At 71.4% G+C, this 115,343-nt stretch carries 103 protein-coding genes and 1 pseudogene (2 of these 104 only partly in view); 30 read left to right on the top strand and 74 right to left on the bottom strand.

All coding sequences use genetic code 11. The features are described from left to right. The 8 genes from OG490_RS27090 to rimP all read right to left on the bottom strand — a co-directional run. A protein-coding gene (locus OG490_RS27090) for a serine protease (protein WP_330298871.1) crosses the window boundary here: on the bottom strand, positions 1-1,858 show its 5' portion. It extends 1,661 nt beyond the left edge of the window; 1,858 of the gene's 3,519 nt are visible here — the first part of the coding sequence; the start codon lies at positions 1,856-1,858; its stop codon lies beyond the left edge, outside the window. 248 nt (positions 1,859-2,106) lie between these two features. Beyond that, positions 2,107-3,015: a tRNA pseudouridine(55) synthase TruB gene (truB, locus tag OG490_RS27085; protein ID WP_330298870.1), complete on the bottom strand. Its 909-nt coding sequence runs from the start codon at positions 3,013-3,015 to the stop codon at positions 2,107-2,109. Further along, positions 3,012-3,467 carry a 30S ribosome-binding factor RbfA gene (gene rbfA, locus OG490_RS27080; protein ID WP_330298869.1) on the bottom strand — a complete coding sequence of 152 codons (456 nt, stop codon included), beginning with the start codon at positions 3,465-3,467 and terminating at the stop codon, positions 3,012-3,014. Before rbfA ends, truB begins: the two co-directional genes overlap by 4 nt. A 28-nt stretch (positions 3,468-3,495) precedes the next feature. Next, complete coding sequence (locus OG490_RS27075; RefSeq protein WP_330298868.1) at positions 3,496-3,789, bottom strand: DUF503 domain-containing protein; 294 nt, start codon at positions 3,787-3,789, stop codon at positions 3,496-3,498. 163 nt (positions 3,790-3,952) lie between these two features. After that, positions 3,953-7,117, bottom strand: a complete 3,165-nt coding sequence (gene infB, locus OG490_RS27070; RefSeq protein ID WP_330298867.1) for a translation initiation factor IF-2 — start codon at positions 7,115-7,117, stop codon at positions 3,953-3,955. Positions 7,118-7,271: 154 nt separating this feature from the next. After that, positions 7,272-7,559 (bottom strand): YlxR family protein, encoded by a 288-nt coding sequence (locus OG490_RS27065; RefSeq protein ID WP_330298866.1) that lies wholly within the window; start codon positions 7,557-7,559, stop codon positions 7,272-7,274. A 102-nt stretch (positions 7,560-7,661) separates the two neighbouring features. Continuing rightward, complete coding sequence (gene nusA / locus OG490_RS27060) at positions 7,662-8,741, bottom strand: transcription termination factor NusA (RefSeq protein WP_330298865.1); 1,080 nt, start codon at positions 8,739-8,741, stop codon at positions 7,662-7,664. Between the two features lie 2 nt (positions 8,742-8,743). Then, positions 8,744-9,241, bottom strand: coding sequence for a ribosome maturation factor RimP (rimP, locus tag OG490_RS27055; RefSeq protein ID WP_330298864.1), 498 nt, complete (start codon positions 9,239-9,241; stop codon positions 8,744-8,746). Between the two features lie 114 nt (positions 9,242-9,355). Here rimP and OG490_RS27050 point away from each other — a divergent pair, with 114 nt between their 5' ends. From OG490_RS27050 to OG490_RS27035, 4 genes are read left to right on the top strand one after another with little or no spacing between them, the layout of a single operon-like run. Further along, complete coding sequence (locus OG490_RS27050; RefSeq protein WP_330298863.1) at positions 9,356-9,961, top strand: hypothetical protein; 606 nt, start codon at positions 9,356-9,358, stop codon at positions 9,959-9,961. Beyond that, positions 9,958-10,413 (top strand): ferritin-like domain-containing protein, encoded by a 456-nt coding sequence (locus OG490_RS27045; RefSeq protein ID WP_330298862.1) that lies wholly within the window; start codon positions 9,958-9,960, stop codon positions 10,411-10,413. The genes OG490_RS27050 and OG490_RS27045 overlap by 4 nt, the downstream gene beginning before the upstream one ends. A gap of 52 nt (positions 10,414-10,465) precedes the next feature. Further along, the gene (locus tag OG490_RS27040) at positions 10,466-11,368 is read left to right on the top strand and encodes an aminoglycoside phosphotransferase family protein (protein ID WP_330298861.1); all 903 of its coding nucleotides are present in this window, start codon (positions 10,466-10,468) and stop codon (positions 11,366-11,368) included. A 43-nt stretch (positions 11,369-11,411) separates the two neighbouring features. Further along, a complete protein-coding gene (locus OG490_RS27035; protein ID WP_330298860.1) occupies positions 11,412-12,236 on the top strand; it encodes a slipin family protein in 825 nt (274 codons plus the stop codon). 136 nt (positions 12,237-12,372) lie between these two features. Here OG490_RS27035 and OG490_RS27030 read toward each other — a convergent pair whose 3' ends face one another. The 11 genes from OG490_RS27030 to OG490_RS26980 all read right to left on the bottom strand — a co-directional run bounded on the left by OG490_RS27030 (position 12,373) and on the right by OG490_RS26980 (position 29,025). After that, positions 12,373-14,067 carry a proline--tRNA ligase gene (locus OG490_RS27030; RefSeq protein WP_330298859.1) on the bottom strand — a complete coding sequence of 565 codons (1,695 nt, stop codon included), beginning with the start codon at positions 14,065-14,067 and terminating at the stop codon, positions 12,373-12,375. 42 nt (positions 14,068-14,109) lie between these two features. After that, entirely contained in the window at positions 14,110-14,682 is a 573-nt protein-coding gene (locus OG490_RS27025; RefSeq protein ID WP_330298858.1) for a GNAT family N-acetyltransferase, read from the bottom strand. 111 nt (positions 14,683-14,793) lie between these two features. After that, positions 14,794-15,639, bottom strand: coding sequence for a GNAT family N-acetyltransferase (locus OG490_RS27020; protein WP_330298857.1), 846 nt, complete (start codon positions 15,637-15,639; stop codon positions 14,794-14,796). A gap of 122 nt (positions 15,640-15,761) precedes the next feature. Then, a complete protein-coding gene (gene ispG / locus OG490_RS27015; RefSeq protein WP_330298856.1) occupies positions 15,762-16,919 on the bottom strand; it encodes a flavodoxin-dependent (E)-4-hydroxy-3-methylbut-2-enyl-diphosphate synthase in 1,158 nt (385 codons plus the stop codon). A gap of 198 nt (positions 16,920-17,117) precedes the next feature. Then, the gene (locus tag OG490_RS27010) at positions 17,118-18,419 is read right to left on the bottom strand and encodes a M50 family metallopeptidase (protein ID WP_330298855.1); all 1,302 of its coding nucleotides are present in this window, start codon (positions 18,417-18,419) and stop codon (positions 17,118-17,120) included. Beyond that, complete coding sequence (gene dxr, locus OG490_RS27005; protein ID WP_330298854.1) at positions 18,416-19,669, bottom strand: 1-deoxy-D-xylulose-5-phosphate reductoisomerase; 1,254 nt, start codon at positions 19,667-19,669, stop codon at positions 18,416-18,418. The genes OG490_RS27010 and dxr overlap by 4 nt, the downstream gene beginning before the upstream one ends. A 20-nt stretch (positions 19,670-19,689) precedes the next feature. Further along, positions 19,690-21,003, bottom strand: coding sequence for a hypothetical protein (locus tag OG490_RS27000; RefSeq protein WP_330298853.1), 1,314 nt, complete (start codon positions 21,001-21,003; stop codon positions 19,690-19,692). A gap of 106 nt (positions 21,004-21,109) precedes the next feature. Further along, a complete protein-coding gene (locus OG490_RS26995; protein WP_330298852.1) occupies positions 21,110-23,086 on the bottom strand; it encodes an acyl-CoA dehydrogenase family protein in 1,977 nt (658 codons plus the stop codon). A 208-nt stretch (positions 23,087-23,294) separates the two neighbouring features. Continuing rightward, positions 23,295-24,740, bottom strand: a complete 1,446-nt coding sequence (locus OG490_RS26990) for an aldehyde dehydrogenase family protein (RefSeq protein ID WP_330298851.1) — start codon at positions 24,738-24,740, stop codon at positions 23,295-23,297. A 174-nt stretch (positions 24,741-24,914) separates the two neighbouring features. Then, positions 24,915-26,495, bottom strand: coding sequence for a PucR family transcriptional regulator (locus tag OG490_RS26985; protein WP_330298850.1), 1,581 nt, complete (start codon positions 26,493-26,495; stop codon positions 24,915-24,917). A gap of 193 nt (positions 26,496-26,688) precedes the next feature. Beyond that, positions 26,689-29,025 carry an ATP/GTP-binding protein gene (locus OG490_RS26980; protein WP_330298849.1) on the bottom strand — a complete coding sequence of 779 codons (2,337 nt, stop codon included), beginning with the start codon at positions 29,023-29,025 and terminating at the stop codon, positions 26,689-26,691. Between the two features lie 240 nt (positions 29,026-29,265). On the opposite strand from OG490_RS26980, the gene gabT reads away from it, so the two are divergent. From gabT to OG490_RS26965, 3 genes are all read left to right on the top strand, one after another. Further along, positions 29,266-30,600 carry a 4-aminobutyrate--2-oxoglutarate transaminase gene (gene gabT, locus OG490_RS26975; protein WP_330298848.1) on the top strand — a complete coding sequence of 445 codons (1,335 nt, stop codon included), beginning with the start codon at positions 29,266-29,268 and terminating at the stop codon, positions 30,598-30,600. 165 nt (positions 30,601-30,765) lie between these two features. After that, the gene (locus OG490_RS26970) at positions 30,766-31,590 is read left to right on the top strand and encodes a phosphatase PAP2 family protein (protein WP_330298847.1); all 825 of its coding nucleotides are present in this window, start codon (positions 30,766-30,768) and stop codon (positions 31,588-31,590) included. 47 nt (positions 31,591-31,637) lie between these two features. Then, the gene (locus OG490_RS26965) at positions 31,638-32,108 is read left to right on the top strand and encodes a hypothetical protein (protein WP_330298846.1); all 471 of its coding nucleotides are present in this window, start codon (positions 31,638-31,640) and stop codon (positions 32,106-32,108) included. Between the two features lie 63 nt (positions 32,109-32,171). Here OG490_RS26965 and OG490_RS26960 read toward each other — a convergent pair whose 3' ends face one another. The 8 genes from OG490_RS26960 to OG490_RS26925 all read right to left on the bottom strand — a co-directional run bounded on the left by OG490_RS26960 (position 32,172) and on the right by OG490_RS26925 (position 42,050). Then, entirely contained in the window at positions 32,172-34,013 is a 1,842-nt protein-coding gene (locus OG490_RS26960) for a chitinase (protein ID WP_330298845.1), read from the bottom strand. A gap of 85 nt (positions 34,014-34,098) precedes the next feature. Continuing rightward, entirely contained in the window at positions 34,099-34,593 is a 495-nt protein-coding gene (locus OG490_RS26955; protein ID WP_330298844.1) for a hypothetical protein, read from the bottom strand. 200 nt (positions 34,594-34,793) lie between these two features. Beyond that, positions 34,794-36,212 carry an NAD(P)/FAD-dependent oxidoreductase gene (locus tag OG490_RS26950; protein WP_330298843.1) on the bottom strand — a complete coding sequence of 473 codons (1,419 nt, stop codon included), beginning with the start codon at positions 36,210-36,212 and terminating at the stop codon, positions 34,794-34,796. A 42-nt stretch (positions 36,213-36,254) separates the two neighbouring features. Further along, the gene (locus OG490_RS26945) at positions 36,255-37,061 is read right to left on the bottom strand and encodes an ABC transporter permease (protein ID WP_330298842.1); all 807 of its coding nucleotides are present in this window, start codon (positions 37,059-37,061) and stop codon (positions 36,255-36,257) included. Then, complete coding sequence (locus OG490_RS26940; RefSeq protein WP_330298841.1) at positions 37,061-37,990, bottom strand: ABC transporter permease; 930 nt, start codon at positions 37,988-37,990, stop codon at positions 37,061-37,063. The genes OG490_RS26945 and OG490_RS26940 overlap by 1 nt, the downstream gene beginning before the upstream one ends. After that, positions 37,987-39,138 carry an ABC transporter ATP-binding protein gene (locus OG490_RS26935; RefSeq protein ID WP_330298840.1) on the bottom strand — a complete coding sequence of 384 codons (1,152 nt, stop codon included), beginning with the start codon at positions 39,136-39,138 and terminating at the stop codon, positions 37,987-37,989. The genes OG490_RS26940 and OG490_RS26935 overlap by 4 nt, the downstream gene beginning before the upstream one ends. An 82-nt stretch (positions 39,139-39,220) precedes the next feature. Further along, entirely contained in the window at positions 39,221-40,471 is a 1,251-nt protein-coding gene (locus OG490_RS26930) for a polyamine ABC transporter substrate-binding protein (protein ID WP_330298839.1), read from the bottom strand. A 52-nt stretch (positions 40,472-40,523) separates the two neighbouring features. Continuing rightward, complete coding sequence (locus tag OG490_RS26925) at positions 40,524-42,050, bottom strand: gamma-aminobutyraldehyde dehydrogenase (RefSeq protein ID WP_330301084.1); 1,527 nt, start codon at positions 42,048-42,050, stop codon at positions 40,524-40,526. A 194-nt stretch (positions 42,051-42,244) separates the two neighbouring features. On the opposite strand from OG490_RS26925, the gene OG490_RS26920 reads away from it, so the two are divergent. Then, entirely contained in the window at positions 42,245-42,835 is a 591-nt protein-coding gene (locus OG490_RS26920) for an NADAR family protein (protein ID WP_330298838.1), read from the top strand. Next, positions 42,832-43,284 carry an NUDIX domain-containing protein gene (locus OG490_RS26915; protein ID WP_330298837.1) on the top strand — a complete coding sequence of 151 codons (453 nt, stop codon included), beginning with the start codon at positions 42,832-42,834 and terminating at the stop codon, positions 43,282-43,284. Before OG490_RS26920 ends, OG490_RS26915 begins: the two co-directional genes overlap by 4 nt. 15 nt (positions 43,285-43,299) lie before the next feature. On the opposite strand, the gene OG490_RS26910 is transcribed toward OG490_RS26915, so the two are convergent. After that, positions 43,300-44,154 carry a helix-turn-helix transcriptional regulator gene (locus OG490_RS26910; RefSeq protein WP_330298836.1) on the bottom strand — a complete coding sequence of 285 codons (855 nt, stop codon included), beginning with the start codon at positions 44,152-44,154 and terminating at the stop codon, positions 43,300-43,302. Positions 44,155-44,370: 216 nt separating this feature from the next. On the opposite strand from OG490_RS26910, the gene OG490_RS26905 reads away from it, so the two are divergent. Beyond that, entirely contained in the window at positions 44,371-45,132 is a 762-nt protein-coding gene (locus OG490_RS26905; RefSeq protein ID WP_330298835.1) for an SDR family oxidoreductase, read from the top strand. A 250-nt stretch (positions 45,133-45,382) separates the two neighbouring features. Here the strand turns inward: OG490_RS26905 and OG490_RS26900 are convergent, their stop codons facing one another. Beyond that, complete coding sequence (locus tag OG490_RS26900) at positions 45,383-45,553, bottom strand: hypothetical protein (protein WP_330298834.1); 171 nt, start codon at positions 45,551-45,553, stop codon at positions 45,383-45,385. A 50-nt stretch (positions 45,554-45,603) separates the two neighbouring features. On the opposite strand from OG490_RS26900, the gene OG490_RS26895 reads away from it, so the two are divergent. Continuing rightward, positions 45,604-47,202: a TROVE domain-containing protein gene (locus OG490_RS26895; protein ID WP_330298833.1), complete on the top strand. Its 1,599-nt coding sequence runs from the start codon at positions 45,604-45,606 to the stop codon at positions 47,200-47,202. A gap of 121 nt (positions 47,203-47,323) precedes the next feature. On the opposite strand, the gene OG490_RS26890 is transcribed toward OG490_RS26895, so the two are convergent. Beyond that, complete coding sequence (locus tag OG490_RS26890) at positions 47,324-48,052, bottom strand: DUF4190 domain-containing protein (protein WP_330298832.1); 729 nt, start codon at positions 48,050-48,052, stop codon at positions 47,324-47,326. A 108-nt stretch (positions 48,053-48,160) separates the two neighbouring features. On the opposite strand from OG490_RS26890, the gene OG490_RS26885 reads away from it, so the two are divergent. From OG490_RS26885 to OG490_RS26865, 5 genes are all read left to right on the top strand, one after another. Then, a complete protein-coding gene (locus tag OG490_RS26885; RefSeq protein ID WP_330298831.1) occupies positions 48,161-49,186 on the top strand; it encodes an adenosine deaminase in 1,026 nt (341 codons plus the stop codon). Between the two features lie 21 nt (positions 49,187-49,207). Beyond that, the gene (locus tag OG490_RS26880) at positions 49,208-49,897 is read left to right on the top strand and encodes a glycerophosphodiester phosphodiesterase (RefSeq protein WP_330298830.1); all 690 of its coding nucleotides are present in this window, start codon (positions 49,208-49,210) and stop codon (positions 49,895-49,897) included. Continuing rightward, positions 49,894-51,150: a sensor histidine kinase gene (locus OG490_RS26875; RefSeq protein ID WP_443065882.1), complete on the top strand. Its 1,257-nt coding sequence runs from the start codon at positions 49,894-49,896 to the stop codon at positions 51,148-51,150. The genes OG490_RS26880 and OG490_RS26875 overlap by 4 nt, the downstream gene beginning before the upstream one ends. Further along, positions 51,147-51,848, top strand: coding sequence for a response regulator transcription factor (locus tag OG490_RS26870; protein WP_330298829.1), 702 nt, complete (start codon positions 51,147-51,149; stop codon positions 51,846-51,848). The genes OG490_RS26875 and OG490_RS26870 overlap by 4 nt, the downstream gene beginning before the upstream one ends. A gap of 147 nt (positions 51,849-51,995) precedes the next feature. Beyond that, a complete protein-coding gene (locus OG490_RS26865) occupies positions 51,996-53,219 on the top strand; it encodes a serine hydrolase domain-containing protein (RefSeq protein WP_330298828.1) in 1,224 nt (407 codons plus the stop codon). Positions 53,220-53,222: 3 nt separating this feature from the next. On the opposite strand, the gene OG490_RS26860 is transcribed toward OG490_RS26865, so the two are convergent. From OG490_RS26860 to OG490_RS26850, 3 genes are all read right to left on the bottom strand, one after another. Then, complete coding sequence (locus OG490_RS26860) at positions 53,223-53,711, bottom strand: hypothetical protein (protein WP_330298827.1); 489 nt, start codon at positions 53,709-53,711, stop codon at positions 53,223-53,225. An 87-nt stretch (positions 53,712-53,798) separates the two neighbouring features. Beyond that, complete coding sequence (locus OG490_RS26855) at positions 53,799-54,977, bottom strand: polyamine ABC transporter substrate-binding protein (protein WP_330301082.1); 1,179 nt, start codon at positions 54,975-54,977, stop codon at positions 53,799-53,801. Positions 54,978-55,118: 141 nt separating this feature from the next. Beyond that, a complete protein-coding gene (locus tag OG490_RS26850) occupies positions 55,119-56,558 on the bottom strand; it encodes a gamma-aminobutyraldehyde dehydrogenase (protein ID WP_330298826.1) in 1,440 nt (479 codons plus the stop codon). Positions 56,559-56,729: 171 nt separating this feature from the next. Between OG490_RS26850 and OG490_RS26845 the strand changes: the two genes are divergently transcribed. The 6 genes from OG490_RS26845 (at position 56,730) to OG490_RS26820 (ending at position 62,763) form a co-directional block, all read left to right on the top strand. Further along, on the top strand, positions 56,730-57,233 hold the full coding sequence (locus OG490_RS26845; RefSeq protein WP_214937061.1) for an Lrp/AsnC family transcriptional regulator: 504 nt from the start codon (positions 56,730-56,732) through the stop codon (positions 57,231-57,233). Positions 57,234-57,236: 3 nt separating this feature from the next. Continuing rightward, positions 57,237-58,598 (top strand): aspartate aminotransferase family protein, encoded by a 1,362-nt coding sequence (locus OG490_RS26840; RefSeq protein WP_330298825.1) that lies wholly within the window; start codon positions 57,237-57,239, stop codon positions 58,596-58,598. A gap of 207 nt (positions 58,599-58,805) precedes the next feature. Continuing rightward, on the top strand, positions 58,806-59,585 hold the full coding sequence (locus OG490_RS26835) for an ABC transporter ATP-binding protein (RefSeq protein ID WP_330298824.1): 780 nt from the start codon (positions 58,806-58,808) through the stop codon (positions 59,583-59,585). Beyond that, the gene (locus OG490_RS26830; protein WP_330298823.1) at positions 59,567-60,640 is read left to right on the top strand and encodes a hypothetical protein; all 1,074 of its coding nucleotides are present in this window, start codon (positions 59,567-59,569) and stop codon (positions 60,638-60,640) included. The genes OG490_RS26835 and OG490_RS26830 overlap by 19 nt, the downstream gene beginning before the upstream one ends. Before the next feature lie 23 nt (positions 60,641-60,663). Continuing rightward, positions 60,664-61,767, top strand: coding sequence for an LOG family protein (locus OG490_RS26825; protein WP_330298822.1), 1,104 nt, complete (start codon positions 60,664-60,666; stop codon positions 61,765-61,767). A gap of 87 nt (positions 61,768-61,854) precedes the next feature. Next, on the top strand, positions 61,855-62,763 hold the full coding sequence (locus tag OG490_RS26820) for a hypothetical protein (protein ID WP_330298821.1): 909 nt from the start codon (positions 61,855-61,857) through the stop codon (positions 62,761-62,763). Between the two features lie 81 nt (positions 62,764-62,844). On the opposite strand, the gene OG490_RS26815 is transcribed toward OG490_RS26820, so the two are convergent. The 9 genes from OG490_RS26815 to rpsB all read right to left on the bottom strand — a co-directional run bounded on the left by OG490_RS26815 (position 62,845) and on the right by rpsB (position 72,780). Further along, on the bottom strand, positions 62,845-63,867 hold the full coding sequence (locus tag OG490_RS26815) for an ABC transporter ATP-binding protein (RefSeq protein ID WP_330298820.1): 1,023 nt from the start codon (positions 63,865-63,867) through the stop codon (positions 62,845-62,847). Beyond that, positions 63,867-65,483: an ABC transporter permease gene (locus OG490_RS26810; RefSeq protein ID WP_330301081.1), complete on the bottom strand. Its 1,617-nt coding sequence runs from the start codon at positions 65,481-65,483 to the stop codon at positions 63,867-63,869. The genes OG490_RS26815 and OG490_RS26810 overlap by 1 nt, the downstream gene beginning before the upstream one ends. 83 nt (positions 65,484-65,566) lie before the next feature. Further along, a complete protein-coding gene (locus OG490_RS26805) occupies positions 65,567-66,667 on the bottom strand; it encodes a thiamine ABC transporter substrate-binding protein (protein ID WP_330298819.1) in 1,101 nt (366 codons plus the stop codon). A gap of 251 nt (positions 66,668-66,918) precedes the next feature. Further along, on the bottom strand, positions 66,919-68,031 hold the full coding sequence (gene rlmN / locus OG490_RS26800; RefSeq protein WP_330298818.1) for a 23S rRNA (adenine(2503)-C(2))-methyltransferase RlmN: 1,113 nt from the start codon (positions 68,029-68,031) through the stop codon (positions 66,919-66,921). A gap of 160 nt (positions 68,032-68,191) precedes the next feature. Further along, positions 68,192-69,271, bottom strand: coding sequence for a phosphatidate cytidylyltransferase (locus OG490_RS26795; RefSeq protein ID WP_330298817.1), 1,080 nt, complete (start codon positions 69,269-69,271; stop codon positions 68,192-68,194). Next, positions 69,271-69,828 (bottom strand): ribosome recycling factor, encoded by a 558-nt coding sequence (gene frr / locus OG490_RS26790; protein WP_330298816.1) that lies wholly within the window; start codon positions 69,826-69,828, stop codon positions 69,271-69,273. The genes OG490_RS26795 and frr overlap by 1 nt, the downstream gene beginning before the upstream one ends. A gap of 100 nt (positions 69,829-69,928) precedes the next feature. Next, a complete protein-coding gene (gene pyrH / locus OG490_RS26785; protein ID WP_330298815.1) occupies positions 69,929-70,708 on the bottom strand; it encodes a UMP kinase in 780 nt (259 codons plus the stop codon). Between the two features lie 162 nt (positions 70,709-70,870). Further along, positions 70,871-71,707: a translation elongation factor Ts gene (gene tsf / locus OG490_RS26780; RefSeq protein WP_330298814.1), complete on the bottom strand. Its 837-nt coding sequence runs from the start codon at positions 71,705-71,707 to the stop codon at positions 70,871-70,873. Between the two features lie 137 nt (positions 71,708-71,844). Next, complete coding sequence (gene rpsB, locus OG490_RS26775; RefSeq protein ID WP_330298813.1) at positions 71,845-72,780, bottom strand: 30S ribosomal protein S2; 936 nt, start codon at positions 72,778-72,780, stop codon at positions 71,845-71,847. Between the two features lie 170 nt (positions 72,781-72,950). Between rpsB and OG490_RS26770 the strand changes: the two are divergent. Further along, a pseudogene (locus OG490_RS26770) lies at positions 72,951-73,394 on the top strand (peptidoglycan DD-metalloendopeptidase family protein); the annotation flags it as partial. Between the two features lie 99 nt (positions 73,395-73,493). On the opposite strand, the gene OG490_RS26765 reads toward OG490_RS26770, so the two are convergent. The 18 genes from OG490_RS26765 to proS all read right to left on the bottom strand — a co-directional run bounded on the left by OG490_RS26765 (position 73,494) and on the right by proS (position 88,177). Continuing rightward, positions 73,494-74,051 (bottom strand): TetR/AcrR family transcriptional regulator, encoded by a 558-nt coding sequence (locus OG490_RS26765; protein WP_330301080.1) that lies wholly within the window; start codon positions 74,049-74,051, stop codon positions 73,494-73,496. A 69-nt stretch (positions 74,052-74,120) separates the two neighbouring features. Then, entirely contained in the window at positions 74,121-74,957 is an 837-nt protein-coding gene (whiG, locus tag OG490_RS26760; RefSeq protein ID WP_330298812.1) for an RNA polymerase sigma factor WhiG, read from the bottom strand. A 209-nt stretch (positions 74,958-75,166) separates the two neighbouring features. Beyond that, on the bottom strand, positions 75,167-76,315 hold the full coding sequence (gene dprA / locus OG490_RS26755) for a DNA-processing protein DprA (RefSeq protein ID WP_443065982.1): 1,149 nt from the start codon (positions 76,313-76,315) through the stop codon (positions 75,167-75,169). A 164-nt stretch (positions 76,316-76,479) separates the two neighbouring features. After that, positions 76,480-78,105: a YifB family Mg chelatase-like AAA ATPase gene (locus OG490_RS26750; protein WP_330298810.1), complete on the bottom strand. Its 1,626-nt coding sequence runs from the start codon at positions 78,103-78,105 to the stop codon at positions 76,480-76,482. Next, a complete protein-coding gene (locus OG490_RS26745; protein WP_330298809.1) occupies positions 78,105-78,476 on the bottom strand; it encodes a YraN family protein in 372 nt (123 codons plus the stop codon). Before OG490_RS26745 ends, OG490_RS26750 begins: the two co-directional genes overlap by 1 nt. A gap of 153 nt (positions 78,477-78,629) precedes the next feature. Continuing rightward, positions 78,630-78,938 (bottom strand): DUF2469 domain-containing protein, encoded by a 309-nt coding sequence (locus OG490_RS26740; RefSeq protein WP_005311352.1) that lies wholly within the window; start codon positions 78,936-78,938, stop codon positions 78,630-78,632. Between the two features lie 54 nt (positions 78,939-78,992). Continuing rightward, positions 78,993-79,523 carry an NUDIX hydrolase gene (locus OG490_RS26735; protein WP_330298808.1) on the bottom strand — a complete coding sequence of 177 codons (531 nt, stop codon included), beginning with the start codon at positions 79,521-79,523 and terminating at the stop codon, positions 78,993-78,995. After that, positions 79,513-80,289, bottom strand: coding sequence for a signal peptidase I (lepB, locus tag OG490_RS26730; RefSeq protein WP_330298807.1), 777 nt, complete (start codon positions 80,287-80,289; stop codon positions 79,513-79,515). Before lepB (OG490_RS26730) ends, OG490_RS26735 begins: the two co-directional genes overlap by 11 nt. A gap of 43 nt (positions 80,290-80,332) precedes the next feature. After that, positions 80,333-81,256 carry a signal peptidase I gene (gene lepB / locus OG490_RS26725; protein WP_330298806.1) on the bottom strand — a complete coding sequence of 308 codons (924 nt, stop codon included), beginning with the start codon at positions 81,254-81,256 and terminating at the stop codon, positions 80,333-80,335. Between the two features lie 104 nt (positions 81,257-81,360). Next, complete coding sequence (lepB, locus tag OG490_RS26720; protein WP_443065881.1) at positions 81,361-82,209, bottom strand: signal peptidase I; 849 nt, start codon at positions 82,207-82,209, stop codon at positions 81,361-81,363. Positions 82,210-82,249: 40 nt separating this feature from the next. Next, positions 82,250-83,065 carry a signal peptidase I gene (lepB, locus tag OG490_RS26715; RefSeq protein ID WP_330298805.1) on the bottom strand — a complete coding sequence of 272 codons (816 nt, stop codon included), beginning with the start codon at positions 83,063-83,065 and terminating at the stop codon, positions 82,250-82,252. A 44-nt stretch (positions 83,066-83,109) separates the two neighbouring features. Beyond that, complete coding sequence (gene rplS / locus OG490_RS26710) at positions 83,110-83,460, bottom strand: 50S ribosomal protein L19 (RefSeq protein ID WP_330298804.1); 351 nt, start codon at positions 83,458-83,460, stop codon at positions 83,110-83,112. Positions 83,461-83,594: 134 nt separating this feature from the next. Further along, positions 83,595-84,416, bottom strand: a complete 822-nt coding sequence (gene trmD, locus OG490_RS26705) for a tRNA (guanosine(37)-N1)-methyltransferase TrmD (RefSeq protein WP_330298803.1) — start codon at positions 84,414-84,416, stop codon at positions 83,595-83,597. Continuing rightward, positions 84,416-85,012: a ribosome maturation factor RimM gene (gene rimM, locus OG490_RS26700; protein ID WP_330298802.1), complete on the bottom strand. Its 597-nt coding sequence runs from the start codon at positions 85,010-85,012 to the stop codon at positions 84,416-84,418. The genes trmD and rimM overlap by 1 nt, the downstream gene beginning before the upstream one ends. 96 nt (positions 85,013-85,108) lie before the next feature. Further along, positions 85,109-85,348: an RNA-binding protein gene (locus tag OG490_RS26695; RefSeq protein WP_030011889.1), complete on the bottom strand. Its 240-nt coding sequence runs from the start codon at positions 85,346-85,348 to the stop codon at positions 85,109-85,111. 2 nt (positions 85,349-85,350) lie between these two features. Beyond that, positions 85,351-85,794 (bottom strand): 30S ribosomal protein S16, encoded by a 444-nt coding sequence (gene rpsP / locus OG490_RS26690; RefSeq protein ID WP_330298801.1) that lies wholly within the window; start codon positions 85,792-85,794, stop codon positions 85,351-85,353. Positions 85,795-85,963: 169 nt separating this feature from the next. Continuing rightward, positions 85,964-86,563 (bottom strand): hypothetical protein, encoded by a 600-nt coding sequence (locus tag OG490_RS26685; RefSeq protein ID WP_330298800.1) that lies wholly within the window; start codon positions 86,561-86,563, stop codon positions 85,964-85,966. A gap of 201 nt (positions 86,564-86,764) precedes the next feature. Beyond that, positions 86,765-88,177: a proline--tRNA ligase gene (gene proS, locus OG490_RS26680; RefSeq protein WP_330298799.1), complete on the bottom strand. Its 1,413-nt coding sequence runs from the start codon at positions 88,175-88,177 to the stop codon at positions 86,765-86,767. A 142-nt stretch (positions 88,178-88,319) separates the two neighbouring features. Here proS and OG490_RS26675 point away from each other — a divergent pair, with 142 nt between their 5' ends. Continuing rightward, the gene (locus OG490_RS26675) at positions 88,320-89,003 is read left to right on the top strand and encodes a class I SAM-dependent methyltransferase (RefSeq protein WP_330298798.1); all 684 of its coding nucleotides are present in this window, start codon (positions 88,320-88,322) and stop codon (positions 89,001-89,003) included. 39 nt (positions 89,004-89,042) lie between these two features. On the opposite strand, the gene ftsH is transcribed toward OG490_RS26675, so the two are convergent. The 6 genes from ftsH to nsdA all read right to left on the bottom strand — a co-directional run bounded on the left by ftsH (position 89,043) and on the right by nsdA (position 98,809). After that, positions 89,043-90,968, bottom strand: coding sequence for an ATP-dependent zinc metalloprotease FtsH (gene ftsH, locus OG490_RS26670; RefSeq protein ID WP_330298797.1), 1,926 nt, complete (start codon positions 90,966-90,968; stop codon positions 89,043-89,045). Between the two features lie 138 nt (positions 90,969-91,106). Continuing rightward, positions 91,107-92,681: a signal recognition particle protein gene (ffh, locus tag OG490_RS26665; RefSeq protein ID WP_330298796.1), complete on the bottom strand. Its 1,575-nt coding sequence runs from the start codon at positions 92,679-92,681 to the stop codon at positions 91,107-91,109. An 88-nt stretch (positions 92,682-92,769) separates the two neighbouring features. Then, entirely contained in the window at positions 92,770-95,196 is a 2,427-nt protein-coding gene (locus OG490_RS26660; protein ID WP_330298795.1) for a [protein-PII] uridylyltransferase, read from the bottom strand. Positions 95,197-95,213: 17 nt separating this feature from the next. Then, positions 95,214-95,552, bottom strand: coding sequence for a P-II family nitrogen regulator (locus tag OG490_RS26655; protein ID WP_330298794.1), 339 nt, complete (start codon positions 95,550-95,552; stop codon positions 95,214-95,216). Continuing rightward, on the bottom strand, positions 95,549-96,892 hold the full coding sequence (locus tag OG490_RS26650) for an ammonium transporter (RefSeq protein ID WP_330298793.1): 1,344 nt from the start codon (positions 96,890-96,892) through the stop codon (positions 95,549-95,551). The genes OG490_RS26655 and OG490_RS26650 overlap by 4 nt, the downstream gene beginning before the upstream one ends. Positions 96,893-97,279: 387 nt before the next feature. Next, on the bottom strand, positions 97,280-98,809 hold the full coding sequence (nsdA, locus tag OG490_RS26645) for a transcriptional repressor NsdA (protein ID WP_443065981.1): 1,530 nt from the start codon (positions 98,807-98,809) through the stop codon (positions 97,280-97,282). Positions 98,810-99,231: 422 nt separating this feature from the next. On the opposite strand from nsdA, the gene OG490_RS26640 reads away from it, so the two are divergent. Further along, positions 99,232-99,903, top strand: coding sequence for a bifunctional DNA primase/polymerase (locus tag OG490_RS26640; RefSeq protein ID WP_330298791.1), 672 nt, complete (start codon positions 99,232-99,234; stop codon positions 99,901-99,903). A gap of 104 nt (positions 99,904-100,007) precedes the next feature. Here OG490_RS26640 and ftsY read toward each other — a convergent pair whose 3' ends face one another. Further along, a complete protein-coding gene (ftsY, locus tag OG490_RS26635; RefSeq protein ID WP_330298790.1) occupies positions 100,008-101,225 on the bottom strand; it encodes a signal recognition particle-docking protein FtsY in 1,218 nt (405 codons plus the stop codon). 326 nt (positions 101,226-101,551) lie between these two features. Here ftsY and OG490_RS26630 point away from each other — a divergent pair, with 326 nt between their 5' ends. Beyond that, the gene (locus OG490_RS26630) at positions 101,552-103,033 is read left to right on the top strand and encodes a cytosine permease (protein ID WP_330298789.1); all 1,482 of its coding nucleotides are present in this window, start codon (positions 101,552-101,554) and stop codon (positions 103,031-103,033) included. A gap of 63 nt (positions 103,034-103,096) precedes the next feature. Beyond that, on the top strand, positions 103,097-104,083 hold the full coding sequence (locus OG490_RS26625) for an LLM class flavin-dependent oxidoreductase (RefSeq protein ID WP_330298788.1): 987 nt from the start codon (positions 103,097-103,099) through the stop codon (positions 104,081-104,083). A 24-nt stretch (positions 104,084-104,107) separates the two neighbouring features. On the opposite strand, the gene OG490_RS26620 is transcribed toward OG490_RS26625, so the two are convergent. From OG490_RS26620 to OG490_RS26605, 4 genes are all read right to left on the bottom strand, one after another. After that, positions 104,108-105,544 carry a sugar porter family MFS transporter gene (locus tag OG490_RS26620; protein WP_330298787.1) on the bottom strand — a complete coding sequence of 479 codons (1,437 nt, stop codon included), beginning with the start codon at positions 105,542-105,544 and terminating at the stop codon, positions 104,108-104,110. Positions 105,545-105,662: 118 nt separating this feature from the next. Beyond that, on the bottom strand, positions 105,663-109,481 hold the full coding sequence (locus tag OG490_RS26615; RefSeq protein WP_330298786.1) for an AAA family ATPase: 3,819 nt from the start codon (positions 109,479-109,481) through the stop codon (positions 105,663-105,665). A 205-nt stretch (positions 109,482-109,686) separates the two neighbouring features. Then, positions 109,687-109,902, bottom strand: coding sequence for a hypothetical protein (locus OG490_RS26610; RefSeq protein WP_030227372.1), 216 nt, complete (start codon positions 109,900-109,902; stop codon positions 109,687-109,689). Between the two features lie 359 nt (positions 109,903-110,261). Beyond that, the gene (locus tag OG490_RS26605; RefSeq protein ID WP_330298785.1) at positions 110,262-110,543 is read right to left on the bottom strand and encodes an acylphosphatase; all 282 of its coding nucleotides are present in this window, start codon (positions 110,541-110,543) and stop codon (positions 110,262-110,264) included. 134 nt (positions 110,544-110,677) lie between these two features. Here OG490_RS26605 and OG490_RS26600 point away from each other — a divergent pair, with 134 nt between their 5' ends. Beyond that, the gene (locus OG490_RS26600; RefSeq protein ID WP_330298784.1) at positions 110,678-111,529 is read left to right on the top strand and encodes a CAP domain-containing protein; all 852 of its coding nucleotides are present in this window, start codon (positions 110,678-110,680) and stop codon (positions 111,527-111,529) included. Positions 111,530-111,552: 23 nt separating this feature from the next. Continuing rightward, on the top strand, positions 111,553-112,494 hold the full coding sequence (locus OG490_RS26595; protein WP_330298783.1) for an aldo/keto reductase: 942 nt from the start codon (positions 111,553-111,555) through the stop codon (positions 112,492-112,494). A 57-nt stretch (positions 112,495-112,551) separates the two neighbouring features. Here the strand turns inward: OG490_RS26595 and OG490_RS26590 are convergent, their stop codons facing one another. After that, positions 112,552-113,163, bottom strand: a complete 612-nt coding sequence (locus tag OG490_RS26590; protein ID WP_330298782.1) for a flavodoxin family protein — start codon at positions 113,161-113,163, stop codon at positions 112,552-112,554. A 131-nt stretch (positions 113,164-113,294) separates the two neighbouring features. Here OG490_RS26590 and OG490_RS26585 point away from each other — a divergent pair, with 131 nt between their 5' ends. Continuing rightward, positions 113,295-113,708, top strand: a complete 414-nt coding sequence (locus OG490_RS26585) for a winged helix-turn-helix transcriptional regulator (RefSeq protein WP_330298781.1) — start codon at positions 113,295-113,297, stop codon at positions 113,706-113,708. On the opposite strand, the gene mutM is transcribed toward OG490_RS26585, so the two are convergent. Together mutM and rnc are read right to left on the bottom strand one after the other, a co-directional pair. Then, positions 113,681-114,562, bottom strand: coding sequence for a bifunctional DNA-formamidopyrimidine glycosylase/DNA-(apurinic or apyrimidinic site) lyase (gene mutM, locus OG490_RS26580; protein ID WP_330298780.1), 882 nt, complete (start codon positions 114,560-114,562; stop codon positions 113,681-113,683). The genes OG490_RS26585 and mutM overlap by 28 nt on opposite strands. Positions 114,563-114,690: 128 nt before the next feature. Continuing rightward, positions 114,691-115,343, bottom strand: partial view of a ribonuclease III gene (gene rnc, locus OG490_RS26575; protein WP_330298779.1) — the 3' portion only. It continues 190 nt past the right edge of the window; the window shows 653 of its 843 coding nt (coding positions 191-843); its start codon lies off the right edge, out of view; the stop codon is at positions 114,691-114,693.

Genomic DNA, 115,343 nt, shown 5'->3' with positions numbered 1-115,343 from the left:
ATTGCAGCCAGTCGGAGAGTTCCTCGTGCGCGAAGCGGTAGCCCTCGCCGGCGGGCACCAGCAGCCCCTCGGTGAGCACGGCGGAGGCCCAGCCGGTGCGCCACGGGAACAGTTCTTCGAAGCCGGCCCGGTCGAGCTGCCCCTGTCCCGGGCCCAGGCACCGCCGCGCGGCCTCGTGCACCCGCCCTGCTACGCGCGCGGCCAGCCTCCCCACCCCGGGCCCGTACACCCCGGTGTCCTCCCCCGCCGCGGGGAGGGCGGCGCAGACGCGGACGGCGATCCGCAGGCACAGCAGGTCCAGGTGGGCCGCGAAGACCTCCTGGCGGGCCGGGCGTCCGGTGGTGACCCCGGCGGCGCGGACGTCCGCGAGCAGGCGCAGCGTGAGCGGGTGGCGGGCGTCGGCTCCGTCGACCGCGTCGGCCGGGATGCCCAGGCGGGTCCGGGCCAGTGCGGCCTCGTCGGGGGTGAGATCGCCGATCGGGAGCGCGGGCGGCAGCCGCCGGGCCGGCCGGGCCGGGAGGTGCAGCATCTGCGGCGGGTACAGCGCCCCGGCCGACTCCCAGTGCTCGGGCCGCGCGGCGAGGACCAGCCGGACCCCGGCCGCCCGGAGCCAGCCGGCGGTGGCCCCGGTCCAGGGCCCGAGGCCGTGCGCGAGCCGGGGCGGCATCTCCTCGGGCGAATCCAGCACGACGAGCAGCTCCCGCCCGGCGAGGGCCGCCACCGCGGCGACGGCGGAAGCCTCCGCCGCACCTGCCGAAGCCGCCGGAGCAGCCGACTCCGCGGTGGCCGTGGCCGCCTCCGCCCCTTCCCCCGGCGAAGCGGCCGAAGCGGTCGAAGCCGGCGCAGCCGGAGCCGCCGGAGCCGCCGCCCCGGAGGGGCTCGGTACCGACAGGATGCGGCCCGCCTCCGCCAGTGCCCGGGCCACCGCGTCGGCCAGTGAGGTGTCCCCGGTGCGCAGGTCGGCGCCGCGGAGCCAGAGGGTGGGGGCCGGGTGGGGGCCGCGGGTGCGGCGCAGGGCCAGGTCGGACAGGGCCGTGGTGCGGCCGGTGCCGGGGCGGCCGACCAGGGCCAGCACCGGGCGGTCCCCGGTGGCGAAGGCGTCCAGTTCGGCGGCGGTGTCCGGGCGGTCCACCAGCTCCGGGCCGCGCGCCGCGAAGGCCGCGCCGAGGGTGGTTCCGGTGAGCTGGAGGACTCCGGCGAGGTTGAGGTCGGCGCCGTGGCCCGGCACGGTGGCGGCGTTGCGCCGCAGCAGGGCGGCGAGCGGCCCGCCGGGATCCGCGGCCGCGGCCGCCGCGAGCGGCACCGCGAATCCGCCGGAGCGGTGCTCCGTTCGCAGAGCGGTGGCCAGGACCGCGAGCACCGCTCCGGTTCCGGCATCGAGCACGGGGCCGCCGCAGGCCTCCCCGCCGGGCCTCAGCGCGTCCTGGCCGTCGGTCCCGATGGCCAGCTCCAGGGCCGCCGGCAGCGCGTGGCAGCCGGTCGCCGTCGCATACCTGGCCTCGGCGCCGCCCAGCACCCGCGCCTGCCGCCATCCCCGCGCGCGGAGGCGTACGTAGGTTCCGGGAGCGATCGCGGCGCGCAGCGCCATCGGCAGGGGCCGTACCCCGAGCCCGTCACTGCGTACGAGCGCCAGCCCGAGCTCCGGCAGGAGCGTGACGTCCGAAGCTCCCGCCAGCCAGGTCCGCTCCTCCGCGCCGGGACCCGTACCCGTACTCGTACCGGTTCCGCTGAGGAGCAGCCGGGAGAGGCCGTCCACGGCCGCGTGGCTGGTCACCACCGTCCCGCAGTCGTCGGCGACGAAGCCGGTGCCCCGTGGCCGACCGGCGAGATCGCAGATCCTGATCAGCTCCGCCGTCACCGCACCACTCCCCGTCGCGCGCGCCCCGTAGGGACGACGGTATGCAGGTGAAGATCAGCGGGAAAAGCACGTGAGGCGAAAGCGCCCCCTTACGCTCCCTCCATTCACTCCGAGCGCCTGCTCGGACGGGTGAATAAAAGGGTCCGGGTGGATAGAGACCTACCCGAGGGGGGTCGTGGAGCGGTGAGCAGCAGTCCATGTGCGCTCACCGCTCCACGTCAACATCGGCAACGGATGCGACTACGGCCTCAGACGAAGACCGCCAGCGACTTCGCCTTGCCGCCCTTGCTCTCCACGAGTCCGAGCAGCTCGCCGCCCGGCCCGTAGACCGCGATCGCCTTGCCGGACTCGTACTCCTCCGGCATGTCCAGGCGCACGCCGTTGGCGAGCAGCGACGCCCGTCGGGCGTCCAGGTCCCAGCGCGGGAACGCCGCGGCGGCCGCGTCGCCGATCGGCATGACGGTCAGCTCCTCCTGGAGCTGGTCCAGCGTGCGCGCCCGGTCGATCTTGTACGGGCCCACCCGCGTGCGCCGCAGCGCCGTGAGGTGCCCGCCGACGCCGAGGTCGGCGCCGAGGTCACGGGCGAGCGCGCGGATGTACGTACCGCTGGAGCAGACGACGGAGACGATCAGGTCGACGACCTTGGTGCCGTCCTCGGCCTCGGCCTCGCGCATGTCGTACACCTGGAACGAGGAGACGGTCACCGGACGGGCCGGGATCTCGAAGTCCTCTCCGTCGCGTGCGCGCTTGTAGGAGCGCACGCCCTTGATCTTGATGGCGCTGACCTTGGACGGGACCTGCATGATCTCGCCGGACAGCTTGGCGATGCCCGCGTCCACGGCCTCCCGGGTGACCCCGGTGGCGTCGGCCGAGGAGAGGATCTCGCCTTCGGCGTCGTCCGTCAGGGTGTTCTGGCCCAGCCGGATGGTGCCGAGGTACTCCTTCTCCGTGAGCGCGAGGTGGCCCAGGAGCTTGGTGGCCTTCTCGACGCCCAGGACGAGCACGCCCGTGGCCATCGGATCCAGCGTGCCGGCGTGGCCCACGCGGCGGGTCTTGGCGATCCCGCGCATCTTGGCGACCACGTCGTGCGAAGTGAAGCCGGACGGCTTGTCGACGATGACCAAGCCGTCCGGAGTCTTCCCTGCGTTGGTGCTCATTCGGCGACTGCGTCCCCGTCTTCTTCGTCCTCTTCGGGCTTCTTGTACGGGTCGGCGTCGCCGGCGTACTTCGCTCCGGAGGACACCTCGCGCACCTGGGCGTCGGAGGTACGCGCCTTCTCGAGGAGTTCCTCGATGCTCTTGGCGGTCTCCGGGAGTGCGTCCGCCACGAAGGTCAGGGTCGGCGTGAACTTGGTCTGTGCCGCCCGGCCGACCGCGGAGCGCAGAACGCCCTTGGCGCTCTCCAGGCCCGCTGCCGCACTGATCCGCGCCTCGTCGTCCCCGTAGACCGTGTAGAAGACCGTGGCCTCCCGCAGATCGCCGGTGACCCGGGTGTCCGTGATGGTCACGTGCGTACCGAGGCGGGGGTCCTTGACACCGCGCTGCAGCTTCTCGGCCACCACCTCCCGGATGAGGTCCGCCAGCTTCTTCGCCCGCGCATTGTCGGCCACTGGTCCGTCTCCTTCTTATGTCTTGCAGTCAGTCTTCATCACCGTGCAGCCGCCGTCGTACCGACAGCAGCTCCACTTCCGGACGTGCCGCGACCAGCCGCTCGCAGCGGTCCAGTACATCCGAGAGGAACCCCGTGTCCCCACTCACCAGAGCGACCCCTATGAGGGCCCTGCGGTGCAGGTCCTGGTCGCCCACTTCGGCCGCGCTCACAGAGAACTTGCGCTGGAGCTCGGCCACGATGGGCCGGACGACGGAGCGTTTCTCCTTCAGCGAGTGAACGTCGCCGAGGAGCAGATCGAAGGACAGAGTCCCCACGTACATGCAGTTCCGGATATCCCGCCGGTGCGGGTTCGGTGGCCTGCCGGCCGTCGCGCGGCAGGGTCACCAGAACCGTACACGCAACGGCCGGGGCCGATCGACGGATATTCCGCCGACCGGCCCCGGTGTTACAGCTACCTACGACACGGTGCGAACCGCCTCGCGCTTACGCGCGGGGCTTCTCGCGCATCTCGTACGTCGCGATGACGTCGTCGATCTTGATGTCGTTGAAGTTACCGAGGTTGATACCACCCTCGAAGCCTTCGCGGATCTCGGTGACGTCGTCCTTGAAGCGGCGCAGACCGGAGATGTTGAGGCTCTCGGCGATGACCTTGCCATCGCGCAGGAGCCGCGCCTTGGTGTTGCGCTTGACCTCGCCGGACCGGATGAGGACACCGGCGATGTTGCCCAGCTTGGACGAGCGGAAGACCTCGCGGACCTCCGCCGTACCGAGCTCGACCTCTTCGTACTCCGGCTTGAGGAGACCCTTCAGGGCCGCCTCGATCTCCTCGATGGCCTGGTAGATCACCGAGTAGTAACGGACGTCGACACCCTCGCGCTCCGCCATCTGCGCGGCACGGCCGGCCGCACGGACGTTGTAGCCGATGACGATGGCGTCGGAGCCCATCGCCAGGTTGATGTCGGACTCGGTGACCGCACCCACACCGCGGTGCAGGACGCGGATGTCGACCTCTTCGCCGACGTCGAGCTGGAGCAGCGAGGACTCGAGGGCCTCCACCGCACCGGACGCGTCGCCCTTGATGATGAGGTTGAGTTCCTGGACCAGACCGGCCTTGAGGACCGAGTCGAGGTCTTCCAGGGACACCCGGCGGACGCGCTTGGCGAAGTTGGCGTTGCGCTCACGCGCAGCACGCTTCTCGGCGATCTGACGGGCCGTACGGTCCTCGTCGACGACGAGGAAGTTGTCGCCGGCGCCGGGGACGTTGGTGAGACCCAGGACCAGGACGGGGGTCGCGGGACCCGCTTCCTCGACGTTGTTGCCCTTGTCGTCGAGCATGGCGCGCACTCGGCCGTAGGCATCGCCCACGACCATCGTGTCGCCGACGCGGAGGGTACCGCGCTGGACGAGGACGGTGGCAACGGCACCGCGGCCGCGGTCGAGGTGGGACTCGATCGCAATACCCTGAGCGTCCTGCTCCGGGTTGGCGCGCAGGTCGAGCGAGGCGTCGGCGGTGAGGACGACGGCCTCGAGCAGGGAGTCGATGTGCAGACCCTGCTTGGCGGAGATGTCGACGAACATCGTGTCGCCGCCGTACTCCTCGGCGACCAGACCGAACTCGGTGAGCTGACCGCGCACCTTGACCGGGTCGGCACCCTCGACGTCGATCTTGTTGACCGCGACGACGATCGGAACGCCGGCGGCCTGGGCGTGGTTGAGCGCCTCGATCGTCTGCGGCATCACGCCGTCGTTGGCCGCGACCACGAGGATCGCGATGTCGGTCGACTTGGCACCACGGGCACGCATGGCGGTGAACGCCTCGTGACCCGGGGTGTCGATGAAGGTGATCTTGCGCTCTTCACCGTTGACCTCGGTACCGACCTGGTACGCACCGATGTGCTGCGTGATGCCACCGGCCTCGCCCGCAACGACGTTCGTCTTGCGGATGGCGTCGAGCAGTCGGGTCTTACCGTGGTCGACGTGACCCATGACGGTCACGACCGGCGGACGCGGCATGAGGAATTCCTCGCCGCCCTCGTCCTCGCCGAACTCGATGTCGAAGCCCTCGAGGAGCTCGCGGTCCTCTTCCTCCGGGCTGACGATCTGAACGACGTAGTTCATCTCGCCGGCCAGCATTTCGAGGGTCTCGTCGGAGACGGACTGCGTGGCAGTGACCATCTCGCCGAGGTTCATCATCACGGCGACGAGCGACGCCGGGTTGGCGTTGATCTTCTCCGCGAAGTCGGTGAGGGACGCACCGCGCGACAGGCGAACGGTCTCGCCGTGACCACGCGGCAGCATGATGCCGCCGACCGACGGGGCCTGCATGGCCTCGTACTCCTGGCGACGCTGGCGCTTGGACTTGCGTCCACGACGCGCGGGACCACCGGGACGACCGAAGGCACCCTGCGTGCCACCACGGGCATTGGGACCACCGGGACGCCCGCCGAAGCCGGGACGACCGCCGCCACCGGCACCAGCCGGACCGCCGCCGAAGCCGCCACCACCGGGACGGGGACCGCCGAAGCCGCCACCGCCGCCGGGACGCGAGCCCGGACCGGCCGGACGACCGGCGAAGCCGCCGCCCGCGGGACGACCCGCGCCACCGGCACCGCCGGGACGGGGACCACCGGCACCGGGACCACGGCCACCGGGGCCGCCACCGGGACGGGGACCGGGACCACCGGCAGCGGGACGCTGCGGCATCATGCCCGGGTTGGGACGGTTACCACCGGGGGCACCACCGGGACGCGGGGCGCCGCCCTGCGGACGGGGCATGCCGCCCGGGGTCGGACGACCAGCGCCCTGGCCCTGCGGACGCGGGGCGCCACCGGGGCCGCCCTGCGGACGGGGAGCGCCACCCTGGCGGTCACCGGCGCCGGGGGCACCGGGACGGGGAGCGCCGGCCGGACGGGGCGCCTGCGGGCGCGCCATGCCGGTGGAGCCACCAGAGGTGAACGGGTTGTTGCCCGGACGGGGACCGGCCGGACGGGCACCCTGCGGACGCGGGGCCTGAGCGCCACCGGTACCACCGGCGGGACGCTCGGTGCGCGCCGGAGCGGCACCGGCCGGACGCGGGGCGCCGGGACGGGCGCCGGCCTGGCCGCCCTGACCCTGCGCCGGACGCTGCTGCGCCGGACGCGGACCGGGGGTGGCGCCGGGACCGGCGGGACGGTCGGTGCGCGCCGGGGCAGCGGCGGCCGGAGCCGCCGGAGGCGCGGAGAACTCGGTCGCCACGGGAGCCGCCGGAGCGGGCTTCGGGGCGGCCGGAGCCTTGGGACCGGGACGCGGGCCGCCTGCGGCGGGGGCCGGGGTCACCGGGGCGGGCGCTGCGGCGGCCGGGGCCTCCGCGACGACCGGCTTGGGGGCCGGGGCGCCGGGCTTCGGCGCCGCGGGACGTGCAACGGCACCCGGAGTGGGAACTCCGGGCTTCGCGGGGGCGGCCTTGCGGGGCTCGCCCGGCTTCGCAGCGGGCTTGCCGGCGTTGCCGCCGGGCCCCTGCAATGCATCGGTCAACTTGCGTACAACCGGCGCCTCGATCGTCGAGGACGCCGAACGGACGAACTCACCGAGTTCCTGGAGCTTGGCCATGACGACCTTGCTCTCAACTCCGAACTCCTTGGCGAGTTCGTATACCCGGACCTTAGCCACTTCGCTCCTTTTAGGTCCGGGTTACGCCGGACCGTGTCTACTTCATGCTCGTACTCATCGCGTACTCATCGAGGGGTGCTCATCGCAATCTCGACCTACTTCCAACTCGCGAGGTACCTGACCGCACGGTGATCCGTGCCGTACTACGTTCTTCTTACGGTGTCGCCTCGGCCTGGGCAGCCATGGCATTGCGCAGCCCTGCCGTGTCGAGCGCTCCCGTGGACCGAAAGGCCCGGGGGAATGCTCTGCGGCGGACCGCCTGGTCGAGGCAGACCAGGGCGGGGTGCACGTAGGCACCCCGGCCGGGCAGCGTACCGCGTGGATCGGAGACGCATTCGTCACCGATCGCCACGATGCGCAGCAGATCGCTCTTGGCCGCTCGCTCCCGGCACCCGACACAGGTACGTTCGGGGCATGCGCGGGCTTGCGTCCGGCCAGACACGATTAAGTCTACCTCCCCGTACCGACCTCACCCCTTCGGGCGAAAAATCGAACGGACGTTGTGTTTCTGTCTACCGCCCGGACAGCTCCGTGCGGTACCGGTTTATTCCCCGCGGCGGTCGTCGCGACGGTCGTCCCGGCGGTCTTCCCGCCGGTCACGGTCGCCACCGCGGTCGCCGCCGCGGTCACGGTCGCCCTCGGCCGAGGGCTGCTCCGTGTCCGGACGGATGTCGATCCGCCAGCCGGTGAGGCGCGCGGCGAGGCGGGCGTTCTGGCCCTCCTTGCCGATGGCCAGCGACAGCTGGTAGTCGGGCACGGTCACCCGCGCGGAGCGGGTGTCCCAGTCCACGACCTCGACCTCGCTCACCCGGGCGGGTGACAGGGCGTTGGCGACCATCTCCGCCGGGTCGTCCGACCAGTCGACGATGTCGATCTTCTCGCCGTGCAGCTCGGCCATCACGTTGCGCACGCGGCTGCCCATCGGGCCGATGCAGGCGCCCTTCGGGTTGAGGCCGGAGCGGTTGGCACGGACGGCGATCTTGGTGCGGTGACCGGCCTCACGGGCGATCGCGCAGATCTCGACGCTGCCGTCGGCGATCTCCGGGACCTCCAGGGCGAACAGCTTCTTCACCAGGTTCGGGTGGGTGCGCGACAGGGTCACGGACGGACCGCGGACACCCTTCGCCACCCGCACGACGTACGCCTTGATGCGCAGGCCGTGCGTGTACTCCTCGCCGGGCACCTGCTCCTGCACCGGCAGGATGGCTTCCAGCTTGCCGATGTCGATCAGGACGTTCTTGGGGTCCTTGCCCTGCTGGACCACGCCGGTGATGACGTCGCCCTCGCGGCCCAGGAACTCGCCGAAGGTCAGGTCGTCCTCGGCGTCGCGCAGACGCTGGAGGATCACCTGCTTGGCGGTCGTCGCGGCGATGCGGCCGAAGTCCGACGGGGTGTCGTCGAACTCCTTGGCCTCCTGGCCCTCTTCCAGGTCCCTCGGGTCCTCGGTCGCCCACACGATCACGTGACCGTTGGTGCGGTCGAGCACGACGCGTGCGCGCCGGAAGCTTCCCTCGGTGCGGTGGTACGCGATGAGGAGGGCCGACTCGATAGCCTCGACGAGCAGGTCGAAGGAGATCTCCTTCTCCCGGACCAGACCCCGCAGGGCACTCATGTCGATGTCCACGGCTACGCCTCCTCTTCCTTCTTGTCCTTGCGGTTGAACTCGATCTCGACACGCGCCTTGGCGATGTCGGTGAATGCGATGCGCCGGGCGGTCGCCTTGCGGCCCTTCACGCCCGGGACTTCGAGGTCCATGCCCTCGTCGTCCACGTCGAGAATGCGGGCGATCAGTTCCCCGCCGTCCGACGTCTGGAACTTCACGAGACGGCCGGTCGCCCGGAGGTAGTGACGGTGCTCGGTCAGCGGGCGGTCAGCGCCCGGAGAGCTCACTTCGAGGACGTACTCGTCCTCACCCATCGCGTCGGTCTCGTCCAGCAGGTCCGAGACCTCGCGGCTCAGCTCGGCACACGCGTCCAGCTCCACGCCTTCGTCGGAATCCACGATGATGCGCAGCATCCGACGCTTGCCCGCCTTGGACGTCTCGATCTCCTCGAGGTCCAGGCCCTTGGCAGCGACCAGCGGCTCCAGCAATCCGCGCAGCCTGTCGCTCTGGGTGGTGCTCATCCGGGTGACTCCTCGGCCGCGTGTGCTGTTGTGGTTTCCGTCGTGTGTCAGGTCAAAGGGTATCCGGTCGCGGAGGGTGTTGCCGTCCGCCCTGTGGACGGGGCCCCGGGTACCGTGATCACACCCTGCCCCGCCCTCACCCCCAAGGACGTCCCCGTGCCCTCGATCATGCCGTCGCGAAGAAGCCTGCTCGCCGGTGCCGCGGGCATCACCGGCGCCGCGCTGCTCAGCGGTTGCTCCGGCGGGGGGCCACCCGAGTCGGAGCCCGAGATTCCACTCGAACGGCGGATGCGTGAGACGGCCGTACGTGACAGCACGCGGCTGCTGGAACGTTACGACGCCACGAGCGCGGCCCATCCGGCCCTGGCCGAGCGCCTCGCCCCGCTGCGGGCCTCGGTCGCCGCGCACACCGCGGCCCTCGCCGCCGATCCGGCGGCGTCCCCCTCGCCGAACCGCTCCCGGAGCTCCTCCCCCTCGCCCTCCGCGTCCGCCGGCGTCTCCGCCCCCGTCTCCCCCGCCCCGGGCGCCGAGCCGGTACCGGTGAAGCCCGCCGAGGCGCTGACCGAGCTCGCGGACGCCGAGCGGAGCCTGGCCGAGGCCCGGACGATCTCGCTGACCGGGGCGCCCGGGGAGCTGGCCCGGCTGCTGGCCTCGGTGGCCGCCTGCGGCCGCGTACACGCGTACCTGCTGACCTCGACCCCTCCGGGAGCCGCATCGTGACCTCCGAACCCACCCCCGCCGGTCAGGTCCTGGAAGCCGCGCAGGCCGCGCTCGCCGCCGAGCACGCGGCGGCGTACGGCTACGGGGTCATCGGCGCCCGGGCCGCGGCGGCCCGCGCCGCCGAGGCCCGCGAGGCGTACGGGGGCCACCTCGCGCGCCGCGACGCGCTCACCCGCACCGTGCGCGAGCTGGGCGGTTCCCCCCGGCCCGCCGAGGCGGCGTACACCCTGCCGTTCGCCGTGCGCACGCCCGACGACGCCGAACGGCTGGCCGCCGGGATAGAGGACCGGGTGGCCGGCGCGTACTCCGATCTGGTGCGGGCCGCGGAGGGCCCGTTGCGCCGCGAGGCGGCCGACGCGCTGAGCGCCGCGGCCGTGCGCGCGGCCCGCTGGCGCGGCGGCGGCGTAGCCTTCCCTGGGCTCACGGAACGCGCTGACGCAGCGCAGAGGTAGCGCGGAGACCCCCGCGACGAGCCCGAGCACAGCTGAAAGGGACCACGCACGCATGGCTTTCGAACCGCCGCAGCGGCTTGTACGGGCGCTCGGCGAGCTGCCGGAATCGGCGCAGACCGCGGACTGGCTGGGGCACTTGCCCCAACTGGCGCAGACCGCTCTGACCCGGCGGGGGGTGGAGGCGCAGCGGGTGCAGGCCCCCGGCGGCCGCGGCAGCCTGGTCCTCCTCGTCCGGTACGCCGACGGGACCCCGGCCGCGCTGAAGCTGGCGCCGCCCGCCCTGCGGCCCGACCGGGAACTGGCGGCGCTGGCGCACTGGGGCGGATTCGGGGCCGTACGGGTCCTCGACTCCCGCCACCACGAGGAGGACGGGGCGCTGCTCCTGGAGCGGCTGCACCCCGAGGTGTCCCTGCGCTCGCTCCCGGAGGCCAAGGCGCTGCTGGAGGCCTGCGGCACGCTGCGCAGGCTGTGGGTGGCCCCGACGGCCGGGCACGGCTGGGAGACGGTGGCCCAGCGCACGGCCGCGCAGGCCGAGGTGTTGCGCAAGGCTCCCCCGGAGGCGGCAGAGCTGGCCTCGGCGGCGCTGGCGGCCCGCGAGGAGCTGACGGCCGCGCCGGCCGAGGAACTGCTGCTGCACGGGAACTTCCGGCAGGGCAAGGTGCTGGCGGGCGAGCGGGCTCCGTGGCTGGCGGTGGGCCCGGACCCGATGGTCGGCGAGCGCGCGTACGACCTGGCCCGGCTGGTACGGGACCGGCTGGAGGACCAGGTGGCCTCCTCGGCGGGGGCCGCGGGCGCCCGGCGCCGGGTGAACAAGCTGGCCGACGCGCTGGAGGTGGACCGGGACCGGCTGCGCGGCTGGACGCTCTTCCGGGCGGTCGAGTCGGGCAACCGGGCGCTGGCCGCCGGACGCCGTCAGGACGCGGAGCTGCTGCTGGAGTTCGCGGGCTGGTTGTAGGGGCATACCGTAAGTAGGTAGGTGTGCCCTGCGGGAGGCCGTCATGGTCCAGGAACTGCTGATAGCGGGAGTCGCCGCGGGCGCGGGTATCGCCGCATGGATGGGCGCCGCTTCCCGGGTGGTCAAACAGTACGAGCGGGGCCTGGTCTTCCGCTTCGGCCGGCTGCGCGAGGGCATCCGCGGCCCCGGCTTCACGATGATCGTCCCGGGCGTCGACCGGCTCCGCAAAGTGAACATGCAGATCGTGACGATGCCGGTGCCGGCCCAGGACGGCATCACCCGGGACAACGTCACGGTGCGGGTGGACGCGGTCGTGTACTTCAAGGTGGTCGATCCCGGCAACGCGATCGTGGCGGTGGAGGACTACCGCTTCGCCGTCTCGCAGATGGCTCAGACCTCACTGCGTTCGATCATCGGCAAGTCGGCCCTGGACGATCTGCTGTCCAACCGGGAGCAGCTCAACCAGGGCCTGGAGCTGATGATCGACAGCCCTGCGGTGGGCTGGGGCGTCCAGATCGACCGGGTCGAGATCAAGGACGTGTCCCTGCCCGAGACGATGAAGCGGTCGATGGCCCGGCAGGCGGAGGCCGACCGCGAGCGTCGGGCGCGGGTCATCAACGCGGACGCGGAGCTCCAGGCCTCGCACAAGCTGGCCGAGGCGGCGGCGGTCATGTCGGACCAGCCGGCCGCGCTTCAGCTGCGCCTGCTCCAGACGGTCGTCGCCGTCGCCGCCGAGAAGAACTCCACCCTGGTCCTCCCCTTCCCGGTGGAACTGCTCCGCTTCCTGGAACGCGCGGCCCCGGCCCCGGGCTCCGCCCCGCCGTCCGCCCCCGCGATGCCGGAGGCCGACGGCCCGCCTGCGGACTGACCGCCGGGCTGGATGATGCCGCGCAGCGGCATTTCCAGCCCGTCCGGCGTTTGAGGACCGGGTCCGGGCAGAGCCCGGGGAACGGTGGAAGGGCGGGTAGGGGACCAGCCCCGCAGGGCACCCCCGCAGCCACCGGCTAGGTCAGGCGGGCCAGGGCCTCCTCGAGCGGCAGCTCCTCACGGGTGCCGGCGGCACGGTTCTGGAGCTCGACCACGGACTCCGCGGACCGCCGCCCCGCGACCAGGATCCACGGGACACCGATCAGTTCCGCGTCCGTGAGCTTGACCCCGGGCGACAGCCCGGCCCGGTCGTCCAGCAGGACCCGCAGCCCCGCCCCGGCCAGGGCCTCGGCCGCCGACTCCGCGAGGGCGAGCGGTACCGCCTTGCCCGCGGCCACGACGTGCACGTCCGCCGGGGCCACCGCCGCGGGCCAGCACAGGCCCCGATCGTCGGCCGTCTGTTCGGCCAGCGCGGCCACCGCCCGCGAGACGCCGATCCCGTACGAGCCCATCGTGACCCGGACCGGCTTGCCCTCGCGGCCCAGCACGTCCAGGCCGAAGGCGTCCGCGTACTTGCGGCCCAGCTGGAAGATGTGCCCGATCTCGATCGCCCGGTCCAGGCGCAGCCCGGCCCCGCAGGAGGGGCAGGGGTCGCCGGGTTCGACGACCACCACGTCCAGGTACTGGTCCACCTCGAAGTCCCGGCCGCAGACCACGTTGCGGGCGTGCGTGTCGGGCTTGTTGGCCCCCGTCACCCAGGAGGTGCCCGGCGCCACGCGGGGGTCGGCCAGGTAGCGGACCTTGCCCAGGCCCTGCGGGCCCACGTAGCCCCGTACCAGATCGGGCCGGCCGGCGAAGTCCTCCGCCGTCACCAGCTCCACGACGGCCGGGGCCAGGTGCTCGCCGAGCTTGCCGAGGTCGACCTCCCGGTCTCCGGGCACGCCGACGGCGGTGATCTCGCCGTCCACCTTCACGAGGAGGTTCTTGAGCGTGGCCGAGGCGGGGACGCCGAGCAGCGCCGCCAGGGACTCGATCGTCGGGGTATCGGGGGTGTCGAGCTCCTCGACCGGCCCGTGCTCCCCGTTGGCCGGTGCGAGCGCGAAGGTCACCGCCTCCGTGTTCGCCGCGTACGCGCACTGCGGGCAGTCCGCGAAGGTGTCCTCGCCGGCCTGCGCGGGGGCCAGGAACTCCTCCGAGGCCGAGCCGCCCATGGCGCCGGACACCGCCGAGACGATCCGGTGGTCGAGGCCGAGCCGCTCGAAGATCCGCTGGTAGGCCGCGCGGTGGAGGGCGTAGGACTCCGCCAGGCCCTCGTCGGACACGTCGAAGGAGTACGAGTCCTTCATCTGGAACTCGCGGCCGCGCAGGACGCCCGACCGGGGCCGCGCCTCGTCCCGGTACTTGGTCTGGATCTGGTAGAGCATGACCGGCAGGTCCTTGTAGGACGTGCACTGGTCCTTCACCAGCAGGGTGAAGATCTCCTCGTGGGTGGGGCCGAGCAGGTAGTCCGCGCCCTTGCGGTCCTTGAGCCGGAAGAGCAGGTCCCCGTACTCCGACCAGCGGCCGCTGACCTCGTACGGCTCCTTGGGCAGCAGCGCCGGGAGCAGCACCTCCTGGGCGCCGATCGCGTCCATCTCCTCGCGGACGATCCGCGAGACGTTGTCCAGGACCCGCTTGCCGAGCGGCAGCCAGGTCCACACCCCGGCGGAGCTGCGCCGGACGTATCCGGCCCGGACGAGGAGGCGGTGGCTGAGGGTCTCGGCGTCGGCCGGGTCCTCACGGAGGGTCTTGGCCATGAGGCGGGACATGCGCTGCACGTGTTGCGTTGACATGACGGGAGGCTATCGGCCCGTCCGCCGGGCCCGGAAACGGTTTCAGCGCCTGCGCAGGGGCAGCGGGGCGCCCATCACGGCGTACGGGAGGCTCGCGCTCGGGAACCGGACGGGGCGGGCGAGGTCCGTGTAGCCGAGTGCCCGGTAGAGCCCCCGGGCGGGGCTTTCGGTGTCGATCGCGGAGAGGATCGAGCGGGGCTCGGCGGCGGTGTCGGTGATCCCGGTGATGAGGGCGCGCCCGACGCCGTGGCCCTGGAAGCCGGGGTGGACGTGCAGCTCGGTGATCACGAAGGATTCGTCGAGCCAGCCTTCGAGGCCGTCGGCCCGCAGGTAGGGCTCGACGACCCCGGACCACCAGTGCGAGCGGTCGTTGGGCATGCCGTAGACGAATCCGGCGAGCGCCCCGTCCTCGGCGAACGCGCCGAGCGCGCGGGCCCCGCGGCAGGTCATGTGGCGCTGGACGATGTAGCGCCGGATGCCGACCTCCTCCTCGCTCAGCCCGAAGGCCACGGCCTGCACGCGCAAGGCCTCGTCCACGCGGGCGACGAGGTCGAGGTGCCCGATCCGTAGTCCGGCGGGCCGGTCGGGGGCTTCTCCCCCGGGGGTTGACAGCATGCGGCGACCTTACTGGGCCGCCCCGGCCTGCGGGTATGCCTTCCGCACGCCCGGCCGGGACCGGCCGGGAACGATCCGGCCCGCGACGGTCGGAAGACGGTCGGAACAGGGTCAGAACAGGACGCTCATGAACGCGCCGACCTCGCGGAAGCCGACGCGGCGGTAGGAGGCGCGGGCGGCGGTGTTGAAGTCGTTGACGTACAGGCTGACCACGGGGGCCACGTCCCGGAGCGCGTAGGCGACCACGGCGGCCATCCCGGTCTCGGAGTGCCCGCGGCCCCGGAACTCCGGGGCCACCCACACGCCCTGGATCTGGCAGGCGCGGGCGGTCGCCGCGCCGATCTCGGCCTTGAAGACGACCTTGCCGTCCTCGACGCGGGCGAAGGAACGGCCGGTGGCCACCAGCTCGGCAACCCTGGCCTGGTAGAGCAGGCCGCCGTCCCCGGCCATCGGGGAGATGCCGACCTCCTCGGTGAACATGGCCACGCAGGCGGGCATGATCAGGTCCATCTCGTCCCGGCGGATCCGGCGGACCAGCGGATCGGCCGCGACCTCGGTGGACCGCTGCTCGGTGACCATGAGGGGCTGGTGGGAGCGGACGTCGCGGGCCGGGCCCCAGCTGGGCTCGAGCAGCTGCCACAGCAGCCGGGTGGCCTCGGCGGGACCCACGATGGAGGAGCAGCGGCGGCCGGTGCGCCGCGCCCGGTCGGCGAAGGCCCGTACGGCTTCTGGTCCGGCGCAGACGGGGACGAGGTTGGCTCCGGCGTAGCAGAGGGAGCGGAGCTCGCCGTCGGCGTACCAGCCCCACATCTCGCCGCCCAGGCGCCACGGATCCAGCCCCGCCACCTGGACCCGGGAGGTGACGAAGGCGTTCTCGACCGGGTCGCGTCCCAGGATTTCGAGCGCGGCGTCAAGATCACTGGGCTCTAGGACCCGGGTGGTGGTCTGCGTCAACACTGGGGCCTCACCATGCAAGTCTGCTGATCTCCGCACTGTACCCGGCACAGCTGCGCGATGCCGCGCGGCCCCTGCGGAGCCCCGGGCCCGTCACCGTTCAACGCGCGGAGCGATCCGCGGGACTACACGCCGATCGCGACCGTCGGCTCGCCCGACATCACGCCGTCCTTCTCCATCTGCTCGGCGATCTTCATCGCCTCTTCGATCAGCGTCTCCACGATCTTCGACTCCGGCACGGTCTTGATGACCTCGCCCTTCACGAAGATCTGGCCCTTGCCGTTGCCGGAGGCGACGCCCAGGTCGGCCTCACGGGCCTCGCCCGGACCGTTCACGACGCAGCCCATGACCGCGACGCGCAGCGGGACCTCCATGCCCTCCAGGCCCGCCGTGACCTCCTCGGCCAGCTTGTACACGTCCACCTGCGCGCGCCCGCAGGACGGGCAGGAGACGATCTCCAGACGGCGCGGCTTGAGGTTCAGCGACTCCAGGATCTGGATGCCGACCTTGATCTCCTCGACCGGCGGGGCCGACAGCGAGACGCGGATGGTGTCGCCGATGCCCTCGGAGAGCAGCGCGCCGAAGGCGACGGCGGACTTGATGGTGCCCTGGAACGCCGGACCGGCCTCGGTGACGCCGAGGTGCAGCGGGTACTCGCACTGGGCGGCCAGCTGGCGGTAGGCGTTGACCATGACGACCGGGTCGTTGTGCTTGACCGAGATCTTGATGTCGCTGAAGCCGTGCTCCTCGAAGAGGGAGGCCTCCCACAGCGCGGATTCGACCAGCGCCTCGGGGGTGGCCTTGCCGTACTTCTTCAGCAGTCGCGCATCGAGCGAGCCCGCGTTGACACCGATCCGGATCGGGGTGCCCGCGTCCTTGGCGGCCCGCGCGATCTCCTTGACCTTGTCGTCGAACTGCTTGATGTTGCCGGGGTTCACGCGGACGGCGGCGCAGCCGGCGTCGATCGCGGCGAACACGTACTTCGGCTGGAAGTGGATGTCGGCGATGACCGGGATGTTCGACTTCTTCGCGATCACGGCGAGGGCGTCGGCGTCGTCCTGCGTCGGGCAGGCGACGCGGACGATGTCGCAGCCGGAGGCGGTCAGCTCGGCGATCTGCTGGAGCGTCGCGCCGATGTCGGAGGTCCTGGTCGTCGTCATCGACTGCACGGAGATCTGTGCGTCTCCGCCGACGGCCACCGAGCCGACCTGGATCTTGCGGCTGACCCTGCGGTCGGCAAGCTTCGTCGGCACGGCCGGCATTCCGAGAGAGATGGCAGTCATCTGCTGTGCAACCCCAAGGTGTGGATCAAGGTCCCGAGATCGGCGGGCTCCAGCTTCCGAGATTACGCCAATCAGCGCGCGCCCCGCGCATCGGCAGGGGGTGTGCCACCCGAACGTAGGGAGCCGGGCACGATGCGTGCCCGGCTCCCGGTCCGATGTTGTAGAGGACCCGAGGGGCCCCGGCCCAGCAGGCTCCGATCAGGTGATCTTGATCGGGTTCACCACGTCGGCGACGAGCACCAGCAGGGTGAAGCAGACGAAGACGGCCGCCACCACGTACGCGGCGGGCATCAGCTTCGCCACGTCGAAGGGGCCCGGGTCCGCGCGCCGGAAGACCCGCGCCACACCGCGCCGCACCGACTCCCACAGGGCTCCCGCGATGTGCCCGCCGTCGAGCGGCAGCAGGGGCAGCATGTTGAAGAGGAAGAGGGAGAGGTTGAACATGCCCAGGACGCTCAACCAGCCGGCCATCTTCTCGCCGGCCGGGATGTCCATGGTCGCGATCTCGCCGTTGATCCGGGCCGCGCCGACGATGCCCATCGGGGAGTCGGGCGCGCGCTCTGCGCCGTTGAAGGCGGAGTTCCACAGTGCCGGGATCTTGCCGGGGAGCTTGGCCAGGGCCTGGACGCTGCCCTGGACGACCTCTCCGACCCGGTCCACGGACTGGCCGAAGGTGAGCGGGATGATCTCCTTCTTGGCGCTGAAGCCGAGCCAGCCGGCCGGCACGTACTCGCCCGCGACGTAGCCGCCGTGGCCGTCCGTCTTGGGGACGATGTTCTGCACGAGCTTCGTGTCGAGCTTCAGCTGCTTGCCGTCGCGCTGGACGGTGATGACGGCGGGGCCGATGGTGTCGCGGATCTTGCCCGAGAGGGCGTCCCAGTCCTTGACCGGCTTTCCGTCGAAGGCCACGATCTTGTCGCCCGCCTGGAGCCCGGCGGCCTTGGCGGGGGCGACCTGGTCGCCGTCCTTGCAGGTCTTGCGGTTCTCCTTCTGGCTGAGGACGCAGTCGGAGACGCTGTCGACCGTGGTGGTCGTCTGGTTCACCCCGTAGGTCATCCACAGGCCGAAGAAGATCGCCATCGCCAGGACCAGGTTCATGAACGGTCCGGCGAACATCACGATCACGCGCTTCCACGGCTTGCGCGTGTAGAAGAGCCGCGTCTCGTCTCCGGGCTGCAGCTCCTCGTACGCCGCCGAGCGCGCGTCCTCGATCATCGAGCGGAACGGCGACGTGGAGCGGGCGCTGACCTTGCCGTCGGCGCCGGGCGGGAACATCCCGATCATGCGGATGTAGCCGCCCATCGGGATGGCCTTGATCCCGTACTCGGTGTCGCCCTTCTTGCGCGACCAGATGGTCTTGCCGAAGCCGACCATGTACTGGGGCACGCGGATGCCGAAGAGCTTCGCCGTCGAAAGGTGGCCGAGCTCGTGCCAGGCGATGGAGATGAGCAACCCGATCACGAAGACGAGTGCACCACCCAACATCAGCAACAGGTTCATGCGCGCGCCTCCACTGCGGCCCGTGCCGCCGTCTCCCGTGCCCGGGCCCGGGCCCAGGTCTCCGCTTCAAGGACGTCCGCGACCGTGAGGGAAGTTCCCGCGGCGGGGGTCCCGTGCTCATCGACCACGGCAGAGACGGTATCCATGATTGCTGTGAACGGCAGCCGGCCGGCGAGAAACGCCTCCACGCACTCCTCGTTCGCCGCATTGAACACGGCGGGCGCGGTACCGCCCAGGGTGCCCACGCGGCGGGCCAGGTCGACCGCGGGGAAGGCCTCGGTGTCCAGCGGGAAGAACTCCCAGGTGGAGGCCTTGGTCCAGTCGAAGGCGGGGGCCGCGCCGGGGATCCGCTCGGGCCATCCGAGGCCGATGGCGATCGGGCCGCGCATATCGGGCGGGGTGGCCTGGGCGAGCGTGGAGCCGTCCGTGAATTCCACCATCGAGTGGACGTAGGACTGCGGATGGACCACGACCTCGATGCGCTCGAACGGGATGTCGTAGAGCAGGTGTGCCTCGATGACTTCCAGGCCCTTGTTGACCAGCGTCGCCGAGTTGATGGTGATCACCGGGCCCATGGCCCAGGTGGGGTGCGCGAGGGCGTCCTCGACGGTGACCCCGGCGAGCTCGGCGCGGGTGCGGCCGCGGAAGGGCCCGCCGGAGGCGGTGACCACGAGCTTGCTCACGTCGGCGCGGGTGCCTGCGGCGAGCGCCTGGAACAGCGCCGCGTGCTCGGAGTCGACCGGGATGATCTGGCCGGGCTTCGCGAGGGCCTTGACCAGCGGGCCGCCGACGATCAGCGACTCCTTGTTGGCGAGGGCCAGGGTCCGGCCGGCCCGCAGCGCGGCGAGGGTGGGCGCGAGACCGATGGAGCCGGTGATGCCGTTGAGCACGGTGTGGCACGGCGAGGCGGCGAGCTCGGTGGCGGCGTCCGGCCCGGCGAGGATCTCGGGCATCGGCTCGCCGGGGGCGTACTGCGCGTTCAGCGCTTCCTTCAGGGCCGGTACGACGTCTTCGCGCGCGACGGCCACGGTGTTCACGCGGAGCAGCCGGGCCTGCTCGGCCAGCAGCGCGACCTTCCCGCCCGCGGCGGACAGCGCGGTGACGCGGAACCGGTCCGGGTGGCGCAGGGCGAGGTCGATGGCCTGGGTCCCGATGGAACCGGTGGAGCCGAGGATGACGATGTCCCGCCGGCCGGCCGCGGGGTCGAAGAGGAGGTGCGGATCGGCGAGGGGGGCTGGGCGGTCGCTCATGCTCCCATTGTTGCCGCAACTCAGGGGCGGCCGGACACGGAGCCCCCTTCTGTGACCCGCAGGAGAAGGTGCGGGAGCGTTCCGGCGAAGTCCGGGAGCGTGCTCGCGACCCGCCACCAGGCGTCCGGATCGGAGCCGATGGCCAGGGCGAAGAGCCGGTCGGCCTCGGCGCGGGCGGCGAGCACGGCCCCGGGCCGGTCGTACCGGTCGGGATGGTCGATGTCGCCCAGCCAGTGGCCCTCGTCCAGCGCCCAGCAGGCGGGCGCCTTGTGCCGGATCACGTCCTCGCCGGTGAGCAGCCCGCGGGCGAGGCAGTCCCGCACCCAGCGGATGTCCTCCTCGACGGACTCCATGGGCACCGCGAGGCTCGCCAGTGCCAGTTCCCGGTCGACCCCGCCGGCGGGCGCCACGGGCTCGACGGGCTTCGGGGCCAGGGAGCGCACCGTCTCCGCGAGCGCGGGGACGGGCGGTCCGTCGGCGGGTTCGCCCAGGGTGCCGCGCACGATCCGGGCCACGAGGACCGGCAGGGTCCCGCGGAAGCCCGGGGCGTGGCGCAGCAGCTCCGCCCAGAACCGGGGGTCGTCGCGCAGGGGGCGCAGCGCCCGGGCGACGGCCGTGCGCATCCCCGTCCGCTCGGGCAGGGACCAGTGCAGGCCCCTGGCCCCGGACAGGTCCGTGAGCAGCAGGGTGCGGTGGGCGGGGGCGACGTGGGCGACGAGCTCGTCGCAGGTGAGCAGTCCCATCCGGACGGCCCTGACGGCGGGCCGGTACCACAGGGGCGCGGCCGTGTCCTGGGTGCCCGCGTCGAGGAGCGCCCGGCAGACCTCCCGGGGCAGTTCGCCGACCAGCAGCAGGGCTTCGACCGCGCCGGACGGCAGCGGGTCCCGGGCCTGCTCCCGCAGCAGCGTGCCGGGGTCGAGGGGGGCGTGCTCCATCCGCAGCAGGGTGATCGGTATCCGGGGCCGGCGGCCGTGCCTGCGCAGCAGTGCGATCAGCTCGTCGGGGGTGAACGGCCCGGGGCCCACCTCGCGCAGCAGTTCGGGCGAGGGCCCGGGGCGGGCCGCGTACCGGGCCCGGCCGGGCAGTCCGGGCAGGGGCCGTCCGACGACGTGGGGGTTGCGGGCGACGTACCCCCGGTCCTCCTCGCTGCCGTGGCGCAGCAGCAGGGTCACGGTGGAGGCCGACAGCCACTCGTCACGGCACAGGTATTTGCGGGCCGGTGCGTCGAGCCGTCCGATCAGGTCGGTGACGACATGGTCCGGTGCGTGGCGCAGCACGTGCGCCACGCACCAGGCCAGCCGCCGGCTGGCCCGGTCTTCCTCAGCCGTCGGCATCGTTCTCTCCGTCATGCTTGCCGTGCTCGTACGAGCCCGCGTACCCCCGCGCGCGGGCCCGTACTCATCCTCGTACATCCGTCCGATGTCCGGCGATGATCGCAGGTCAGCGCAGGGGGCGGTGCACGTTTTTCCGGGTCGACGGCCCCGGCGCCGCGTCGGCGATCCACGGGCCGTCGCCGGAGGGGTCGAGGATCCCCTCTTCGAGCCAGGTGTAGGTCCCGGCCAGGACCCCGTCCACGACCCTGCGGTCCAGGTCGTCGGTGTTGTCCCAGAGCCTTCCGAAGAGCTCCTCGACGCGCAGCCGGGACTGCCGGCAGAAGGCGTCGGCCAGCTGGTAGGCCTCGCGGCCGTGGTCTCCGGTGGCCCGCATGTGCTCGGCGCGCACGCAGGCCGCGCTCATCGCGAAGAGCTCGGCCCCGATGTCGACGATGCGGCCGAGGAAGCCCTGTTTGGTCTCCATGCGGCCCTGCCAGCGGGACATGGCGTAGAAGGTGGACCGGGCGAGTTTGCGGGAGCCGCGCTCGACATACCGCAGGTGGGTGGCGAGGTCGGTGTGTCCGGCCGGGTGGAAGGCGCGGTAGGCCCCGGGGACCTGGCCGGCTCCGGTGGCGAGCTGGGGCAGCCAGCGGGCGTAGAACCCGGCGGCGCGGGCTCCCGCCTTGGCCTTGTCGCCCAGCGCCTTCTCGGGGTCGATGAGGTCGCCCGCGACCGACAGGTGGGCGTCCACGGCTTCGCGGGCGATGAGCAGGTGCATGATCTCGGTGGATCCCTCGAAGATCCGGTTGATGCGCAGGTCGCGGAGCATCTGCTCGGCGGGGACGGCCCGCTCGCCGCGCGCGGCCAGCGATTCGGCGGTCTCGAAACCGCGGCCGCCGCGGATCTGGACCAGTTCGTCGGCCATCAGGCAGGCCATCTCGGAGCCGTAGAGCTTGGCGAGGGCGGCCTCGATGCGGATGTCGTTGCGGTCCTCGTCGGCCATCTGGGAGGCCAGGTCGACCACGGCTTCCAGGGCGAAGGTGGTGGCCGCGATGAAGGAGATCTTCGCGCCGACCGCCTCGTGCTTGGCGACGGGCCTCCCCCACTGTTCGCGGACGCCGGACCATTCCCGGGCGATCTTCAGGCACCACTTCCCGGCACCCACGCACATGGCGGGCAGCGACAGCCGTCCGGTGTTCAGCGTGGTCAGCGCGATCTTCAGGCCGGCTCCCTCGGCGCCGATGCGCTGGGCCGCCGGGACGCGCACCTGGTGGAAGCGGGTGACGCCGTTCTCCAGGCCGCGCAGGCCCATGAAGGCGTTGCGGTGCTCCACGGTGATGCCCGGCGAATCGGCCTCGACGACGAAGGCGGTGATCCCGCCCCGGTGGTTCTCGCTCTTCGGCACCCGCGCCATGACGACGAGCAGGTCGGCGACCACCCCGTTGGTGGTCCAGAGCTTCACGCCGTCCAGGACGTACGCGTCCTCGCCGTCCGGGACCGCCGTGGTGGCCAGGCGCGCCGGGTCGGATCCGACGTCCGGCTCGGTGAGGAGGAAGGCGCTGATGGCGGTGGTCGCGCAGCGCGGCAGGTAGGCGTCCTTCTGCTCCTGCGTGCCGAACATCTTCAGCGGCTGGGGCACGCCGATCGACTGGTGGGCGGAGAGCAGTGCCCCGATGGCCGGGCTGACGGAGCCGACGAGGGCGAGCGCCTTGTTGTAGTAGACCTGGGTGAGGCCCAGGCCCCCGTACTTCGGGTCGATCTTCATGCCGAGCGCGCCGAGCTCCTTGAGCCCGCGCACGGTCTCGTCGGGGATCTTCGCCTCGCGCTCGATGCGGGCCCCGTCGATGGAGGTCTCGCAGAACGCCCGCAGCCGCTCCAGGAAGGCCTCCCCGCGCCGGACGTCCTCGTCGGCGGGGAGCGGGTGGGGGTGGATCAGGTCGAGCCGGAACCGTCCGAGGAACAGTTCCTTGGCGAAGCTGGGGCGCTGCCAGTTCTGTTCCCGGGCCGCTTCCGCGACCTGCCGTGCCTCGCGCTCGGTCACCTTGGGCCGGGTGGACGGTGTGGGCTGGGTGGGCTGGGTGTCGCCGGGCTGTGTTGCGGACATGGAGGAGACTCACCTCGCCGCCGAGAGGGGTGCTTACCGGTGGGTGCTACCAGTGAGTCGTACCCGTTTCGGACGGCGGGGAAGCGGCCGGGCCCCCGGGTGGACGGCGACGGGACCCGGAGCGAGCGGGCCGGAGGGAACAGAAAGACGGCCGGAGCCTCCGCACAGTAGGCTCCGGCCGTCGGCTCTGTGGCCGTACGAGTTCGGGTCAGATGTCCAGGCTGGTGAGGACCAGGACCCGCTCGTAGGTGTAGTCGTCCATCGCGTAGCGCACGCCCTCGCGGCCCACACCGGACTGCTTGACACCGCCGTACGGCATCTGGTCCGCGCGGTAGGACGGGACGTCGCCGACGATCACGCCGCCGACCTCCAGCTCGCGGTGGGCGCGGAACGCGGTCTGGATGTTCCGCGTGAAGACGCCCGCCTGCAGACCGAACTTCGAGTCGTTGACGGCGGCGAAGGCCTCGTCGGTGTTCTCGACCCGGCGCAGCGTGAGGACCGGCCCGAAGACCTCCTCGACGGCGAGCGTGACGCCCGCGGGAACCTCGGCGACCACGGTGGGCTCGTACGAGGCACCCTCGCGCTTGCCGCCCGTGAGCAGCTTGGCTCCGGCGGCCACGGCCTCGTCGACCCAGGCCTCGACGCGCTTGGCGGCGTCCTCGGAGACGAGCGGGCCCACGTCGGTGGCGGAGTCGTTCGGGTCGCCGGTGACCTGCTCGCGGACCTTGGCGACGACCTTCTCGACGAGGCGGTCGTAGACCGTCGCGTCGGCGATCACGCGCTGTACGCCGATGCAGGACTGGCCGCCCTGGTAGTTCGAGAAGGTCGCGATACGGGTCGCGGCCCAGTCGAGGTCGGCCTCGGAGGACCAGTCGTCCAGGACGACGGCCGCGGCGTTGCCGCCGAGCTCCAGGGTGCAGTGCTTGTGGGGCACGGCCTGCTGGATGGCGTAGCCGACCTTGTCGGAACCGGTGAAGGAGATGACGGGCAGGCGCTCGTCCTTGACCAGCTCGGGCATCTTGTCGTTGGCGACGGTCAGCACGGACCAGGAACCGGCCGGCAGGTCGGTCTCGGCGAGCAGCTCACCGATGATCAGACCGGAGAGCGGGGTGGCCGGGGCCGGCTTCAGGATGATCGGCGCGCCGACGGCGATGGCGGGGGCCACCTTGTGGGCGCACAGGTTCAGCGGGAAGTTGAACGGCGCGATGCCGAGGACCGGGCCCTTGACGAAGCGGCGGGTCAGGGCCAGACGGCCGACGCCACCGGCGTCGGTGTCCAGGCGCTGGGCCTCTCCGCCGTTGAAGCGGCGGGCCTCTTCGGCGGCGAAGCGGAACACGGACACCGCGCGGCCGACCTCACCGCGGGCCCACTTGATGGGCTTGCCGTTCTCGGCGGAGATCAGCTGGGCGATCTCCTCGGTGCGCTCGACGAGCCGCTTGGACACGTGGTCCAGGGCGGCCGCACGCACGTGGGCCGGGGTCGCGGAGAACTCCGCCGCCACCGCGTAGGCGGCGGCCACGGCCTCTTCGACCTGGGCGTCGGTGGGGACGCTGACGGTGCCTACGAGGCGGCCGTCCCACGGGGAGTGGACGTCGAAGCTGTCGTCGCCAGTGGCCTGGCGGCCGGCGAGCCAGAAGGCGTGGGTGGAAGTCATGCGAATCCCGGCCCTTCGGAGTTGTGCGGTGTCCTTGTCCCCTCCACGGTAGGACTCCGTCGCGGTTTCGGCGTTTGTCCGGCGTGGAGTACGTGGCGGGCGCGGCGCGCCGGTTTGTCAGTGTCGGCGGACGCGCGGGCCGTGCGGGCCGTGCGCGGCTGGGCCGCCCAGGCCCTACGAGGGAGCCGAGGTGGCCTTGAGGGCCAGCCACAGCTCCATGCGGACGTCCGGGTCGTCCAGGGAGCGGCCCAGGATCTCCTCGACCCGCCGCATCCGATAGCGCAGCGTGTGCCGGTGGACTCCCAGGTCGACCGCCGCCGCGTCCCACTGGCCGTGGCGGGAGAGCCACGCCTGGAGCGAGGCCACCAGGTCGCCCCGGCCCTTCTCGTCGTGTTCGCGCAGCGCGCGCAGCGTGCCGTCCGCGAAGGCCCGTACCGCTTCGTCGGCGAGCAGCGGGAGGACCGAGCCCGCCGCCAGCTCCTCGTGTTCGACCATCGGGCGGCCGCGCCGCCGGGCCACCGCAAGGGCCTGGTCGGCCTGCTTGAAGGCCGCCGCCACGCCCGAGGCCACCGCTGGCGCCGACAGGCCGAGCACCAGTTCGTCCGGCTCCGGCTCGCCCGAATCCCGGCCGCGGCGCGATTCCAGCGCCTCCGCGTACTCGGTGCACGCCTGTACCGCCGAGCCCCCGTCCGCCACCAGCACCACCAGCCGTCCCGGCTCCGGGACCACCAGCAGGGTCTCCCCGGTGCGCGCGGCCGCCGACTCCACCGCGTCGGCCAGCAGGGCCAGGCCCTCGGGCTGCGCGGTGCCGGTCAGGGCCGGTTCCGCCACCAGGATCCGGAACGGCGCGTCCAGCAGCGGCCCGTACAGGTCCCCGGCCACGGCCTGCGCGTGCTCCGCCTGCCCGGCGAGCAGCATGCGCAGCACGGCCGCGCCGAGGCGGGACTCCGCGTCGTGCAGGGACCGGGAGCGTTCGGTGGTGAGGGTGAGCAGGGCCACGGCCGAGTGCACGGCATAGCGCTCGGCGGTGCCCAGCGGAGCCCCGGTCCCGACGGCCAGGGCGCCGCGCGCCCGCCGCCCCGTACCCAGCGACTGCAGTTCGACCCGGTCGTCGGAGCCGCCGACCACGGCGCTGGCCGGCGCCGGCCGCTCCCGCAGCCGCTCCACGTCGGGGGTGAGCCGGGCCGCCCGGCGCGCGGCCCAGTCGGGCGCGGCCGCGACGACGGCTCCGGAGGTGTCGTAGAGCGCGGCCCAGCCGTGCACGTGCGCCGCCAGCTTCGTCAGCAGCTCGGCGGGCCCGTCGGCGGACAGCGCGGCCCGCGTCAGCTCCCGCTGCGCCTCGAAGCCCGCGGTCACGGCCCGGTACTGATCGGCGGCGAGGGCGGCGGAGACGGCCTTGCTGATGGCGAGGAACGGAGTCCGCCGCGGCACCTCCAGCAACGGCAGGTCCTCCGCCCGCGCGGCCTCGACCAGCGCCTCGGGCACGGCGTCGTAGTTGACCCCGATGGCGAAGCCGATCCCGACGACTCCGGCCGCCGCGAGCCTGCGTACGTAGCGGCGCATCTCCTCGGGGTCCTCCGCGTCCAGCTTCATCGCGGTGATGAGGAGCAGCTCCCCGCCCTCCATGTACGGAACGGGATCGGCGAGCTCGCTGACGTGGGCCCAGCGCACAGGGGTGTCGAGGCGGCCCTCCCCGGCCCGGACGCTCAGTTTGAGCGCCGAGTGCTGGACGAGTGAGGCGAGGGTGAGCGGCATGGGTACCGGGGCGCCTTAGGGGGAGGTGTGGGTTCGGCGGCGAGATGCCGACGCAGGATTCTCGCCGTGGAACGCCACTGCGGATTTCGCCGTGCCGTATGAAGGGCTCACATAGATTCTGCCATCTCGTACGGGTCGGCTCAGCGGATCGCCCCGCCGGCCCTGCCCGCCGTCGGCCGTTCTCCGCTGTCGCTCAGCTCGTCCCGGCGAGCCGGACCAGCAGCGGAGCCGCCCGCTCCCCCCGGACCGAGGTCAGCGACAGCACCGCGCACCCGGGCGGCACGGCGTGCGCCAGTTCGGAGGCGGACCACCGCTCCCGCTCCACCTGCCGCACGGTCACCGCGTCCGTGGTCACGGCCTTGCCGGTGACGAGTTTGCGGAAGGCGTGGATGGCGCGGGTCAGGGGCTGGTCGGCGAACACCGTCCGGTGGGTGACGTCGCGGGTCTCCACCCATTCGGTGCCCCAGGTCTCGGCGAACCGCTTGCCGTCCCAGGTGGTGATCCCGGAGAAGGCCATCCGGCAGCCGACGGCGCCGAGCAGCGGGGTGCGCAGGGCCTCCGGTACGTCGTCCAGGGTGCGCAGGGTCAACAGGACCCCCGCGTTCGCCGAACGGAGCCGCTGGACCCCGCGCACGGTCTCCGCGGTCAGCGTGTGGGAGGCGTCGTCGAAGGCGAGGAAGGCGAAGAGCGAGCGGTCCACGCGGGCCGCGGCGGCGGCGTTGAACTGGGCCAGGAGCAGACGGGCCAGCATGCGTGAGGCATCGGCGTGCCCGCGCTCGGGAAGGTCCACCCGGACCCGGAGCGGATGTTCCAGCGCGCGAAGCGAGAACGGGCGTCCGGCGCCGGTGGTGTCGAAGAAGCCGGCGAAGGCAGGCCGGTCCAGCAGCGCGACCCTGTCGGCGAGGGCCGGTCCCGGGTCGGCGGGGGCGCCGTGCTGGCGCGTGCGGGCGTCGAGTTCGCGGAGCATCGGCTCCTGCCCGGCGGCCTCCAGCGCACCGCGCAGGTCCGCGACCGCTCGGGGCATGTGGTCGAGGAGTTCCCGCAGCTCGGGCACGGACGGGAAGCGGCCGTACGCCGCCCGGAACGGTCCGAGGAGCTGGGCGAGCGCGGTCGCGGCACGGCGTACGTCGACCCCCGGCACGTCCCCCACGAAGCCCTCCGCGAGGAGCATGGCGGCCTCATCCGGGTCGCTGGCCCCGCCGTAGAGGTCCAGGTCGTAGACGGAGTCGGGGACGCCGATCCTGACGACCACGTCATAGGCCTCGTCGGGCCCGAGCTGGGCTCCGGCGGATCCGACCGCCACGACGGCGGCCTGCCCGGCCAACGCCTGCAGGGCCAGCGACTCGACGACCGGACGGACCAGGCGGCTGGTCTTGCCCGCACCGGAGGGGCCGATGGCGAGCAGCGAGGTGCCGAGCACCGAGGGGTCGAGGGCGAGGCCACTGCCGCGGCGGGCGTACGGGTTACGCTCGCTGTCCTCGACCGTGCCGAGGAGCAGCTGCCGGGCCAGCAGGTCGTGCCGGGCGGCCCGTACGGGCAGGTCGCGCGCCCCCGACGGGTGGACGCACGCCCCGGCGCCCTGGTCGCGCACGGCGTCGGCGAAGGCGCGCGTGCGCGAGGGGTCGGCCCGCACGGTCTCCCAGGCGCGCCGGATCCGCGTGTAGTCGACGTCACTCATCCGCCCGGCCCCGACCTCGCCCCCGAGCCGATCGGCGACCTCCACCAATCCGGCGCGCCGGATTTCGGCCCACTGGACGAGGTCTTCGGCCTCGCCCGCCACGGGCTGAGAGGGAACCTCGGGCCGTGGAGCAGGTGTGCGGGTGGTGCCGAGCTGCCCTGGACGGCGTACCCCGAGCCAGAGGAAGGCCACGATGACACCGACGGCGAGGAGCGTGTCCGTCCTGTTCATGAGTGTCGCCGCGTGATCCGCGCCCGCGTCCTTGAGGGGCAGCAAGGCGTACACGAACTGCTTCAGAGGCACCGCTTGCTGCGATACGAAGAGGAGGGCGAACAAGCCGCCGACGGCTGCCAGTGCCGCTTGGAGCAGCCGGCTGCGTGCGGCGGCCAGCCGCCAGGCGGCCCGCCAACTGCCGAGTCGGCCGAATCCGTAGACGAGGCCGGCGACGACGAGCAGCCGGTACAGCTGGAGGGCAATGTCACCGGCCGTGCCCGGCGCCGGGTCCCGGCCCAGGGACGGCCACCAGTCGCTCGGGGTGAACAGGCGGGGCGGGACCTGCCAGTACGGGATCACGTTGACGCGCAGCAGCGACCAGACGACCACGCAGGAGATCAGCGAAATGGCGGCACCGCTGAACAAGGCCCGCTCGGGCGCCGCCGGCTCCTGCGCGGCGCGGGGAACGTGGCCGTACGACCAGACGCCCGGACCGGCGGCCACGCGCGGGATGCGGAGCCAGTCCGTCAGGGTGGGGCCCGCCGTCGGAGCGTGGGCAGGCTTGGGCGGCGGGCCGGCCGGCCGGGGGACGTGCCCGGCGGGCTTCGTCCGCGTCTCGTGCGTGCCGTCGGTGTCCATGAACCCCTGCCCCCTGCCCGGTGCCGCACTGTGCTGCGCGCTCAATCTAGTGGTCGGTGCCGCCCTACGGCCCGTACCCCGTCATGATCCACAAGACACGCGCAGTGTCCTTCCTATGGCCGTCACGGACAAGGACACGCGGGCACCACTCCCGAACGGAGCATGCAGGACCTGGCCCCCCGGGCCTAGCCTGCGGACAAAGACACAAGTGCGTCCGAAAACACCCCCCAGGAGCCCCCTATGACCGCTGTTCCGCAGGAGCGCCGCATCGTCACCGCGATCCCCGGCCCCAAGTCGCAGGAGCTGCAGGCCCGCCGCCTTTCGACGGTGGCCGGCGGCGTGGGCTCCGTGCTCCCCGTCTTCACGGCCCGTGCGGGCGGCGGCATCATCGAGGACGTCGACGGCAACCGCCTGATCGACTTCGGCTCCGGCATCGCCGTGACCTCGGTCGGCGCGTCCGCCGAGGCCGTCGTGCGCCGCGCCTCCGCGCAGCTCGCCGACTTCACCCACACCTGTTTCATGGTGACCCCCTACGAGGGCTACGTGGAGGTCTGCGAGGCCCTCGCCGAGCTCACCCCGGGTGACCACGCGAAGAAGTCGGCGCTGTTCAACTCCGGCGCCGAGGCCGTCGAGAACGCCGTCAAGATCGCCCGTTCGTACACCAAGCGCCAGGCCGTCGTCGTCTTCGACCACGGCTACCACGGCCGTACGAACCTCACGATGGCGCTGACCTCGAAGAACATGCCGTACAAGCAGGGCTTCGGTCCGTTCGCCCCCGAGGTCTACCGCGTCCCGGTCGCCTACGGCTACCGCTGGCCGACCGGTGCCGAGAACTGCGGCCCCGAGGCCGCCGCCCAGGCGATCGACCAGATCAGCAAGCAGATCGGCGCCGACAACGTCGCCGCGATCATCATCGAGCCGGTCCTCGGCGAGGGCGGCTTCATCGAGCCGGCCAAGGGCTTCCTCCCGGCGATCGTGAAGTTCGCCAACGACAACGGCATCGTCTTCGTCGCCGACGAGATCCAGTCCGGCTTCTGCCGCACCGGCCAGTGGTTCGCGTGCGAGGACGAGGGCATCGTCCCGGACCTCATCACGACCGCCAAGGGCATCGCGGGCGGTCTGCCGCTCGCCGCCGTCACCGGCCGCGCCGAGATGATGGACTCCGTGCACGGCGGCGGTCTGGGCGGCACCTACGGCGGCAACCCGGTGGCGTGCGCCGGTGCGCTCGGTTCCATCGAGACCATGAAGGAGCTCGACCTCAACGCCGCGGCGAAGAAGATCGAGTCGGTCATGAAGGCCCGCCTCGTGGCCATGCAGGAGAAGTACGACATCATCGGCGACATCCGCGGCCGCGGCGCCATGATCGCGATCGAGCTCGTCAAGGACCCGGTCTCCAAGACCCCGTTCCCGGAGGCGGCCGGCGCGCTGGCCAAGGCCTGCCACGCGGAGGGCGTGCTCGTCCTCACCTGTGGCACCTACGGCAACGTGCTCCGCTTCCTCCCGCCGATCGTCATCGGCGAGGACCTGCTGAACGAGGGCCTGGACGTCATCGAGGCCGCGTTCGCGGCCCTCTGATCGAACGTCTGACGGGCGCGGTAGAACGCGCGGGCACAATGCTCGATCACTTCTCGATCACTACCGCGGGTAACGGTCGGGCGCTGTGAAGAAGGTGTGGGGGGCCGATGGCGGGAGCGTTTTCCGGCTGTCGGTCCCCCTTCCGCTGCCGTACGGTTTCTGCAGATGAGTGAGACACCCCGCTCGCGGGAAACCGAGGGCGACACCAGTACCGGGCTTCCCCAGCGCCGCACTGGGCATGCGTTCGCGCACACTCCTCACCGATCGGACAGCCGTACGCCCCAAACCCCCCGGGGCGCACGGCAACCCGGTCCGGGCGGCCGTCCCGGAACCACCCCCCCTGTTCCGGGACGGCCGGCCACTCTCCCGCGCCGGGCCTCCACGGCCCCGGCCCCCCGCGCGATCGCCCCGCTCGCCGCTCTCTGCGCGCTCTGCTTCGCGCTGTTCGCCCTGATCACCTGGCAGGTCCTCGTGTCGGGCCCCCTGTCGGCCCTGGACGCGAGCCTCAGCCGCGCACTCGTGCGCACCGTCCCCGACCAGGTCACCCAACGCCTCTCGGACCTCGGCAACGTGCCCGTGGCGGTGCCCGTCCTGGTCTTCGCGGTCGTCTACGCCGCCCGGCGCGGCAACCGCCTCGGCGCCGCGGCCGCCGCCCTGGCCATGGCCCTGGTGCCGGCCCTGGTCGTCCCGCTGAAGGACTGGACCGGCCGTCCGGGCCCCCTGGAGCCCTGGGCCGCCGGCTACTACCCCTCGGGCCACACCGCGACCGCCTTCGTGGCGTACACGGCCGCGGCCCTCCTCGTGGCCCCGTACCTGCGCGTGCGCTGGCCGCTCCCGCTGGCCGGCGCCCTCACCGCGCTGACGGCCACGGGCCTGATCCTGCGCGGCTACCACTGGCCCCTGGACGTCCTGGCCAGCCTGCTGATGTGCACCCCGCTCCTGCTGGTCGTCCACAGGTGCGCCGCACGGCCTGTCGGACCCCCCGCCTAGGATCCTCCCGATCTTGGATTCTTCTCCACGAAGGGCGGGGGCGCGCCATGGGTGCCAGCAGCTGGGGCTACGTGACGTCGTACGAGGGAGGTGTGCAGGCGTCGCTGGACGCCCTGCACGCGCGGGTGTTCGTCGAGGAGTTCGGCGAGACCGGCGACTACGCGGACCTGGCCGAGCTCTGGGCCGACGGCGAGTTCATGGGGACGGGTGGCACGCACACGATCCTCGACGTCCCGAAGGCCGCGGCCGATTCCGGGGCCGCGGAGGAGGGCGCGCTGCGACCGCTGTCCTGCGATCGACTGCTGCACCACTTCGGCACGGGGCGGCCGACGGTCGCCCGGTACGAGGCTGCGCTGGCCGCCGCGGACCGGTCGATGAGCCACCAGGAGTACGAGCAGAGCCTCCTGGGCGAGGAGTTCCCGCGCTGGAGCGGTCTGTACGTCCTCCTGTACGGCGAAGCCGCGGCCGAGGGCGCGGAGCCGACCCACGTCGGGTTCTTCGGCTGCTCGGGGGACTAGCAGCGCGACAGCCCGGGCCGGAGCCCCGTGGGGACTCCGGCCCGGGTCAAGCGGACGGGCCGCTCAGCCGCCGAAGTAGGCGTCGAAGTTCTTCGAGAACTCCCAGCTGCCGAAGCGGTCCCAGTTGACCGACCAGGTCATCAGGCCGCGCAGCGCGGGCCAGGTGCCGTGGGTCTGGTAGGTCCCGCAGTTCGTCTTCTTCGTCAGGCAGTCCAGGGCCTTGTCGACCTCCGCCGGGGAGGTGTAGCCGTTGCCTGCGTTGGTCGTGGCCGGGAGGCCGATGGCGATCTGGTCCGGGCGCAGCGGCGGGAAGACGCGGGCCGTGTTGCCCGCCACCGGGAAGCCGGTGAGCAGCATGTCGGTCATGGCGATGTGGAAGTCGGCGCCGCCCATGGAGTGGTACTGGTTGTCGAGGCCCATGATCGAGCCCGAGTTGTAGTCCTGGACGTGCAGCAGCGTGAGGTCGTCGCGCAGGGCGTGGATGACCGGGAGGTACGCGCCCGCGCGCGGGTCCTGGCCGCCCCAGGGGCCGGAGCCGTAGTACTGGTAGCCGAGCTGGACGAAGAAGGTCTCGGGGGCCATGGTCAGGACGAAGTCCGGGCCGTACTTGGCCTTGAGGGTCTTCACCGCGGAGATCAGGTTGACGATCACCGGGGTGGTGGGGGCGCGGAAGTCGGTGTCTGCGGTGGCCAGGGAGAGGGAGTGGCCCTCGAAGTCGATGTCGAGGCCGTTGAGCCCGTACTCGTCGATGATCTTGCTGACGGAGGAGACGAAGGTGTCGCGGGCCGCCGTGGTGGCCAGCTGGACCTGGCCGTTCTGGCCGCCGATCGAGATCAGCACCTTCTTGCCCGCGGCCTGCTTGGCCTTGATGGCCGCCTTGAACTCGGCCGCCGATTCCACGGTCGGGCATTCGCTGACCGGGCAGAGCTGGAAGCGGATGTCGCCCGATGTGACCGAAGTCGGCTCGCCGAAGGCCAGGTTGATGACGTCCCACGAGGCGGGCACGTCGGCCATCCGGACGTAGCCGGAGCCGTTGGCGAAGCTGGCGTGCAGGTAGCCGACGAGGGCGTGCGCGGGCAGGCCCGGGTTTCCGGGGTTGCCGCCGCCGTCGCCCGGGGTGGTCACCGCCGCGGCGGCGCTCTTGGGGGATTCCCCGGCCGCGTTGACCGCGCTGACCTGGAAGGAGTACGTCGTGGCGGCGGTGAGGCCGGTGACCGTCGCCGAAGTGCCGGTGACGGTGGTCGGGTTGGCGCCGTCCCGGTAGACCTTGTACGAGGTGGCGCCGGTCGCGGCGGCCCAGGAGAGGCCGACCGCCGTCGGGGAGGAGGCGGACACCGTCAGGCCGGTGGGGGCGGCCGGGGGCTGGGGCTGGCCGGGGCCGGAGCCGCCGGGGTCGGGGCCGACGAGGGTGACGTCGTCCGTGAACTGCGGCGGCTGGCCGTACCAGCCCTGCGTGTACACAGTCACGGAGGTGGTGGCCGCGCCGGTACGGAAGCTCGTGCTCAGCTGCTTCCAGGCACCCGGGGTCTGGGTCCAGGTCTGCACGTCCGTGGTCCCGGTGCCGGTGGCGCCGAGGTAGACGTACGCGCCCTGCACCCAGGCGCTGAGGGTGTAGGCGGAGTCGGGCTTGACGGTGACGGTCTGGGAGCAGCGGGCGTTGTCCTGCCCGGCCGGGGTGCCCTTGAGGGCGGAACTCCCGCCGTGGACCGGGGTGCTGACGAGGGCTCCGCTGCCGGCGGAGCAGGTCCAGCCGTCGAGTCCGGCTTCGAAGCCGCCGTTGCGGACGAGGTCGGCGTCCGCGGCGGCGGCCGACGGGCCGATGGCGAGGAGTCCGGCCGCCGCGAGGGCGGCGGCCGTGAGGAGGGACAGGGCCGTTCTTCCGACGGCGCCTCTTGCTGCGCGCACAACTGCCTCCGGTGCATGGGGGGATGGAGCCAGGCCACAGGTGATGGAGCAGGCGCGCCCAAGATGGTCCAGACCAATGTTCTTGTCAAGACTTCCGGTCCCCCTGCCCCGCACTCCCCTGCCCGACACGCCCCTGCGCCACGACGTGCGCCGCCGCCTCGTGCATCGCGAGCTCCAGCACCACCGGATCGGTGAGCGTGCCCCGCCCGTCCGGAACCACCAGCCAGCGGACCCCGCCGGTGGCCCGGCCGGGGTACGGGACCACGATCCAGCTCCCGCGCCCGGCTCCCCGTACGCCCGTCCCGATCCAGCGGGACGCCGTGCCCGGGGGCACGAAAAAGCCCAGCCGGGTGTCGCCGAAGTCGGCGAGCACCGGGCCGGGCCGCTCCAGCAGGAGCTCCAGCACGTCGAGGGTGGCGCGTCCCAGCTCCCCCGGCAGGATCAGCACGTCCCAGCGCCGGCCGGCGGGCAGCAGGGTCACCCCGAGGGGGTTGCGCTCCCACTCCCAGCGGCAGGCGTCCGGATCGGGCGCCACCGAGACCAGCCATTCCACTGCCGTCTTGTCCCCCGGGATCGTCATCGCCCGGCCTCCGCTCTCTCTTGGTTGCGGTGAAGGGTTCTCCACCGGAAGAGAGCGGGGCCGGGCGGGACTATGACGCGGGTTTCACCACTCCGTGGTGGTGAAGCGGGTCACAGGGCGAACGGAGGTGCGCGCCCGGGGCGCGCACCCGTCTCTTACCCGATCAGCACACCACCGGGCGGCCCGTACGGCCGGCCGGCTCAGCTGTCGAAGCCGAGCCCGAAACGGTCCAGGGTCTTCAGCCACAGGTTCCGGTGGCCGCCCATGCGGTCCGCCCGCGCCAGCGACCACTTGGTCAGCGTGATCCCGGTCCACGCGAAGGGCTCGGGCGGGAACGGCATCGGCTTGGAGCGGACCATCTCCAGCTCCGTGCGCTCGGTGCGCTCCCCCGCCAGGAGGTCCAGCATCACGTCGGCGCCGAAGCGGGTGGCGCCGACGCCGAGCCCGGTGAAGCCGGCCGCGTAGGCCACCTTGCCCGCGTGCGCGGTGCCGAAGAAGGCCGAGAAGCGGGAGCAGGTGTCGATGGCCCCGCCCCAGGCGTGGCTGAATTTCACCCCTTCCAGCTGCGGGAAGCAGGTGAAGAAGTGCTCGGCGAGCTTGAGATAGGTCTCGGGGCGGTGGTCGTACTCCGCGTCGAGCTTGCCGCCGTACGGGTAGATCGCGTCGTAGCCGCCCCACAGGATCCGCCGGTCGGGGGTGATCCGGAAGTAGTGGAACTGGTTGGCGCTGTCGCCGAGCCCCTGCCGGTTCTTCCAGCCGATCGAGGCCAGCTGCTCCTCGGTGAGCTGCTCGGTCATCAGGGCGTAGTCGTAGACCGGGACCGTCAGCGGGCGCACCCGCTTGACCAGCGAGGGGAAGATGTTGGTGCCCAGCGCCACCCGGCGGGCGAAGATCCGCCCGTACGGGGTGCGCACGGCCATCCCGGCCCCCGAGCCGGTCAGGTCCAGGCCGCGCGTGTTCTCGTAGATCCGCACGCCCAGGCCCAGGCAGGCCTCCTTGAGGCCCCAGGCGAGCTTCGCCGGGTTGAGCATGGCGACGCCGTCGCGGTCCCAGATCCCGCCGAGGAAGGTCGGGGAGTCGACCTCGGCCCGCAGGGCGTCCTGATCCAGCCACTGCGAGTTGCCCGCGAGGCCCAGCTTCTCGGCCTCCTCGTGGAACTCGCGCAGTTCCTCGACCTGGTGCGGCTCGGTGGCCACGTCGATCTCGCCGCTGCGCTCGAAGTCGCAGTCGATGCCGTAGCGGGCGACGGCCTCCTCGATGGCGTCGAGGTTGCGGGCGCCGAGCTCCTCCAGCTTGGCCAGCTCGTCCGGCCAGCGGGCCATCCCGTTGGCGAGGCCGTGGGTGAGGGAAGCGGCGCAGAAGCCGCCGTTGCGGCCCGAGGCGGCCCAGCCCGCCTCGTGGCCCTCGATCAGTACGACGTCCCGCGCGGGGTCGCGCTCCTTGGCGAGCAGCGCGGTCCACAGGCCGCTGTATCCACCGCCGATGACGAGCAGGTCGCAGTGCTCGTCCCCGGTGAGGGCGGGCTGTGCGGCGGGCTTGCCGGGATCGTCCAGCCAGTACGAGACCGGCTTCGCTTCGGAAAGTGATCGTGCAGCGGTGCGCATGGCGTCTGGGGCCATGTCTTCCAACTCCCTACAGGTGTTGCTCGTGCTGAACAGGTGCTACTTGGGCTGTGCCTTCTTGCGGCGGTTGCCGATCATCTGACCGGCGAGGACCACCAGCACCGCGATGACGAACATCGCCGTGCCGATGACGTTGATCTGTACAGGCGTACCGCGCTGGGCCGATCCCCACACGAACATGGGGAAGGTGACGGTGTTGCCCGAGTTGAAGTTGGTAATGATGAAGTCGTCGAACGAGAGCGCGAACGAGAGCAGTGCGCCCGCCGCGATGCCCGGCGCCGCGATCGGCAGGGTGACCCGTACGAAGGTCTGCACGGGGCCGGCGTAGAGGTCGCGGGCGGCCTCTTCCAGGCGGGGGTCCATGGACAGGACACGGGCCTTGACCGCGGCGACGACGAAGCTGAGGCAGAACATGACGTGGGCGATCAGGATCGTCCAGAAGCCCAGCTGGATGCCCATGTTGAGGAAGAGGGCGAGCAGCGAGGCCGCCATCACGATCTCGGGCATGGCCATCGGCAGGAAGATCAGCGAGTTGACCGTACCGCGCCCCCGGAAGCGGTAGCGGACCATCGCGAAGGCGATCGCGGTGCCCAGCACGGTCGCGCCGATGGTGGCCCACAGGGCGATCTGGAGGGACAGGGACAGGGAGGCGCACATGTCGGCGACTCCGCAGGGGTCCTTCCAGGCGTCGAGCGAGAACTCCTGCCAGGCGTAGTTGAACCGCCCGGTGGGGTTGTTGAAGGAGAAGACCGTGACGACGACGTTCGGCAGGATCAGGTACGCGAGCGTGCCGAGTCCCGCGATCACGACGAGATTGCGGCGGAGCCAGGTGGTGGCGCTCTTCATCAGACCAGGTCCTCCGTTCCCGCTCGGCGGATGTAGATGGTGACCATGATCAGCACGATGGCCATGAGGATGAAGGACAGCGCGGCCGCCGTCGGATAGTCCAGGATGCGCAGGTACTGCGACTGGATGACGTTGCCGATCATCCGGGTGTCCGTGGAGCCGAGCAGCTCTGCGTTGACGTAGTCGCCGCTCGCCGGGATGAAGGTGAGCAGGGTTCCGGAGACCACGCCCGGCATGGAGAGCGGGAAGGTCACCTTGCGGAAGACCGTGGCGGGGCGGGCGTACAGGTCCCCGGCCGCCTCGTGGAGGCGGGTGTCGATGCGCTCCAGCGAGGTGTAGAGCGGCAGGATCATGAAGGGGAGGAAGTTGTACGTCAGACCGCAGACGACCGCGAGGGGCGTGGCCAGGACCCGGTCGCCCTCGGTCATGCCGAGCCAGCTGGTGACGTCCAGGAAGCCGATCTTGTTCAGGACGCCGACCACCGGGCCGCCGTCGGCCAGGATCGTCTTCCAGGCCAGGGTGCGGATCAGGAAGCTGGTGAAGAACGGGGCGATGACCAGCACCAGGAGGAGGTTGCGCCAGCGGCCCGCCTTGAAGGCGATCAGGTAGGCCAGCGGGTACCCGAGCAGCAGGCACAGGACGGTCGCGGTGCCCGCGTAGAGCAGCGAACGCAGGAACTGCGGGTAGTACTCGGTGAAGGCGTCCCAGTAGGTCTGGAAGTGCCAGGTGACCTTGAACCCCTCTTCGAGGGAGCCGGTCTGCACCGAGGTGGAGGCCTGGTAGACCATCGGCAGCACGAAGAAGACGACCAGCCACAGGATGCCCGGCAGCAGCAGCCAGTACGGGATCAGGCGCTTCTTCAGGGACGGCTTGTGGACCGGGGGTTCGGCCGCGGCGGGCGCCTGGGGCGGCGCGGCAGTGGTGGTCACGCGGACTCCTCGACCGTCTCGATGCCCGCGTCGATGTCCTGGGCGGCGTCGAGGCCGAAGGTGTGGTCCGGGTTCCAGTGCAGGATCACGTCGGCGCCGGGGACCAGGCGTGCGTCGCGCTCGATGTTCTGGACGTACACCTCCAGCTCCGGGCAGACCTGGCTGTCGATGACGTACTGGGTGGAGACGCCGATGAAGGAGGAGTCGGCGATCTTGCCCGCGACCTTGTTGCGGCCGGCGGCGATGGTGTTCTCCTCGTCCGCGTGGACCAGCGAGATCTTCTCCGGGCGCACCCCGACCAGCAGCTTGCCGCCGGCGCGGGGCGTGGTCGAACAGCGCGCCGCCGGGACGCGCAGCTTCGTACCCGCCGAGCTCACCATGACGTCGGAGCCGCCGGCTTCCAGGACCTCGGCCTCGATGAGGTTGGAGGTGCCGAGGAAGTTCGCGACGAAGGTCGTCTTCGGGTTCTCGTACAGCTCGGCGGGGGCGCCCAGCTGCTCGACGCGGCCGCCGTTCATCACGGCCACGGTGTCGGCCATGGTCATGGCCTCCTCCTGGTCGTGCGTGACGTGCACGAAGGTGATGCCGACCTCGGTCTGGATCCTTTTCAGCTCCAGCTGCATCTGGCGGCGCAGCTTGAGGTCGAGGGCGCCCAGCGGCTCGTCGAGGAGGAGGACCTGCGGGTGGTTGATGAGCGCGCGGGCGACCGCGACGCGCTGCTGCTGGCCGCCGGAGAGCTGGTGCGGCTTGCGCTGGGCGAACTGGCCGAGCTGGACCAGCTCCAGCATGTCGTCGACTTGCTTCTTGACGGACTTGATGCCGCGGCGGCGCAGCCCGAAGGCGATGTTCTCGGAGACGTCCAGGTGCGGGAAGAGCGCGTAGCTCTGGAAGACCGTGTTGACCGGGCGCTTGTACGGCGGCAGGTTCGTGACCTCGCGCTCGCCGAGGCTGACGGTGCCGGTGGAGGGCTCCTCCAGGCCGGCGATCATGCGCAGGGTGGTGGTCTTCCCGCAGCCGGAGGCGCCGAGCAGGGCGAAGAAGGAGCCCTGGGGAATGGTGAGATCGAGCGGATGCACGGCGGTGAAGGATCCGTAGTGCTTGCTGATCCCGGCGAGGCGGACGTCGCCGCCCGCGGTCTTGTCAGTCATGGGCCTGGGCCTTCGGTGGTGTGTCGTGGAAGGGGCAGGTGCCGGTACGGGGCCGGTTGCCGGTGGGGGGCGGCAGGACCCGTCAGGCTCCGATGAGCTTGGCGAACTTCTCCTCGTACGCCGTCTCTTCCTCGCTGGTGAGCGAGCGGAAGGCGTGCGACTTGGCGGACATCGCCTTGTCGGGGACGATCAGGACGTTGTCCGCGAGCGCCGGATCGATCTTGGCCAGCTCGTCCTTGACGCCCTCGACGGGGCAGACGTAGCTGATGAACGCGGCCAGCTGGGCGGCCACCGCGGGCTCGTAGTAGTAGTCGATGAGCTTCTCCGCGTTGGCCTTGTGCCGGGCCTTGACGGGGACCAGCAGGTTGTCGCTGGAAGTGAGGTAGCCGGGCGCCGGGATCGCGTACTGGATGTCCGGGTTGCCGGCCTGGAGCTGGATGACGTCGCCGGCCCAGGCCAGGCAGGCTGCGAGGTCGCCCTTGTCGAGGTCCGCGGTGTAGTCGTTGCCGGTGAAGCGGCGGATCTGCTTCTTGTCCACGCCCTTCTGGAGCCGGCCGATCGCCTCGTCGAAGTCGGCGCCGGTGAAGGTCGCCGGGTCCTTGCCCTGGTCGATCAGGGTCATGCCCACGGTGTCGCGCATCTCGGTGAGGAAGCCGACGCGGCCCTTGAGGGAGGGGTCGTCGAGCATCTGGGTGACCGAGTCGACCTTCTTCCCGCCGGTGGCCTTGGTGTTGTAGGCGATGACGGTGTCGATGCCGGTCCAGGGATAGCTGTGCGCGCGGCCCGGGTCCCAGTCGGGGTTGCGGAACTGCGGGATCAGGTTGGCGTAGGCGTGCGGCAGGTTCGAGGGGTCCAGCTTCTGCGCCCAGCCCAGGCGGATGATGCGCGAGGCCAGCCAGTCGGTGACGACGATCAGGTCGCGGCCGGTGTCCTGGCCGGCCGCGAGCTGCGGCTTGATCTTGCCGAAGAACTCGACGTTGTCGTTGATGTCCTCGGTGTACTTGACCGTGATCCCGGTCCGCTTGGTGAACTCCTCCAGCGTGGGACGCGACTTCTCGTCCTCGCTGGTGTCCATGTACTCGGTCCAGTTGGAGAAGTTGATCTCCTTCTCCTGGGCCGAGTGGTCGTCGGAGGCCGCCGCGGCCCCGCCCTCGCGTTTGGCGGGCGGGATGCCGCACCCGGCGAGGGTGGACAGGCCGCCGAGGGTGAGCGCTCCGACTCCGGAGACGCGCAGCAGCGAACGGCGGGTGAGGGCGCCGCGCCCGCTGGTGAGGCTGCGTCGCATCGCGGCGAGTTGCGCCGCCGAGAGACGGTCGGGCTCGAACTGCTCCATGGGAGGTGCCCTTTCGGGAGGGGTGCGGGCCGCTGGTCAGGCGGCTACGTGGTTATCGGTCCCCGAAGATCGTGCGGTGCCAGTCCTTCGCCGCCACCGCGGTGTTGTCAAACATCACGTGCTTGACCTGCGTGTACTCCTCGAAGGAGTACGTGCTCATGTCCTTTCCGAAGCCGCTGGCCTTGTAGCCCCCGTGCGGCATCTCGCTGATGATCGGAATGTGGTCGTTGACCCAGACGCAGCCCGCCTTGAGCTCGCGGGTGGCGCGGTTGGCGCGGTACAGGTCTCGGCTCCAGGCGGAGGCGGCGAGGCCGTAGGGGGTGTCGTTGGCCAGCGCGATGCCCTCGTCGTCGGTGTCGAAGGGCAGCACGACCAGGACCGGCCCGAAGATCTCGGACTGGACCACCTCGCTGTCCTGCGCGGCGCCGGAGATCAGGGTGGGCCGGTAGTACGCGCCGTCGGCCAACTCCCCGCCCGGGATCTCGCCGCCGGTGACGACCGTGGCGTAGCCGCGGGCCCGCTCGACGAAACCGGCGACCCGGTCGCGCTGGGCGTGCGAGACCAGCGGGCCGAGGTCGGTGGCCGGGTCGAAGGGGTCGCCGACCCGAACGGTGTCCATCAGCTCGGCGACCCGGGCGACGAAGGCGTCGTGGAGCGTGCGCTGCACGTAGGCGCGGGTGGCGGCGGTGCAGTCCTGGCCGGTGTTGATGAGGGAGGCGGCCACCGCGCCGTTCGCGGCGGCCTCCAGGTCGGCGTCGTCGAAGACGAGGAAGGGCGCCTTGCCGCCGAGCTCCAGGTGGAGCCGCTTGACGGTGGCGGTGGCGATCTCGGCGACCCGCTTGCCGATGGCGGTGGAGCCGGTGAAGGAGGTCATGACCACGTCCGGGTGGCCGACCAGGTGCTCACCGGCGTCCCGGCCCGCGCCGGTGACGATGTTGACCACGCCGTCGGGCAGCCCCGCCTCCTTGGCCGCCTGGGCGAACATCAGGGAGGTCAGCGGGGTGAGCTCGGCGGGCTTCAGGACGATCGTGTTGCCCGCGGCGATCGCCGGGAGGATCTTCCAGGCGGCCATCTGGAGCGGATAGTTCCAGGGTGCGATGGAGCCCACGACCCCGATCGCCTCGCGGCGCACGTACGAGGTGTGGTCCCCGGAGTACTCCCCGGCGGCCTGCCCCTGGAGGTGGCGCGCGGCGCCCGCGAAGAACGCCGTGTTGTCGATGGTCCCCGGTACGTCGAACTCGGTCGACAGCTTGACCGGCTTGCCGCACTGCAGGGACTCCGCGTACGCGAACTCCTCGGCCCGCTCCGACAGCACGGCGGCCAGCCGGTGCAGCGCGTCGGAGCGCTCGCCGGGGGTGGCGCCGGACCAGCCGGGGAAGGCCCGCTTGGCGGCGGCGACGGCCGCGTCCACGTCCGCCGTGGAGGCCAGCTCGTAGGTGAGCACCTCCTCGCCCGTCGCCGGGTCCACCACCGTGTGTGACCGTCCTGAGGTGCCGGGTCGCAGTTGCCCGTCGATGTACTGCGCGCCTTCTGCGAAGCGGTCCTTGACCTGGACCTTGACCTGGAAGCGGTTGCCCATCACGCTCTCACGCTCTCCGTAGCTACAGTTCGAGCTACAGCTCGAATTGAGTGCCGATCCTGGCAGAGGTGTACCCCTCGGCCAAGTGATTCCGTTGTTGCCTTTTGATTACGCGACGGAATCGGTCGACCATGTGTCGAGGCGCGCCCGAAATCCGGTACGAAGTGTCAGTGGCGGGTGCCAGACTCGCGTGCATGGAGATGATCGACACACTGATCGGGCAGGTCAACCGGGGTGAGCGGGTGAAGTTCCTGCCGTTCTGGGGACACCGTCCGCGGCCCGACGGAACACTCGGCCAGAGCTGTCTCAGCCAGTGGTGGCCGTCCGAGTTCACCGTGGGTGACGTCAGGTACGCCACTGCCGAGCACTGGATGATGGCCGGAAAAGCGCGGCTGTTCGGCGACGCCGAGGCCGAGCGGGCGGCGCTGGAGGCGAAGAGTCCGGCGGCCGCGAAGAAGGCCGGAAGGCTCGTGCGCGGCTTCGACGACGCGATATGGGAGCGGGAGCGGTTCGCCCTGGTGGTGGAGGGCAGCGTGCACAAGTTCGGCTCCGACCCGGCGCTGAAGGCGTACCTGCTGGGCACCGGGAAGCGGGTCCTGGTCGAGGCCAGCCCGCTGGACCGGATCTGGGGCATCGGACTGGCCGCCGACGACGACCGCGCGCTGGACCCGGCCCGCTGGCGGGGGCTGAACCTGCTGGGCTTCGCGCTGATGAAGGCCCGCGAACGGCTCCGGGTACCTGACGAGGAAGGGGCGGGGCCCAGGGCCGGGGCGGACCAGCCGTGACGGACACGGCCCGGGTGCCGGCCGAGGACCGGCGCCGGGTGGCCGCGGTGATCATCCGGGACGGCTGCGTGCTGATGGTCCGGGAGCGCGGCAGGGGGAGCACGGGGCGACACGACGGGCCGGAGTACTGGACCCTGCCCGGCGGCGGCCTGGAGGACGGGGAACACCCCGAGGACGCCGTCCGGCGCGAGGTCGCGGAGGAGACGGGGCTGCGCGCGCTGGACGTGCGCTTCTCCCACGAAGCCCCGTACCCGTCGGGCTGGACCTCCTGCTACCGCGTGGAGGTCGCGGACGGGGAGCCGGTGCTGGGCATGGACCCCGGCACGGCCTGTGACTGCCCGCGGATGGTGGGGCTGATCTGGGTACCGCTCTCCCGCGGCACCGGCAGCGGCACCGGCGAGGGCGAGGTCGTCATGGTGCCGACGCTGCTGATGCCCACGACGGTCTGAAGCGGGCTGCGCGAGCTAGACATTGAGGACCGAGGCGGGGGCGAGGGGTACGTTTTCGGCCAGACGGGCGAGGCGGCGCGCTGTCTCGGAGCCGGGGCGGGGGCTGTAGACGACCAGCAGCTGGTCGGGTTCTCCCGGCAGCGCGAGGGTTTCGTAGGGGAGCTCCAGGAAGCCCACCACCGGATGGTCGATGATCTTGACCCCGTGCGACTTCTGCTTGACCGGGTGGCCCGCCCACAGCTGACGGAACTTCTCGCTGCGCGCCGACAGTTCCTCCGTGAGCTCCTCCAGCACCGGGTCGCCCGGATGCCGCCCCGCGTCCAGCCGCAGATGACCGACCGTCTCCTCGGCGATCTGCGCCCACTGCGGGTACAGCGCGCGCACGGCCGGGTCGAGGAAGACCTGGCGGGCGATGTTGCGGAAGCCTTCGGGCATCGCGGAGTAGCCGGTGACCGCGTCCGCGAGGGCGTTCCAGGCCAGGACGTCCATCCGGCGGCCCAGGACGAAGGCCGGAGCCGACCCGCCGACCGCCTCCAGCAGCAGCCGCACCCCGGCCCGTACCTCCTGGACCGCGCCCGGCACCGCCCCGGGGGCCGGGGCCGCGGGGCGGGCCAAGGCACGCAGGTGCGCCTGCTCCGTGGAGTTCAGCCGGAGCACGCGGGCGATCGCGTCGAGCACGGCGTCCGAGACGCTGGGGCCGCGGCCCTGCTCCAGGCGGATGTAGTAGTCGACGCTGACCCCCGCGAGCTGCGCGACCTCCTCGCGCCGCAGGCCGGGCACGCGGCGGCGGCCGTGATCGGGCAGGCCCACCTCGTGGGGCTGGATGCGGGCGCGGCGCGAGCGCAGGAAGTCTCCGATGTCCCCGGTCATGGATTTCATCTTATCGGCGGGCCGTTCCCGTGCCCGGCGGGCCGTTCCCGTGCCCGGTGCCCTCGCCGCCCGTGCGCGGTGCCGCCGCTCCCCAGCCTGGTACTGGCAGTCCCAGGAAGAGCGGAGCCCTGGGCAGGCACGGGCCGCGCGCGCAGGCTGGTTCCCACCACCGGACGCCGCCGGGAAGCCCGCGGCAGATGTGAAGGAGCCACAGCCGTGCCGTACGAATCCCTCCAGGGCCGCACCGCCGTCATCACCGGAGCCGCCGGCGGCATGGGCGCCGCTACCGCGCTGCTGCTCGCCCGGCACGGCGTCCGGGTGGCCCTCCTCGCCCGCCGCAGGGAGCGGCTGGAGGAGCTGGCCGGCAAGATCCGGGCCGACGGCGGTCAGGCCCTCGTCGCCGGGGCCGATGTCACCTCTCAGGACTCGGTGGACTCGGCGGTCCGGCTCGTCCACGCCGAGTACGGCGCGGTGGACCTCGTGGTCAACGCGGCCGGTGTCATGCTCCCCAACCCCGTCGAGGACGGCCGCGCCGACGAGTGGCAGCGGATGCTGGACACCAACGTGACCGGGGCGCTGCGCGTCATCCGTGCCTTCACCCCGGACCTGCTGGCCCGCGCGGCCGAGGGCGCCACCGCCGACCTGGTGAACGTCTCCTCCATCGGCGCGCACGTCACCTTCCCCAACTACGCCGTCTACGGCGCCACGAAGGCCGCACTGACCCACCTCTCCCATTCGCTGCGCACCGAACTCGGCCCGCGCCGGGTGCGGGTGACGAACATCGAACCGGGCCTGACCGACACCGAGCTGGGCCAGCACATCGACAACCCGGAACTGTCGCGGCAGCTGTCCGGCATGTTCGAGGCGATCGGCCCGCTCGCGGCCCAGGACGTGGCGGACCTGATCGCGTACACCACGAGCCGCCCCCGGCACGTCAATCTGAGCCAACTGGTCATCCTGCCCACCGCCCAGGCGTAGCCCGCGGGAAAGGGCCGCTAAATGCGTGGCGGGCCTCGAACACCGCCTCATAGGATCAGAAGTGTCCAGGTGCGAAGGCGAGACCTACTTCCACTGTTAATGGGGCGGCCGCGGGTTCGAGTCCCGCCATCGGCTTCGGGCCGGTGTAGCTCAGTTGGTAGAGCACCTACGTGGTTTCGCCGAACTCGATCTCTGGACATCTGCGTCACGCACCTCCCGGTGCGCGGGCAGCGGCTACTTCTTGCAGAAATCACGCCGCCGCCACTTCTTTCTCGGGAGGCACGCGTGTGGAATGCCCGGTGCGCAGGCAGCGGATACTTCGGATCAGGAGGCGGCGGGTTCGAATCCCGCCCGGCCACGGCCGGTAGCTCAGCGGATTGAGCACCTGACTTCTTCCGTCGCCGACCTCGATCTCGGGCATTCCACACGCCACGCCTTCCCCCAATGTCCAATGAATTCGGGGGAATTCTCATGTCTCGTTTCAACCTGCGCAGGTCCGGGCCCGCGGCGCCCACCGCGCCCGTCTCGCCCGTGCGCTCCACCGGAGCGCGGGCCGCCAACCACCACGGCAGCCGCGGCTTCGTCCGCGACCCCCGCTCCGAGCTCTTCCTGCTGGCCGTATCCAACTTCGTGACGCAGCAGACCTCTTACGAGTCCGGTGAGGCCCGCGACGACCGGTTCGCCGTGCTCGTGCGCACCCTCGCCGTCGAGGATCCCGAGTGGACGGCGGGTCTGCTCGGCTGGCTCCGCGGCGACGGCAACATGCGCACGGCCTCCCTCGTCGGCGCCGCCGAGTACGTCAAGGCGCGGCTCGACGCCGGAGCCACCGGCGGACCGTCGAACCGGCAGGTCGTGGACTCCGTACTGCGGCGCCCCGACGAGCCCGGTGAACTGCTCGCCTACTGGACGGCCACCTACGGACGCAACGTGCCCAAGCCCGTCAAGCGCGGGATCGCCGACGCCGTGCGCCGCCTCTACTCGGCCGCAGCGCTGCTGAAGTACGACACCGCGTCCAAGGACTACCGCTTCGGCGACGTCCTGAACCTGGTGCACGCCTCCCCCGACCCGGACAAGCCCTGGCAGGGCGAGCTGTTCCGCCACGCCCTCGACCGCCGGCACAGCCCGGAGACCGCCGAGGTCCCTGCGGACAACCGCACGCTCGTCGCGCACCGGACCCTGATGGAGCTGCCGGTGGCGGAGCGCCGGGGTGTGGTCACCGCCCCGGACGGCCCCGAGCGGCTCGCCGCGGCGGGCATGACCTGGGAGGCGCTGGCCGGATGGCTGCAGGGGCCGATGGACGCGGCCGCCTGGGAGGCGGTCATCCCGTCGATGGGTGCAATGGCGCTGCTGCGGAACCTGCGCAACTTCGACCAGGCCGGTGTTTCGGACGCGGTCGCCGAGCAGGTCGCGGCGAAGATCTCCGACCCGCAGACCGTCTCCCGCTCGCGGCAGTTCCCCTTCCGGTACCTGGCCGCCTACCAGCACGCGCCCTCGCTGCGCTGGGCGTACCCGCTGGAGCGGGCGTTGGGGCACTCGCTGGCCAACGTACCGGCGCTGCCCGGGCGGACGCTGATCCTGGTGGACCGGTCCGGGTCGATGTGGTCGCCGCTGTCGGACCGCTCGGAGCTGAACCGAGCCGACGCGGCAGCCGTCTTCGGCACGGCGCTCGCGCTGCGCGCCGAGGAGGCGAGCCTCGTGCAGTTCGGCACCGGCAGCAAGGAAGTCGCCTACAGCCGGGGCGAGTCGGTGCTGAAGGTGCTGAAGCGGTACCAGGATCTCGGCGGCACGAACACGGCCGAGGCCGTGCGCACGCACTACGCGGGGCACGACCGGGTGCTGATCATCACCGACGAGCAGGCCACCTACGCCCACGGCGGGGACCCGACCTCCCTGGTCCCGGACACCGTCCCGGTCTACACGTGGAACCTCGCCGGATACCGGGTGGGCCACGCCCCCTCCGGGTCGGCGCACCGGCACACCTTCGGCGGGCTCACCGACGCGGCCTTCCGCATGGTGTCCCTGATCGAGGACGGCCGGGACGCCGCGTGGCCGTGGGAGAGGACCGCCTGACGGGGCGGTGACGGTGGACGGGTACGGCGACGGGGCCGGACCGGGGCGTGATGCTCCTGGTCCGGCCCCGTCGCCGTACCCGTGTACTCGTGTGCTCGTGTACCCGTAGGCCTGCGGAGGCTCAGCCCCGGTAGACGACCTTGGTGTTCGAGTAGTTCGTCGAGTAGTCCGAGTCGCTGTCGTACCCCGAGTCGCCGAACATGATGCCGATGACGGCGATCGCGATGAACAGGCAGCTGATCACGATGCCGACGATGCCCGTGATGATGCCGGCCAGCGCCATGCCGTCGTTGTCGGCCTCACCGCGCCTGGCCTTGCCGCGGCCCAGCACGCCGAAGATGACGGCCGGGATCCCGAAGAGGATTCCGCCGTAGCAGCTGATCACGGCGATGATCCCGAGCACGAGCGCGGTGACTCCGAAGCCGTTGCTCTTGTGCGCGTAGGGCGGATATCCGGGGTAGCCCTGGTATCCGGGGTAGCCCGGCTGGCCCGGGTACGCCCCCTGCGGTGCGACCGGCGGGGCGGGATAGCCGTAGCCCCCGGAATCCGGCTGGGCCGGGTATCCGTAGCCGCCGGAGGCGGGTTGGGCCGGGTAGCCGTAGGCGGGCGGCGGACCGGGTGCGGGATCCGGCGTCTGAGCGGGCCCGAAGGCGGGCGCGGCCGCCGGCGGCTGTCCGGCCCTCGGCGCGTCCTGCGGTATGTCGGCGCCCGGCATCCCCGCGATGGTCTGCTGGTCGTGGACACCCGACGCGCCTGGCGTACCCGGCGCACCCTGCTGTTTGCCCAGCTCGACCGCGGGCCGCTCCGGCGGCGCCCACGGGTCTCGCGACTCGGGGCTCTGATCGGTCATACGGCACCCCCCTCTCGTACAGCCATGCTAAGCGCTGCCTACGACACCCCTGCCCTTCCCTACGATGAAGCCAGTCCGTCCGCACCACTCCCTCCCGGAGGCACCCTCATGCCCGACCTGCACCCCTTCATCGCGGGGCTGCCCAAGGCCGAACTGCACGTCCACCACGTCGGCTCCGCCTCACCCCGCATCGTGGCCGAACTCGCCTCCCGGCACCCCGACTCGAAGGTCCCCACGGACCCCGAGGCCCTCGCCGACTACTTCACCTTCACCGACTTCGCGCACTTCATCGAGGTCTACCTCTCGGTCGTCGACCTCGTCCGCACCCCCGACGACGTACGCACCCTCACCTTCGAGGTTGCCCGCGACATGGCCCGGCAGAACATCCGGTACGCCGAACTCACCGTCACCCCGTACTCCTCCACCCGCCGCGGCATCGACGAGAAGGCCTTCATGGCGGCCATCGAGGACGCCCGCAAGGCCGCGGAGAGCGAGCTCGGCGTCATCCTGCGCTGGTGCTTCGACATCCCCGGTGAGGCCGGGCTGGAGGCCGCCGCCGAGACCGCGCGCCTCGCGGTCGACCTGCGCCCCGAGGGGCTGGTCTCCTTCGGGCTCGGCGGCCCGGAGGTCGGCGTACCGCGCCCGCAGTTCAAGCCGTACTTCGACGCCGCCCGCGCCGCCGGCCTGCACAGCGTGCCGCACGCCGGCGAGACCACCGGCCCCGGGACCATCTGGGACGCGATCCGCGAGCTGGGCGCCGAGCGCATCGGCCACGGCACCAGCGCCACCCAGGACCCCGAACTGCTCGCCTACCTCGCCGAGCACCGCATCGCGCTGGAGGTCTGCCCGACCTCCAACATCGCCACCCGCGCCGTGACCGACCTGGACCGGCACCCGGTCAAGGAGATGGTGGCGGCCGGTGTGCTCGTCACCATCAACAGCGACGACCCGCCGATGTTCGGCTCCGACCTCAACAACGAGTACGCGGTGGCCGCCCGGCTGCTGGACCTCGACGAACTCGGCCTCGCGCAGCTCGCGAAGAACGCCGTGGAGGCCTCGTTCCTGGACCCGGCGGGGAAGGCGCGGCTCACCGCCGAGATCGACACGTACACCTCCGCCTGGCTGGCTCCCTGACGGCTGCGCAGAATGGGGTGCATGCGCACCCTGACTGCCGTAGGCCACCGCGGGGATCCCTACCGTGTCCGCGAGAACACCCTCGACTCGATCCGCTCCGCCTTCACCCGCGGGGCGGACGCGGTGGAGATCGACGTCCGGACGACCCGTGACGGGGTCCCCGTACTGCTCCACGACGAGAGCCTCCACCGGCTGTGGGGCCATGACGTGCGCCTGGACGCCGTCACGGCCCCACAGCTCAAGGAGCTGACGCAGGGCGGGATTCCGACCCTGCGCGACGCCCTGATGGCCGCCGGCGCGGGCCGGGTCATGATCGACCTGCCGGGCGCGAGCGCCGAGACCGTACGGACCGTCGTGGGCCAGGTCCGCGAATGCGGGGCGCGCGACCGTACGTACTACTGCGCGGGCCCGGCCACCATGCTGGCGGTCCGCGCCGCCGATCCGGGCGCCGAGATCGCACTGACCTGGACCACGCTCGCGCCGCCGCGCCGGGTGCTGATCGACGCGGTGGCCCCGAGCTGGCTCAACTACCGTTTCGGGCTGGTCGGACGGGAACTGGTGGACGCCCTGCACCGCGACGGCCTGCTGGTGTCGGCCTGGACCCCGGACACCAAGCGGTCGATGCGCGCGCTGATCGCGGCGGGGGCCGACTCGATCACCACGAACCGGGTGGACGTGCTGGGAGCCGTACGGGCCGAGCTCGGCCGGTGAGCCGAGCTCGACTGGAGAGACGTACCTGGGGGGAGATCGGAGCGCGGGTCCGGGGGGCCGATCCACGTCTGCAGGACCTGGGGCTGACGCTGCTGGTGCTGCTGGCCGTCACCATGCCGTTCGTGGTGCCCCGTTCGGCCGACCTGCCGCCCGCGGACTGGGCCTCGTACGCGATGACCGTGCTCGCCGTGGTTCCGCTGGTCTGGCGGCGGCGGGCTCCGGTGGCGGTGCTCGTCGCGGTCCTGACCCTTGGTGGCGTCTACAAACTGGCCGTGGACGGGCCCGGGCAGCCGATCCCGTACGCCGGCCTCATCGCCTTCTACACCGTCGCCCTGCTGAGCACCGCCCGGGTGCGGCTGGCCGTGGCGGGGCTCACCGTCGTGGCGGTCGCCCTGTCGGTGGGCTGGAACACCGGGACCGCGCGCGAGCTGCTGTTCACCCTCTTCGTCACCGCCGCGGCCTACGCCCTGGGCCGGCTCCAGTACACGCGCCAGGCGTACACCTCGGCCGTGGAGGACCGGGCGGCGCAGCTGGAGCGGGCCAACCGGATCGAGGCGGAACAGGCGGCCGCCCGCGAACGGGCCCGGATCGCGCGGGAGATGCACGACATCCTCTCGCACGCGGTCAGCATCATGATCGTGCAGGCCGAGGCCGGTCCCGTGGCGGTGCGCAGGGCCCCCGAGCGGGCCGAGGCCGCCTTCGAGGCGATCGCCGAGACGGGCCGGGACGCCATGGCACAGCTGCGCACGATGCTGGGGGTGCTGCGGACCGACGGCGGCGCCGCTGCGGCCCCGCGCCGGCCCCAGCCCGGCATCGAGGAGCTGGCGGGGCTGCTGGAGCGGGTCCGGGGCAGCGGGCTGGAGGTCGGCTACGAGCGCACGGGCGCGGTGCGCCCCCTGCCCGCGGCGCTGGAGGCGACGGTGCACCGGGTGGTGCAGGAGTCGCTGACGAACGTGGTGAAACACGCCGGGGCGTCGCGGGTGGCCGTCCGGTTGGAGTACGGCCCGCGGGACCTCGCGGTGACGGTCACGGACGACGGGCGGGGGCCGGGCGGGGGCGGCGGCGGGCCTGGCACCGACAGGGCGGGCGGCGGCGGGCGCGGCGCCGCGGCCTCGGGCGGGCACGGCCTGATCGGGATCCGCGAGCGGGCGGCGGCCCACGGTGGAACGGCGCAGTCCGGTCCGGGGCCGGACGGCCGCGGGTTCCGGGTGCGGGTCACCCTTGTAACGTCGGGTCAGGAGGTGGGGATGTGACGATCCGTGTGGTGGTGGCCGACGACCAGGAGCTGGTGCGCAGCGGCTTCGCGATGATCCTGGACGTCCAGGAGGACATCGAGGTCGTGGCGGAGGTCGGGGACGGCGCGGCGGCGGTGGCCGCGGTACGGGACCTCGCGCCGGACGTGGCGCTGCTGGACATCCGGATGCCGGTGCTGGACGGCATCGAGGCGTGCCGGACGATCTCGGCGAGCAGTTCCTGCCGGACGGTGATGCTGACGACCTTCGACTCGGACGAGTACGTGTACGAGGCCCTGCACGCGGGGGCCAGCGGGTTCCTGCTCAAGGACGTGCGGCGGGACGATCTGGTGCACGCGGTACGGGTGGTGGCCGCCGGCGATTCCCTGCTGGCGCCTTCGGTGGCCCGGCGCCTGATCGAGGAGTACACGGCGGCGACCGCCCGGCCGGCCGCCGGGGAGGCCCTGTCGGCCGAGCGCCTGGAGGCGCTGACGGCCCGGGAGCGGGAGACGCTGCTGCACCTGGGGCGGGGGCTGTCGAACGCGGAGATCGCGGGGGCGCTGACGGTGAGCGAGCACACGGTCAAATCGCATGTGGGCAACGTGTTGTCGAAGCTGGGGCTGCGGGACCGGATCCAGGCGGTGATCTGCGCGTACGAGACGGGTCTGATCGCGGCAGGCGGGCCGACTGGCTCTTGGGTATCTCCCTCTGGGGAGTGAGACGGCGAGGGCCTCCTCCCCCGACACGGTGAGTTGTCGGACCGGTGAAGACCACTCTCGGTGGTGATCCGCAACTGCCCTGCTGACCTGCAGCATTGAGGTCATCGGGGCGGAAGTCGCTCCGAGAGCCGACAGGGGGATCCCACCATGAACGCAACGACCCGCACACTGATCGCCACCGCCCTGGTCCTGGGCGTGGCGGCCGGACCGGCCGTCGCCCACGCCGCCCCGGCGCCGGGCGCGGTGTCCGGCACGGTCTCCGCCGCGATCGCCTCGCCCGCCGGACCCGCCGCACCCACCGTCTCCACGCCGCCGAACGCCGCGGCACTGGAGAAGGCGATCGCCGGCCTCGGTCCGCAGAACAAGGACGCGACGGCCGCCCTGGTCAGGGTGGGCGGTACGAGCGGCTCCTGGCAGGGGAGTTCGGGAGTCGCGGACATCCGCACCGGGCGGGAGGCCGTCGAGCAGGGCCGCTTCCGGGCCGGGTCGGTGACCAAGACCTTCACCTCGTCGGTGGTGCTGCAGCTCGCGGCCGAGGGCCGGGTGGACCTGAACAAGCCGGTCCGCCAGTACCTGCCGGACACCGTCCCCGACGCCTACGCCGCCGTCACCGTCCGGCAACTGCTCAACCACACCAGCGGGATACCGTGGGCCGACGGGCCGGGCGACTCCTTCGAGGCGCAGTGGGAGCACCGCTTCGACGTGACCGACCCGCACGATCAGCTCGCCAACGCCCTCGCGAAGAAGCCGGAGTTCACGCCGGGCGCGGCCCAGCACTACCTGAACATCAACTACACGCTGCTGGGTGTACTGATCGAGAAGGTGACGGGCACGACGTACGAGGAGGCGGTGGGCCGGCGGATCCTGAAGCCGCTGGGGCTGCACGGAACCTCGTTCCCGGGCCGGCCCCAGACGAAGATCCACGGGCCGCACAACCAGGGCTACCAGGCGGTGGAGAAGGCGGACGGTTCGAGGGAGCTGCGCGATGTGACGGAGTGGAACTCCTCGGACCGCTGGGCCGCCGGGGACATCATCTCGACGACGGCCGATCTGGAGCGGTTCACGATTGCGCTGTTCAGCGGGAGGGTCGTGCCGAAGGCGCAGTTGGAGGAGATGTTCACGGTGCCCGGGGTGAAGGACTTCGACAGCGGGGAGGACGCGACCCTGACGGCGGGGATGTCCCGGATCGCCCTGCCCGACGGCACGGTCGCCTGGGGCAAGACGGGCAGCCGGTACGGCTACAACACGGCGATGGGCGCGACCCGCGACCTCTCCCGCACCCTGGTCTACTCGGTGAACTCCACGGACGCCAAGGGCGAGGGCATGAACGCGGTGGCCTTCGGCATCGTGAAGGCGGCCTTCAGGAAGTAGCCGTCAGGCCGCCTTCACCAAGCAGCCGTCAGGCGACATCGATTCCAGCCGCTTGATCATGCGCCGCAGGAGCAGCAGCGGGATCACTCCGAAGACGCCGAACGACATGTCGATGACGCTCCACCAGAAGGGGATGCCGCGGATCGGGCCGCAGATCAGGGCCAGCGGTATCACTCCGAGGCAGGCGATCATGCCGGCCTCGACGATCCAGATGTTGCGGACGGGGTCGCGGTGGACTCCGTAGAAGAAGACCGCGATCACCAGGTGGGCGAAGGCGAGCCAGTCGGTGCCGTAGAGGAGGAAGGGGTAGTCGCGGTCGGCCCGGTCCAGCCCGTCGCCCACGCGGCGCAGCCAGTCGTGGGAGATCAGGGAGTTGGTCCAGTGGAGCTCGTTCACCAGGGGGAAGGCGGTGAGTCCGCTGAGGACGAGGCAGACGACGAACAGGACCAGCCAGCCACGGATACGCCGCTCAAGGGCGCTTCTCTCGCTCATGGGTGTCAGCGTACGCAGGTTTCTGAACACGTTCAGTCGAATTGCTGAACGCGTTCAGTTCCGTGGCCGGACCGTGATCAACTCCCCTCAGAGGCCGACGATGGCGTTCCACCGCTTGGCGAGGGGTGCACGCTCGGCCGAGGAGATGTCCCGGGCCAGGACGAGGCGCTTGCGCATGTCGTCGTCGGGGAAGATCAGCGGGTTCTCGGCGAGCTCGGCGGTCTCCTTGTCCTCGGAGGCGGCCAGAACCTCGCGGGCGGCCGGGACCGGGCAGACGTAGTTGACGGCGGCGGCGAGCTTCGCGGCCACCTCGGGGGCGTAGTAGAAGTCGATCAGTGCTTCGGCATTGGCCTTGTGGCGGGCGAGGTTGGGGACGAGCATGCTCTCCGCCCAGAGCTCGGCGCCCTCCTCCGGAACCACGAACTCGATGTCGGGGTTGTCGGCCTGGAGCTGGATCGCGTCGCCGGAGTAGGCCTGACAGGCCAGGACGTCGCCCTTGCTGAGGTCCGAGGTGTAGTCGTTGCCGGTGAAGCGGCGGATGTGCTTCTTCTTCACCATGCTCTCCACGTGGTCGCACATCCGGTGGAAGTCGGACTCGGTCCACCGGGTGACGTCGACGCCGTTGCCCTGCATCAGCAGGGAGAAGGACTCGTCGAGGCCGGAGAAGAGCGTCACCTTGCCCGCCAGGTCCGGCTGCCAGAGGTCCTTGACGGACTTGATCTCCCGGCCGAGCGCCTTGCGGTTGTAGGCGATGCCGGTGATCCCCGACTGCCAGGGGACGGTGTGCAGCCGGCCCTCGTCGAAGGCCGGGGAGCGCAGCTGCGGGTCGAGGTGCTTGGCCACGTTGGGCTGCGCCGAGCGGTCCATCGCCTGGGCCCAGCCCAGGTGGACGAAGCGGGCGGCCATCCAGTCGCTGACCACGACCAGGTCGTGGCCGGTCTCCTGGTGGTTCATCAGGGACGGGCTGACCTTGCCGAAGAACTCGTCGTTGTCGTTGATCTCCTCGGTGTACCGGACGTCGATGCCGGTCTTCTCCGAGAAGGCGTCCAGCGTCGGCCTCCGGTTCTCGTCCTCGTCGTCCGTGTCGATGTAGAGCGGCCAGTTCGAGAAGGAGACGCTGCGGTCCCGTTCGGAACGGTCCCGGCCCTCCCGCTGGTACTCGGGGACGAAGGCGGCGGGGACGCCACAGCCGGTGAGAGCGGCCAGCAGGCCCGCGGCACCGAGGCCGCGCATCGCCGCGCGGCGGGAGAAGGCGAGTTCAGGCATGGCCAAAGCCTCGGCGAACGCGAAGAGGCGGGCAATAGACATGTTGTCTACTACCCGCCCCTTCAAGGCTGTGGCTTGATCAATGCAGCGGCCGTCCGGCCGTCGCGCCAGACCTCGCGCCAGACCTCAGTGAGCCTCGGATCAGCCGTCGAGCGAGGTCATCACGTGCTTGATGCGGGTGTAGTCCTCGAAGCCGTAGGCGGAGAGGTCCTTGCCGTAGCCGGACTTCTTGTAGCCGCCGTGGGGCATCTCGGCGACGAGCGGGATGTGGGTGTTGATCCACACGCAGCCGAAGTCGAGGTTCTTGGACATCCGCATCGCGCGGCCGTGGTCCTTGGTCCACACCGAGGAGGCGAGCGCGAACTCGACGTCGTTCGCGTACTCCAGGGCCTGGGCCTCGTCCGTGAAGGACTGGACGGTGATGACGGGGCCGAAGACCTCGTTCTGGATGATCTCGTCGTCCTGCTTGAGGCCGGAGACCACGGTGGGGGCGTAGAAGTAGCCCTTCTCGCCGACCTGGTGGCCGCCCGCCTCGACCTTGGCGTGGGCGGGGAGTCGCTCGATGAAGCCCGCGACCTGCTTGAGCTGGTTCGGGTTGTTCAGCGGGCCGTAGAGCACGTCCTCGTCGTCCGGCTGACCGGTCTTGGTGTCGGCCGCGTTCTTGGCCAGCGCCGCGACGAACTCGTCGTGGATCGACTCGTGGACCAGTACGCGACAGGCCGCCGTACAGTCCTGGCCGGCGTTGAAGAAGCCCGCGACCGCGATGTCCTCGGCGGCCTTGGCGATGTCGGCGTCCTCGAAGACCACGACCGGGGCCTTGCCGCCGAGCTCCAGGTGGACGCGCTTGACGTCCTTGGAGGCGCTCTCGGCGACCTGCATGCCCGCGCGCACCGAGCCGGTGATGGAGGCCATCGCCGGGGTGGAGTGCTCGACCATGGCCTTGCCGGTCTCGCGGTCGCCGCAGACGACGTTGAAGACGCCCTTGGGGAGGATCGAGCCGATGATCTCGGCCATCAGGACGGTCGAGGCCGGGGTGGTGTCCGAGGGCTTGAGGACCACGGTGTTGCCCGCGGCGATGGCCGGGGCGAACTTCCAGACGGCCATCATCATCGGGTAGTTCCACGGCGCCACCTGGGCGCAGACGCCGACCGGCTCGCGGCGGACGATGGAGGTCATGCCCTCCATGTACTCGCCGGCCGAACGGCCCTCGAGCAGGCGGGCCGCGCCCGCGAAGAAGCGGATCTGGTCCACCATCGGCGGCAGCTCCTCGCTGGCCGTGAGGCCCAGCGGCTTGCCGGTGTTCTCCGATTCGGTGGCGACGAGCTCGTCCGCGCGCGCCTCGAAGGCGTCCGCGATCTTGAGCAGCGCCTTCTGGCGCTCGGAGGGGGTCGTGTCGCGCCAGGCCGGGAAGGCCGCCGCGGCGGCGGCCATGGCGGCGTCCACGTCCGCCTGGCCGGAGAGGGGAGCGGTCGCGTACGCCTCGCCCGTGGCGGGGTTGACCACCTCGGTGGTCCGCCCGTCGGCGGCGTCCTTGAACTCCCCGCCGATGTAGTTGCGCAGACGACGCAGTTCGGTGGTCACTACAGCCACACTCCTGTGATCACATGTCCAATGGTTGAGACAGCTACTCAGCCTAGCCCCTCGGACGCCGTTTTCGACAGGCCCGCACACCACGAACTACGGAATCAGTGAGATTCGAGTCCTCAAACAACGAATTACATCGTTCTCGCCTTGCGGAACAGACGACTCCTCGTGCACAGTGAGGGCGTGGTCAGTCGAAGCGCAGATTCCAGGAACAGACAACCGTCCCCTTCGGTCGATGCTGTGTCCCTGGCGATCATCGAGCAACTGCAGGAGGACGGCCGGCGCCCCTACGCGGCGATCGGCAAGGCCGTGGGCCTGTCCGAAGCAGCGGTGCGCCAGCGGGTTCAGAAGCTGCTCGACCAGGGCGTCATGCAGATCGTCGCCGTCACCGACCCGCTCACCGTGGGGCTGCGGCGCCAGGCGATGGTCGGCATCAACGTCGAGGGAGACCTCGACCCCGTGGCAGACGCGCTGACCGCGATGGCCGAATGCGAGTACGTGGTGATGACCGCGGGCTCGTTCGACCTGATGGTGGAGATCGTCTGCGAGGACGACGACCACCTGCTGGAGACGATCAACAAGAAGATCCGTGCGCTCCCCGGCGTGCGATCAACCGAAAGCTTCGTTTACCTGAAGCTGAAGAAGCAGACCTACATGTGGGGAACGAGATAGCCCGTGAGCCAGGACCTCTCCAAGACCGCGTACGACCACCTGTGGATGCACTTCACCCGCATGTCGTCGTACGAGAACGCGCCCGTACCCACCATCGTGCGGGGTGAAGGCACCTACATCTTCGACGACAAGGGCAAGCGCTACCTGGACGGTCTCGCCGGACTGTTCGTGGTCAACGCCGGTCACGGCCGCAAGGAACTGGCCGAGGTCGCCTACAAGCAGGCCCAGGAACTCGCGTTCTTCCCCATCTGGTCGTACGCGCACCCCAAGGCCGTCGAGCTCGCCGAGCGCCTCGCGAACTACGCCCCGGGCGACCTGAACAAGGTCTTCTTCACCACCGGTGGCGGCGAGGCCGTCGAGACCGCCTGGAAGCTTGCCAAGCAGTACTTCAAGCTCAAGGGCAAGCACACCAAGTACAAGGTCATCTCCCGCGCGGTCGCCTACCACGGCACCCCGCAGGGCGCCCTGTCCATCACCGGTCTGCCGGCCCTCAAGGCCCCCTTCGAGCCGCTGGTTCCCGGCGCGCACAAGGTGCCCAACACCAACATCTACCGCGCCCCGATCTACGGCGACGACCCCGAGGCCTTCGGCCGCTGGTGCGCCGACCAGATCGAGCAGGAGATCCTGTTCGAGGGCGAGGACACCGTCGCCGCGGTGTTCCTGGAGCCGGTGCAGAACGCCGGTGGCTGCTTCCCGCCGCCGCCCGGGTACTTCCAGCGCGTCCGCGAGATCTGCGACCAGTACGACGTGCTGCTCGTCTCCGACGAGACGATCTGCGCGTTCGGCCGCCTCGGCACGATGTTCGCCTGCGACAAGTTCGGCTACGTCCCGGACATGATCACCTGCGCGAAGGGCATGACCTCGGGCTACTCCCCGATCGGTGCCTGCATCATCTCGGACAAGCTCGCCGAGCCGTTCTACAAGGGTGACAACACCTTCCTGCACGGCTACACCTTCGGCGGACACCCGGTGTCCTCCGCGGTGGCGCTGGCCAACCTCGACATCTTCGACAAGGAAGGCCTCAACCAGCACGTGCTGGACAACGAGGACGCCTTCCGCTCGACGCTGGAGAAGCTGCACGACCTGCCGATCGTCGGCGACGTCCGCGGCAACGGCTACTTCTACGGCATCGAGCTCGTCAAGGACAAGGTCACCAAGGAGTCCTTCACGGACGAGGAGACCGAGCGCGTGCTCTACGGCTTCCTCTCCAAGGCGCTCTTCGAGAACGGCCTGTACTGCCGCGCCGACGACCGTGGCGACCCGGTCATCCAGCTGGCCCCGCCGCTCACCGCCGACCAGGGCACCTTCGACGAGATCGAAGGCATCCTGCGCCGCGTGCTGACCGAGGCCTGGACCAAGCTCTAACCAGCAGCCGTCCGCGAGCAGTAACACGCAGTAAATAGTCCGAGAGTAAATAGTCCGACCACACGGCCCGGATCCTCCGTTCGAGTGAGAACGAGAGGGTCCGGGCCGTGTGCTGTCACCATCCAAGACGTTCATCTCTTTACATCTCATTGCGGTGCCAGTGACCTACGCGGCTCCGCTTCGTTCCCCCGGACGGAGGTGTACGCCATGGTGGCTCCACCGGACAAAGCTCCGCCAGACAATGCCCCGCCCCAGGACGACGTGCTCTGGGCTCGGTCCCTGCACTACTCCCACAGCGGTTCGCCCGGACTCATCGGGGTCTCGATCGGCATCCGCGCGGGTGAGATCCTCGCCGTCACCGGCCCCCGCGGCAGCGGCAAGACCACCCTGCTGCGCTGCCTGTCCGGGCAGCTGCTGCCCGAACAGGGCGAGGTCTGGTTCAACAGCGTCCCCGTGCACACCATGGGGGCCCTGGCCCGCGAGCGGCTGCGCCGCGACCGGTTCGGCTGGATCGGCCCCGAACCGCAGCTGCTGCCCGAGCTCCGGGTCTGGGAGAACGCCGCCCTGCCGCTGCTGATCGCGGGCGCGAGCCACCGCAGCGCCAAACGGGCCGCCTGCGAATGGCTGGACCGCCTCGACATCGGCGCCTTCGCCCGCAAGCGCCCCGGCGCCCTCAACCGCGCCGAGTCCCAGCGCGTGGCCCTCGCCCGCGCCCTCGCGGGCGAACCCGCCGTGATCTTCGCCGACGAGCCCACGGCCCCGCTGCACCGCGCCGAGTGCGCCCTGCTGCTCCGTACCCTCACCACCGCGGCCCGCTCGCACCGGATCACCGTGGTGCTGGCCACCCACGACGAGGAGACCGCGGCCGTCGCCGACCGGCGGGTCGCCCTGCTCGACGGACGCCCAGCCGCCGCCGCGGCCGCCGCCCACCAGACCGCCTTCCCCCAGCCCCCGGAGGACCAGGCCGCGTGCTCGCTCTCCGCCTAGCCCGCGGCTCCCGGCCGCTCGTCCAGCTCCGCCGACTGCTGGTCGCCGCAGCCTCCGCCGGGAGCGGCTTCCTGCTGCTGTACGTGCTCGCGCAGGCCACGGCCCGCCCAGCCGGATCGTTCCCTCGGCTGCTGTGGGCCCTGGTGCCGCTCGCCGTCACCGTCCAGTTCGCCGTCGCCGTGGCCCGTACCGACCCGGCGACCGCCCCCCGGGACGGGCTGGACGCGGCCGGGCTGGGACCCGTACGGCTCACTCTGGTCGCGGCGATTTCCACCGCCGTCGCCTGCACCCTCGGCAGCGCCGTGGCCCTGGCCGTCTTCCTCCACCTGCGCGGGGACGTGGCCGGGCTGCCCTTCGACGGAGCGGGGGCCGGGCTGCTCCACGCCGAGCAGCCGCTGCCCGTGGCCGCAGCCCTCACCCTGCTGGCCCTGCTCCCGCTGGCCGCCTCCATCGCCACCGCCCTCGCCCTGCGCCCCCGACCCCGGCCGGCCCCGCAGACCGTGCTGCCCTGGGGCATCGCACTGGCCGCCTGCGGACTCGCAGCCCTGGCCTACGCCGGGCCCGGCGGCGCCGGTCCGCCGGCCGGCTGGGCACTGACCGCCGCCGGGCTCGCCCTCGCCGGTCCCGGCCTCGCCTACGCCTGCGGGGCACTGGTCCAGTCGGTACGTCCGGGCGCGCTGCGGCTGCTGGCCGGCCGGACCCTCCAGGAGGAAGCCCCCCGGCTCGGCGCCCCGCTCGGCGTCCTGTGCGCGGTCGGCGCGGGCGCCCTCAGCGCCGTGGCCCTGCGCGACCGCGGCGGCCTGCAGGTCCCACTCGGGCCGCTGACCGCGCCGGCCGCCGCGCTGGTGGTGCTGTGCGCGGCCGCCACCCTGCTGACCTCGGCCGTCGAGGTCCGCCAGGCCCGGGCCACCACCCGCGCGACCCTGACCGGCATCGGCGCCCCGGCGGGCGTGCTGCGCAGCGCCGCCACCGTACGGGCGCTCGCGCTGGCGGCCGGGTGCCTGCCGCTCGTGTGGGGTGTCGCACAGCTGACGTCGCTGGCATTGACCCACTGAGGCGAGCCCTTAGGGTGGGCCGAATGGTCAATCGATACATCGACACCGAGATCGAGACGCTCGCCGAATTCGACCGGGTCGTGGCCCGCGGCTCGCTCAGCGGGTACCGGATCCAGTCGGTGAACCTGCTCGAGCGCACCTTCGCCCTGCTGTCCGCCGACACCTCAGCGGCCGTGTTCCTGGGCTGCGCGATGGAGCCCGACGCCTCGGTGAAGGTGCGCGCGGACGGCGCGCTGGTCTTCCAGCCCGTCCCCGACCTGCCCTTCGACCCGTACCGGGGGCTGCTGTACACGGCCGAGGAGCTCTTCTCGGGCCTCTCCGGCGGCTACGAGGCCACCCCTGACGCCGAGACCTACGCCTGGTTCCAGGAGACCAAGGCGGACGGGGACGTCTTCTCCTCGATGCTGCGCTCCATCCACGACGACGCCATCTCCGACGCCCTCGACGAGCACCTCGCCGGCGCCCGCGTGGTCGGTGTGATGGGCGGCCACGCCATGGCCCGCGGCGGCGCCGAGTACCGGGGTGCGGCCGAGCTCGGCCGGGCGCTGACCCGCTCCGGGCTGACCGTGGCCACCGGCGGCGGTCCGGGTGCGATGGAGGCGGCCAACCTCGGCGCCTACCTCGCCGAAGCCCCCGACGAGGCCCTGCCCGAGGCCCTGGAGATCCTGGCCGAGGTCCCCTCCTTCGCCCCGTCGGTGTCCGACTGGGCGCGGGCGGCCTTCTCCGTACGCGAGCGCTGGCCGGCCGGACCGGGCGGTGACTCGGTGGGGATCCCGACCTGGTTCTACGGGCACGAGCCGCCGAACGCCTTCGCCGGCCACATCGCCAAGTACTTCGCGAACGCCACCCGGGAGGACGGGCTGCTCGCCCGGTCCAACGCGGGCGTGGTGTTCCTGCCGGGCGCCGCCGGCACCGTCCAGGAGATCTTCGACAACGCGACGCCGAACTACTACGGATCGCGGGGCGAGCCCACCCCGATGATCCTCGTCGGACGCACCCACTGGACCGAGCACCTCCCGGCCTGGCCGCTGCTCCAGGCCCTGGCGCGCGGCCGCGCGATGGAGTCCCGGATCGCGCTCGTGGACTCCGTGGACGAGGTTCCGGCGGTACTCGCCCAAATGTCCTGACCCCGCCAGGCAACTTCTCGGGCCCTCCACTCGTCTGGCAGAGGTACGCACACCGCAAAACCTGCCAGACGTGAACGGAGCCCTCGGGTGCTCATAGGCCTGCTGACCGCGATCGCGGCATCCATCTGTTACGGCACGGGATCCGTCCTGCAAGCCGTCGGCTCCCGGCGGGCGGCCCGGACGACCCCGGCCGCCGCGGGAGTCACCCAGCATGGCGGCCCGAACCTCTCCTCCACCGCGAAAGCCGCGATGACCTGGGAGTTCATCGTCGGCACCATCCTGGACTTCGTGGGCTTCGGCCTGGGCGCCATCGCGGCCCGCCTGCTGCCGCTGTTCCTCTCGCAGACCGTCATCAGCGCCAACCTGGTGATCACGGCCGTGCTGAGCGTGAAGATGCTCGGCATCCGGCTGACCCGCAAGGAATGGACCTCGATCGGCGTGGTCTGCACCGCGCTGATCCTGCTGGCGACGGCCGCGGGCCACGAGGGAGGGCACCACGCTCCGGCGGCCACGCACTGGTGGCTGCTGGGGGTGACCCTGCTGATCATCATCGGCGGCACGGTGGCGGTACGTTTCCTCGGTGCCCGCGCCGCGATCCTGGCGGGCCTGCTGTCGGGTCTGGCCTTCGGCGCGCTGGGCGTCGGCGTGCGCATCCTGAACGGCATCGAGCCCTTCTCGCTCGCAGGCCTCCTCTCCGACCCGGCGCTCTACGCCATCGTCGTGGCGGGGGCCGGCGGCATGTACCTCCACACGGTGGCGCTCCAGATCGGCTCGGTGAACGGGGCCACCGCCGCCCTGGTGGTCGGCGAAACCGTCCTGCCGGGTGCGATCGGCGTGCTCTGGCTGGGTGACGCCTCCCGCCCCGGCATGGCCTGGCTGGCGGTACTCGGCTTCGTCCTCGCCGTCACCGGCGCGGTGGCGGTGGCCTGGTACGGCAACCACGGGGAGCCCGAAGCCGCTGCGGAACCGGAGAAATCCAGCCTCGCCGGCGTTTGAGGCGCGGGGGTCCGGGGGTCCGGGGGCGGAGCCCCCGGTTTCGGGAAGGGGCGGGGTGGGGGAAAGCTCCGCGCAGCGGCGCTACTCCCCCGGCAGCACGACCACCTCGGCCGGAGCAAAGCCCACCGCGACCCGGTCCCCCACGGCGGGCGCCCCCGCCAACGCGCACTCGGCCTCCAGCACCGGCCCCGCCGCCGGCCGCAGCAGCAGCGCGACGTGCGTCCCCCGGAAGGTCCGCGAGATGACCTCGCAGCTCAGGCCGTCCGCTCCCAGAAGGACCCCCGCGGGCCGGATCAGCATCTTCCGCTCTCCCTGCGGGGAACCGGCCGGCACCGGGACCTCCCCCCACGGGGTCGAGGCGACACCACCGGACACGATCCCCGAAACCACGTTCTCGAAGCCCAGGAACCGCGCCACGAACTCCGAGGCCGGCCGCTCCCAGACCTCCAGCGGAGTCCCCGCCTGCGCGATCCGGCCGTCCCGCATCACGACCACCCGGTCGGCCAGGGCGAACGCCTCCCCCTGATCGTGCGTGACGGCCAGCACGGTGGTCCCCAGGCGGGAGAACAGCCCCTGAAGCTCCACGACCAGGCGCTCGCGCAGCCCCCGGTCCAGCTGGCCCAGGGGCTCGTCCAGCATCAGCAGCCGCGGGGACGGAGCCAGTGCCCGCGCCAGCGCGACGCGCTGCTGTTCGCCGCCGGAGAGCGAGGCCACCGCGCGGCCCTGGGCCCCGGGAAGCCCGACCAGCTCCAGCAACTGGGCGACCTGGCCCTCGTAGGCCGCCTTCGAGGAGCCCCGCATCCGCAGTCCGAACGCGACGTTCCCGCCCACGTCCCGGTGCGGGAACAGCTGATGGTCCTGGAACATCAGGCCCACCCCCCGCCGGTGCACGGGCACTGCGGCCTGGTCGGCGCCGCCGAGCAGCACCCGGCCGCCCGAGACGCGCTGGAGCCCGGCGACGACCCGCAGCAGGGTGGACTTGCCACTCCCGCTCGGCCCCAGCACGCACACGGTCTCGTGCTCGGCGACCTCCAGGTCCACGGCGTCCACGACCGCACGCTCACCGAAGCGGACCGACACCCCTTCCAGCTGAAGCAGGGTCATCAGAACTCTCCGGAAGTCTTGTCGGGCCGCAGTCGCTCCAGCAGCAGCAGGGACACCGCGCACACCAGCATCAGGATCGTGCTCAGGGCCATCGCCTGCCCGTAGTTCATCTCCCCGGCCCGCCCCAGCAGCCGCGCCACGGCGACCGGCAGCGTCGGATGGTCGGGCCGTGCGATGAAGACGGTCGCCCCGAACTCCCCGAGGGACACCGCGAAGGCGAAGCCCGCCGCGATCAGCAGGGCCCGGCGCACCATCGGCAGGTCGACCTCGCGCCAGGCCCGCAGCGGCGAGGCCCCGAGCACGGCGGCGGCCTCGCGCAGCCGCCCGTCCACCGCGCGCAGCACGGGCAGCATGGTCCGTACGACGAAGGGCACGCCGACCAGCGCCTGCGCCAGCGGCACCAGGATCCACGAGGTCCGCAGGTCCAGCGGGGGTTTGTCGAGGGTGATGAGGAAGCCGAAGCCGACCGTGACGGCGGACACCCCGAGCGGCAGCATCAGCAGGGCGTCGAAGCCGCGTACGAAACGGCCCCCGCGCCGGGTCAGTGCGGCGGCCGCGAGCCCGCCGATGAGCAGCGCGATGGCGGTGGCGGCCAGCGCGTACTGGAGGGAGTTCCAGATGGCCTCCAGCGGTGGCACCAGGAACGTTCCGCCGCCGGCGCCCACTTGCTGGAGCGCCCGGTAGAAGCCGAATCCGTAGCCGCCGGGGGCGTCCAGCGAGCGCTCGACCAGCACGGCCAGCGGCGCCACGATCAGCAGCACCACGGTCAGCAGCACCCCGCCGAGCAGGGAGCGCTGCGCCCAGCCGCGCGGCCGGTGCGTGGTGCGCCCCGGGTCCACGAGCCGCAGCGCGGTCTCCCGCTTGCGCACGGTCCAGGCGTGCACGCCGAGGATCGCTCCGACGGCAAGGAATTGAACCATCGTCAGCACGGCCGCCGTCGGCAGGTCCAGGAGCTGCGCGGTCTGCCGGTAGACCTCCACCTCCAGGGTGGAGTACGCGGGCCCGCCCAGGATCTGCACGACGCCGAAGGAAGTGAAGGTGAACAGGAACACCATCAGCGAGGCGGCGGCCACCGCCGGGGCGAGCGCGGGCAGCGTCACCCGGCGCCAGGCGGCGAACCGCCCGGCGCCCAACACCCGGGCGGCCTCCTCCTGGCGCGGGTCCAGCTGCGCCCACAGGCCGCCGACCGTGCGGATGACCACGGCGTAGTTGAAGAAGACGTGCGCGAGCAGGATCGCCCAGACCGTCGTGTCGAGGCGGATCCCCCACACCTCGTCCAGCAGGCCGTTGCGACCCACGAGTGCCAGGAACGCGGTGCCGACCACCACGGTCGGCAGCACGAACGGCACGGTCACGAGCGCCCGCAGCAGTTGTTTGCCGGGGAACTCGAAGCGCGCGAAGACGTACGCGCCGGGGAGTGCGATCAGGAGCGTGAGCGCCGTGGACGCGAGCGCCTGCCAGGTGGTGAACCAGAGCACTTCACCGATGTCCGGCCGGGCCAGCACCTCGCCGATCCGCCCGAACTGCCAGCCGTCGTCGGTCTTGAGCCCGCGCCCGACGATCGCGGCGACGGGATAGGCGAAGAACAGCCCGAAGAAGACGAGCGGCACGGCCATCAGACCGAGCCTGACGGCCGTGGCCCGCCCGCTCTCCTTCGCGGGAGCACTCACAGGAGCACTCACTCGGCTCACGCGTCCGGCTACTTGACGACGAGCGTGGACCAGGTCTTGACCCACTGGTCACGGTTCTTCGCGATGGCGTCGGGTGCGACCGTCTCCGGCTTCTCGATCACGACGCCGTGCTTGGTGAACAGCTCCGGCAGCTTCGCGTCCTTGGTCACCGGGTTCACGAACATCTGGAGCGGCATGTCCTCCTGGAACTTCTTGGAGATCAGGAAGTCCAGGAGCGCCTTGCCGCCCTCCTCGTTCTTTGCTCCCTTGAGCAGGCCCGCGAACTCGACCTGACGGAAGCAGGTGCCGGTGGCGACGCCCGTGGGGGCCTCGGCCGGCTGCGGCTCGCCGTAGAGCACCTCGACCGGCGGGCTGGAGGCGTAGGAGACGACCAGCGGGCGGTCGCCCTTGGCCTTCTTGCCGCCCGCCGAGCCGGAGAAGCGCTCGTTGTAGGCCTGCTCCCAGCCGTCGACGACCTCGACGCCGTTGGCCTTGAGCTTGCTCCAGTAGTCCTTCCAGCCGTCGTCGCCGTACTTGCCGACGGAGGCGAGGAGGAAGCCGAGGCCGGGCGAGGAGGTCGCGGCGTTCTCGGTGACCAGCAGGTTCTTGTACTCCGGCTTGATCAGGTCGTCCAGCGTCTGCGGCGGGGCGATCTTCTTGTCGGCGAAGTAGGCCTTGTCGTAGTTGACGCAGATGTCACCGGAGTCGATCGGGGTGACCCGGTGCTCCTTGTCGAGCACGAACTCCGGCTTCACGTCGGCCAGGCCCTTGGCCTCGTACGGCGTGAAGATGCCGTTGTCGAGGGCGCGGGAGAGGAGCGTGTTGTCCACGCCGAAGAAGACGTCGCCGCGCGGGGAGCCCTTGGTGAGGATCTCCTGGTTCAGGGCGGCGCCGGCGTCGCCCGACTTCAGGACCTTGACGGTGTAGCCGCTCTGCTGCTCGAACTCCTTGAGGACCGTGTCGGTCACGTTGAAGGAGTCGTGCGAGACGAGGGTGATCGTCTTGGACTTCGGGGCCTCGCTGGCGCCCGAAGCGGACTTGTCCTTGGCGTCGCCGCCACAGGCGCTGAGCGTGGTGACGCCGAGCGCGGCCGCGAGCGCGACGCCCGCGATCTTCTTGGTGGTGCTCATTGGTGCATTCCTCCTGGGATGTCCAGGAGAAGACGCGGCCCTGCCCGGCGCTCTGTGGAGCGGACGCCGGGCAGGGCGCAACAGCTTGAGTGGTGACCGAACTTCCTACCCCGAATGACCGGGGCGAGGTTCAGAGGGTCTGCGGTGACGGTTACCGCACTCTCAGCGCTGTGGCGCTCCCCTGTCGGAATATGAAGTTTGTTCGGCCACAGACTACCCCGTGGCCGATTGCAAACCTTAACTGGCGAAAATCAACGCTCCGACGCGGCGAGCTGCCCGCACGCGCCGTCGATCTCCTGGCCACGGGTGTCGCGTACGGTCACGGGCACTCCGTGGCGGGCGATGGCCTCCACGAAGGCCTTCTCGTCCTCGGGCCGCGAGGCGGTCCACTTCGAGCCGGGCGTCGGGTTCAGCGGGATCAGGTTGACGTGCACCCGCTTGCCCTTGAGCAGCTTGCCGAGCAGGTCGCCGCGCCAGGCCTGGTCGTTGATGTCGCGGATCAGGGCGTACTCGATGGAGATCCGGCGGCCGGACTTCTCCGCGTACTCCCAGGCCGCGCCGAGCACCTCGCGCACGTTCCAGCGGGTGTTCACGGGGACCAGGGTGTCGCGCAGCTCGTCGTCCGGCGCGTGCAGCGAGACGGCGAGACGGCACTTGAAGCCCTCGTCGGCGAAGCGCAGCATGGCCGGGACCAGGCCGACGGTGGAGACGGTGATCCCGCGCTGGGACAGGCCCAGGCCGTCGGGCTCCGGGTCGGTCAGGCGACGGATGGCGCCGACGACGCGGTTGTAGTTGGCGAGCGGCTCGCCCATGCCCATGAAGACGATGTTCGACAGCCGGGCCGGGCCGCCGGGCACCTCTCCGTCGCGCAGGGCGCGCATGCCGTCGACGATCTGGTGGACGATCTCGGCGGTGGACAGGTTGCGGTCGAGACCCGCCTGGCCGGTGGCGCAGAACGGGCAGTTCATGCCGCAGCCGGCCTGCGAGGAGATGCACATGGTGACCCGGTCGGGGTAGCGCATCAGCACGGACTCGACGAGCGTGCCGTCGTGCAGCTTCCACAGGGTCTTGCGGGTGGTGTCGTCATCGCACGAGATGTGCCGCAGGACGTTCATCAGGTCCGGCAGCAGCTCCTGCTGGAGCTTCTCGCGGGACGCCGCGGGGATGTCGGTCCACTCGGCCGGGTCGTGCGCGTACCGGGCGAAGTAGTGCTGCGAGAGCTGCTTGGCCCGGAACGGCTTCTCACCGATCGCGGCGACGGCCTCCCGGCGCTCCTCGGGCGTGAGGTCGGCGAGGTGCCGGGGCGGCTTCTTCGCTCCACGGGGGGCGACGAAAGTGAGCTCTCCCGGAACAGGGCGGGCCATGGCAGGTACTCCTTGTAAGACGAAAGGCGCGCCGCAGAAGCAGCGCGCCCTCCAAGAGTAACCGCCTCGGCCCTGCCAAAGCCTTCCGTCGTACGTCGCCCCAGCTCAGCGGGGTCCCACCGATGAAAAGCCGGCAGCCCGGGGGCTCCGCCCGCCCGGATCAGCCGGTGCCGACGAAAGCGGCGAGCAGCAGCCAGACCACCGGGGCCGTGGGGAGCAAGGAGTCCAGCCGGTCCATGATCCCGCCGTGACCCGGCAGCAGCGTGCCCATGTCCTTGATCCCGAGGTCCCGCTTGATCATCGACTCGCCGAGGTCGCCCAGCGTGGCGCTGACCGCGACCGCGAAGCCCAGTACCAGGCCCTGCCACCAGGAGCCCCCGTCGATCAGGAACTCCATGCACAGCGCACCGGCCCCCATCGCGAAGGCCACCGCTCCCAGGAGCCCCTCGCGGGTCTTGCCGGGGCTGATGCGCGGGGCGAGCTTGGTCTTGCCGAAGCGCCAGCCGACCGCGTAGGCCCCGGTGTCGCTGACCACGGTCAGGACCAGGAAGGTGACGACCCGCTGCGGTCCGTCGTCGGCGGTGAGCAGCATCGCGACGAAGGTGGCCAGGAAGGGGACGTAGAACGCGGCGAAGACACCGGCCGTGACGTCCCTGAGGTAGTCCTCGGGCGGCTCGGTCATCCGCCAGACCAGGACCGCCAGCGCGGTCAGGGCCATCGCCACCCAGGCGCCCTCGGCCCCGCGGACGTACCCGGCGATGACCATCGCCGCGCCGCCGATCGCGAGCGGGACCAGCGGGGCCTTGATGGCCTTCTTCTCCTGGAGCCGGGAGGTGAGCTCCCACAGGCCCACGACGACCGCCACGACGACGACGCCGACGAACACCGCCTTGACGATGAACAGGGAGGCGAAGATCACCGCGCCGAGGCCGACGCCCACCCCTATGGCGGCACGCAGGTCCCGCCCCGCACGCTTCTTCTGAGGCGGCGGGGAGGAGTCCTGCGGGGCCTGCGAAGGCGGGGGCGGCGGGGGGCTGGGCATGGGCTCCTGCGGCGGCGTCTCGGCGCGGAAGAGGGAGCCGCCGTCAGCGGCGGCCCCCCGATCGCGTGCTTCCCGGTCGTCGAAGTCACGGCCGGCGGCATCGGGCACGATGGGCATGGGCCGAGTGTGCGGGCCCGCCTGCGCATCGTATGCGGGACCCGCCGGAACCGGCTCCGGCTGCCAGGAAGTGTCGTTCATCAGACTTCGAGGAGCTCGGCTTCCTTGTGCTTCAGGAGCTCGTCCACCTGCGCGACGTACTTCGCGGTGGCGTCGTCGAGCTCCTTCTCGGCGCGGCGCACCTCGTCCTCGCCGGCCTCCTTGTCCTTCACCATCTTGTCGAGGGTGTCCTTCGCCTTGCGGCGAACGGCGCGGATGGAGATCTTGGAGTCCTCGGCCTTGGTCTTGGCGACCTTGATGTACTCCTTGCGGCGGTCCTGCGTCAGCTCGGGGAAGGTCACCCGGATGATGCGGCCGTCGTTGCTGGGGTTGACGCCCAGGTCGGAGTCGCGGATGGCCTGCTCGATGTTGCGCAGGGCCGACGCGTCGAAGGGCGTCACGATGGCCATGCGCGGCTCGGGCACCGCGAAGGACGCGAGCTGGTTGATGGGCGTGATGGCGCCGTAGTACTCCGCCACGATCTTGTTGAACATCGCCGGGTGCGCACGGCCGGTGCGGATCGCCGCGAAGTCTTCCTTGGCGACGACGACGGCCTTCTCCATCTTCTCCTCGGCCTCGAGGAGGGTTTCTTCGATCACCACGTGCTCCTGCATATCAGAAATGGATGGTTCAGGCGGGCGGAGCCGGCTCGCGCCCGGCAGGGCGCGAACCGGCAGCGGTGTGCTCGGCCCGGAGTGCTCAGGCCCGGGTGCCCTGGTCGCTCACGAGCGTGCCGATCTTCTCACCCTTGACCGCGCGGGCGATATTGCCCTCGGCGAGCAGCTCGAAGACAAGGATCGGCAGCTTGTTGTCGCGGCACAGCGTGATGGCGGTGGCATCGGCGACCTTGAGGTCGCGCGAGAGCACCTCGCTGTACTCCAGCGCGTCGAACTTCACCGCGTCCGGGTTCTTCTTGGGGTCGGAGTCGTAGACCCCGTCGACGCCGTTCTTGCCCATGAGCAGGGCTTCGGCGTCGATCTCGAGGGCACGCTGGGCGGCCGTGGTGTCGGTGGAGAAGTAGGGCATGCCCATGCCGGCGCCGAAGATCACGACGCGGCCCTTCTCCAGGTGGCGCACGGCGCGCAGCGGGATGTACGGCTCGGCGACCTGGCCCATGGTGATGGCGGTCTGGACGCGGGAGTCGATGCCTTCCTTCTCCAGGAAGTCCTGGAGGGCGAGGCAGTTCATGACGGTGCCGAGCATGCCCATGTAGTCGGACCGGGCCCGGTCCATGCCGCGCTGCTGGAGTTCGGCGCCTCGGAAGAAGTTGCCGCCGCCGATCACGACGGCGATCTCCGATCCGTCGCGGACCACCGCGGCGATTTCACGCGCGATGGCATGGACTACGTCGGGGTCGACGCCCAGTCCTCCGCCACCGGAGAAGGCTTCGCCCGACAGCTTCAGCATGAAGCGGCGGCCCTTCTTGTCCTGGTCGCTCTTGTCGTCGGAAGCGGTGTGGGGGTCCACGCCCTGATTCATGGAGATCTCCTCGTGCACATACGAAGAAGGCCATTGCCGGTGGGTCCTCGCGGTTCCCTCTACGGCAATGGCCTCCTCGTCAGATCTGCGGTCGCCCTGCGCGAACGCGGGCGACTGCTTCAGACCCTACCGGGGTCCGGTGTCCGTCGCGTACGGACGGACTCAGATGCCGACCTTGATGCGCGAGAAGCGCACCAGGTTGACACCGGCCTCGTCCAGAACCTTCTGGACGGACTTCTTGGCGTCCAGGGCGTAGGCCTGGCCGAGCAGGGTGTTGTCACGGAAGAATCCGTTGACGCGACCCTCAACGATCTTGGGCAGGGCAGCCTCGGGCTTGCCCTCCGCGCGGGTGACCTCTTCGGCCACGCGACGCTCGGACTCGACGATCTCGGCCGGCACGTCCTCGGAGGAAAGCCACTTCGGCGCGAACGCGGCGATGTGCTGCGCGACGCCGCGGGCGACCTCGGCGTTCTCCTTGTCGAGCTCGACCAGGACGCCGATCTGGAACGGCAGGTCGGGCATCGTGCGGTGCATGTACGCCGAGACGTAACCGCCGGTGAACTGCGCGAAGCGGTCCAGGACGATCTTCTCGCCAAGGTTGGCGTTGGCCTCGTCCACGAACGCCTGCACGGTCTTGCCGGACTCGATCTCGGACGCCAGGAGCGCCTCAATGTCGGCCGGGGACGTGGCGGCGATGTGCTTGGCCAGCTGCTCGGTGACGGCCTGGAACTTCTCGCCCTTGGCGACGAAGTCCGTCTCGCACTTCAGCTCGACGAGAACACCGGAGGTGTTGTCCTCGGAGATGATCGAGACGACCGCACCGTTCTCGGCAGAACGGCCTTCGCGCTTGGCGACGCCCTTCTGACCCTTGATACGGAGCGCCTCGACGGCCTTGTCGACGTCACCGTCGGACTCGACCAGCGCGTTCTTGCAGTCCAGCATGCCGACGCCGGTGAGCTCGCGGAGCTTCTTGACGTCAGCGGCGGTGTAGTTCGCCATGAGTCTGTGATTCTCTCTCGAAGTCGTAGATCTACGGGTGAACGGCGGAGGAGGCGCGCTCGTGGCGCGGCCCTCCCCCGCCGTCATCGTCCGTGCTGTGAGTGCCCGGCGCGTGAACGCCGGGCGCTCTCAGTGGGTCAGGCCTGCTCGGCGTCGGCGGCCGGAGCCTCGACGACGGCCTCGGCGACGACCTCGGCCTCGGCGGCCGGAGCGGCCTCAGCGTCGGCCTCGACCTCGACGGCGGGGGTCTCGACAGCGGCCTCGGCCGGAGCGGCCTCAGCGTCATCGGCCTTCTTGTCGCCCTCGAGGAGGTCGCGCTCCCACTCGGCGAGCGGCTCGGCAGCGGCCTTCTCGCCCGGCTTCGAGTCGCCAGTGGCGGCACCGGAACGGGCGATGAGGCCCTCGGCGACGGCGTCGGCGATCACGCGGGTGAGCAGACCGACGGAGCGGATCGCGTCGTCGTTGCCCGGGATCTTGTAGTCGACCTCGTCGGGGTCGCAGTTGGTGTCGAGGATCGCGACGACCGGGATGTGGAGCTTGCGCGCCTCACCGACGGCGATGTGCTCCTTCTTGGTGTCGACGATCCAGACGGCGCTGGGGACCTTCGACATCTCGCGGATACCACCGAGGGTCTTCTCCAGCTTGATCTTCTCGCGAGAGAGGACCAGGAGCTCCTTCTTGGTGAGACCCGAGGCGGCGACGTCCTCGAAGTCGATCGCCTCAAGCTCCTTCAGACGCTGGAGGCGCTTGTAGACGGTGGAGAAGTTGGTGAGCATGCCACCCAGCCAGCGCTGGTTGACGTACGGCATACCAACGCGCGTCGCCTGCTCGGCGATGGCCTCCTGGGCCTGCTTCTTGGTACCGACGAACATGATGGAACCGCCGTGGGCGACGGTCTCCTTCACGAACTCGTAGGCGCGGTCGATGTACGACAGCGACTGGAGCAGGTCGATGATGTAGATGCCGTTGCGCTCCGTGAAGATGAAGCGCTTCATCTTCGGGTTCCAGCGGCGGGTCTGGTGACCGAAGTGGACGCCGCTTTCCAGCAGCTCCCGCATCGTTACGACGGCCATGGCCATCTCCTTGTTTCTCGGTTTGGTTCCTGACGCCCCTGTCGCGCCCTGCCCCCGAAGAAGGGGACCGAGAGACGCTGTCACCCGGCTGCCTGAGCGGCCGGTGCTGGGGCGTGCGAAGTCGACCCGGTGACCCGGATCGCCACAAGAAGTGTACGGGACCCGGCGGTATGCCGGGTGACGTGCTTTTCCACAGTCGCCCGGCCGTCCACAGGCCCGGCGGCGGGCCGCTCGCGGGCGGGACCCTGAGCACCATGACGACGCTCTTCCTCACCCTGCTGCTGACCCTGTCCCTCACCTCCGGGACCCCCTGGAGCCCCGGCGCGCGACCCCTTCCGGCCCCGCTGACGGTGATCCGTTGGTGGGATCCGCCCCCGACCCCGTACGCGGCGGGCCACCGGGGGGTGGACCTGGCGGCGCCGGTGGGCGCGGAGGTACGGGCGGTGGGTCCGGGCCGGGTCCACTACGCCGGCCAGGTGGCCGGGCGCGGAGTCCTCTCCCTCACCCTGCCGGGCGGCCTGCGCACGACGTACGAACCGGTCCGCCCGCTGGTCGTGGAGGGCGAGGAGGTCACGGCGGGCCAGCCGGTCGCCGTCCTTGACGACGGCCCCCACTGCCCGGGGCAGCCCTGCCTCCACTGGGGCCTCCTCCGGGGCGAGACCTACCTCAACCCCTTGGCCCTCGTCCCGAGACCGGCTCCCCGGCTGCTCCCGCTATCCGCCGACGCCCCGCAGGGCCATCGCCACGGCCGCATCGGTGATCACGGAGGGGTCCTCGCCCGAGGCCGCCTCGATCCGGCGGACGGCGGCGTCGACCACCCCCTGCAGGAGCATCGCCGCCAGCCGCGGTTCCTTCTGGCCCAGCGCCGCGAGGGCTTCCACGATCATCGCGATCAGCCCCCCGTGGGCCGCACGGATCTTCTCCCGCGCCCCGGCGTCCAGCTCACTGGCCGAGATCGCCACCACCGCACGGTGGCGCCGGTCCCCCACCAGCCCCAGCTGGCTCCGTACATAGGCCTCGATCTTCGCCTCCGGCGACGGGGCCTCGGACATCGCCGCCTCGATCTCGGCGGCCCACACGGGAAAGTCCACCGCGCAGAGCTCTTCGACCACGGCCGCACGGGAGCGGAAGTACTCGTACACCGAAGACCGGGCGAGGCCGGTCCGCTCGGCGAGGGCGGGGAAGGTCAGCGCTTCCGTCCCCCCTTCTGACAGCAGGGAACGCGCGGCGTCCAACAGGGAGCTGCGCTGCATCGACCGGTGCTCGGCCACGGAGGCCGCTCGAATCCTGGGCACGCATCCACTCTACGGACGTACCGCAAGGCCGTCCCACGCTAGGCCCTAGCGGCCGACGTCCGCCAGCTTCGCCCGCAGCTGCAGTACCGACTTGGTGTGGATCTGGCTGACGCGGCTCTCCGTGACGCCGAGGACATTGCCGATCTCGGCGAGCGTGAGGCCCTCGTAGTAGTAGAGGGTCACCACCGTCTTCTCCCGCTCGGGCAGCGTGTTGATGGCCCGCGCGAGCAGCCGCCGCAGCTCCCGGTCCTCCGCGACCTCGACCGGGTTGTCGGCGGCGGTGTCCTCCAGGGTGTCCATCAGCGAGAGCCGGTCGCCGCCCTCCCCGCCCGCGTGCAGCAGCTCTTCCAGGGCGACCACGTTCGCCAGCGACAACTGGCTGAACACCGCGTGGAGTTCCTCCACCGCGATGCCCATCTCTTTGGCGACCTCGTTCTCGGTCGGGGTGCGCCGCAGCTGGGCCTCCAGGGTGGCGTAGGCCCGCTCCACGGCCCGCGCCTTCTGCCGCACCGAGCGGGGGATCCAGTCCAGCGCCCGGAGTTCGTCGATCATCGCGCCCCGGATCCGGGTGATCGCGTACGTCTCGAACTTGATGGACCGTTCGATGTCGAACTTCTCGATGGCGTCGATCAGTCCGAAGACCCCGGACGAGACGAAGTCGGCCTGTTCCACATTGGGCGGCAGGCCGACGCTGACCCGGCCCGCCACGTACTTCACCAGCGGCGAGTAGTGCAGGATCAGCTGCTCCCGCAGCCGCTCGTCGGCAGTCTCCTTGTACGAGCGCCAGAGCACCTCCAGGGACGAGGGCGCGGTGGGACGCTCGCCGGCTCGTGCGGCGGGGGGCACCGCGGCGCGGTCAGACCCTGAGGTGTGCTGGGGCATGCTTCGCCTTTGCCGGAGCCGGATTCCTTGGGAGCGTAGCGTGACGGAAGTGTCGCGGTGCGCGAAGGGTACGGGATCGAGCGGGCCCGCAAAGGCGTCCCGACTCGCGCGAGCGGCCCGGGACCGGCGCCTGGCGCACGGTCCCGGCGAGTGCCACCGGGAGGACCGCGTCTCTCATCGGCTTCACTCTTCCACCGGAACGCCCCAGGTCAACGACCGCCTCGCCGGGTGGCTCCGGTTTGTGTGCCTCCTCCCCGCCGTGGCCTGGCCAACTGCCATCCGTCGCCCTGCCGTTCGACGAACCCCAGAGAGTGAAGTTCGTACAGTCTGCCGATGACTTCATCGGCGGCGGTGCCCGCGGCGAGGGCCACCTCCTCCGGGTCGGCGAGCCGGCCGGCCGGAAGGGCTTCGAGCACCCGCAGGGTGCCGGGATCCAGCAGGTCCCGGGCGATCACCGGGCCGCGCCGCTCGGGAGCCAGCTCGCCCATCGCTCCGACGAGCTCGATGACCTCCGCGGCGTCCGTGACCAGCACCGCCTCCCCGCGCAGCAGTTCGTGCACCCCGGCCGAGAGCCCGCTCGTCGCCGGGCCCGGGATGCCCATGGTGAACCGCCCCAGCGCCTGGGCCCGCCGGGCGGTGACCAGGGATCCGCTGCGGTGGGCCGCCTCCACCACGACCGTGCCGCGGGTCAAGGCGGCGATGACCCGGTTGCGCAGGACGAACCGGCTCGGCGTGGGATGGCTCCCCGGCGGCAGTTCCCCGACCACGAGCCCCTGGGCGGCGATCCGGCCGAGGAGTCCGGCGTGCCCGCGCGGGTAGGGCACGTCCACCCCGCAGGCCAGCACGGCGGCCGTGGCGCCACCCGCGGCCAGGGCGCCCCGATGGGCCGCGCCGTCGATCCCGTACGCGGCCCCCGAGACGACCACCCAGCCGCGCTCGGCGAGCCCGGCGGCGAGTGTCTGGGCCATGTGTGCCCCGTACGGGGTGCAGGCGCGGGCTCCGACCACGGAGACCGAGCGCAGCGCCCAGGTCCGCAGGCTCGGCCGGCCCCGCACCCACAGCCCGACGGGCCGGGCATCACCCAGCTCGTCCAGCTGGGTCGGCCACTCCGCCGACGGCGGGCAGACGAACCTCCCGCCCGCCTCGGCGACGGCCGCCAGGTCCCGGCGCGGGTCGGCCAGCGCCGCCCGTCTGCGGTAGCCGGCCAGCCTCTCGGCGCCGACCCCGGTCAGCACCCCGGGGTCCGGCTCGGGCCCGGTCAGCAGCCGTATCAGCCCGACCGCCCCGTACGCGCGCAGCCAGCGCCCGCCGTGCTCCTCCCCCGGCTCCAGCACCCGGGTCAGCGCGGCCCTCGCCAGCACCTCCGGCCCGGGCTCCGGCTCCGACTCCGATCCCCTCCCCGGATCCGGCCCGAGCCCAGGATCCGGCCCCGGCCCCGGCTCGGGCCCGGGCCCGGACTCGGAGCCCGAGCGGCCGGTGCGACCAAGGGGGTCGGTCGGGCCGAGGGGGCCGGTGGGGCCGGTCATGACCCGGGGCCCATCGCCGCAGTCGCTCCGCGGGCGATGCCCGTACGCAGTTCCAGGGCGACGGCCACGTCCAACGGGTCGGGGCGGTCGTGACCGCGCAGGTCCGCCACCGTCCAAGCGACCCGGAGCACCCGGTCCAGGCCCCGCGCGGTCAGCAGCCCGCGCTCCAGGTCCCGCTCCGCCTGGGCCATCGCACCCGGCCCGGCCTGCCAGCGGGTCCGCAACTCGTGCCCGGGCACCTCGGCGTTGAGCCGCCACGGGGTCCCGGCCAGCCGGACCGCGGCCCGGTCCCGGGCTTCCCGGACCCGGTCGGCGACCACCGCCGTGGCTTCGCCCCGGCCGCTGCGGCCCAGCAGATCGGAGCGGGTGACCGGCTCGACCTCCACCCTGAGGTCCACCCGGTCCAGCAGCGGCCCGGACAGCCGGGCCTGGTAGCGCCGGATCACCGAGGCCGGGCATTCGCAGCCGGCCCCGTGCAGGGTGTGCCGGCCGCACGGACAGGGGTTGGCCGCGAGGACCATCAAAAACCTGGCCGGCAGCCTCACCACCCCGGCGGCCCGCGCGATGACCACGTGCCCGGCTTCGAGGGGCTGTCGCAGCGCGTCCAGGACCTTGGTGCTGAACTCCGCCGCCTCGTCCAGGAAGAGCACTCCCCTGTGGGCCAGCGACACCGCTCCGGGCCTGGGCACCCCGGCCCCACCCCCGACGAGGGACTGCATGGTCGCCGAGTGGTGCGGAGCGCAGTAGGGAGGCCGGGCGACGAGCGGTTCGCCCGGGGGCAGGAGGCCCGCGACCGAGTGGACGGCGGTGACCTCCAGGGAGTCCTGCCGGGTGAGCGGCGGCAGGATCCAGGGGATCCGCTCGGCGAGCATCGTCTTGCCCGCACCCGGAGGTCCGCTCAGGAAGATGTGGTGGCCCCCGGAGGCCGCCACTTCCAGGGCCCGGCGGGCGCAGTGCTGTCCGGCGACGTCCGCGAGGTCCGGGAAGTCCCGCCCGTCCTCTCCGCCCCGGGCCACCCCGGTACCGAGCCCGGCGCCGGGGACGACCAGCCCGGCCAGCATCGGGTCGGGCCGTCCGGACGGATCCGGTGGATCCTCCTCGGGCACCTCCCCGTCGGTCAGCACCGCGATCAACTGCCGCAGGCTGCGCACCCCGAGCACCGAGACGTCCGGGACCAGCATGGCCTCGGCCGCGCACTGCTGCGGGACCACGACCTGCCGGTATCCGGCCTCGGCCGCGGCGAGCACGGCCGGCAGGATCCCGCGGACGGGTCGCACCCGGCCGTCCAGGCCCAGTTCCCCGATGAGCACGAGATCGGCGATGACCGCGGGGTCGACCACCTCGGCGGCCCCGAGGACCGCCGCTGCGACGGCCAGGTCGAAACCGGCGCCGCTCTTCGGTACCGAGGCCGGGCTGAGGCCGACGGTGAGCTTCTTCTGCGGCCAGGCGGCCCCGGAGTTCACCACGGCCGCCCGGACCCGGTCCCGGCTCTCGATCAGGGTCTTGTCGGGCAGCCCCACCAGGGTGAAGGCGGCGACCCCCGGCTCCAGGTCGGCCTGGACCTCGACCACCACGCCCTCGACGCCCACCAGGGCGACCGAGCAGGCTCGCGCGAACCCCATCAGGCGGCCCCCCTGATGTGCTCCACCACGGGCGCACCGCGCCGCGGCAGCAGGACTCCGACCAGGTCGATGCGGACCCCGCCCGGGGGTGGTCCGCCGTGATCGGCGAGCCAGCGCCCGGCGAGCCGCCGCAGCCGCTCGGCCTTGCCGGGCCGCAGGGCGGCCATGGGGTGTTCGAAATCCCCCGCCCGCCGGGTCTTGACCTCGCACACGACGAGGGCGTCCCCGTCCCGGGCGACGATGTCGATCTCCCCGCTGCGGCACCGCCAGTTCCGCGCGATGACCGTCATCCCGGCCTCGGCGAGCCGCCGCGTCGCGAGCTCCTCGCCGTACCGCCCCAATGCCTGCTGTGCCACGCCCTTCGCGTTCATCCGGCACCACCTCCGGCACCGACGGTCCCGCGTCCCCGCCCACCTTGTGGATCTTGGTGGACAGTCAGGGCATTGTGGACAACCCCCTCACTCCTGCGGGTGAACCGCGCGGCCCAGGAGCACCCCTCCCCGGGCCGCCGGCAAGGGGCCGGCCTAGCTCCCCGGAAGTTCGAGATCGCTCTTGTTGAGCTCCTCGATGTTCACGTCCTTGAAGGTCAGCACCCGTACCTGCTTCACGAACCGGGCGGGCCGGTACATGTCCCAGACCCACGCGTCCGCCATCGAGACCTCGAAAAAGACCTCGCCCTGGACCGAGTGCACCTGCATCTCGTAGTCGTTGGTGAGGTAGAAACGACGTTCCGTCTCGATCACATACTTGAACAGCCCGACGACGTCGCGGTACTCCCGATAGAGCTTCAGCTCCATCTCGGTCTCGTACTTCTCGAGGTCCTCGGCACTCATGGCATGTTCCCCTTCAGCCTGCGTCCCCCTATTGTGCGCCAGGCCCGTGCGCCCCTAAACGATTTCCGGAGCCAGGTTCACGGGCGCACCCGGGGGACCGTCGTCGAGCAGCGTGCGGAGCAGCTCCGCGAGTCTGGTCGGGTACACCGTCTCACGGGCCGCCAGGAGTTCCTCGGAGGTCCACCACCTGGTCCCGGAGACGCTGCGCCGCTCCAGCTCGGTGAGGCCGCCCATCTCTGTCTCCGTGCGGGCGGTCCGGGCCAGGAAGTACCACTCGTCCTGCTGCCAGCGGCGCCCGTCGAAGGGGAACTCGCAGTAGCGGTGCCACAGCACCGGACCCAGCTCCACCTCCGTGATCCCGGTCTCCTCCGCGAGCTCGCGCAGTGCGGCCTCCTCCCGGGTCTCGGACCCCTCCAGGCCGCCGCCCGGGGTGAACCACCAGTCGTCCGCCGGATCGCCCGGCTCGAAGCCGTGGAGCAGCAGGATCCGGTCCTCGGGGTCCAGCAGCACCACGCGCGAGACCCTGCGCGGCCGCTGGCCTCCCGTATCCGGGCCGGCCAGGTCCGGCTTCGCGTCAGCGGACACCGGCCGGCTCCTTCCTCCGGCCGCGCCCGAGGACCCGTACGACGGGCCCGTACGCGGCTCCGAGCAGCACCAGCAGGGCTCCGGCCGCCACGGCCGCCACCTGGAGCCGCAGCGGCCCCGCCTTGGAGATCCCGCCGGGCAGGGCCTCGTAGGTCTGCGGCCGGTCCAGCATCGACATGGAGGGCCACACCAGGGCGTCGACCCGGGCCCGTACGGCCGACCGGGGCACCGTGCCCTGCCCGGCTTCCTGCAGGTGCGCCCGGGAGTCCAGGGAGGTGCCGCGGCGGTCGCCCAGCAGGAAGAGGCTGCCCTCGGGGACGGTCACCTCGAACGGGGTCCGCGAGGCGGATCCGCCCGGCGCGCCCACCACGTCGAGCTTCTCCTCCGCGATGTACGGCTCGTCGAGCTCCTTGCCGTTCACGGTGAGACGGCCGCCCTCGCCACAGCATTTGACGGTGTCCCCGCCGATGCCGACGACGCGCTTGACCATGGGCGAATCGCTCCACTGCGCGTCCTTGAAGATGACCACGTCCCCGCGCCGCACTTCACCGCCGTCGATGCGCTGGGCCAGCACCCGGTCCCCGGGCATCACCGTCGGCATCATCGAGTCGGTCGGCACCGTGTACGGCTGGTACACGACGGCCCCCCACACGAAGCCGCCCAGGAAGAGGGCAAAACCGATGGCCACGGCGATTCCCGACAACACGTTGCCGAAACCGCCGCGGCCATCGCCGTTACCTGCTCGTATCGCTTGTGTTCCGCCCATTGCAGCGCCCCCACACTCGGAGATCGTCGACCTGGGCGGCACCCTACCTGCCAGTACGCCCCGAGGTCAGCTTCCGTCGGCGCCACAGTACGACCGGCACCGCGCCGGCGAACCCGAGAGCGGCCGGGCCGAGCCCGACCGGCGCCAGTCCGGAGGCCCCGAGACCGAGCGCGGTGGCCTTGGCCTGGTTGCCGATGCCCGGCTGGTCGAAGGTGTCCGGGACCGGCAGGGTGGACCAGCGGGTGAGCGGCCACGCGACCACCACGGCCCGCCCGACGACATCGCTGACGGGCACGAAGCCCTGGGTGGAGTCCTGCTGGTGGTAGCGGGAGTCCTGGGAGTTCTGCCGGTGGTCGCCCATCACCCAGATCTTGCCCTTGGGCACCGTGAGCGGCCCGAAGGGGAAGTCGTCGCACGGGGTGTTGCCGGGGAAGATGTACGGCTCGTCGAGGGCCTTGCCGTTGACCATGACCGGGCCGCCCCGCTTGCACTCGACCGTGTCGCCACCGATCGCGATCGTGCGCTTGATCAGGTCCTTCTCCTCCGCGGACGGCATGAGGCCGATCCAGCTGAGGGCCTTCTGCGCGATGTTCGGCTCGGGGGTGGCCTCCCCGCTCAGCCAGTTCGCGGGGTCGTGGAAGACCACGACCTCGCCGCGCTCGGGCTCCGATCCGAACCAGGGCGTCAGCTTGTCGACCAGCACGCGGTCACCCCGCTGAAGGGTGTTCTGCATGGAGTCGGACGGGATCGAGAACGCCTGCACCAGGAAGGTCTTGATCAGCAGAGCGAGCAGCAGGGCGATTCCGACCAGGAGCGGCAGCTCCTTCCAGAACGAGCGGTGCGGGCGTGCCGCCACGCCGTCCGTCTCATCGCTGTCGCGCTGGACGGCATCGTGCTCGTGGGCGTCGTCCGGCTGCTCGCCACCTTCGTCGCGTCCGGACCGTGCGCCTACCGCCACATCCCCCACATCCACTCCTCATTCGGAAATCGACGCCCGGGCCTGATCAGGCACGGGCCCTCCCCTCCCTTAACGACCGGGAGTTCCCGAAGGCGCGGGAGACCCAGGACACACTATGCGAACGACGCGCTCCGACGGCGCCGACGGGGCGCGCGGCGTCCGGCGCGCGCCTGGTCCGGCACCATCCGGAAGGTGGCGGGCTGTTCGAGGCGGCGCCAGTGCCCGAACGGCCAGGCGATCACCACGGCTTGGCCGACCACCTCCTTCTCGTCGACGGTGCCCTGGAAGGCCTCGTCGAGGTGGTAGCGGGAGTCGGCCGAGTTCGCCCGGTGGTCGCCCATGACGAAGATCCGCCCCTCGGGCACGTGGACCTCGAAGCGGATCTCCGAAGGCGCGTTGCCCGGGTTGATGTAGGGCTCTTCGAGCGGCGAGCCGTTGACGGTGACCCGGCCGCGGGCGTCGCAGCACTTCACGGTGTCCCCGCCGACCCCGATGACCCGCTTGATCAGGTCCTGTTCGTCGGCCGAGGGCAGCAGGCCGATGAAGGTCAGGGTCTGCTTGACCTGCTTGACCCCCACCGGGTCCGGTTCCGGACGGTCGCTCTCGCCGCCGAGCCAGCCGCCGGGGTCCTTGAACACGACGACGTCGCCGCGTTCGACCTTGGCGCCGAACCAGGGCGTCAGCTTGTCCACCAGGACCCGGTCGCCGATCCGGATCGTCTCCTCCATGGAGCCCGACGGGATGAAGAAGGCCTGCACCAGGAAGGTCTTGAGGATCAGGGCGATGCACAGCGCGACCACCACCAGCAGGGGCAGCTCTCCCACCCTGCGGGTACGCCGCCTGCGCCGGACCCGGCGGGCCAGCCGTCGCCGGTCCGCCCGGCCGCCGACTTCGGCGCCACCGACTTCGGCGCCACCGGCCTCGGCGCCGCCGGCCGACACCAGGGGCTCGGCGCGGGTCACGGCCTCAGGCTCGTCCCGTTCGCCTCTCGGGCGCCCCCGGCTACCCACGGCCGCCGCCCGCGGAGGCCACTGAGCCCCAGCGCGAGACCGGCCAGCCGATCCCGTCGGCCCGCCCGATCACCTTCTCCACCGGTACCATCCCCCCGCCCGGTTCCCCCAGGTGATCCCGGGAGTCCCGGGACTGGGAACGATGGTCTCCCATGACCCACAGGGTCCCAAGGGGCACGACGATCCGGAAGGGCACCTTGGAGCCCGTGTCGCCGGGGAACAGGTAGGGCTCGTCCAACGGCACCCCGTTGACCTTGATCCGGCCGTGCTCGTCGCACACCACGTCGTCGCCGCCGACGCCGACGACCCGCTTCACGAAGTCGGTGTCGGAGGGCTCGGCCAGTCCGAGCGCCGAGGCCGCCCCGTGCAGGGCGTTCCCGAGGGGGTTCCCGGCCGGGGCCTCGGGCACGAAGGAGCCCGTGCCGTCGAAGACCACGACGTCCCCGCGCTTCGGCTGGTCGCCGAAACGGTACGCCAGCTTGTTGACCAGCACCCGGTCCCCGACCTCGAGCGTGGGCTCCATCGAGCGGCTCGGGATGAGGAAGGGCTGGAGCACGAAGTTGCTGAGCAGCAGCAGGAAGACGGTGCAGACCACGCCCAGCAGCCCGGCCCGCCGCCAGGTCAGCCACCCCGCGCCGTAAGCGGGGTCCGCGCCCGACGCCGTAGCCGCGTCGGAAGCCGTAGCCGCGTCAGGAGCGGAAGCCGCGCCCGCCGGGGAATCCCCTTCGGAAAACACGAAACGCGACCGCCCCTCCCCCTCGTCGGGGGAAGAGTGGCCGCGCTGCGTGTGAGGTGCTTCGGTGTCCATCGGGAGCGAGCCTATCCGGCCGTCCCCCCAAGACGCAGAGCAGATCAGCGGTCGCGCTTCTCCTTGATCTTCGCGGCCTTGCCGCGGAGCTCACGGAGGAAGTACAGCTTGGCGCGACGCACGTCACCGCGGGTGACGAGCTCGATCTTCTCGAAGATCGGGGAGTGGACCGGGAAGGTACGCTCCACGCCGACGCTGAAGGAGACCTTGCGGACGGTGAAGGTCTCGGAGACGCCAGCGCCCTGGCGACGGATGACTACACCCTTGAACTGCTGGATACGGGAGCGGTTGCCCTCGATCACGCGGACGTGCACGTTGATCGTGTCACCCGGGCGGAAGGCCGGCAGGTCCGAGCGGAGCGTGGCGGCGTTGACGCCATCGAGCAGGTGAGACATGTAATTCGTCTGCTTTCTTCGCATGACGCCACAGGCCGCCGATGCGGGGTTTCCGTAGAGAATTCGGGAGTTGCGGGACTCGGCGGACGACGGTCCCCCTGTGGCAGGGGCGTACGCGAGCACACAACAGCCGCCTATTCTTCCACGGTCTGGGGCCTACGCCAAAATCGGCCGTCGGGGGAAGGCTTCCAGCCCAGGATGGACAGCAGCTCGCGGTCCTTCTTGTCGAAGGCGGAGGCCTCGCAGCGCTCGATCAGGTCCGGGCGGTTGCTCGCGGTCCGGCGGAAGGCCTCGTCGCGGCGCCACCGGGCGATCTTGCCGTGGTGCCCGCTGACCAGGACCTCCGGGATGCCGCGGCCGCGCCACTCCGGGGGCTTGGTGTAGACGGGGCCTTCGAGCAGGTTCGCCATGTCGCCGGGCGCGAAGGAGTCGTCGCGGTGCGATTCGGCGTTGCCGAGGACCCCGGGGAGCAGCCGGGCCACGGCCTCGGTGACGACCAGGACGGCCGCCTCGCCGCCGGCCAGGACGTAGTCCCCGATGGAGACCTCGTAGACCGGGATGCGGGTGGCGTACTCGTCCATGACCCGGCGGTCGATGCCCTCGTACCGGGCCGGGGTGAAGATCAGCCAGGGGCGCTCGGAGAGCTCGACCGCCAGCTCCTGGGTGAACGGCCGGCCGCTGGGGGTCGGGACCACCATGACGGGCCCGTGCGCGCCCGCCTCGTAGCCGTCGGCCAGCGCCTCGTCCAGGGCCTCGCCCCACGGGTCGGTCTTCATGACCATCCCGGGGCCGCCGCCGTACGGGGTGTCGTCCACCGTGTTGTGCCGGTCGTACGTCCATTCCCGCAGGTCGTGGACGTGTACGTCGAGCTGCCCGCGGGCCCGGGCCTTGCCGACCAGGGAGACGTTGAGCGGCTCCAGGTACTCGGGGAAGATCGTGACGACGTCCAGCCGCATCAGGCGCCGCCCCCGGCGTTCTCCGAACCGTCGGCCTCAGCGGCGTCCTCGGCCTCGGCGGCGTCGCGCTCGGACGCGATCTCGGCGCGGTCGTCGATCAGCCCCGGCGGCGGGGTGATGACGCAGCGCTGCTCTTCGAGGTCGATCTCGGCGACGATCTCCTCGACGAAGGGGATCATCACCTCGGTGCCGTCCGGCCGCTCGACGATGAACAGGTCCTGCGAGGGCAGGTGCGAGATCTCGGTGATCCGGCCGACCGCGGTGCCGTCCTCGAGGACCACGTCCAGGTCCATCAGCTGGTGGTCGTAGTACTCGTCCTCCTCTTCGGGCAGCTCGGACGGATCCACCTCGGCGATGAGCAGGATGTTGCGCAGCGCCTCGGCGCCGGTGCGGTCCTTGACTCCCGCGAAGCGCAGCATCAGCCGCCCGCTGTGCACCCGGCCCGTCTCCACCGTCAGCGGTCCCGCCGACGCCGGTTCGGTCTGGAGCACGGCACCGGGCCCGAGCCGCAGCTCGGGCTCGTCGGTCCGCACCTCGACGGTGACCTCACCCTTGATCCCGTGGGCGCGGCCGATCCGCGCGACTACCAGCTGCACTGTGCATCTCTCCTGTTCAGACGACGACGGGCCGGGGCGGGCACGTATGCCCTCCCCGGCCCGTGCCGGTGTTTCACTCTTGCAGTGGACGCTGTCTCAGCGAACCTGGTCCACGTCGACGAGGTCGACGCGGATCCCCCGGCCGCCGATGGCGCCCACGACCGTACGCAGAGCACGTGCGGTGCGGCCGTTGCGGCCGATCACCTTGCCGAGGTCGTCGGGGTGGACCCGAACCTCAAGCACCTGGCCGCGACGCAGGTTGCGCGAGGCGACCTGCACTTCGTCGGGGTTGTCCACGATGCCCTTCACGAGGTGCTCAAGAGCCTCCTCGAGCATGCTCAGGCCTCGGTCGACTCGGCGGTCTCGGCCTCAGCCTCGTCCGCCTTCTTGTCGGCCTTCTTAGCCTTCTGCGTGATGGCTTCGCCCTTGCCCTCGCCGATGCCCTCGAGGGCCTTGGCGAACTCCTCGAAGGTGCGACGCTTGTTCTCCTTCGTGGCCGGCTGCAGCAGCGGCGCGGGGGCCGGGAGGCCCTTGTGCGCCTGCCAGTCACCGGTCAGCTTCAGGATGGCGAGCACAGCCTCGGTGGGCTGGGCGCCGACCGACAGCCAGTACTGCGCACGCTCGGCGTTGACCTCGATGCGCGACGGGTTGTACGTCGGGTGGTACAGACCGATCTCTTCGATCGCACGACCATCGCGGCGGGTGCGCGAGTCGGCGACGACGATGCGGTAGTGCGGCTGGCGAATCTTGCCGAGGCGCTTGAGCTTGATCTTGACTGCCACTGGAGTGGTGTCTCCTGAACTTGACGTGGTTGGGCACATGAGATGCCACGTGGGGTTGCGGTACTCGGGTGCCCGATGGACGCGTCAGCCGGAGGAGAGAGGGGTCCTATGCGACTGTCGAGTACAGCTAGCTATTGTGCCACACGCCCGAGGCGCCTCGCCCGCCCGGTCAGGAAGCGGCGGCCGACACCGCGACCTCGGGAATGCGGAAGGGCTTCATGCAGCCGCCGCACACGATCGGGGCCTGGGCCAGCACCGACGGGACCACCCGGACGTTGCGTCCGCAGTCGCAGACGGCCTTGACGCGGACGCCGCCACCGGAGGAACCGTGCCGGGCCGCCGGACCGCGGAAGCTGCGCTTGGTGTCGGCGGCCGTCGCCACGGTGTGGGCCTTGAGGGCGCGCTGGAGCCGCTCCATGGTGGGGCGGTAGCGCTTCTTCGCCTCGGGATTGAGCGTGACCAGCGAGAAGCCACTGCTCGCATGTGGCTCGTCGGCGTGGTCGAGCCCCATCTCCTCGGCGATCGCGAGGAACCTGCGGTTGTGGTAGCGGCCGGCACGCGAAGTGTCACGCACGCCGCGGGCTGCGGCGATGCCGTGGACTGCCTCGTGCAGCAGTCGCTCGAAGGAGAGCTCGGCGCCACAGGCGGACGAGGACTCTCCGATCAGGGACTCGGGCGCGGCAAGGTCAGGCAGCTCGGGGTGGTACCGCTGAATATCGGCCCACGCCTGCGCCAGCTCTGCGGCGAGAACAGGGGGTGTCGTGCTCACGTCGTGACAACGAGCCGGGGTGCCCCGGTGTTCCGATTCCGGGCCATTCCAAATTTTTTGCACGTACCAGTCAGTTCAGTCTCATGCGTCCCGACGAGGACGGGTGCGCAGATCTCCGGAGGAGTCGGTACGTAACGACGACTACACCCCGGCGCGCGGCAGGAGCCGCGCGCCGGGGTGCGGGAGTCACCGGTGGTCCGGTCAGTACGAGCGCGCGACGATCGCGAGGGTACCGGGGGCGTCGTCCGCGTCCGGGACGGACCCGTCCTCGGCGATCAGGCAGCGTACGGAGACGGCCTGCTCCGCGAGCTTCGCCTCGCCCTCGGGGCCGAGGTCGGCCCACGGGATCCGCGCCCAGCCACCGGCGATGGCGGCCTCGGCGGCCTCCTCGATGGTGGCGACGTCGGAGGTACGCGCGATGCGGCGCTCGCGGGACTCGCGCAGCAGCTGCTCCTGGTCCTCCTCCAGCACCTTGGGCAGCAGCGCGGCGAGGTCGGAGATCTGCACGGCCTCCTTGCCGCCCGGGATCCGGCGGGCCAGCATCGCGGTGCCGGCCTCCAAGTCGCGGGGGCCGATCTCGACGCGGACCGGTACGCCCTTGAGCTCCCAGTCCACGGCGCGGCGGCCGAAGGGGGTGTCGACGCGGTCGTCGACGAACACCCGCAGGCCCGCGGCCTTGAGCTGGGCGCCGAGCTCGCGGACCTTGGTGACGGCCTCGTCGCCCTTGATCGCCATGACGACGACCTGGACGTGCGCGAGGCGCGGCGGGACCCGCAGGCCGTTGTCGTCGCCGTGCGACATGATCAGGCCGCCGACCATGCGGGTCGAAACGCCCCACGAGGTCTGCCAGACGAGCTCCTGCTTGCCTTCCTTCGACAGGTACTGCGTGTTGAAGGCCTTGGCGAAGTTGGTGCCGAGCTCGTGGCTCGTGCCCAGCTGCAGGGCCTTGCCGTCGCCCATCATGCCCTCGAGGGTGAGGGTGTTGATGGCGCCGGCGAAGCGCTCCTTGGCGGTCTTGCGGCCGAGCACGACGTCGATGCCGAGCACGTTGGTCATGAAGTCGCCGTAGACGTCCTTGTGGATGCGGGCGGCGTAGTCGCGGGCGTCCTCGTACGACACGTGGGCGGTGTGGCCCTCCTGCCAGAGGAACTCGCTCGTACGGAGGAACACGCGCGGGCGCATCTCCCAGCGGACCACGTTCGCCCACTGGTTGATCAGCAGGGGCAGGTCGCGGTAGCTCTGGACCCACTTGGAGAAGTAGTCGTTGATGATCGTCTCGGAGGTGGGGCGGACCACGATGGGCTCGTCCAGCTCCTTGCCGCCGCCGTGGGTGACGACCGCGAGCTCGGGGGCGAAGCCCTCCACGTGCTCGGCTTCCTTCGTCAGGTACGACTGCGGGATGAACAGCGGGAAGTACGCGTTCTGGGCGCCCGCGTCCTTGATGCGCGCGTCCATCTCCTGCTGCATCCGCTCCCACAGCCCGTAGCCGTACGGTCGGATGACCATGGTGCCGCGTACCGGACCGTTGTCGGCCAGCTCGGCCTTGTTGATCAGATCCTGGTACCAGCGGGGAAAATCCTCCGCCTGGGGGGTGAGAACGGGTGCCTTTGCCATGGCGCGAATGGTACGGCGCCCGGGGCGGCGAGCGTGAATCGGGTGTGAATCGGGTGGCGCGCTCCTCTGGACGCGGGGGCGAATCGGGAGTTCTCTGGCAACGGGGGCATGGGGGCGAAACGGAATCAGGAGCGCTCTTTCGATGACACCGACGCCGACGGCGACGCTTGTCGCCCGGGACTGGGCGGAAATCCAGGAACGGATGCTGGTACCGCTGTACGAAGCGGTCTACGACCGGCTGGAGGTCGGGCCGGGCGACCGGCTGCTCGGCCTGGACTGCGGGGCCGGACTGGCCCTTCTGCTGGCCTGCGGACGGGGGGCCCTGGCCACGGGTGTGGAGAGGGATCCCGCGCGCCGCGCGCTGGCGCGCGAACGGCTGCTGGAGGTGGTGGCGGCCCCGCCCGAGCCCGCGGTGCCCTACGACGTGCTGCTGGCCTTCTCCCCCGCTCCGGGGGTCCTGGCCGCGGCGCTGCCCGCGCTGCGGCGCCCGGGCGGGACGGTGGTGCTGGCCGACTGGGGGCCCGCGGAGCGGTGCACGGTGCCCTCGGTGCTGGGCGGCGGGCCGGTCTCCCGGGACCTGGACGCGATGGTGGCGCGGGCCGGGCTGGTCCCGGACGGCTCGGGGCGGGTGTTCTGCCCCTTCGGCTACGCGGACGTGGACAGCGCGGTGCGCGGGCTGCTGTCGACCGGACTGTATGAAGCCGCGGCGGCGGACCCGGTGCAGGTGGAGAAGGAGCTGGCGGAGGCCCTTCACCCGTACGAGCGAGGCGACGGCGCGGTCTGGCTGCCGAACATCTTCCGCTACGTGATCGCCCGTACGGCGTAACCGCCGCCGCGGGGCTGAGGAGATCAGCCCCGCCGGCGGCTACTTGTGGAGGCGGGGGATGCCCGCAGCGGCGTAGGCGGCCGGTTCATCCAGGGTCTCGTTCGCCATCAGGGCATCCGCGAGGGCGTCCAGCTTGTCGCGGTTCTCGCGCAGCAGCCGGCAGGCCTCCGCGTAGCACTCGTCCACGATCCGCCGCATCTCGTGGTCCACCGCGTCGAGGGTGGCGGGGGCGGCGGAGAGTCCGTAGGGGCTCTGTCCGTCCGAGGGGATCGCGGTGAGGCGGCCGATGCGCTCGCTCATGCCCCAGCGGCCGACCATGCCCCGGACGATGTTGGTGACCTGTTCGAGGTCGTTCTCCGCGCCCGTGGTGATGACCTCGTAGACGGTCTGCTCGGCCGCCATGCCGCCCAGCGCTCCGATGATGCGGCCGCGGAGGTAGTCCTCCGTGTACGCGTAGCGGTCCGCCTCGGGCGTCGAGAGGGTGACGCCGAGCGCACGGCCGCGCGGGACGATGGTGATCTTGCGGACCGGGTCGGCGCCCGGCTGGAGCATGCCCAGCAGGGCGTGACCGCTCTCGTGGTACGCCGTACGGCGGCGCTCCTCCTCCGGCATCACCAGCGGCCGCTCCGCGCCGAGCTGGACCTTCTCCAGCGCGTCGGACAGGTCGGACTGGGTGACCTGCTTCTGCTGGCGCTTGACGGCCAGCAGCGCGGCTTCGTTGGCCAGGTTGGCCAGGTCCGCGCCCGTCATGCCCGGGGTGGTGCGGGCCACCTGCGCCAGGTCGACGCTCTGGGCGAGGGGAATGTCCCGCGTGTGGATCCGCAGGATCGCCTCGCGGCCGCCCTTGTCGGGCGGGGACACGACCACCAGGCGGTCGAAGCGGCCCGGCCGGGTCAGGGCCGGGTCCAGGACGTCCGCCCGGTTGGTCGCGGCCAGGACGACCACGCCCTCCGAGCCGGAGAAGCCGTCCATCTCGGTGAGGATCTGGTTCAGGGTCTGTTCGCGTTCGTCGTGGCCGCCCATGGCCGCGCCGCCGCCGCGGGCCCGCCCGATGGTGTCGATCTCGTCGATGAAGATGATCGCCGGGGCCACCTTGCGCGCCTCGTTGAAGAGTTCGCGCACCCGGGACGCGCCGACGCCGACGATCATCTCGATGAACTCGGAGGCGGAGGCGGAGAAGAACGGCACCCCGGCCTCGCCCGCGACGGCGCGCGCCAGCAGGGTCTTGCCGGTGCCGGGCGGGCCGGAGAGCAGGACGCCGCCGGGCATCCGGGCGCCCATCTTGCGGTACTCGTCCGGGTTCTTGAGGAAGTCCACGACGTCGTTGAGCTCGCCCTCGACCTCGTCGATGCCCGCCACGTCCTCGAAGGTCGTGCGCTTGGCGCCCTCCAGCTCCACCGGCTTCGGCGGTGCCTTGCGGCCGAGTCCGCCCATGCCCCCGCCGCCCATGCCCGCGCCCATCCGGCGGGCGATGAACACCCACAGGAGGACGAGCAGCAGCATCGGGGCCAGGGAGAGCAGGAGGTTGGCGAGGAAGCTGCGCTGTTCGACGACCGGGGAGGCGGTGACGACCACGTTCTGCTTGGTGAGGTTGGCCCACAGGTCGTCGTCGGCGAAGGCCGGGCGCTGGGAGACGAATTTGGTGTAGTCGCCCTTGTCGCCGTCCGGCTTGGGCTGTCCCGTCTTCAGCTCGCCCTGGATGGCGTCGCCCTTGGAGTAGATCTTGGAGACGTTGCCGTTGGCGACCTGCTTGCTGAACTCGGTGTACGAGATGGTCGACTCGTCGCCCTCGTTGAAGAACGAGAGCACCAGGTTGGTGATCAGGTAGACGATCAGGGCGGTGAGGATCAGGCCGCGCCAGCCCCCGGGCATCCTCTTCTTCGGCGGCGGGGTGGGCGGTGCGCCCTCGGAGCGCCAGGGCGTATCGGCCCGGTCGCGGGGCGGTACGGGGGTGGGGCTGGGCACGTGGCCTCCTTCTGCCGTCCTCCCGGCCGACCATAAGCGACAAACCCACCCCTTGCCCCCGCAGAAACGGGAGGGCCCCGTCCACCGGATCCGGTGGACGGGGCCCTCCCGCGGGCGCTCGCGCAGGTGCTCGCGCCGTTACTTCATGAACTTCTTGAACTCGTCCGGGAGGTCGAAGTCCTGGCCGGGCTGCGCGCCGCCCGCCGGAAGGCCGAACGGGTTGCCGCCGGCGGCGGGCTCGACCGCCTGCGGACCCTGCTCCTTGCGGAGCGCGGCCGCGGCCTCTTCTTCCTTGCGCTTCATCGGGTTGCCGCTCTTGCGCTTGCCCTTGGCCTGCTTGATCTGCTTCTTCTGGCGGCCGGGGCCGCCGCCCATCCCGGGGATGCCCGGCATCCCGGGCATGCCGCCGCCCTGGGCCATGCGGGACATCATCTTGCGGGCCTCGAAGAACCGCTCGACGAGACCCTTGACGGCGCTGACCTCGGCACCGGAGCCCTTGGCGATACGGGCGCGGCGCGAGCCGTTGATGATCGTCGGGTCCTGGCGCTCCGACGGGGTCATCGACTTGATGATCGCGGCCATGCGGTCGACGTCGCGCTCGTCGATGTTGTTGATCTGGTCCTTGATCTGCCCCATGCCGGGCAGCATGCCGAGCAGCTTGGAGATGGAGCCCATCTTGCGGACCTGCTCCATCTGGGCCAGGAAGTCGTCGAGCGTGAACTCCTTGGGACCCTTCGCCAGCTTGGCCGCCATCTTCTCGGCTTCGGCCTGGCTGAAGGTCTTCTCGGCCTGCTCGATCAGGGTGAGCATGTCACCCATGTCGAGGATCCGGCCCGCCATGCGGTCGGGGTGGAACGCGTCGAACTCGTCGAGCTTCTCGCCGTTCGAGGCGAACATGATCTGCTTGCCGGTGACGTGCGCGATGGAGAGCGCGGCGCCGCCGCGGGCGTCGCCGTCGAGCTTCGACAGCACGACACCGTCGAAGCCGACGCCGTCGCGGAAGGCCTCGGCGGTGTTGACCGCGTCCTGGCCGATCATGGCGTCGACGACGAAGAGGATCTCGTCGGGGCTGACGGCGTCGCGGATGTCCGCGGCCTGCTGCATCAGCTCCTGGTCGATGCCGAGGCGGCCGGCGGTGTCGACGACGACCACGTCGTACTGCTTGGTGCGCGCGTACTCGATGGAGTCCTTGGCGACCTGGACCGGGTCGCCGACGCCGTTGCCGGGGGCGGGCGCGTAGACGGCGACGCCGGCCCGCTCCGCGACGACGGAGAGCTGGTTGACGGCGTTGGGGCGCTGGAGGTCGCACGCGACGAGGAGCGGGGTGTGACCCTGCCCCTTGAGCCACAGGCCGAGCTTTCCGGCGAGGGTGGTCTTACCGGCACCCTGGAGACCGGCGAGCATGATCACCGTGGGCGCGGTCTTGGCGAAGCGCAGCCGCCGGGTCTCGCCGCCGAGGATCGAGACGAGCTCGTCGTTGACGATCTTGAGGACCTGCTGGCCCGGGTTCAGGGCCTTGGAGACCTCTTCGCCGCGGGCGCGCTCCTTGACGTTCGCGATGAAGGAGCGGACGACCGGGAGCGCGACGTCGGCCTCGAGGAGGGCGATACGGATTTCCCGCGCCGCAGCGTCGATGTCCTGCTCGGAGAGGCGGCCTTTGCCCCGGAGGGACTTGAAGGTCGCGCTGAGGCGGTCGGAAAGCGTATCGAACACGGTGGTCGCGATTCCTCGGGTCGGGGGCGTGTGGTCGTCCCCCAGGGTATCGGGCCGCGCCACCCCTCCGGCCCTGCGGGCGGGTTTCCTATGTCAGGGCCGACTCCACCGAGACGGCCAGGGCGGCCGCGGCGGGGGCGGCGAGGGGTTTGCCGTCGGCGTCGACCACGTACACGGTGTCCACGGCGTTCGCGCCGAGCGTGGAGACGTGCGCGCTGCGGACCCGGACGCCGGAGGATTCCAGCGCCCGCCCGATCCGGTGCAGGAGACCGACCGCGTCGGGCGCCCTGACCTCCAGGACGGTGGCCAGGGAGGAGACCTCCGGGACCACCGTGACCCGGGGCGGCGGCGGGACGACCCCGCGGCGGCGCGGGTACGCCGCCTCGCGGTCCGCCAGCTTCGCCGGGACGTCCAGCGTGCCGTCCAGCGCCCGCACCAGGTCGGTGCGCAGCCGTGCGGCCTGCGGCAGGGAGCCGTACTCCGCGGCCACCCGCCACCGCAGCACGAGCACCTCGCCCAGCTGGTCCGGGAGCTCCATCGAGCGCAGGTCCGCGGCGCGGACGGTGAGGCGGTGCAGGGCCAGTACGCCCGCCACCGCTGGGAGGACCCCCGGCTGGTCGGGGACGGCCACGACCAGTTCCACGCCGACGGCGTCCTCCTCCTGCCGGGCGTGCAGGGACAGGACCGGTTCCCCGGTGCGCAGCGCCTCCACCGCGAGGCGTTCCTGTTCGGTCGTCGGGATCTCCGGCTCCCCCGCCGCCGGGGCGGCCCCCCGCAGGACGGCGGCGACCCGTGCGACCAGGTCGGCCACGAGCGAGCCGCGCCAGGCGCTCCAGGCCGCGGGGCCGGTCGCCAGGGCGTCGGCTTCCGTCAGGGCGTGCAGGATCTCCAGCGTGCCGGGGGTCCCGACCGCCTCGGCGACGGCCTTCACCGTCGCGGGGTCGTCCAGGTCCCGGCGGGTCGCCGTGTCGATGAGCAGCAGGTGGTGGCGTACGAGGGCCCCGAGCACGGCCACGTCCTGGGCGTCGAAGCCCACCCGCAGCGCCACGTCGCGGGCGATCGTCTCGCCCGCCACCGAGTGGTCGCCGGGCCAGCCCTTGCCGATGTCGTGGAGGAGCGCGGCCATGAGGAGGAGGTCGGGGCGGCCGACCCGGCGGGTGAGTTCCGAGGCCCGCACGGCCGTTTCGACCAGGTGCCGGTCGACGGTCCAGGTGTGCACGGGGTTGCGCTGGGGCCGGCACCGGACGCGTTCCCAGTCGGGCAGCAGCCGGGTGATGATCCCCTCGGCTTCGAGGGCCTCCCATACGGCGACGGTGGGTTCGCCCGCGCCGAGCAGGGTGAGCAGTTGTTCGCGGGCCTCGGCCGGCCACGGCACCGGCAGCGGCTTGGCCTGCGCCGCGAGCCTTCGTACGGCGTGCAGCGAGACGGGCAGTCCGGCCTGGGCGGCGGCCGCGCCGAACCGCAGGGGCAGGACGGGATCGCGGTCGGGGCGGGCGGCCAGGGCCAGGACGGCCTCGCCGTCGGATTCCACGACGCCTTCGGCGAGCGGCGCCCGCTCGGGCGCGGCGCTCCGGGTGCCGAGCAGGCCGCGCAGCCGCGGGCGGGCGGCCCGGGCGCGGAGCACGCGCCCGACTTCGCGCCAGGTCACGTCGCCGGCGTACGAGACCACGCGCGCGGCCTCGTACACCTCCCTGAGGAGGGCGTCGGCGTCGAGCAGCCCGAGCTGGGCCGCGACCGCGGTCTGTTCCTGGAGGGAGAGCCGGTCGGTGGCCCGCCCGGTCACCAGGTGGAGGGCGTCGCGCGCGTCGAGCAGGCGGCGCCTGGCGTCGGCGAGGCCTTCGCGCGGGGCGTCGGCGAGCCAGGACGCGGCGACGGCCCGCAGGACGGTGGCGTCGCGGAGCCCGCCGCGGGCTTCCTTGAGGTCGGGTTCGAGGAGGAAGCGCAGTTCCCCCGCGCGCTCCGCCCGTTCCCGGCACAGGGAGTGCAGTTCGGGGAGGCGCTTGGCGGCATGGTTGCGCCAGTCGGCGAGGACCGAGGTGCGCAGGCCCGCGAGGAGCCCGACGTCGCCGGCGACGGGCCGGGCGTCGAGCAGTCCGAGGTGCACCTTGAGGTCTTCGGCGGCGGTCTTGCGGGCTTCGCCTGGTGTGCGGACGGAGTGGTCGAGGGCGAGTCCCAGGTCCCAGACGGGGTACCAGAGCCGGTCGGCCAGTGCGCTGAGGGCGCGGGGTGCGGCTTTGCCGTCGTGGAGCAGGACCAGGTCGAGGTCGCTGCGGGGGGAGAGTTCGGCGCGGCCGTAGCCGCCGACGGCGACGAGGGCGGCGCCCCGCACGCCCGTCTCCTGCACGGCGGTGGCGAACAGCGCCTTCAGCCAGTCGTCGGTCAGCGCGGCCAGGGCGGAACGCCGGGAAGGCCCGGACCGCGACTCCTCCTGGAGGAGTCGCAGCCGGGCCGCGGCGTAACCGCTGGGTCCCGAGTCGGCCGTGTTGCCGTCCGTGGTCTCTTCGACGCTCGTCACCCAGGGGTTCCAATCACCTAGAGCGCGTCTGCGCCGCGCTCGCCGGTGCGGACCCGGATGACCGAGTCCACGGGGATGCTCCACACCTTGCCGTCGCCGATCTTGCCGGTCCGGGCGGATTCGACCACGATCCGCATCACGTCCTCGGCGTCGCCGTCCTCGACGAGCACCTCTATGCGGATCTTGGGCACGAGGTCCACGGTGTACTCGGCGCCGCGGTAGACCTCGGTGTGGCCGCGCTGGCGGCCGTATCCGCTGGCCTCGGAGACCGTGAGTCCCTGGACGCCGAACTGGTGGAGGGCCTCTTTGATCTCGTCCAGCCGGTGCGGCTTGACGATCGCGGTGATCAGCTTCATGCGTCAACCTTCTTGCTCGCGGCAACGGGGGTGGGTACGGCGGTGCTCCGGGAGGAGGAGCCGCCGCCTGCTCCGCTGAAGTCGTAGGCGGTCTCGGCGTGTTCGACCTGGTCGATGCCGGAGACCTCGTCGTCCTCGGTGACCCGCATCCCCATCGTCCTGTCGAGGAGGAAGGCGAGGACCGCGGATGCCACGAGAGAGTAGAGGAGGACGGAGAAGACGCCGACCGCCTGCTTGCCGAGCTGGGCGAGGCCGCCGCCGTAGAAGAGGCCGGCCGCGTCGGACTGGACCCCGCCGGTGGCGAAGAGGCCGATGAGCAGGGAGCCGAGGACACCGCCGACGAGGTGGACGCCGACGACGTCGAGGGAGTCGTCGTAGCCGAACTTGTACTTCAGGCCCACGGCCATGGCGCACACGACACCGGCGATGGCGCCGATGGCGATCGCGCCGAGCGGGGAGCAGGAGCCGCCGGAGGGGGTGATGGCAACGAGGCCCGCGACCGCGCCGGAGGCGGCGCCGAGGGTGGTGAAGGAGCCGTGGCGCAGCTTCTCGTAGCCGAGCCAGGCGAGCATGGCGGCGGCGGTGGCTACCTGGGTGTTGACGAACATGACGGCGCCGACGCCGTCGTCGTTGCCGAGCCAGGATCCGGCGTTGAAGCCGAACCAGCCGAACCACAGGAGGCCGGCGCCGAGCATCACGAGCGGGAGGCTGTGCGGGCGCATCGGGTCCTTCTTGAAGCCGACGCGCTTGCCGATGACCAGGATGACGCCGAGGGCCGCGGCGCCCGCGTTGATGTGGACGGCGGTGCCGCCGGCGAAGTCGATGACGCCGAGCTCGAAGAGCCAGCCGCCCGCGCCCCACACCCAGTGGGCGACGGGGAAGTAGACGATCGTGACCCAGAGGGTGATGAAGAGGGCCCATGCGCTGAACTTGACCCGGTCGGCCAGGGCGCCGCTTATCAGGGCGGGGGTGATGATGGCGAACATCAGCTGGAAGACGGCGAAGACGTACACGGGGATGGTGTAGCCGTCCCACAGTTCGGTGATGCCGATGCCGCTGAGTCCGACGTAGTCGGAGCTCCAGCCGATCACGGACCCGACGTCGGAGCCGAAGGCGAGGCTGAATCCGTAGAGGACCCAGAGGATCGTGACGATCCCGAGGCTGATGAAGCTCATCATCAGCATGTTGAGGCTGCTCTTGACGCGGACCATGCCTCCGTAGAAGAAGGCGAGTCCCGGGGTCATCAGCATGACCAGGGCGGAGCAGATGAGCATGAACCCGGTGTTCGCGGCAGAGAGCGTCGGGGCGTCTGCCGCGAGGGTCGTGATGGCTGATGCCATCGGCGTCTCCTCGTCGTCGTTACGTTCGCGTGCGGGCGACCGTGAAAACCTGAGCGGCGCTGGTTTTTGAATCGGGCCTGAGGGCCCGGCCCGAAAGCTGGCCGGTTAATGGCCCTGAGATTCGCGCAGGCCGGTTTCCGGCGGCGCCGCTGGGTGTTTCGCACCCGTGACGAAGGCCTCTCGGGTGTTACGGCACGATGAACACCGCAACCATCAATTGAGGAACCACGACGGCGAGCAACCACATCCGCGAGAGCGGCGGCGGTTTAGCCGCAAAGAGGGGCCCGGCCGTGGCGATGACCCGGGGAACCTGGCTGGGGGAGCCTGATCGGGCTTCACGGGGTGACTGCCACGGCCGGGGGCCTTGGGGTGGACGGCCGCGGGCCGTCAGACGGCCTCCGCGGCTTCGGGGAGCCGGGAGGCGAGGTGGTCGGTGAGGCGCACCACGTCGGCCACGTCGCCGTACTCACGCGCGGCGGTGTCGACGGTCTTGCGCAGCCGGGTGTTGACCCTTTCGGACCGCACCTTTCCCGCCACGTCGAGGGCGCGGCCGACGAGGACGGCGGCCTGCTCGGGTTCGCGCTGGAGCAGGTGCACGGTGGCCATGCCGATGAGGTTGAGGGCGTACGAGCGCTGGTGCTCCTCGTCCTTCTCGAAGAGCTCGACGGCGCGCTCCATGACGGGCTCGGCGAGGGAGGCGTACATGGGGCTGCGGCCGGCCACGTAGGCCAGGTCGCGGTAGGAGTGGGAGTTCTCGCCGTTGAGCTCGGCCTCGGAGAAGAAGCGGATCCAGTCGGGTTCGCTCTCGCCGCCGAAGCCGACGTCGGAGAAGGTGTCCTCGGCCATCCGCACGGCCCGCTTGCAGCGGCTGGGCTGGCCCATGTTGGCGTAGGCGCGGGCCTCCATCGCATACAGCATGGCCTGGGTACGGGGCCCCGCGCAGTCGCGGCTGCCGTACTGGGCGAGGTGGATGAGCTCCAGGGCGTCCTCGGGGCGGCCCAGGTGGATCATCTGGCGGCTCATGCTGGAGAGGATGTACGAGCCCAGCGGCTTGTCCCCGCCCTGTTTGGCTGCGTGCAGCGCGAGGACGAAGTACTTCTGGGCGGTGGGGTGCATGCCGATGTCGTAGCTCATCCAGCCGGCGAGTTCGGCCAGTTCCGCGGCGACCTTGAAGAGCCGCTTCATGACCGGGGCCGGGTGGTGTTCCTGGAGCAGGTCGGTGACCTCGTGGAGCTGGCCGACCACGGCCTTGCGGCGCAGGCCGCCGCCGCACTGGGCGTCCCACTGGCGGAACATCACGGTGGTGGCTTCGAGGAGGTCGAGCTCGGGCTCGGAGAGCCGGGGCGGCCGGTGGCCGCTGAGGGCGCCGCCGGCCGGTCCCGCCGCCCGCGTGCCCGGGTCGGCGGGCGGGACCGGGACGAGCCAGCGCTGCATGGGCTCGATGAGGGCGGGGCCCGCGGAGAGAGCGAGGGAGGTCCCGAGGAAGCCGCGGCGGGCCAGCATCAGGTCGCTGCGGGAGAACTCGCCGAGCAGTTCCACGGTCTGCGGGCCGGCCCACGGCAGGTCGACCCCGGAGACGGAGGGGGTCTGGTGGGCGGTGCGCAGTCCGAGGTGCTCGATGGCGACGACGGAGCCGAAGCGTTCGGAGAACAGCTCGGAGAGGATCCGCGGGACGGGTTCGCGGGGCTGCTCGCCGTCGAGCCAGCGGCGGACCCGGGAGGTGTCGGTGCTGATGTGGTGGGCGCCCATCTGGCGGGCGCGGCGGTTGACCTGGCGGGCCAGTTCGCCCTTGGACCAGCCGCTGCGTACGAACCAGGACGTCAGCTGTTCGTTGCGGGCGGTCGCGTCCTGCTCCGGCTCCTCGGGGGACGACCCGTCGGACTCCGCGCTCGTTCCGCTTGCGCCGTTGCCGCTCACTGGAACGCCCCCCATCCCTCAGCCTCTTCAAACATGAAGCCCGCCAGCGAAGGGGCGGGGGACCTTCACAAGTCCTTCACACCTTGCCTCCGGCATACCCGCGGACGAGTCTGCCTTCGCTCTTCATGCACCGAAAGTAATCCTACGATCACCCCTGCGGCGAGGTCGATCCCGGAAACGCCACCATTCGCCACCCCTTCGAATGAACTCGCCACTCGCCAGGCGCGATTCACTTGACACGAAGGCGAAACCGATCGGATGGACAGGGGTGCGCTCGGGGCGTGCGCGGCGAGGAGTGCGCCGGGCCGCGACGGGACGGACCGCTGCGGCCCGGGCACGATCCGGACTCCGCATCCTGTCCCATCCGGTCCCGCCGACGTCGTAACCACCGGCACGTCCGACCCGTTGGAGGGGGCATGGGCATGGGCTTCACGATCGGCGGCAGCCGCGGCACCAAGGAGTTCCGTTCCGGCGCTCGGCGTCGAGGCCGGACGTCGGAGTGCACGGCGGTGGCGGAGTACACCGGACTGTGGGGCTGGGACGTGGTCCCCGGCGCACGGGCCGCGGCACCCGCCCGCGACTGCTCCTGCGGTCATACGAGTTGCAGCGCGCCGGGGGCGCATCCACTGGCCCTCGCGCCGACGGTCCCGGCCGGAGCCACCCTCGACGAGGTCACCGAGACCTGGAGCGGATACCCGGGGGCCGCGGTGCTGCTCCCCGTCGGCCGCGCCTTCGACATCATCGAGGTGGCCGAGGAAGCCGGCCGACGGGCACTGGTCCGCCTCGAGCGGATGGGCCTGCCGCTCGGCCCGGTCGCCGCGACCCCGGACGGCCGGGCCCAGTTCTTCGTGGCCCCGGGGGCCGCGGCCGGGCTGCCGCAGCTGCTCTACCGGATGGGTTGGGACGACGCCGGGTTGGATCTGCGCGCGCTGGGCCAGGGCTCGTACGTCACCGCGCCGCCCTCCGACCACGCCGGTCTCGGCCCGATGAGCTGGCTGCGCCCCCCGGCGCTGGACTCGGCCGGGGATCCGCCCCAGGCCCGGCTGCTGCTGGGCACCCTCGCCTACCTGTGCCACCGGCTGCGCAAGGCCTGACCTCCGCACACGGCAGTGCCCCCGGGTCCGTGGGACCGCGGGGGCACTGGTCTGCGCAGGGGCTCTCAAGCCTTGTGAAGCCCTCAGTCGCGATCAGTCGCCGATCAGTCGCCGATCAGGGCGTCGACGAAGGCCTCCGGCTCGAAGGGGGCCAGGTCGTCCGCGCCCTCGCCGAGGCCGACGAGCTTGACCGGGACGCCCAGCTCGCGCTGGACGGCGATGACGATGCCGCCCTTGGCGGTGCCGTCGAGCTTGGTCAGCACGATGCCGGTGATGTCCACGACCTCCGCGAAGACCCGGGCCTGGGTCAGGCCGTTCTGGCCGGTGGTGGCGTCCAGGACCAGCAGGATCTCGTCCAGCGGGCCGTGCTTCTCCACGACGCGCTTGACCTTGCCGAGCTCGTCCATCAGGCCGGTCTTGGTGTGCAGGCGGCCGGCGGTGTCGATGAGCACCACGTCGGCGCCCTCGGCGATGCCCTCCTTGACCGCGTCGTACGCGATGGAGGCCGGGTCGCCGCCCTCGGGTCCACGGACGGTGCGCGCGCCGACCCGGTCGCCCCAGGTCTGGAGCTGGTCGGCGGCGGCGGCGCGGAAGGTGTCGGCCGCGCCGAGCACGACGCTGCGCCCGTCGGCGACGAGCACGCGGGCGAGCTTGCCGGTGGTGGTGGTCTTGCCGGTGCCGTTCACGCCGACGACCATGATGACGGCGGGGGTGTCCACGCCGCTCTCGGTCTTCACGGCGCGGTCGAAGTCGGTGCCGAGGAGGGCGACGAGCTCTTCCTTCAGCAGGGCGCGCAGATCGGCGGGGGTGCGGGTACCGAGCACCTTGACCCGCTCGCGGAGCCGGTCCACCAGCTCCTGGGTCGGGGCGACACCGACGTCGGCGATGAGGAGGGTCTCCTCGATCTCCTCCCAGGTGTCCTCGTCGAGGTGCTCGCGGGAGAGCAGCGTGAGCAGCCCCTTGCCGAGCGAGTTCTGCGACCGGGCGAGGCGCGCGCGCAGCCGGACCAGGCGGCCGGCGGTGGGCTCGGGCACCTCGATCTCGGGGGCGGCGGGCACCTCGGCGACGGGGGCTTCGGGCTCCGCGACCGGGGCCTCGGCCGCGGCCTCGGGGAGCGCGACCTCCTCGATCGTGCGGCGCGGTTCTTCCGCCGTCGGTGCGGCGTCCTCCCCCACCTGCGGTTCGGCGGGCGGGGCAGTGATGGTCGGCGTGCTCGACGGTGCCGTGGGCAGCTGCTTCTTCTTGCGGCTGCTGACCACGAGCCCGCTGATCGCACCGACCGCGACCAGGGCGATGACTACGACAAGGATGAGGATTTCCATAACCTGTCCAGTATGCGTGACCTGGCCAACCGCACCTCGTTCTCCAGGCGGGGCTTTGCACCCCCGCGGATCGGGCTGGTCCGTCGCTCGGCCATGTGTCGGCGAGAAGCCCTTCGGGGCGGAGTCACAACGCTCCCCAGTATCGGATCGGATAGGGGTGCGCTCGGCGCTGGGCGCCCATGGGTTGTCGCGGCCCATGCAGTGGGCCGCGACAACCCATGACTCTTGGGGGATCACACAGGGAACTAAGCCTCTGTTTGTACTTTTTGCGGCGAATCTACGATGATGAGCAATCCCCCACCCCGCCTCCCCCACGGAGTACACGTATGCCTGCCGAGACGACCGCCGTCGAGTCACGCGGACTGGAGCCCGTCCCGGACGGCGAGCGGCGCGGCCGGGTCCGCGAGCTCGTGCCGACCTGGGTCGCCGCCAACATCAGCGTGCTGCTGCTGACCATGGGCGCCGGCCTGGTCATCTTCAACAAGCTGAACATCTGGCAGGTGCTCGTCGTCGCGATCGCCGCGCCCGTGGTCTCGTACGGGATGGTCGGCCTCATATCCATCGCGGGCAAGCGCGGCGGCTCCCCCGGCATGGCGCTCTCCCGTGCCGTCTTCGGCCAGCGCGGCAACCTCTTCCCCGGCGCCCTGATCTGGGTCGCCCGCTGGGGCTGGGAGACCATCAACGCGGTCAGCGGCGCCTACGCCGTCCTGACCGTGCTCGACCTGGTCTTCGGCATCAAGAAGAACACCGCCCTGATCGTGGTCACCCTCCTCTTCTTCGTCGGCTGCACCTTCCTGGTCTCCGGTCTCGGCATCAACGCGCTGCGCGTCTGCTCCAAGTGGTCCACGTACCTCTTCGGCGCCTTCAGCGTGCTCGTCCTGGGCTACCTGATCGTCGAGACCGACTGGTCGGCCGTCTTCGGCAAGCCCGCGGGCTCCACCGCGATGATGATCGCGGGCATCGGCACCATCGCCGCCGGCGGCATCAGCTGGGTCCCCTCCGGCCCCGACTTCACCCGGTACCTGCCCCGCACCGCCTCCGCCAAGGGCATGGTCGGCGCCACCATCGGCGGCGCGGCGGTCGTCGTCATCCCGATGGTGCTCATGGGCGCGGTGATGGCGGTCGCCACCCCCGACCTGGCCACCGCGCAGGACCCGGTCTCCTTCATCGGGGAGCTGCTGCCGACCTGGATCGCGGTCCCGTACCTGCTGATCGCGCTCGTCGGCATGCTGCTCATCAACTCGATGTCCATGTACTCGGCCGGCTTCACCGCGCAGACCCTCGGCATCAAGGTCCCGCGCGCGGCGGCGGTGAGCGTCAACGCCGTCATCAGCCTGGTCTTCGGCTTCCTGCTGATGGTGGTCGCGACCAGCTTCTTCGGATCCTTCATCTCCTTCCTGACCCTGCTCGCCGTGGCCTTCTCCGCCTGGATCGGCGTCTTCGGCGTGGACATGCTGCGCCGCACCTCCTACGACAGCGCGGCCCTGCTGGACACCACGCGGAGCAGCGCCTACTGGTACCGGGGCGGTTTCGCCTGGCAGGCCATGACCTCGTGGGGGCTGGCGCTGGTCGTGGGGCTGCTGTTCACGAAGGTCGACTGGTTCAGCGGCCCGCTCGCCACCACCTGGATCGGCGAGAACGGCCTGGGCTGGGCGGCGGGCATCGTCACCTCCGCCGTGCTGTACGCGGTCCTGCCGCGCACGGCCCCGGCCGAGCGGGCCCCGGCCGAGCGGGCCCCGGCCGCCACCGAGGAGTCCGCGCAGGAGCCCGCGACGGCGGGCGCCGGAGCCGGATCCCTGTCCAACTGACGCCACGTCAGCTAACGTCCCCCTTCGCCCGCCCACCCACCTCCGGCGAAGGGGGACTTCTCCATGCCCATCACCGTGGCCCGGTTCAATCTCATCGACCCGAACGGCACCCCGGAAACCCTCTCCGCCCGGTACAAGGCCGCGCTGGAGATGGCGAAGTACGCGGACGACCGCGGGATCGACACCATCCAGACCGAAGAGCACCACGGCACCGACAACAACTGGCTGCCCTCCCCCTTCGCCTTCGCGGGCGCGGTCTTCGGCGCCACCCGCCGGATCGCGGTCACCGTCTCGGCGATCATCGGCCCGCTCTACGACCCCCTGAAGGTCGCTGAGGACATCGCGGTCCTCGACCTCCTCAGCGGCGGCCGCCTCGTCACGGTGGCCGGCATCGGCTACCGGCCCGAGGAGTACGAGCAGCACGGCGTCGAATGGGGCCGGCGCGGCAAGCTCCAGGACGAGCTGCTGGAAACCCTGCTGAAGGCGTGGACCGGTGAGCCGTTCGAGTTCCGGGGCCGGACGGTACGGGTCACCCCGCGGCCCTTCACCCAGCCGCACCCGCTGCTCCTGGTCGGCGGCAGTTCGCAGGCGGCAGCCCGCCGCGCGGCCCGGCTGGGGCTGCCGTTCTTCCCCAGTGCGCACCTGCCGGAGCTGGAGGCGTACTACAACGCCAAGCTCGCGGAGTACGGCACGGAGGGCTTCTGCATGATGCCGGCGGCCCAGACCCCGCTGCTGCACATCGCCGAGGACCCGGACCGGGCGTGGGCCGAGCACGGCGAGCGGTTCCTGCACGAGGCCGGGATGTACGCGTCCTGGCAGTCCAAGGACATCCTCAGCGCCGTCCGCTCGGGCGCGCACACGGTGGCGGAGCTGCGCGCGGAGGGCGTGTACCGGATCCTCACCCCGGACGAGGCGGTCGAGTACGCCCGGGGCGCGGGCGAGGCGGGGAACCTGGTGCTGCACCCGCTGTGCGGCGGGATGCCGATCGACGAGGGCTGGCGGAGCCTGCAGCTGCTGTGCGAGCAGGTGCTGCCCCGACTGGGGGGCTGAGCCGGGGGGCGTTGGCGGGGGTGGTCACCCCATCTCCTCCAACGCCTTGCCCTTGGTCTCCGGCACCCACTTGAGGATGAACGGGATCGAGAGCACGGCGAAGACCGCGTAGATGACGTAGGCGCCGGACAGGTTCCAGTCCGACAGGGTCGGGAACGAGACCGTGATGACCCAGTTGGCGATCCACTGGGCGGAGGCGGCCACGCCCAGGGCGGCGGCGCGGATGCGGCCCGGGAACATCTCGCCGAGCAGGACCCACACCACGACGCCCCAGGACAGGGCGAAGAAGAGCACGAAAAAGTTGGCCGCGATGAGGGCCACGAGGCCCTGGGCGTGCGGCAGGGCGATGTCTCCGCCGCTGGTGTCCTTGTAGGAGAAGGCCCACGCGGCGAGCGCGAGGGAGATCGCCATGCCCACGGACCCGATGAGCGCGAGGGGTTTGCGGCCGATGCGGTCCACGAAGACCATCGCGATCACCGTACCGATGATGTTCACGACGGAGGTCTCGAAGGAGTACAGGAACGAGGAGCTCGGGTCGATGCCGACCGACTGCCACAGCGAGGAGCTGTAGTAGAAGATCACGTTGATGCCGACGAGCTGCTGGAAGACGGAGAGGCCGATGCCGATCCAGACGATGGGCAGGAAGCCCATGCGGCCGCCGAGCAGGTCCTTGAAGGTGGACTTGTGCTCGGAGCGCATGGCGTGCTCGATGTCCCGGACGCGTCCGTCGAGGTCGACGTGCTCGCCCTCGACCTCGGCCAGCACCTTCTTGGCCTCGTCGGTGCGGCCGACGGAGATCAGGAAGCGCGGGGACTCCGGGATGACGAAGGACATCAGTCCGTAGAGCGCGGCCGGGACGACCATGACGCCGAGCATCCACTGCCAGGCTTCCAGACCGCCGACCTTGCCGCGCTGGTCTCCGTCGGCGAGGTTCAGGATCCCCCAGTTGACGAGCTGGGAAATGGCGATGCCGATGACGATCGCGGCCTGCTGGAAGGAGGCGAGCCGGCCGCGGTACGCGGGCGGGGACACCTCGGCGATGTAGGCCGGGCCGATGACCGAGGCCATGCCGATCCCGAAGCCGCCGACGACCCGCCACAGGGCGAGGTCCCAGAGGGCGAAGGGGAGGGCCGAGCCGACGGCGCTGGCCGTGAAGAGGACGGCGGCGATCTGCATGCAGCGGATGCGGCCGATCCGGTCGGCGATGCGGCCCGCGGTGGCGGCGCCCAGCGCGCAGCCGATCAGCGCGGCGGCGATCACCTGGGCGAGGGTGCCGGCCCCGACGTCGAAGCGGTCCCGGATCGCGACGACGGCGCCGTTGATGACGGAGCTGTCGTAGCCGAAGAGGAATCCGCCCATGGCCGCGGCCGCGGTGATGAAGATGACGTGCCCGAGATGATCGGGCTGGGACGCGCGGCCGCCGCCCGATGCAGAGGCCTGCGAGGTGCTGCTGCTGGTCAAGGTCTGCTCCTGCGTCCCCGGCTGCGGTGACGGCCGGTGGGGTCGATTCCTACCAGTGGCGCACAGGTCAAGATCGGGCACCACCCGGAGGAGATCGAACGAATGACGACGACGCGTGTCAGCGCAGACGCTGGCTGATGACCTTCGAGACGCCGTCGCCCTGCATCGAGACGCCGTAGAGCGCGTCCGCGACCTCCATGGTCCGCTTCTGGTGCGTGATCACGATCAGCTGCGAGCTCTCCTGCAGCTCCTCCATGATCCGGATCAGCCGCTGGAGGTTGGTGTCGTCGAGCGCCGCCTCGACCTCGTCCATCACGTAGAACGGGCTGGGCCTGGCCTTGAAGATGGCGACCAGCAGCGCCACGGCCGTCAGCGAGCGCTCGCCGCCGGAGAGCAGCGACAGCCGCTTGACCTTCTTGCCGGGCGGTCGCGCCTCCACGTCGATGCCGGTGGTCAGCATGTTGCCGGGGTCGGTGAGGATCAGCCGGCCCTCGCCACCGGGGAACAGCCGCGAGAACACCCCCTCGAACTCCCGGGCCGTATCCCGGTACGCCTCCGTGAAGACCTGCTCGACCCGCTCGTCCACCTCCTTGACGACCTGGAGGAGATCGGTCCGCGTCTTGCGCAGGTCTTCCAGCTGCTCGCTGAGGAACTTGTGCCGCTCCTCCAGCGCCGCGAACTCCTCCAGAGCCAGCGGATTGACCTTGCCGAGCTGCTGATACGCCCGCTCGGCGGCCTTCAGCCGCTTCTCCTGCCGGGCCCGTACGAAGGGCTGCGGCCCGGCGTCGTCCGACTCCTGGGCCTCCCCCTCCGCGGGCAGGCTCGGCGGCACCGGCTGATCGGGGCCGTACTCGCCGACGAGCCCCTCGGCCCCGATCCCGAACTCCTCCAGGGCCCGCGCCTCCACCTGCTCGATCCGCATCCGCTTCTCCGCGCCGAGCACCTCGCCCCGGTGCACGGAGTCGGTGAGCTTGTCGAGCTCGTCCTTCAGGCCGCGGCCCCGGCTCCTGGCCTCGTCGAGCTCCCGCTCGCGCAGGCCCTTGGCGTACTCGGCCGAGGTGCGCTCCTCGGCGGCCCGGGTCAGCGACACCTCGATGTGCGCGAGCAGCTGGCGGGCGCCGTCGGCGACGGCCGCGGCCACCCGGGCCTCGTGGCGCAGCCGTTCGCGACGGCGCTCGGCCCTGGCCCGGTCCTCCCGCTCGGCGCGGGCCGCGCGATCGAGTCCGTCCGCCCGGCCGGCCAGCCCCTTGACCCGCTCCTCGTGGGTCCGCAGCTGCAGCCGGGCCTCCATCTCGGTCTGCCGCGCGTTCGCCCCGTCGGCGGCGAGCCGGTCCCTGCCGGAAGTGTCGGGCTCGTCTTCGACCGGCATCTCCTCGGCCACGGCGAGCCGCTCCGCGCACTCCTCCACCTCGGCCAGCGCCTGCTCCAGCGCGTCCTGCGCCTTGGCCGCGGCCGAGGCGGCGCGCTCCGCCTCGCCCGCGGCCCCCTTCGCCTGTCCGGCGAGCCGCCCGAGCTGCTGCGCGACCCCGGCCCGTGCCTGCTCGGCGGCCCGCCTGAGCTCACCGAGCTCCTCCACGCGTGCACCGGCCCCGGTACGCCGCTGCTGGGCGGCCGCCTGCTCCTCCTCCAGCGCGAGGCACCGTGCGTCCAGCCGGCCGCGCTCGGCGTCCGCCTCGTCCACGGCCGCCTGCACCTCGATCAGGCTGGGCACCCCGGCGGACCCGCCGTGCGCGAGATGCGCCCCGAGGACGTCCCCGTCGGAGGTCACCGCCACCAGATCGGGCCGCGCGGCGACCAGGGCCTCGGCCTCGTCGAGCCCGCCGACCACCACGTAGTCCCGCAGCACCCAGGCGACGGCCCGTACGAGCGCCGCATCGCCCCGCACCAGCCTCCCGGCGGGGATGCCGGTCCCGGTCCCTGCCCGGGTATCGGCCTCTGTCTCTGTCTCTGTCTCGGCGACGGCCAGTGCGTCCCGCGCACCGGGCCCGGGGACGGCCGGAGCGGTCTGTGCCGCGGCTCCCGAAGCAGCCGCAGCGGCGTGTCCGGCGGGGGCGGCGGCTGGGGTGGCCGCGGGCCGCGGGAAGGCTCCCCCGGGGCCGGCGCCCTGGCCGGGGACGGAACCCGCGGTCCCGGCAGCCGGGTCGGCCGCGGCCGCCGGGTCCAGGGGCCCGGCCGGGGCCGCCGCCTGGCCGGGAAGGGCCGGGACGGGCCGGTCTCCGGGTGCGTCCGGCGGGGTGATCAGGAACGTGGCCCGGCCCGCGTCCGTGGTGCGCAGGTGCCGGATCGCGCCGGATGCCGAGGCCGGCGAGGCCACGGTCACCGCGTCCGCCGCCGCGCCCAGTGCCGCCGCCACCGCGACCTCGTACCCCGGGGTCAGCGACAGCCGCCGCGCCGCCGGGCCCAGCAGGCCTTCGAGCCGTGCCGCCAGCACCGCTCCGGTGCCGTCCTTACGGCGCAGCCCCATCGCCAGGGCCTCGCGGCGGGCCGATACCGCCGCGCGGAGCCGTTCCGCCGTCGCCAACGCGTCGCGCGCCGCGCCGAGTGCGGTCTCCGCCGCCGTCAGTTCCGCCCGCGCGGCCTCGTACTCGCCCTCCCGGTCCGGCGAGGAGTCGTGCTCGCCGACCTCCTCCGCCAGTGCCTCGTACTCCTCGCTCGCCGCCGCCGCACGGGTACGGGCCTCGTCCCGCGCCGCGACCAGCCGGTCGATCTCTGCCTGCGCCGCGCCCGCGCGGGAGCGGGCCGCGCCCAGTCGGCCCGTCAGCCGTGCCAGGCCCTCGCGCCGGTCGGCGATGGCCCGCGCCGCGTCCCGCAGCCGCCGTTCCTCCTCGGCCAGCGAACGCTCCAGCTCGGCCCGGTGCGAGACGGTGTCCTCCAGCGCCCGGGAGGCCGCCTCGAGCGCGGCCGTCAATTCCGCTTCCTGCTCGCGGATCCGCGCGGCTTCCCTCTCCATGTCCTCGGGGTCCCGGCCCCGCCGCGCTTCCTCGGGCGGCACCGCGGCCGACTTGACCCGGGCGTCCGCCAGGGAGGCGGTCCCCCGGACCCGTTCGGCCAGTTGCGACAGCTCGTACCAGGTCTGCTGGGCCCGCTGGAGCCGCGGCGCGAGTTCCCGTACGGCTTCCTCCAGTTCGGATTCCCGCCGCACCGCCCCGGCGAGCTGCGCCTGGGCCGCGTCCTTGCGTTCCTTCAGCGCCGCTTCGTCCGCGATCTCCGCGTCGAGCGCGCCCTTGAGCGTCACGAGGTCGTCGGCGAGCAGCCGCAGCCGCGCGTCGCGCAGGTCGGCCTGGATCACGGCCGCCCGGCGGGCCACCGCCGCCTGCCGGCCGAGCGGTTTGAGCTGGCGGCGCAGCTCGTCGTTGAGGTCCTGGACGCGCGCCAGATTGGCCTGCATCGCGTCGAGTTTGCGCAGGGCCTTCTCTTTGCGTTTGCGGTGCTTGAGCACCCCGGCCGCTTCTTCGATGAAGGCGCGGCGGCCCATCGGATCGGCGTGCAGTACGGAGTCCAGCTGGCCCTGTCCGACGATGACGTGCATCTCGCGGCCGATGCCGGAGTCGGAGAGCAGCTCCTGGATGTCCAGGAGGCGGCAGGTGTCGCCGTTGATCTGGTACTCGCTGCTGCCGCCGCGGAACATGATCCGGGTGATGGTGACTTCGGCGTAGTCGATGGGCAGCGCGCCGTCGGAGTTGTCGATGGTCAGCGAGACCTCGGCGCGGCCGAGCGGTGGGCGGCCGGTCGTGCCGGCGAAGATGACGTCTTCCATCTTCCCGCCGCGCAGGGACTTGGCCCCTTGTTCGCCCATGACCCAGGAGAGCGCGTCCACCACGTTGGACTTGCCGGAGCCGTTGGGGCCCACGACGCAGGTGATGCCCGGCTCGAAGCGCAGGGTGGTGGCGGAGGCGAAGGATTTGAAGCCACGCAGGGTCAGGGACTTGAGGTGCACGCCGCCGGACTCTACCTTTCACGTTCGGTTTCGCCCATGAAGGTGCAGGGCACATCAGACGTTAAAGGAAGGGCCCTCTCACCTGGTGCAACGGCACCGTGGGACAAGAAAGCATGAGACAAGCGTGAGACAAGAAAGAAGGGACGCCGAAGCGCCCCTTGCAGATCTTGCGGTACTTGTTGGTTGAGCGACGAGGGAGCTCGGATCAGGTGAGCGCAGGCTCCGCCTGGGGTACGTCGAGGTCGATGCTGTCGAGCAGCGAGTCTCCGTGCTGTGCGGCGGCCGCGTTCAGTGCGTCGTTTTCGGACTGGATTCGTCCGAGCTCGGACTCGAGGTCCTGGACGCGCTGCTGAAGCCGTCGCATCTCGGCGAGGAGTCGCGGGTCGGAACCGCCGACGTAACCGAGAAGCGCCTTTGCCATGATGGATGGTCCTCCACACTGAGTGACCGACCGGAAGCGGTGTGGGTCGTGAGGGAATCGCACCCGCGGATGTCCGGCAGCGACTGTCAGTCACTGCACACGTTCTTTGGCTAACTGCCAACACTGCCAAACAGCTCAGGTGCGCGGGGCTTCCAGCGTCTCACCAAAAAGTTTGACGGTCAACACGATCACGCCCTGTATCGGCGGGCAGCCCGGTCCTCGCAAGGGATGTGGAGATCATCCTCGTCTCCGAGCCTTCCACGGATCCCGCGAGTCGGCAACGCGTCACCGGGGAATGCGCAGATCCGACCATGTGCGGACCATCCGGAGATCTGTTCAGTGCATGATCAGTCGATCGCTCACCGGATCGCGAACCCTTCGTAGCCACCGCGCGGTGTGCCCCAGATCTCTGTCACCCCGTCCACCTTCCCGGGCGTGTCGGCGCTGTGGAGCCATGCCAGGAGCCGGTGGCAATTCTCACGTTGACCTTCGGCCACCACCTGCACTCGACCGTCGTCGAGGTTGAGCGCGAAGCCGGCCAGTCCGCCGATCTCCAGGGCATTGGCCCTGGTGAACCAACGGAAGCCCACTCCCTGTACACGACCGCGCACCCAGGCGGTCATGCGGACATCTTCATTCATGCCTGAACGCTAACCGGGCAAACACTTTCGGGTCACATCACCCCCTGGCGCCATGGCGTACAGTCGCGCACCAATGAGCTCACCCATTTGGGTGAGTAAACCTTGATCTTGAACTCCGAGGAAGGCTGGCCGCGATGGGACGCCACCGACTCCAGGCCGCACCCCGACGCGGCACGAAGCGCCGTACCGCCGTGCGGGGCGGCCTGCTCGGCGCGGCCGTGGCCGTGGTCCTCGGCACCGCGGCGGTGACCACGGGCGTGGTCCCGGTCGGCTCCTCCTTCCCCTATGTGGGCGTCGCGGGCGCGGGCTCCGACTCGAAGACGGAAGCCAAGGCCAAGGCCTCGCCGAGCCCCGAGAGCGCGCTGGAACAGCAGGGCGGACTCGCCAACCTCTCCGGCCGCGCCTCCGCCGGGCCGGGTTCCGCTTCGGGTTCCGCTTCCCCCTCCGGCTCCCCCTCTCCCTCCGCCTCGCCGTCCCCGTCGGCCAGTCCTTCCCCGACGCCCTCGGCGGAGCCCTCGAAGACCCCCCAGCCGACTCCCACCCCGGCCGCGCCCAAGCCGGCCGCCCCGAAGCCGGCCACCCCCGCGGCCCCGCCGACCGCGGCCGGCCACTCCTCCGAGGAGGCCGCCGTGCTCGCCCTGGTGAACCAGGAGCGCGCACAGGCCGGCTGCGTCCCGGTCCGGGCGAACCCGCCGCTGGCGGCGCTGGCCGGGGCCTTCAGCAAGGACATGGCCGTCCGGGGCTTCTTCGACCACACCGACCCCGACGGCAACACCCCCTGGGACCGGGCCACCAAGGCCGGGATCTCGGGCATGGGCGGCGAGAACATAGCCCGCGGCCAGGGCGACGCGACGGCCGTGATGAAGGCCTGGATGAACAGCCCCGGCCACAAGGCGAACATCCTCAACTGCGAGTTCCGCACCCTCGGGGTGGGCGTGTACAACGCCGCCGGCGGCCCCTGGTGGACCCAGGACTTCGGTTTCTAGCTCATGGCGGAGATCATTCCGCCATGACCTCAACCACGGGCACGACCAAGACCAACACCTCCGGAGCGGCGGCTGCGGGCACCTGGAAACTCGGTGACCTGGAGATCAACCGCCTGGGCTTCGGCACGATGCGCCTTCCGCAGACCGGCGAAGCCCTCATCGCCGATGCCGTTCCGCGCGATCGCGGCCAGGCCATAGCCGTGCTGCGCCGCGCCGTCGAGCTCGGCGTCAACCACCTGGACACGGCCGCGTTCTACTTCTCGCCGCTGCGTTCGGCCAACGAGCTGATCAACGCCGCGCTGGCCCCCTACTCCGAGGACCTCGTCATCACGACGAAGGTCGGGCCCGGCCGGGACCGGTCGGGAGCCTGGCTCCCCCACGCCACCCCCGGCGAACTGCGCGGCCAGGTCGAGGAGAATCTGCGCCAGCTCGGCCGCGACCACCTCGACGTGGTCAACCTGCGGGTGCGGGGGACCGGTTCGATCGCCGAACGGTTCGGCGCGCTGGCGGAGCTGCGCGAGGCCGGGCTCATCCGCCATCTGGGCATCTCCAACGTGACGCCCGAGCACCTCGCGGAGGCCCGGGCCATCGCGCCCGTCGTCTGCGTGCAGAACCCGTACGGGATCGGGGTCCGGCCCGACCAGGAGGCCTTCGTCCGCAGCTGCGGCGAGCAGGGGGTCGCCTTCGTCCCCTTCTACGCGATCGCGGGCGCGGGCGAGGAGGCAGGTCGGGGCGACGGCGCGGACGGCATCGGGGAGTCCGAGGTGCGAGAGGTCGCGCGGGCGCACGGCGTGAGCCCCGCGCAGGTCCGGCTGGCGTGGACCCTGAGCCAGGGACCGCACGTCCTGGCCATCCCCGGCACCGGGGACCTCGACCACCTCGCCGACAACGTGGCCGCGGCGGCCCTGCGGCTCTCCGAGGCGGAGCTCGCCCTGCTCGACGCGGCCCACCGCGGCGCGGCCTGACCAAAAGCAGAAGAGGGGCACGGCCGCGGTGCGGCCGTGCCCCTCTCCGGTGGTGCGTCAGACCGCTTCGGCGGCCAGGGCGGCGCGGCCCGCGACCAGGACGCGGGTCTGCTCGGCGACGCGGCGGCCGAGGTGCTCGGCGGTGGCGATGTCGGCCTTGTGGACGCCCTCGGGACCCTGGTCGGTGTGGGTCTGAGCGGCGGCGCCGTCGAAGAAGCCGAGACGGTTGATGTCGTTCTCGGAAGCGGTGGTGGCGTTCCAGCCCGGCTTCAGGCCCAGGTTGACCCAGCTCATGCCGTGCTGCGCGGCCAGCGTCTGGAAGAAGCCGAGGGTGTGGCCCTTGTCGCCGCTCTTGGAACCGGAGTTGGTGAAGCCGGCGGCGACCTTGTTCTGCCAGCCGTAGGTGAACCACACCTTGGAGCTGGCTTCGGCGAAGGCGTGGAAGGCGCCCGAGGCGGTGCCCATGTAGGTGGGGGAACCGAAGATGATGGCGTCGGACGCGCCCAGGAGCTCCCACTGGGCGTCGTCGATCTCGTCGACCTTGACCAGGTGCACCGTCGCACCGGCCTCGGCGGCGCCCGCCCGGACGGCCTCGGCGATGACGGCGGTGTGGCCGTAGCCCGAGTGATAGGCGATCGAAACGACGGGGGCGTGCGTGATACCGGACAAGGCTGATCTCCCTCGAAAGCTCCGCGGTCGGCCACGGAGCCGTGCTGTTGGTGCGACGGGAAACAGCCAACCACTAACTTTTGGAAAGCGCAAGCAAAATGATCAGCGCTGTGCAGTAGTACGCTGAAAGCATGCAGACTCCAGCCTGTAGCGAAGCCGACGACGCCACCGCTACCGATCCGCCCTTCGATGTCTTCGCCCGCGCCTGTCCGTCCCGGGAGACCCTGGAACACGTCACGGGCCGCTGGGGCAGCCTCACCGTGGGCGCCCTGCGCGAAGGCTCGTGCCGCTTCAACGAGCTGCGCCGCCGCGTCGACGGCGTCAGCGAGAAGATGCTGTCCCAGACCCTGCAGGCCCTGGAACGCGACGGCATCGTCACCCGCGAGGCCCAGCCCACCAACCCGCCCCGCGTCGACTACGAGCTGACCCCCTTCGGCGCGGAGATCGCGGAGCGCCTGGTCGCGCTCATCACCCTGCTGGAGGAGCGCATGCCCGAGGTACTGGGCGCCCGCTCCGCCTACGAGGCTGCGCGCGAAGGCCGCTGACAGCGCGGGCAGAAGTAGCTCGACCGGTTCATCCACGGCCGGCGTCGCATGGGCGTGCCGCAGCGGCGGCAGGGCTCGTCCTCGCGCCCGTAGGCGTCGAGGGACCGGTCGAAGTAGCCGGACTCGCCGTTGACGTTGACGTACAGGCTGTCGAAGCTGGTGCCGCCGGCGTCGAGGGCCGCGTTCATGACGTCCCGGACATGGCCGAGGAGTTCCGCGCTCCGGGGGCGCGTGAGCGTGGCCGTGGGGCGCTCGTAGTGCAGCTTGGCGCGCCACAGCGCCTCGTCCGCGTAGATGTTGCCGACCCCGCTGATCAGCGACTGGTCGAGCAGCGCCCGCTTGATGGTGCTCCGCTTGGCGCGCAGCGCCAGGTGGTAGGCCGCCTCGTCGAAGAGGGGGTCCAGCGGATCCCGGGCGATGTGCGCGATTGTCTCGGGGAGCCCGTCCTCGTACCCGTCCGTCCCGTGGGCGACGCTCTCGTGCAGGGACATGCCACCGAAGGTCCGCTGGTCGACGAAGCGCAGCTCGGTGCCCGCGTCGTCCCGGAACCGCACCCGGATGCGCAGGTGCTTCTCGTCGGGGGCGTCCTCGGGCTGGACCAGCAGCTGCCCGCTCATCCCGAGGTGCCCGAGCACGGACATCTCCCGCTCCGCCAGCGGCAGCCACAGGTACTTCCCGCGCCGCCGGGCCACCTCGAAGGTCTCCCCCGTCAGCCGCGCCGCGAAATCGGCTCCGCCGCCCGCGTGCCGGCGTACGGCGCGCGGATGCAGGACCTCGACCGCGTCCACGGTCCGCCCGGCCACCCAGCGTTCCAGACCGCGCCGCACCACTTCGACTTCGGGCAGCTCGGGCACGGGTTCCTCCGGAGGGATGCGGTCGTGAACGGTCCCGGCGAGCGTACCGGCCGCCCCGGTCGGGGCCGGAAACGGGTCCGCCCGCCCCTGCCGAGGCAGGGGCGGGCGGGGAAATCCCGAAGGAAGCGTCAGGCTCCCGGTGTCGGGTCGGCGGGCGTCTGCGCCCCGCCTTCCCCGGCATCGGTACCGGTCACAACGACCGGAGCGGCAGCGTTCGGGGCTTGCGCCCCGAGCCGCTCGTCCGCCTTGGCGCGGATCCCGCGCCAAGCGGACTCCGCCGCCTGCTGTTCGGCTTCCTTCTTGCTGCGGCCGGTGCCGGTGCCGTACGAGACACCACCGACGCGGGCGGCAGCGGTGAAGGTCTTCTCGTGGTCCGGACCGGTCTCGGTGACCAGGTATTCCGGCACACCAAGACCTTCGGCCGCCGTCAGCTCCTGGAGACTGGTCTTCCAGTCCAGGCCGGCACCGAGGTTGGAGGACTTCTCGATGAGCGGGTCGAAGAGCCGGTGAACCAGCTCCGAGGCCGCGTCGAGGCCCTGATCGAGGTAGACCGCGCCGATCACCGCTTCAAGGGTGTCGGCGAGAATGGAGGCCTTGTCCCGGCCACCCGTACCCTCTTCGCCCCGGCCGAGCCGGACGAAGGAGCCGAGTTCGAGGCCGCGCCCGACCTCCGCAAGTGCGCGTGAGTTGACTACCGCGGCCCGCAGTTTGGCCAGTTGGCCTTCCGGCAGATCGGGGTGGGTCGTGTACAGCGTGTCCGTGACCACCAGGCCCAGCACGG

The organism is Streptomyces sp. NBC_00503 (genome assembly GCF_036346895.1).
GTDB lineage: Bacteria > Actinomycetota > Actinomycetes > Streptomycetales > Streptomycetaceae > Streptomyces.
The sequence above is the reverse complement of the archived record's forward strand: the minus strand, read 5'-3'. Positions and strand labels throughout refer to the sequence as shown.

Coding starts and splice junctions, on each gene's coding strand:
- OG490_RS26815 (WP_330298820.1), bottom strand. CDS start 63,867: ATGACCCTGCTTCAGCTGGAAGGGGTGTCGGTCCGCTTCGGTGAGCGT.
- OG490_RS26890 (WP_330298832.1), bottom strand. CDS start 48,052: ATGACCGATCAGAGCCCCGAGTCGCGAGACCCGTGGGCGCCGCCGGAG.
- OG490_RS26865 (WP_330298828.1), top strand. CDS start 51,996: ATGAACGCAACGACCCGCACACTGATCGCCACCGCCCTGGTCCTGGGC.
- OG490_RS26995 (WP_330298852.1), bottom strand. CDS start 23,086: ATGTCCGCAACACAGCCCGGCGACACCCAGCCCACCCAGCCCACACCG.
- gabT (WP_330298848.1), top strand. CDS start 29,266: ATGACCGCTGTTCCGCAGGAGCGCCGCATCGTCACCGCGATCCCCGGC.
- rplS (WP_330298804.1), bottom strand. CDS start 83,460: ATGTCTCACCTGCTCGATGGCGTCAACGCCGCCACGCTCCGCTCGGAC.
- OG490_RS27030 (WP_330298859.1), bottom strand. CDS start 14,067: ATGTCAACGCAACACGTGCAGCGCATGTCCCGCCTCATGGCCAAGACC.
- OG490_RS26950 (WP_330298843.1), bottom strand. CDS start 36,212: ATGGCCCCAGACGCCATGCGCACCGCTGCACGATCACTTTCCGAAGCG.
- OG490_RS26970 (WP_330298847.1), top strand. CDS start 30,766: ATGAGTGAGACACCCCGCTCGCGGGAAACCGAGGGCGACACCAGTACC.
- OG490_RS26655 (WP_330298794.1), bottom strand. CDS start 95,552: ATGAAGCTGATCACCGCGATCGTCAAGCCGCACCGGCTGGACGAGATC.
- OG490_RS26605 (WP_330298785.1), bottom strand. CDS start 110,543: ATGAATGAAGATGTCCGCATGACCGCCTGGGTGCGCGGTCGTGTACAG.
- OG490_RS26955 (WP_330298844.1), bottom strand. CDS start 34,593: ATGACGATCCCGGGGGACAAGACGGCAGTGGAATGGCTGGTCTCGGTG.
- whiG (WP_330298812.1), bottom strand. CDS start 74,957: ATGCCCCAGCACACCTCAGGGTCTGACCGCGCCGCGGTGCCCCCCGCC.
- OG490_RS26585 (WP_330298781.1), top strand. CDS start 113,295: ATGCAGACTCCAGCCTGTAGCGAAGCCGACGACGCCACCGCTACCGAT.
- OG490_RS26600 (WP_330298784.1), top strand. CDS start 110,678: ATGGGACGCCACCGACTCCAGGCCGCACCCCGACGCGGCACGAAGCGC.
- OG490_RS26810 (WP_330301081.1), bottom strand. CDS start 65,483: ATGGCCGTGCCGCTCGTCTTCTTCGGGCTGTTCTTCGCCTATCCCGTC.
- OG490_RS26895 (WP_330298833.1), top strand. CDS start 45,604: ATGTCTCGTTTCAACCTGCGCAGGTCCGGGCCCGCGGCGCCCACCGCG.
- OG490_RS26985 (WP_330298850.1), bottom strand. CDS start 26,495: ATGCCGCTCACCCTCGCCTCACTCGTCCAGCACTCGGCGCTCAAACTG.
- OG490_RS26935 (WP_330298840.1), bottom strand. CDS start 39,138: ATGACTGACAAGACCGCGGGCGGCGACGTCCGCCTCGCCGGGATCAGC.
- OG490_RS27075 (WP_330298868.1), bottom strand. CDS start 3,789: ATGTACGTGGGGACTCTGTCCTTCGATCTGCTCCTCGGCGACGTTCAC.
- ftsY (WP_330298790.1), bottom strand. CDS start 101,225: ATGGAAATCCTCATCCTTGTCGTAGTCATCGCCCTGGTCGCGGTCGGT.
- OG490_RS26825 (WP_330298822.1), top strand. CDS start 60,664: ATGGTCAATCGATACATCGACACCGAGATCGAGACGCTCGCCGAATTC.
- OG490_RS27025 (WP_330298858.1), bottom strand. CDS start 14,682: ATGCTGTCAACCCCCGGGGGAGAAGCCCCCGACCGGCCCGCCGGACTA.
- OG490_RS26855 (WP_330301082.1), bottom strand. CDS start 54,977: ATGCCTGAACTCGCCTTCTCCCGCCGCGCGGCGATGCGCGGCCTCGGT.
- rlmN (WP_330298818.1), bottom strand. CDS start 68,031: ATGGCCCGCCCTGTTCCGGGAGAGCTCACTTTCGTCGCCCCCCGTGGA.
- OG490_RS26805 (WP_330298819.1), bottom strand. CDS start 66,667: ATGAGCACCACCAAGAAGATCGCGGGCGTCGCGCTCGCGGCCGCGCTC.
- OG490_RS26835 (WP_330298824.1), top strand. CDS start 58,806: ATGGTGGCTCCACCGGACAAAGCTCCGCCAGACAATGCCCCGCCCCAG.
- OG490_RS26930 (WP_330298839.1), bottom strand. CDS start 40,471: ATGGAGCAGTTCGAGCCCGACCGTCTCTCGGCGGCGCAACTCGCCGCG.
- rimP (WP_330298864.1), bottom strand. CDS start 9,241: ATGAGCACCACCCAGAGCGACAGGCTGCGCGGATTGCTGGAGCCGCTG.
- OG490_RS26625 (WP_330298788.1), top strand. CDS start 103,097: ATGCCCATCACCGTGGCCCGGTTCAATCTCATCGACCCGAACGGCACC.
- OG490_RS26910 (WP_330298836.1), bottom strand. CDS start 44,154: ATGACCGGGGACATCGGAGACTTCCTGCGCTCGCGCCGCGCCCGCATC.
- OG490_RS26595 (WP_330298783.1), top strand. CDS start 111,553: ATGACCTCAACCACGGGCACGACCAAGACCAACACCTCCGGAGCGGCG.
- truB (WP_330298870.1), bottom strand. CDS start 3,015: ATGAGCACCAACGCAGGGAAGACTCCGGACGGCTTGGTCATCGTCGAC.
- OG490_RS27010 (WP_330298855.1), bottom strand. CDS start 18,419: ATGAACCTGTTGCTGATGTTGGGTGGTGCACTCGTCTTCGTGATCGGG.
- OG490_RS26795 (WP_330298817.1), bottom strand. CDS start 69,271: ATGAACGACACTTCCTGGCAGCCGGAGCCGGTTCCGGCGGGTCCCGCA.
- dxr (WP_330298854.1), bottom strand. CDS start 19,669: ATGAGCGACCGCCCAGCCCCCCTCGCCGATCCGCACCTCCTCTTCGAC.
- trmD (WP_330298803.1), bottom strand. CDS start 84,416: ATGCGGCTGGACGTCGTCACGATCTTCCCCGAGTACCTGGAGCCGCTC.
- OG490_RS26900 (WP_330298834.1), bottom strand. CDS start 45,553: ATGCCCGAGATCGAGGTCGGCGACGGAAGAAGTCAGGTGCTCAATCCG.
- ispG (WP_330298856.1), bottom strand. CDS start 16,919: ATGACTGCCATCTCTCTCGGAATGCCGGCCGTGCCGACGAAGCTTGCC.
- OG490_RS26650 (WP_330298793.1), bottom strand. CDS start 96,892: ATGGCATCAGCCATCACGACCCTCGCGGCAGACGCCCCGACGCTCTCT.
- OG490_RS27000 (WP_330298853.1), bottom strand. CDS start 21,003: ATGCCGACGGCTGAGGAAGACCGGGCCAGCCGGCGGCTGGCCTGGTGC.
- OG490_RS26920 (WP_330298838.1), top strand. CDS start 42,245: ATGGAGATGATCGACACACTGATCGGGCAGGTCAACCGGGGTGAGCGG.
- OG490_RS26925 (WP_330301084.1), bottom strand. CDS start 42,050: ATGGGCAACCGCTTCCAGGTCAAGGTCCAGGTCAAGGACCGCTTCGCA.
- OG490_RS26610 (WP_030227372.1), bottom strand. CDS start 109,902: ATGGCAAAGGCGCTTCTCGGTTACGTCGGCGGTTCCGACCCGCGACTC.
- OG490_RS26945 (WP_330298842.1), bottom strand. CDS start 37,061: ATGAAGAGCGCCACCACCTGGCTCCGCCGCAATCTCGTCGTGATCGCG.
- rpsB (WP_330298813.1), bottom strand. CDS start 72,780: ATGGCCGTCGTAACGATGCGGGAGCTGCTGGAAAGCGGCGTCCACTTC.
- OG490_RS26675 (WP_330298798.1), top strand. CDS start 88,320: ATGACACCGACGCCGACGGCGACGCTTGTCGCCCGGGACTGGGCGGAA.
- OG490_RS26980 (WP_330298849.1), bottom strand. CDS start 29,025: ATGGACACCGACGGCACGCACGAGACGCGGACGAAGCCCGCCGGGCAC.
- OG490_RS26695 (WP_030011889.1), bottom strand. CDS start 85,348: ATGCTCGAGGAGGCTCTTGAGCACCTCGTGAAGGGCATCGTGGACAAC.
- OG490_RS27040 (WP_330298861.1), top strand. CDS start 10,466: ATGGCTTTCGAACCGCCGCAGCGGCTTGTACGGGCGCTCGGCGAGCTG.
- OG490_RS26990 (WP_330298851.1), bottom strand. CDS start 24,740: ATGACTTCCACCCACGCCTTCTGGCTCGCCGGCCGCCAGGCCACTGGC.
- OG490_RS26745 (WP_330298809.1), bottom strand. CDS start 78,476: ATGAACGCGAAGGGCGTGGCACAGCAGGCATTGGGGCGGTACGGCGAG.
- OG490_RS26880 (WP_330298830.1), top strand. CDS start 49,208: ATGCGCACCCTGACTGCCGTAGGCCACCGCGGGGATCCCTACCGTGTC.
- OG490_RS26740 (WP_005311352.1), bottom strand. CDS start 78,938: ATGAGTGCCGAGGACCTCGAGAAGTACGAGACCGAGATGGAGCTGAAG.
- tsf (WP_330298814.1), bottom strand. CDS start 71,707: ATGGCGAACTACACCGCCGCTGACGTCAAGAAGCTCCGCGAGCTCACC.
- proS (WP_330298799.1), bottom strand. CDS start 88,177: ATGGCAAAGGCACCCGTTCTCACCCCCCAGGCGGAGGATTTTCCCCGC.
- OG490_RS26630 (WP_330298789.1), top strand. CDS start 101,552: ATGCCTGCCGAGACGACCGCCGTCGAGTCACGCGGACTGGAGCCCGTC.
- OG490_RS26965 (WP_330298846.1), top strand. CDS start 31,638: ATGGGTGCCAGCAGCTGGGGCTACGTGACGTCGTACGAGGGAGGTGTG.
- OG490_RS26885 (WP_330298831.1), top strand. CDS start 48,161: ATGCCCGACCTGCACCCCTTCATCGCGGGGCTGCCCAAGGCCGAACTG.
- OG490_RS26640 (WP_330298791.1), top strand. CDS start 99,232: ATGGGCTTCACGATCGGCGGCAGCCGCGGCACCAAGGAGTTCCGTTCC.
- lepB (WP_330298807.1), bottom strand. CDS start 80,289: ATGGGCGGAACACAAGCGATACGAGCAGGTAACGGCGATGGCCGCGGC.
- lepB (WP_330298805.1), bottom strand. CDS start 83,065: ATGGACACCGAAGCACCTCACACGCAGCGCGGCCACTCTTCCCCCGAC.
- OG490_RS26750 (WP_330298810.1), bottom strand. CDS start 78,105: ATGGGGTTCGCGCGAGCCTGCTCGGTCGCCCTGGTGGGCGTCGAGGGC.
- OG490_RS26860 (WP_330298827.1), bottom strand. CDS start 53,711: ATGAGCGAGAGAAGCGCCCTTGAGCGGCGTATCCGTGGCTGGCTGGTC.
- OG490_RS27035 (WP_330298860.1), top strand. CDS start 11,412: ATGGTCCAGGAACTGCTGATAGCGGGAGTCGCCGCGGGCGCGGGTATC.
- pyrH (WP_330298815.1), bottom strand. CDS start 70,708: ATGAATCAGGGCGTGGACCCCCACACCGCTTCCGACGACAAGAGCGAC.